Here is a 109,843-nt window from a genome sequence, read left to right as displayed (position 1 = left end):
CTTACCTTCAATCGTGCCAATCGTTAAAGAAATAGATAACTTAGCGGGCTCATTTGAAAAACTAAGTCCAGAAACTCAACAATTCATCATTAAAATGGCAATAGCAGCGGCAGCGGTATATCCTACCACTAAAGCATTAGAAAAAATGACCGATGCAACAAAAGGCGTAATTGATGGTTTGAAATATCTTGGAGCAAAAGGGGCAGGCGAACTTGCACTTAGAGGAATTGCTACAGAAGCAGAAGGAGCAACTGCTGCGATAGCTGGGGGAGGCGGGCTATCCGCTTCTCTTGGTGGAATATCTCCAATATTAGCTGGTTTAAGTCCAGTGGCAGTGGGTGTTTTAGGTGTAGCTGGTCTAGCCGGGTTAATTATCGGCGTAAGCAAAGCTGTAGATGAAGCAAAAGATAGAGTTAAGTTCTTTGGTCAAGTTGAAGTACCAAAAGAAACTGTTGATAAAATTGATAACTTTAGAGATAGAGTGGACAAAGCCAAAGTAGCGATGGAAGAGTTCGGTACTGGAAGCCAAAATTCAGCTCAAAAAGTTAAAGATGCTATCAATTCACTTTCCGAAGGTACTAAAGGTGATATTGACAAATCAACTAAAGAACTTGAAGATGCAATGAAACGAACGGGTTATACCGCTGACCAAATTGCTGAAATGAAAAAAAGAGGGGAAAACGCCAAGTCTGTAGTAGAAGCTGCTGCAAATGATATTTCTCAAGTTTACATCAATGCCAATAAACGTGACGAAAAAAATAGAGCATTGACAGTTGATGAGCAAGCTCGTGTAAGTTCAAATATGAAAGTTATTTTTGAATCAGAAGCTGACGCACTTAAAATAACGGGTGATAAAAAGAATACCCTAATGAAGGCTCTCAATGGCGAGTTCAATAACATGTCTAAATCTCAAGCTCAACAAGTTATCAATGACATGCGAGGGATGAGAGAACAAGCAAATAAAGAATACGATCAGCAAGCCGCAGACCAGAAAAAATTGCTTGATGGTCACATTATCACTCAAGATACCTATAACGAAAATATGGCTGCTGCAGAACAAGAACGTGTTGACAAACTAAGCAAATATGGAGTAGCTGTCGCTAAAGCTGAGGATGTAATCAGAGGAAACCTTAAATTAGGTGAAGCTGGTTACAAAGAGTGGCGTGAAAACGCTGAAGCAGAAATGGGTTTATATGGTGAATCATTTGATGAGGCTTTGGCTAAGGCTGGTGATGCAAGCAAGAAGTTAGGCGATAATGGCAAACTCTTGGCTAAATATACTACTGGCATGTCGGATGACGCCAAAAAAGCCAATGATGCATGGAATAGTATTATTTTTGACCCTAAAACTGGGGAAATCAAAACGAATGCTCCTGAAGTTATAGCAGAAGCTGTTAAATCTAAAGAAGGTTGGGATAATATGCAGTTCATTTTGAAGAACGCTAATTTAACAACGAATGCCAGATTTACAGTCGCAGAAGCTTTAATTGCTAGTGGACAATGGGACCAGCTTTCTCCTGAACAAAAGAATTTGGTTGTCAACAATCAACAGGGGTTGCTTGCTATTGCTGATAGTAGACAAAACATGAAAATTTGGAATGAAATGCCAGATTCTGTTAAGAAAATTCTTGGTGATAATAAAGATTTCTTACAAAATAAAGAAACGGCCCAACAAGCTTTAACTGGTTGGAATACACTTCCTGCTCAAACTAAAAAATTATTAGGTGATGATACTGACTTTTTGAGTAAAAAAGGAAATGCTACCGGAGCATTAAACTCATGGAACTCTATGCCAGAAAATGTTAAAAAGCTTCTTGGTAATGATACTGATTTCCAAAACAAAAAAGGAGCAGCTGCTAGCGCATTAAAAGCATGGGATGCCATGCCTGAGAATGTTAAGAAAATGCTTGCTAATAACTTCGATGTACTAGCTAAAAAAGAAGGAGCTACTAATGCAATTCTGCAATGGAATAATTTGCCTGCAGATGCAAAAAAATTATTAGCAAGCAACCAAACGGCAAGTGGTGTTAATTCAGCTAATTCATGGATACAAAATAATTTCCTTGGGAAAACAGTAGATTTACTCGCGAACGATACTGACGCTAGAACTAAATATAACAATTTCATGAATCTTCCAGCATCGAAGACCATTAGCATGATTGTGAATACAACTAAAAACGCCCAAGGTACACCATACCATCCAGGCGGACTTGCTATGGTTAATGACCAAAAAGGACCGACTTATAAGGAATTAATCAGCCTTCCTAATGGAGTAAGTTTTATTCCAGAAGGTCGAGATGTGACAATGCCACTGCCTAAAGGAACGAAAATTTTAAAAGCTAGCAAAACAGCACAACTCATCCCTAAATATGCTGATGGGACTGGTGGTATTCCAGCTAATGCGAAAATATTTAGGGATATGCGGGCAGTTCAACAACAGTTAGTAGTTAATACTCCAGTTGTTGATAATGCTGGGCTGTTGAGTGCTATTTTAAAAGCTATTCTAGACAGTGGTACTAATAATGATGTTATTAAAGCAATTCAATCTTTAGCAAATCGCCCAGTCAATGCAGTATTTGACAAAGATGAGGCTGCAAGAGCGCTAACACCGTCGATTACAAAGCAACAGTCTATTAACCAATCAATCGATAATATAGTAAACGGAAGGAGGAACTAATGAGCAAAGTAATTAAAGTTACTTATGGAGATAACATTCTTTCAGATTTATTCGAAAGTGTCACTAACATAAAGCGTGACATCGGCTCAGGCTGGAATAATAATACGCAAGCTAAAAAAGAAGGCGTTGATGTCATCACATCATCTCGTGGGCCAAGAAATATCTCTTTTGATTATTTGATAAAAGGAACATTTTTTAGTGAGATAAATGCAAACAAGCAAAAGTTAGCAAGTTATATCAATTCAGAAGATACCTTAGGCTTAGTATTTGAAGATGAACCAAATAAAGTCTGGTATGCATTGCCAGACGGAGAACAATCTTATGAACCAGAATCAAATAAAGGAACACTAACCTTTTTAGTTCCTTCTGGTCACGCAGTTTCAAGCTTTACAAACGTCCTTAATTTATCTAACTCTGGTGGAGCAAACGGAACAATTACTCCTAGCACAGTTGATGGTTCAGTAACAGCAGTTATTAAAAATAAAGGTACACTTCCAGCTTGGTTACGTTTTAAGATTAAGTGCAGTCAAGAAAATGGATATATCGGTATTGCAGCTCCAACTGGAGCATTTGAAATGGGGAATATCCAAGAAGCAGATGGAGTTGTAAAACCTGAAAGTGAATATTTGTATAATAGCAATTCTGATTTAAGTTTTTCTAAATTTAAAGATGCAACCGGGACTACTAATCCTCAAAATTCAGCGCTTGGGACGAATGGAACGATTAGCTTTCAAAGTGATGGGCTAAGATTTGCAACTCAAGGAACAATGTCAGAATCCCAAATCGCAGGCGGTGGAATGAAAGTTATGACGCTACCGGCTGATTCTAATGGCCGCGTTGGGGCCGTGAACTTCTATTCACACTTTAATTTATTAGCTTGGGCGGGAGCTATGGGCCAAACAGGAATCCTCCAAATTCTATTTACTGACATCAATGATAAGTTGGTGGCTGGTTATGGTATTACCAAAAGTGACATGAGTGGAAATAAAGCCAATTGTACATTTTGGATTGGAGGTAATACTCCTAAAGAGTACACATCATTTGGATTTGAAACAAACAATGGCGAGAGAAACCAAAAAAAACCAAATGTTATGTTTAACAGTTCAACTGGGGATGCAGACTTTTTAAAAGAGGGTGCAAACTTAGGGTTTTATTGGTACGGAAGTCGTCTAACAACTTATGTTCCAGAACTTGCGGATGTTGAAGTTTCAAAAGTTTACTTGTACCTTGGACAATTTAAGGGTTCGAACAAACTTATCAATAATTTATCAATTAGACAAATAAATCTTACTAAAAATAATGTATCTGTTTGGAAAGATGTTCCTAATCGTTATGCAGCTAATTCAGAAACAAAAATAGATATGGGGGAAGGAAGCATTCTTGTTAATGGTATTTCTTCATTAACAGAAATGGTTAATGATTCGAACTTTTTTATGATTCCACCAGGAGAAACCACAATCGTTACTAATCCTTCAAATTGGGTAAATCATCCGCTTGAAATTGAATATAGTTGGGAGGAGAACTATTTATAATGTTAATTAATGTTTTAGATGTAAATTTACAAAAAGTTGCATTTTTGAGTAATGATGTCCCTGGACTTCCGAATTATTATGATGACGAGTTCCATGAATATCGTGACCAGGGAGCCGCTACTTTCAAATTTACAGTAAAGAAAGTTATCAATAATAAGCTACAATCGTATGCTAGATTCCTAAACGGACAGTCATATTTTAGTTTTCAAATTGATGGGAATGATTATTTAATGACCCCTGCTTCCGAACAAGCTATCCACGAAACAAGTGAAGAAATTTCATTCTTTTGTGTCTCTCTCGATAGAGAACTGATGAGTGAACAAGCTAACCCTCTTGTTAATACATCAAGCCATAATATCCAGTGGTATTTTGACCAAATGGGATTAATATCAAACGCTCAAATTACAATCGGAATCAATGAAGTTTCTAATCTGACACGAACCATTAACTATGATGGACAAGAGACAAAATTGGCACGTTTAATTTCTGTTATTGGAAACTTTGATGCAGAGTTTGAATTTATTACTAAGCTTAATAATGATGGGTCTCTTGGCTCAGTTACACTCAACATCTACAAAGAAAATGATGGGTTGAACATACAAGGTGTAGGTAAAAAAAGAGATGATGTTCGTCTAATATTTGGAGAAAATATTCAAGCTGTAGAACGTGACGTTAGCACAGAAGGATTTTTAAATGCAACAACTGTAACTGGGGCAGATAATTTAAATTGGAATAGCGCTTCATTCAGTTATATAAATGCAGATGGTGTGGAAGAATTTTATAAAAGAGCTGGTAGTGATACTGCATTTGCACCGCTCTCAGCTAAAATATATCCTGCACAATTATCGAAAGACAAAGACGATATTTGGACGAGAATAGATTTTACTACTGACTACAAGAATGTAAATGATATGTGGGCTTATGCGGTGCGCCAATTTAAGCAGTACGCTTATCATCAAGTTACTTATACTGTGACACCATCATCAAAACTAGTAAATGCAGAAATTGGAGATGGCCCCCCACTTGCAAAAGGCGATACGGTCATCATACAAGATAATAATTATATTGACATTGATGGCAATGTAGGACTCTTATTATCTGCTAGGGTTTCAGAAAAAATAGTATCTGAAACACATCCTGAAAATAATAAACTTATTTTTTCAAATTATAAGAAGCTAAAGAGTGAAGTATCCACAGACATCCAGGCTATCGTCAATCAGTTGGTCGATGCAGCTACTCCATATATTGGTAGTATCGACACAACTAACGGCACACAGTTTAAAAATGGTACTGGCTCAACAACTTTATCAGCTCATATTTTCAAAGGTTCTGCAACGAATGAAACAATCGCAGACAGCTACGAATGGTCGAAAGATGGAACAGTAGTTGCGAATGCTCAGACTATCACAGTTGATGCCAGCGGAGTTGCGAATAAGGCAGTTTATAGTTTTAAAGCGACAGTTGGCGGTAAAGTAGTCGCAAGTCAGTCGGTGACTATCACTAATGTTAATGATGGTGCTAAAGGCGCTGACGGAAAAACGCAATATACACATATCGCATACGCAAATAGTGCCGATGGTGTAACTGATTTTTCAACTTCTGATTCTAATCGCACCTATATCGGGATGTATGTTGATTTTAATATCGATGATTCAAACACTCCAAGCGATTACTCATGGACATTAGTTAAAGGTGCGGATGGAACGCAAGGGACACCGGGCAAACCGGGGGCTGACGGTAAGACTCCATATTTTCACACAGCATGGTCTTATAGTTCTGACGGTACTGATAGATTTACAACTGTTTATCCGAATTTGGATTTGTTCACGGGAACTTCTGACAAGCCTTCTACAAAAACAGGTAACAATTGGAACATTGCCGTTATCGGTGTATACAATGCACCTAAAGTTGGCCAACAATACACGGTTTCTGTTGAAGTTCCTAATGCTGACCATACTGTTAATATTGAAATATTCCGCTGGAACAATGCGGGAGGCAGAGTGAACGTCCTTACCAGCAAGCAGATAAACTCTGGAGAAAAGGGTTATGTAACATTCACTTGGCCAGACCCTGGCGATAGTGGTGCAACGCAATTTGCAGCTGACTTGGCATGGACTAATGGCACAGATATAGGTACTTATTCGTATTGTAAAGCTAAATTAGAACCAGGTTCAACCGCCACTCCATACATGCCCTCATCTAGTGAAGTCACAACTGCTGACTGGCCAAGCTTCATAGGTCAGTACACAGACTTTACGCAAGCAGACAGCACTAATCCATCTGATTATACTTGGAGTCTGATACGAGGGAATGACGGGAAAGATGGGGCAGATGGTAAAGACGGAATAGCAGGTAAGGACGGTGTTGGAATAAAAACCACTGTTATCACTTACGCTATTTCAACAAGCGGAACGACAGCACCAACCACTGGCTGGACAAGTTCTGTTCCCAGTCTTGTAAAAGGTCAATATCTCTGGACGAAAACGGTCTGGACATACACAGATAACTCATCAGAAACAGGTTACTCAGTAACTTATATTTCTAAAGACGGAAATAACGGTAATGACGGAATTGCCGGTAAAGATGGTGTTGGTATTCTGACTACGACCATTACTTATGCAGGATCAACAAGTGGAACAACGGCACCTACTAGCGGTTGGACTGCCACAGTTCCGACAGTTGAAGCTGGTAGTTATCTGTGGACTAAGACTGTTTGGGCTTATACGGATAATACCAGCGAAACAGGGTATTCCGTTGCAATGATGGGAGTTAAAGGTGAACGTGGAAAGCAGATTTTTAAAAGTAGTTATGAGTCTGTACCACATAATAGTGGTCATTATTGGTCTGATTTAAGCCCAGCGCCATCCATTGATAATCCTCCAAAAATTGGTGATACCGTAATCACTCCATCTGGCAACATTTTACAAATTGATACTGTAAACGTTGGCGGCGGAGGCGGTGGTGGAACTTTTGGAGTTGGCGATGTACTTGGAAACATCAAAGGACCTTCTGGTAGTAACGGTGACCCAGGTAAAATTGTTTCTGATACTGAGCCAACCACACGCTTTAAAGGACTGACTTGGAAATATTCAGGTACCTCTGACCTTACAGCGAGTGATGGAACAGTGATTAAGCCAAATACAGAGTATTACTATAATGGCACTCATTGGGTGATTAACTATTTTAGTGTCAATAACTTTGCGGCTGAATCGATAACATCAGATAAAATTGATGGTAAAAATTTAACAATTACTGATGGTGAGTTCGTAAGTACAACAACTAATGGTCCAGTTACAACCTCTACTGAAATTAAAGATAATCATATTTCTATTTCAAAGACAGACGGAACTATTAATACCAAAAATGACCTAGCAATAGACTCTGAGCAAGGTTTTGCAATGAAGTTCGTTAATAACTCAACGAATTTTACTAAAGACGTTGCGGTCAATTCTCAAGGATTTTCCATAAGTGATTCGGATGGAAATTTTGCTCAACTTACACCTCAAGGCACGAAGTTATCAACTGACGTTCCTTGGACTGACATCACTCGATCGAGTGGAGTAGGAACATCCGGAACTTTACGTGCAAGAATAAATAACGGTGTTTTTTATGCACAGTCGAAAGACGTCACAATCCCTTCAATAGCACCTAACAGTCTTATAACAATTGGCACTTTGTCTAGTAAATTTAGTGGTGTTTCTGGATTTGATACGTTAGGGTTACTATATTCGCCAGGTCAATTTAGCGTTGCAAGCGTTTCGGTCGGTAGTGATTTGAAAATAAATATTGGTAATCCCAATCCAACGACCATGAGTGGCAAGGTAATTCAGTTTTCAATAAATATTCCATTAGGATAAAGAATAGAAAGTAGGAGTTATGGAATTAAAACAGCTCGTAGAGCAGCACGAGACTAAACTCAAACAACATGATAAGGAACTGTCTCGGCTTAACGACATGTCTGTTGAAATGCAAAAACAAATGAGCGAAGGACTTGCTCGTGTAGATGAATCAAACCGTTTTTTAAGGGAACAGAATACTCGTCAATCAGAACAGAATGCGCAAATATTGCAAGCCGTCATCAAAGGCAATGAAAGTTCAGATGAACGACAGTTTCAGTTGAAGTTGCTTGATAAAACAAACTTTTGGAAATTGATTTTCGGAATTGGCGGAGCTTCGGCGGCCATATATACGATTATCATGGAAGTTATAAAATTAATTAGATAAAAGAGGAAAAATAAAATGGATCAAAATTTAATGACAATCTTTAGCGGTATCTTGACCTTAGCTGGTTCTATAGTGACTTACTTCATTTCACAGGCTGCTAAAAAACATAGCAATACAAAAGATATGGATGCTCTGGCTAAAGTGGCTAATCAAGCGGTAAGTTGGGCACAGAAAAACTTCAATGAGAATCCTGAAAAGTTATCTGAAGCCATCAACTACGTGACAGAAGAAGCTAAGAAACTTAAAATCAAAACGAATCCAGCTCAGATTGAAGCTCAAATTGAAGCTTCGCTGGCTCAGTTGAAAAAAAACTTTACTGCTGACCCAGCTAAAACAATTAAAGATGTTGCACAAGCTACATCTGAAGTTGCTCAATCAGTATCTAAAACAGCTGATAATATTTCTACCAATGCCGAAGAACTGGCTAATCTTGTAGAACCAATTATTAATGGAACAGAAGGGTTTACTGAAGAATAGGGGGCTATTATGAATGGAATTGACATTTCCAGCTATCAAGCAGAATTGAATGCTGGAATTGTTCCTTCTGACTTTGTATTTATTAAAGCAACGGAGGGAACAAAATATATTAATCCAACTTGGCGAGAACAAGCTGGTCAAGTCACTCAGGCAAATAAGCTTCTAGGTTTCTATCATTTCGCTAGCACTGGCAATCCAATCGCTGAGGCAGACTTCTTTATCAGCGTTGTTAAAGACTATATTGGTAAAGCAGTTCTGGTCTTAGACTTTGAAGCTGGGGCAATTAACGCATGGGGAAATGTTGGCGCTCGTCAATTTTTGAATCGTGTAAAAGAAAAAACTGGCATCAATCCAATGATTTACATGTCAGCAGAGGTTACTCGTCAGTTTAATTGGAGTATTATTTCAACTAGTAATGCTCTGTGGGTTGCACAGTATGCTTCTATGAGTCCTACTGGTTATCAGTCCGCTCCTTGGGCAGACGGCAAAGGATATGGCGCTTGGAGTTCAGCAGCTATCCACCAGTATAGTTCATCAGGCACATTAATGAATTGGAACGGACACCTTGATTTAAACTTGGCTTATATCAACGCTAGCCAATGGAACGAGCTTGCCGGCGGAAGTTCAGCTACGGAACAAAATAACAATAACTCAAATTCAGAATTGGAGGATGATGACCTTATGAAATTCACTTACGAAATCATTGACGCTAAAACAAACAAATCTCAAGGGACTGTTTATTTCTATAATGGAAATAAAGTAGTTGCTTTGAATAACATTGATCAATGGAAGATTATTACAGAAATCTACAAAGATACTACTGGTAAGAGCATGAAGCACTATAAATGGCGTACAGATGCACCGTGGTATATCCGATTCTTGCAATCAATCAATCAAAAAGCAGTGGAAGTTGCTTGGAAATAAAATTAACCCTGACTTCGGTCAGGGGTTATTTTGGTATTGACATGAATAAAAGCAAGTATTAAAATTTAGATATCTAAATGAAAGGGGATAAATATTTATGAGTATTGCAAACAACAGGACATCTTGTGATGAATGTGGACTATGGTTTGAGATTGACGATATGGTTCATGAAGATGGATTATCATTGTGCAAAGATTGTGCTGCAAAAAGAAACTAATTTAAACCCCGCTTCGGCGGGTGTTTTTTGTTTGAACCATAACAGTATTGACTTTGTATGATATAAATTGTAGAATGATTACTATAATTAACTAGGAATGAGAACTGTTTATGGGATGGGAAGATGCTCCTACATCTATTGATGAAATGAGTATGGAATCTGGTTTTATTTTTGCTGTTGATGAAAACGGTACAGCGAAATTAGATAAAAATTATAGCGTTTTTGATGAAGAAGATATAAATAAAAAGTGGTTTACATTAACGGGGGTACTTATTGATTTAAAAGACTTTAATTCTCTTAGAGATTCTATAATGGAATTAAAGTTAAAATATTGGACTGATGGCAAATATAACGGAGAAAGAGTTGTATTTCATTCAAAAGATATAAGAAAAAAACAAGGTCCTTTTAATCCTAAAATAATAAACTATAATGAGTTTTTAATAGAGTTAAATGAACTATTGCAGCAACAAAAATATAAAATTTATTCCATAAATGTAGATAAATACAGTCACGATGCGCACTATATTAATCCTTATCCTGTCTACGAGTTATCTGTAGAATATATTATGGAACGGCTCTGCTATGAATTAAATAGATTAAATAAAAAAGGCGTAATATTATTTGAATCTAGAGGTCAAAAAGAAGACAACAGTGTTCTAGGTAAAATCAATACTGTTTTAAAAAATGGAAATGATTATCATCGTCCGTTTGTTTTTAGAAAAATAGATGGAGTGTATTTCAATCGAAAGAGTACTCCTGATAAACAAAAATCATATTGGATTTTGGAACTTGCTGATATTTTATCATATAGAATACACAGATTTGTAAAAACTAGTGAAAGAGATCAATTATTCAAAAGCATTGAAACGAAATTTAGCGAGTACCCTGACCATGATGGTAAAGGACTTAAAATTTGCAAATAAAAAAAGGATAGGAAATACAAAAAAGCATGAGTATTATTGAAGAAAATGAAAAAGAGCAAAAGCTAAATTTATGGCGCCCAGAGAAACGAAAGCTTTCCATAAACTGGCTGCGTTTAAATAAGTCACAGAAAAACAGACATTTTTCAACTGGTGACATATATTATTGTGATTTAGGAGAAAATATTGGATATGAAATAACTAAAAATAGACCCGTAATAGTTTTATCTGATAGTCATTATAATAAAAATGGTATGGTGATTGTTGCACCATTGACTAAAAATTTATTCCGGCATAAAACCACTTATTTTCTCAAAAAAGACAAGTATAATTTTTTAGAATGGGATTCTTGTGTTAAAACATCACAGATGCGAAGCGTTTCATCTATTAGAATGACAGCTAGACTTGGAAAAGTTGATAGTGATGATTTGCGTAATATAAAAAGCAGAATAAAGATTTTATTTAATTTTTAAGTATAGTAATTGACATAAAAAGGAACATGTGATATTATAATACTATGGTGCTTATCTAGTTATAGGCTTTCACACAATGGTTAGAGGTTAGCTCAAACGTTACTTGTGTTAAGTGGTGTCCTCCTTGTCGAGGACTTTTTTTATATTATCCCTCGTCCTCCGGGACGTTTTTCTTTTGCCATTATTATGATATAATTTTCGTAAAGAGAGGAACAGCTTATGAAAAAAAGTAGTGATGGATTAGGAATCGAAACAGGTTTGTGCTTAGGGGTGGCATTTGGGATTATTTTTCATAACTTAGCTATGGGTATTGGTATCGGATTGTTATTTGGTCTTGCTTTTGATTACAGGAAAAAGAAATAATATTGGCTCTAGGGCGTTTTTCTTTGTTCTCGTTAAGAAGTTTGCTATAATTAAGTTTCTAACACTGACACCCCTTAATTGGGGGTCTTTTTTTGTTAATAAATGTTACTTCGTCATTTTATTGATGTTGTTATAATGATGGAATCATGAATGCTATTCCAATTACAAATATAAATAGCTAAGTGTTTATGAAGAGATAAAGCGCCCTTTTCCAAAGCGATGGCTTTTTTCTTTACAAAAAGAATGGAAAGTTATATAATGTTCTTATTCAAAAAATATACTTTTTCATAAATACTCCAAAGCGTCCCTCTCCTAACTGGGGCGCTTTTTTTAATTTTTATTTAATTGTATATATAATTCTTGACAAAATAAAATGATAAGAGTAAACTAAGAAAATCAAGATTAAATCTTGATATCTCTTAATCTAAGAGTTCTAAAACTCTTAACAAATTATTTAACGCCCTTTATAGGGTGTTTTTTCATAAATTTATGCACAAAAAAAGCTCTAATCAGTAAACTTTAAAGTTACCAACTAGAGGATGATGTGTGTTAGTACAAATTCAGAAAAAATTTCGTATATACAAAAAATAAGAGGTACTAACAATTTAAATATTAACAATTTTTCAGACAATTGTCAATTATTTATAGTAGTATGTTATAATATATTTAGTGGATGAGAAATTAATTTCTTTTACAGTATCTTTGATAATCTGCAGTTCCATCCACATATATCTAATATAATAACCAAGATATGTGCTGCAGGTTGTCATATTTCGGTTCTTTAGCTCAGTTGGTCAGAGCTAACGGCTCATAACCGTTCGGTCGCTGGTTCGAGTCCAGCAAGAACCATAAATAAGCAAAGAGTGAAAAAAAGAGGGGTAAATCTTGCTAACTCTTTTATAATAACGTTTTAAAAACTCCCCTCGCCTCCATTGAATGGATTTTATAGAATCCAATAGTATTAGAAATCGCTCAATAGAGCGATTTTTCTTTTTACCAAATTGATTACGATTTAAATAAAAAAACTCCTACTAGACAACAAAATAGTAGAAGAAATAATTTCAAAATTGGCCGGATTTTGCTTATGAAAAGATAATGTGTAAATAAATTGCAAATATAGTCAATAAAATGGTTTTCTTTGGCCATAATTATTATATCACCATATATCAGAGTTTTTCGTTAACAAATGATAGCAAAAAGTTCCAATTAGCAAATGGTATTTGAGGGATACTTAGGCTAACGAAAAGACAAGTCAATACAGAAGCCCGGCAACTGAGTATGTAGTCAATTAATAAATGTTTATGAGTGACTTGTTAAATCTGGATTAAGATCTCAAGTAATCTATTTATATCGTGACTTAAGAAATTAAGTTAATATTATATTATTCACTGAGTGATAAATATTTTATAAACTCTTATTTTTTTCATAAATAATAAAAAATATAAAAAAATGTTCATAAGTAACGATGAATATAGTTAATACAATTTACGTATACATCATAAAGTTTAATATGTCATAATATAAACATGAAATTAAAAATAAAAATTAATTAAGATTTATTTGATTCTAAGTGTGGACAAAAAAAGTCGGTCCGACTCCGGCATAGGATCTTTCCTAATTTAAATGTAGCTACACAATAATATTAGGAGTAGTATTTTATAGATTGACGAATCTATTTAAATGAAGTTAATAGAAAAGGAGAAATTATGGCTAATGAATGGGGATGGCCCTTTTCCGGTGGTTACAATGGCTATGAAGAAGGCCAACAGTTTGGGATGATAAGTTTTGAGAGACCACCTGGAAGCGGACTTTATTTTCATGATGGTTTTGATTTTGGCTCAGCGAAATATCCAGATTCTCAGATTAAAGCAATTCATGCCGGAACTGTAGTTTATGCAAATTTTGCACCCACTGGTTATGCGGCATTTGGAACAGTAATTGTAATTAAAACAACAGGTGGATATAATATTGTTTATCAAGAGTTTGGAACAAGTACATCTAATATCAATGTCACTGTAGGTCAATCCGTAACGCTTGGACAAGTGATAGGTACACGTAATAGTTCTCATTTACATTTAGGAATTACAAAAAAAGATTGGCTTGAAGCACAGTCATCAGCATATACAGATGACGGAACTTGGTTGAACCCAATAACAATTATACAAAATGGAGATGGGAATCCTAATCCAGACTTAGAGGAGGAAGAAATGATTTACGCATATTCAGCAGATGGAGAGTCAGCAACATTTTTATTTGACGGTATTAATACAATTGTTTTTGCAGGGCCTAAAGCGCAAGCAGCATATAATCACTACGTAGGAACTTACGAAGAAATAAAAGGTAAGAAATTGCCAAATCAACATAAAAATGCGGCACAACACGCGTTGTGGATACAACAGTATCCATTAAAATTTATTAATTTTAAATAAAAATATTAGTGAGTATTAGTTGAAGACAGATCACAATAATAGTTAGGAGTTAACCCTGCTTTATTGTTACTAATGATATTCCTAAAACTGATGCACAAAAAATATCGATATCATTTAATAGTCAGTTATGCTGGCTATTTTTATATATTTGCCTGGCTATCTTCTATTTTTGTACATTTAATATATTGAAAAATGAAGTTGACATCGTTTCAAGTCTGGCTGAAGGGAGTGGTCTTGAAAACAGTCTGGTGGGTAATAGAGTGCGTGAGCGAGTTTGAAACCCATATCCTTCTTAGTAATCAATATTTTGATTGTCTTATCCATCATCTTCCCGTATAAAGACTTCTTTAGATGCCCGCCAATGGTGGGTTTCTTTTCAATTTTTTTAAAATTTGAAAACAAATACTAGACACATATAAAAAATTAAAATAGTATATAATTAGTTAATAAAAAAGGAAGTGGAGTATTATTATGAAAAAAGTATATTTTCTTTGTACAGGTAACTCTTGTCGTTCTCAAATTGCTGAAGGTTATGGGCATAAAATTTTGGAAGGGTGGGAGGTTCGGTCCGCAGGGATAGAAACGCATGGTTTAAATCCCCGTGCAGTTAAAGTAATGGCAGAAGAGGGAATAGATATTTCTTCTCAGAAATCTGAGCTAATTGATTTAGATTATTTTAATGAATGTGATTTGATAATTACTTTATGTGGAGATGCTCTTGATAAATGTCCGATGATTCCTAAAGGAGTTAATCACGAACACTGGGACTTACAAGACCCTGCTCGTGCGACAGGGACAGAAACAGAAATTTTGGCTGAGTTTAGAAAAACAAGAGATTTAATAAAAGGACAAGTTAAAATGATTGAAAAATGATTTATTTTATCTATTAAAAAGGAGAGAAAATGAAGTATAAAATCGGACAATTAGTAAGTTTACCAGAAACAAGATATAAAGGAATTATAGGAACAGTAATCGCTGAAAATAAAGTGGGAATCTTAGTGAGATTTAATGGGATACAAGAGTTGTATTTTAAAGAAGAAGAACTTAAAGCATATAAAAAATAAATAAGTTTTAACTGATTCTGGTCAGTTTTTCATTTTGATTTATTATACAATGTTTATCGCTTTCATTTTGTTAGTGATAGTATTATAATAAAATTATAAGAATAGGTGGAGGTATTATTATGGCGAAACAGTATAAAAAAATATTAGTTCCTGTCGATGGTTCTGACCAAGCTTATAATGCGGTTCGAGAAGGAGTAATGTTAGCACAATGGTCTGAAGCGGAGTTAATTGTATTGACCGTCAAAGATTTAGTGCGATATTATGGCATTGCTAACTATGGTATTGTTGAGACCCCAGGATTGGATAAGTTGGCAAATGATATTTTACTCAAAGTAGGCTCTATTATTCCAGCAGAATCTAAATTCAAAACGCAAATTTTATCGGGTTCTCCAAAACGAGAAATTGTTCAATATGCTAAGGAAAACGATATTGATTTAATTGTCATGGGGGCAACAGGAGCAGGAGCGTTTGATAGATTACTTGCAGGATCTACGACGAATTATGTTGTCAATCATGCACCTTGTGGTGTAACTATCGTTCAAGGATAAGAATCAGTTTATAATAAAAAGACCTATCATTAGTGATAGGTCTTTTTATTTTTTATATCTAATTTATACTGATATAATCTAGTTGAGGAAAAATTTATGATATCACTTGTTTTAATAATTATTGTAGGAATAGAGCATTTATTGTTTGGATTTATTGAGATGTTTGGAGGAATAAAGTTACAAGCTGACGCTTTTGGTTTTGATGAATCTGAATTAAAAAATAAGACATTACAGGTTGCGCTCTCCAACCAAGGGATTTATAACCTTGGTTTTGGTTTGATGATTATAGTACTAGTCATAATGAATGTAGCTACTTCCGTTTTTATTATTGCGATGCTTTTTGTCATCTTAGTTGGAATCTATGGTGCTTTGACAGTGACGAAAAAAATATTATTTGTCCAAGCTTTACCAGCACTTGTAACTTTAATAGTTCTTTTGCTATCGCTTTGAACCTAAAATTAACTTCTTTAAGAATAAAAAAACGCTTCGATTAGCGTTTTTTTATTTCAAATTTATTTAGTGGTTTAGTAAGTGACCAATAATAAATAAAATCCAGATATGAATTGGATAAAAACCATAGAAAAAATATTTTTCAAAGGTTGAAGAGCGACCACCCTTTTTGCCATTGTATAGGTAAATAAAAGGAAGAACGGTGATGATTAGGAATTCTGGGTTAAGAGAAATACTTTGCCAAAGCGACATGGAAGTGTCAAAAGAAAAGGCCTGTAGAAGAAATAAGATTGATAAAAGTAGTGTACCAATATAAAGAATCCAATCTTTTCCACTTTTACGTGATGCGTACATTAAATATGGAAGGATTAGAGCAACTAAACTTGCTTCTGTAAATATTGAAAGAGCTGAAACGAAAATGAGCGGAAAAATCAGCAATATTTTCTTCTTTTCTATAATAGTATCAAGGAGCCATACAGCACCAAAACCACAGGCTAAACTCAGAAAGATATTTGGATTAAGGATATTAAAAAAGCTTATGGAGACATTCATGAGATAATGTATGACTAAATTTCCGAGAGCCATGACTGCTCCAGCAACTAGAAGGCGTGTTAGATATTTTTTTCGACTTCGGGTATAAAAGAACCCTTCAATCATTAGAAAAAAGAAGAGAGGAGAGACGAATCGGGATGCCATATCTAAGATAGAAAAATCGGGTATCCCAGGAAGTCCTAGAAGAACTTCTAGGTAAATATGGTCAAGTAGCATGAATATGATTGCTATTATTTTAAGTTGATAGCCAGATAAACCAAAACGTTGTTTCAAAAAAGTACCTCACAAAAATATATTTTACTTATCTATTTTAATATGGAAAATAGAAGGTATAACTTACGTTTATGTAAGGTCAGTTTTGAGGAAATTCTCATTCATATTTCAGAAATAAATTGTTTGGAGTCAAGAAATCTATGAATCGCAAAACGGTAATAAAAAAGCGTTGTTTAGACGCTTAATCAAAATTGCTATGTCTTCCCCAATTTATTGCCATTAAAATAGTCACTATTGGCAGAGCGTACAACCAAACAAGTGATATCAGAGCTCCAGGTAGTAAAAAGACTAGAAAGATTTTAATTCTTTCCAGATTTCTCTTTCGAAGAGTAGCACTCCCATTGTATTGTTTATAAATTATTTGACTGAAAACAATTAAACTAATCCAAGGAATTAAATAGGTTGAAACATAGGCTAAACTTGCAGTCAAAGAGTTTGGATGTTCTGCGTGTGCAACAGTTGAAAAGGGAAAGAGACAAACAATAAGTAGAATCCAATGATTAGACCAGAGAATTAACTCATCAACTTTATTTGATTTGATAAATGTCATTACATGGTGCAGTGAGTTCCAAATGGAAGCAAGGGCAACAAAAGTAGTGATATAAATAAGGAGCATAAGTAATACATTTGGTGAAAAAAGGTTTCCGTCTTCTGGAACTTTAAATTCTAAAACTGTTAGGGTCATTACTACGGCAAATATTCCGTCAGTAAGCGCCTCTATTCTGCTTTTATTCATACTTATAATTATAGCAAAAAAAGCTAATAAACTCTGTTATAGAAAGAGCTTATTAGCTTTTTATTAATATCTTATATAGGTGTTGTTAGTTGAATCACGAGTGGCTAGATAGAAAGACCCATCTGGCAAAACTTGATAAAGTTCCACTGTTCCACTTCCACCATTTGTAAGTATTTCATTAGAAATTACACTAATTATGAAAGTATCTCCATCTTTATCAGGAAAAAAACTATAGTTTTCTGCCTCTGCACCAAAGAAAGCTTTAAAATAGGTGAGTACAGATGATTCTGTAAAGTTATTTGAATCTAATTTGGCTATAAACGAGAAGTTAGAGCTTGTGCTATTAGTGTCAATTATACGAATGTCATAAATTTTATTTGCTTCATCATTAAAATTAAGGATATTTTTTCCTTGATTGAATTCATAAGTTTGACTAAATGGAGCAGGTGCTGTTTTAGATTATGAAAAGAATACAAAGAAATATATCTAAATAATAGATTTTTAGATTAATTTAAGCTAGAATGATTTTGGGAGGAGTATCAGATGAAAAAGTTAACAAAAAAGCAATTTGCTGCTATTGGAGCGGTGGCGGTTTTAATTATTGGTGGAGTAAGCTTTGCATTAGTAAAACATAATGAAACTGGTGGAGTAAAGACAAATGCTTCTAGTTTAAAAAGTAGCTCAAAAAAGGAAATGACTTCAAAAACTAGTGAAATAAATGAAAGCCAGAAAAGTTCAAGCAGCCAAACATCAAGTAGCAGTCAAGAAGAAACAACTCAAAGTCAGTTGAGTGTGGATACAAAAAATTTAACTGAAAATCAATTTGAGCAATGGGTAGCAATCACGCAGAGCAATCAAATGCAAGATACTCATCCTCTTCGGATTACTATTTCTAAAAGTGATGATAATTTGTATCAAGCAAAAATAGATTATACTGCGACACGAATTGATTCCGTTAACTCTTATAAAGTTAATAGTTCAGGAGAACTTGAAGCGATTGATTTTGAACATTATCCGGCAATGAAAGTTGTATCACAAAGTTTTCCAGAAATTAAACAAAATCAATTAACAACGAATCAAATAAATATGTGGGTAGTAGATGTTCAAGATGCTTTATTTGAACAAAAGGGGTTGAAACCTGGGATTGATGTGGTCTATGATTTAGAAACGGCTACTGATGGTAATATCGCAAATGTGAAAGTTTTTAAAATCGATTATACACCCTCTGCTAATGGTGGTGCCGATAATGCTAATAAAACATTAATTAACGAATTTAGAATTAATTCTGATGGTAATTTAGAGATTAAAGATGTAAATAGTGAGACTGGTTACAGAATTATATCTAAAGTTTATATGGATACTTCCATGGTTCAATAAATGACAGTTTTTAAAATGATCTAAACAATTTTTGAGCTTATCAGAAATTTGTTTAAGATCATTTTTTTATGAAAATCATTCAAAAGTTTGAGAATCATTTTGAATTTTAGGATATAATATAGAATACAGAAGGAGTATTTATGTTAAAAATTGGATCTTATATCCTATTATTTTATTTGGCTTTTAGGTTATCAAAACATTCGTTCGAATTTGAAAAAGTTAGCAGACTTGAATTAATTATTTTGCCTTTGTATTCAACGCTAATGTTTTTTATCACGATGACTTGGGGTGAAGAAAATATAATGGTGGCTATTATATTACTCTTTTTATCATTTGTGGTGGGATGGCTGCAAGCTTCAAAAGTTGAATTTAAAGATGAGGGAAAAGAGGATAAATATCAGCGTCCGATAATTTTGATGAAAAAGAATTGGCCTTATATAATTGGTTGGGGTATTTTGTTTTTATTAATAATTGGTGCTCATTTTTATTCAAATTCACACATGGAAGTGGAAGAAGTAGTGACGGAATTTTGGAAAGAAATAGTTAAAGAAATTTCAATATTTGCTAGATTTAATGCTAAAGATGGTTGGGAAACTTGGTTAATAACCGGGGTTTCAAGTTTAACTTTTACGGCTTTTATAAAAAGTAAAAATAAAAAATTGGAAAAAAGTTTAGCGAGAAGAAGAAAAAATAGTTCTTTTAGTGAGTAGATATTTTTGTGATTAACAAAAGTTACCAATAAATGGTATTGAAAGCAAACTCGAAAATGGGTAGAATTATCTTATCCAATATCTCTTAGATTTTTCAAATTTCCAAGAATTTGATTTAACAGATATAATAACCAATAGTGGCCTCTTGAAAGAGGTCATTTTTTATTTCAAAATGTGATATAATAATTGACAGAAATAGAGAGAATATAAGGATGTAATGATGGAAAATAGTTTAAATATCATTGAAAAAATGAATCCTAATCAAAAAATAAATTATGATCGTGTTTTTCAAAAAGTTCGTGAAAGTTGGGAAAGAGATTCTGTTCGTCCCAAAATTTTACTTCATTCTTGTTGTGCCCCTTGTAGTACTTATTCATTAGAATACCTTACGCAATCAGCCGATGTGACGATTTATTTTGCTAATTCAAATATTCATCCATCAACTGAATATACAAGAAGAAAAATGGTTCAAGAACAATTTGTAAAAGATTTTAATGAACGGACAGGAAATAATGTTCAATTTATTGCTGCCGAATATGAACCAAACGTCTTTTTACAAATGGTTCGTCAAAAACATTTAGAAAATGAACCTGAGGGTGGGAAACGTTGCACCTCTTGTTTTGAAATGCGATTAGATATAGTTGCTGAGAAGGCTTTAGAACTTGGTTTTGATTATTTTGGTAGTGCTTTGACTTTATCACCAAAGAAGAATAGCCAATTAATTAATGAAATTGGTCTTGACATTCAAAAGATTTATGATGTGAATTATCTTCCAAGTGATTTTAAGAAGAATAATGGCTATAAACGTTCTGTAGAGATGTGTAAAGAATACGATGTTTATCGTCAATGTTATTGTGGATGTATTTTTGCGGCTAAAGCCCAAGGGATTGATTTAAAAGAACAGAATCGAGAAGCTATTAAATTTATTAGAAATCAATCATAATCATAGATTTGTATTTAAAAAATAAGAAAATAACTTGACAAAAAGGCCCATTTTTAATAAAATGAGGGTAACTTAAATATTCCAAAGGGGAGTAGCGTCGGTAAGACCGAAACAAAGTCGTCAATTCGTGAGATTCTCACCGGCTTTGTTGACATACTTATGTATGTTTAGCAAGACCTTTGCCAGTTTTGATATCTGGCAGAGGTCTTTTTTTGTAAAACCTCTCATGATATCAGTTAGAAATAAAGGAGAATCATTATGCAGCCTTACAATCAATCCGTCAATGAAGTTTTAGAGGAAACTAAAAGTCAATTCGAAGGTTTGAGCCCAAAAGAAGTTGAAAATCGTCAAGCTAAAGATGGTTTCAATGAATTGAAAGAAAAGAAAAAAACTTCAACTTGGGAACTTTTTATTGATACTTTGAAAGACCCAATGGTTATCATCTTACTTTTAGTTGCTTTTGTCCAACTTTTCTTGGGGGAATTTGTTGAATCACTTGTTATTTTCATTGTTTTGATGATTAATTCAGTGGTTGCGGTTGTGCAAACTAAACGAGCAGAAAGTTCTTTAGATGCTTTGAGACAGATGTCGGCACCTTCAGCTAAAGTTTTACGTAATGGAGAGAAAGCATCAATTCCTGCGCGTGAGCTTGTTGTTGGCGATATTGTTTCACTTGAGGCCGGTGATTTTATTCCAGCAGATGGACGTTTAATTGATGTTCAAAACCTACGTGTCGAAGAAGGAATGCTGACAGGTGAGTCTGAACCGGTTGAAAAATTTTCGGATGTCATTGAGGGAGAAGTTGCACTTGGTGACCGCAAGAATATGGTCTTCAGTTCAAGTCTTGTTGTTTATGGACGAGCAGATTTTCTTGTAACAGCAATTGCTGAGCAAACCGAGATTGGTAAAATTGCTCAAATGTTGGAAACTGCGGAAGCTAAACAAACGCCACTTCAACAAAAATTGGAAAAATTTGGTAAACAATTAGGTTGGGCAATTTTAGCACTCTGTGCTTTAATTTTTGCTGTTCAAATTTTGAGACTCTTTACGACAAATCAAACGGCTGATATGCAAAAGGCTGTTCTTGATTCATTCATGTTTGCAGTTGCAGTTGCGGTTGCTGCAATTCCTGAAGCTCTTTCATCTGTTGTTACAATTGTTTTATCTGTTGGAACAAATAAAATGGCAAAACAGCATGCGATTATGCGTAATTTGCCAGCTGTAGAAACCTTAGGTTCAACTTCGGTCATTTGTACTGACAAAACTGGAACTTTGACTCAAAACAAAATGACCGTTGTTGATTCTTTCTTGCCAACGCAAGGCAGTAAAGAACTGACAGATTTAACACAGGCAGACCAAAAATTGTTACTTAATGCAATGGTGCTTTGTAATGATTCATCATTTTCACAAGAAGGTCAAGCATTGGGTGACCCTACTGAAGTGGCTTTAATTGCTTACAGTGATAAAATCGGTTATCCATATCAAGATTTAAGAGAAAAATCACCACGTCTGGCTGAATTTCCATTTGATTCAGAACGTAAATTGATGAGTACAATCAATGATTTTGAAGGTCAGAAAACAATTTTTGTTAAAGGTGGCCCAGATGTACTCTTTAATCGCTGTAATCAAGTTTTCTTGGATGGGAAAGTGCAAGAATTTACTCCTGAATTGAAAGAGAAATTTCAAGCTCAAAATGAAGCTTTCAGTCAAAAAGCGCTTCGTGTATTAGCTTATGCTTACAAACCTGTCAGTGATGATAAGACTGAACTCACACTTACTGACGAAAATGATTTGATTCTGATTGGTCTGTCAGCAATGATTGACCCACCTCGTGAGGCTGTTTATGATTCTATCGCCGAAGCTAAAAAAGCCGGCATTAAAACGATTATGATTACGGGTGACCACAAAACGACAGCACAAGCCATTGCCAAAGATATTGGTTTGATGAACGAAGAAGATATGGCGCTCACTGGTCAAGAACTTGACGCACTGACTGAGGATGAACTTCGTGAAAACTTAGAAAAGATTTCGGTTTATGCTCGTGTATCTCCTGAAAATAAAATTCGGATTGTTCGTGCTTGGCAAAATGAGCATCAAGTAACCGCGATGACTGGTGATGGTGTAAATGATGCTCCAGCCCTGAAACAAGCTAATATTGGGATTGCAATGGGTTCAGGGACAGATGTAGCAAAAGATGCGTCAAGTATGATTTTGACTGATGATAATTTCGTATCGATTGTTTCTGCTGTATCAATTGGTCGTGTGGTTTATGATAATATCAAAAAATCAATTAGTTACCTTTTCTCTGGAAACTTAGGAGCGATTATTGCGATTGTCTTTGCTTTGGTCGTGGGCTGGGTCAATCCATTTACTGCTTTGCAACTTTTATTTATTAACTTGGTCAATGACTCTGTCCCAGCAATTGCCTTAGGGATGGAAAAAGCAGAACCAGATGTTATGGAAAAAGCTCCTCGTCAGTTAAATGAAGGAATCTTTGCCAATGGGTTAATGCGGGTTATTTTGATTCGGGGTTCATTGATTGGGATTGCGGCGATTATTTCGCAATATGTTGGACAAAAAACATCACCTGAAATGGGTGTGGCTATGGCCTTTACAACTTTGATTTTGGCACGTACTTTGCAAACTTTTGCTGCACGTTCAAATTCACAAAATATTTTAAAACTTGGTTTTACAACGAATAAGTACGTTTTGATGGCTGTGACTTTCTGTCTTGCTTTATACAGCTTGACTACTCTTCCATTCCTCAGAGAAATTTTCTCAATTCCAGCTGCTTTTGGTTGGTCTCAATGGATTGTAGCAGCAGGGCTTGCCGTAATTGCTGTAATCTTTATGGAAATTCTCAAGTCAATTAAAGGCGTTTTTGAAAAACATTAAAATTTTAGAAAAAATCACTGACAATAAATCTGTCAGTGATTTTTAAATGCTTGAACTTTTATCATATTGATTTAAATGATAAGTTTCAATCATATTGATAAGTTTGTCAGCATAAGTGGGGTCTGTTGCATAGCCAGAGTTTTGAACGGCTTTAGCAGCAGTTTTATAATCAGTTGCACTAAGAACCGAAGCATATTGTTTAGAATTCCATGTTGTTCCGTAAAGGAAAAGCTGGGTATGTGCCGAAACTGAATCAGCAAAATTTGGATAAACACGGAAAACACCTTGGACAGTGACCCACTGACCATTTTCATATTCTTGCGTAGCAAGCGAAACCTTTGGCACATCACCAGATGCTTTGACACCAAAAAGGTTATGATATTTGCTTGCAAGTTCGCTTTTGCCAAAATTAGACTCAAGGCAGGCCTGAGCAATGGTGATAGAAGCTAGTACTTGACTTTCTTTTTGCGATTTTTGAGCGAGTGGAGCAATTTCTTTGATGAATTTATGTTCATTAATTTCTTGGAGCTGTGCTTCAGACGGCTTTTGTGCTTGGTTATTAAAAATTTTATTATAGACTAAGATTCCTAAAATAACTAGGAAAATAAAGATGAGCTGTTTTAACAAGGATTGACGTCGATTTGGTTTTCTTCGTCGAGTTTTATATTTCATAAAAATAGTTTAACATAAAATTCAAGTTCTTGGCTTAAAAATCAATATTTGTTATACTAAAAATAGTTAAGAAGTAAGCGATAAAATTTCTGTCAGTAAAATTTTACTGACAGAATCGCTATTGTCAATAAATAATTAAATAAAAGCCATGGAGGCAATCAAATGAATTTTTATGATTTTAGTGCCGTTAAAATGAACGGCGAAACTGTTTCAATGTCTGATTTTAAAGGCAAAGTTGTAATTGTGGTCAACACTGCAAGTAAATGTGGCTTTACACCGCAATTTGAAGGACTTGAAAAATTGTATGAAAACTATAAAGACCAAGGATTAGAAATTTTAGGCTTTCCCTGTAATCAATTTGCTAATCAAGACGCTGGCGAAAATTCGGAAATCAATGAATTCTGTCAGTTAAATTATGGAGTCACTTTCCTCATGTTTCAAAAAATTAAAGTCAATGGTAAAGAAGCACATCCCCTTTATCAATTTTTGAAAAAAGAAGCAAAAGGGGCACTTAGCGGGACCATTAAATGGAATTTCACAAAATTTTTAATTGACCGAGAAGGAAATGTTATTGAGCGTTTTGCGCCAAAAACGGAACCTAAAGAAATGGAAGAAGAAATCCAAAAATTACTTTAATTAATTTCTTAAGGAAAAGTGTTTTAAAACTTGTAAAAGCTCAATTATTTTGCTAAACTAATAAACAATAAAACTTTTAATCTAGTCCAGAGAGGCTAGCAAGGTTGTGAACAAGAAATATTATCCTTAAAAGTTACTGACAGAACTGTCAGTAAGTTGCTAAGGCATTTTAGGACACATCTGCTAGGTTTCTGGCAGATGTTTTTGCTTTATTTATGACATTTTAATGTTGAAAATAAAGTGCGCAAGGAGCGAAGCGGGTTGTGAATCATTTGCAACGAAGTTATGCTTTACTACAAAGGAGAAAACAAATGCCAAAACGCAATGATATCAAAAAAATTATGATTATCGGTTCTGGACCAATCATTATTGGTCAAGCCGCAGAATTTGATTATGCAGGAACACAAGCCTGTCTTGCACTTAAAGAAGAAGGCTACGAAGTTGTTTTAGTCAATTCAAATCCGGCAACAATCATGACTGACAGAGAAATAGCTGACACTGTCTATATTGAACCAATTACTTTAGAGTTTGTCAGTAAAATTTTGCGTAAGGAACGTCCTGATGCCTTATTGCCAACACTTGGTGGACAAACAGGACTTAACATGGCAATGGAATTATCCAAAACAGGAATTCTTGAAGAGCTTAATGTTGAACTTCTTGGAACAAAATTAAGCGCCATTGACCAAGCAGAAGACCGTGAGCTCTTTAAAGAATTATGTGAAAGAATTGGTGAGCCACTCTGTGCCAGTGATATTGCAACAACGGTTGATGAAGCAGTTGAAATTGCTGACAAAATTGGTTATCCTATCATCGTCCGTCCAGCATTTACCATGGGTGGAACAGGTGGAGGAATTTGTGATACCGAAGAAGAACTTCGTGAGATTGTGGCAAATGGACTAAAACTTTCTCCAGTAACACAATGCCTAATTGAAGAATCAATTGCTGGTTATAAAGAAATCGAATATGAAGTTATGCGTGATTCTGCTGACAATGCGATTGTTGTCTGCAATATGGAAAATTTTGACCCAGTTGGAGTTCACACAGGTGACTCAATCGTTTTTGCACCAAGCCAAACGCTCTCAGATAACGAATATCAAATGCTTCGTGACGCTTCACTAAATATTATTCGTGCCCTAAAAATTGAAGGGGGATGTAATGTTCAACTTGCCCTTGACCCACATTCTTATGAATATCGAGTAATCGAAGTTAACCCACGAGTAAGTCGTTCATCAGCTTTAGCTTCTAAAGCAACAGGATATCCGATTGCAAAAATGTCTGCTAAAATTGCGATTGGGATGACACTAGATGAAATCATTAATCCAGTCACTAATAAAACTTATGCCATGTTTGAACCAGCACTTGACTACGTTGTAGCAAAAATCGCTCGCTTCCCATTTGATAAATTTGAAAATGGTGACCGTCACCTAGGAACACAAATGAAAGCAACAGGCGAAGTCATGGCAATTGGACGTAACATCGAAGAAAGTCTTCTAAAAGCTGTTCGCTCACTTGAAATTGGTGTTTTTCATAATGATTTACAAGAAGCACAAGAAGCAGATGATGAAATCCTCTATGAAAAAATGGTTAAAACACAAGACGACCGACTTTTCTATGTTTCAGAAGCGATTCGTCGTGGAATTCCTATTGAAGAAATTGCTGATTTAACCAAGATTGATATTTTCTTTCTTGATAAATTACTCCATATCGTCGAAATTGAAGACCAATTAAAAGTAAATATATTTGAACCAGAACTCTTAAAAACGGCTAAGAAAAATGGATTTTCTGACCGTCAGATTGCCAAATTATGGAACGTTAGTCCAGAAGAAGTAAGACGTCGTAGACAAGAAAATCAAATTATTCCAGTTTACAAAATGGTTGATACTTGTGCGGCAGAATTTGAAAGCTCAACGCCTTACTTCTATTCAACTTATGAATGGGAAAATGAGTCTAAACGTTCAAGCAAAGAGAAAATAATTGTACTCGGCTCAGGTCCCATCCGAATTGGACAAGGAGTTGAATTTGATTATGCGACAGTTCACTGTGTAAAAGCACTTCAAGCCCTTGGAAAAGAAGCAATTGTCATCAACTCTAATCCAGAAACCGTTTCGACAGATTTCTCAATTTCAGATAAGCTCTATTTTGAACCACTAACTTTTGAAGATGTGATGAATATCATTGACTTAGAACAACCAGAAGGCGTGATTGTTCAATTTGGCGGACAAACAGCTATCAATTTAGCGGAACCTCTCTCTAAAGCTGGGGTTAAAATTTTAGGAACGCAAGTTGAAGATTTAGACCGTGCTGAGGACAGAGATTTATTTGAAAAAGCATTACAAGATTTAGAGATTCCACAACCACCAGGAGCTACAGCAACAAATGAAGAAGAAGCTGTTGCTAACGCCAATAAAATTGGTTATCCAGTCCTTATTCGCCCATCTTTTGTTTTAGGCGGTCGAGCAATGGAAATCATTAATAATGAAAAGGACCTGCGTGATTACATGAATCGTGCGGTAAAAGCTTCACCAGAACATCCAGTACTCGTTGATTCTTATTTACAAGGACGTGAATGTGAAGTCGATGCAATCTGTGATGGCACGGAAGTTCTTCTTCCAGGAATTATGGAACATATTGAACGAGCAGGGGTTCACTCAGGTGACTCAATGGCTGTCTATCCACCACAAACTTTTTCACAAGAAATTATTGATACAATTGTTGATTACACTAAACGATTAGCAATTGGTTTGAACTGCATCGGAATGATGAACATTCAATTTGTTATTTTTGAAGAACAAGTTTATGTCATTGAGGTAAATCCACGCGCGTCACGGACTGTTCCCTTTTTATCTAAAGTGACAAACATTCCAATGGCGCAATTGGCGACACAAATGATTTTAGGGAAAAACTTGAAGGATTTAGGCTACACAGAAGGCTTAGCAGAAACTCCTGATATGGTCCACGTGAAAGCACCAGTCTTTAGTTTTACAAAACTAGCAAAAGTGGATAGCTTACTTGGTCCAGAAATGAAATCAACAGGTGAAGCAATGGGTTCAGATGTGACCCTTGAAAAAGCACTTTATAAATCATTTGAAGCCGCTAAACTACACATGGCAGATTATGGTTCGGTATTATTCACAGTTGCTGATGAAGATAAAGAAGAAACGCTAGCACTTGCTAAAGATTTCGCAGAAATAGGTTATTCACTAGTAGCAACTCAAGGAACAGCTGCATTCTTTAAGGAAAATGGACTTTATGTCCGTGAAGTTGAAAAACTAGCTGGTGGAGAAGATGAAGAAGGAACATTAGTTGAAGATATTCGTCAGGGACGCGTTCAAGCAGTTGTAAACACAATGGGAAATACTCGTGCCTCATTAACAACGGCTACCGATGGTTTCCGTATTCGCCAAGAAGCAATTAGTCGCGGTATTCCACTTTTCACATCACTAGATACTGTTGCTGCAATTTTAAAAGTGATGCAAAGCCGGAGTTTCACAACAAAAAATATTTAACGAATAAAAAGTTTCAAAATTTAATTTGTCTATAACAAAACCATTATAAGAAAGAATGTTCTAAGGATTACTATCCCTGAACAAGGAGATTATTAGTCGTCAGTTTATTACTACTTGTCTTATTTTCATTATTTTGTTGTGGAAACATAAAAAACTCAAAAAGAGAAGAAACGAATGCTTAGTAAAAAAACTTCCTTTTACTCTAAAATAAAAAACTTTCATTTTAAACGGGAGTTTTTTATTATTTTATTAGGGGCTTATATTAATATTAAACATTCTAATATTTTATTCTATTATTGGTCTTAAAGCAGTAAATCAATTAAAATGCCTCCATCAGTCTTAGCTATGACTCTGTTTGTAAGCTAATAATAATTTTTTTTGGTAAAATAATTAATAGAAATAGATTTGAGAAAGATGAACTTTTGCAAAAAAATTATGATTATATTATTTAATAAACCTTATGATGTACTAACAAAATTTACTGACGGAGAGGGTCGGAAAACTTTAAAAGATTATATTAAAATACCAAATGTTTATGCTGCTGGAAGATTGGATAAAGATAGTGAAGGTCTACTTTTACTGACAGATGATGGAAAGCTCAATCATTTACTGACAGACCCAAAATCAAAATCTTACAAGACTTATTTGGTTCAAGTAGAGGGAGAATTTTCGTCAGAAGCAGCGCAAAAGTTGCAAAAAGGTCTTTTATTAAAAGATGGAAAAACATTGCCTGCGAAAGTAAAATTAATTGATGAACCTGATTGGCTTTGGGAACGGACTCCACCAATTCGTGAACGAAAGGCAATTCCGACAAGCTGGGTTGAAATTTCAATCAAAGAAGGAAAAAATCGGCAAATTAGAAGGATGACGGCAGCGGTCGGTTTCCCAACACTTCGGTTAATTCGTTGGTCAATTGGTCAATATTCACTGGGAAATCTAAAATCTGGGGAATATAAAATTATTCAAAAATAAAAAGGAATCATTTTGTGATTCCTTTTTATTTTAGAAAGAACGCCCGCCACCAGAACCGTCACTGAAATTATTGTTATCAGAAGAAGGACGAGGGATAATTCTTGTAGTTATAAATGTATTGACTAAAATATCTTCACGTTGATGGAGTTCTAAATTACCATTTCGACCGTAATCATAGCGCCATACGGCATGAGCGTCTTTCATTTGATAACGACGATAGATGGTCCAAACGAAGCCACCAGCTGCAATCAAAGAAATGATAAGAGCAATCAAAATTGATAAGGGTTGAAAGCTGCGATGGAAAGTTACAGCTCCTGTTTCGGAATTGATAGAATACTTTCTTGATGTTGGAATTCCTGCTTGGTAATATTTAGAAACTTGGTCAAAAAATCCACTGACAGCCTGATAATAATTATTGTCAGTCAATTCGGGTTGGACAATGTCTAAGGTTTTTTCAATTCGACTCGAAGGCAAGTAGTATTTAAGATTTCCTGTTGCCCAAATATAAACTTTACGTAAGTTCATATTAATGACCAAAACGACACCGTTGTTTTTAGCGCCTACTTTATCAGCTAGATAAGTTTTTGCCATTTGACTGGCAGGGGTAGAGCTATCTGTCGTGACAACATAGACACCCGCTTTTGTTTCATTAGCCAATTTCTGAGCTTCTTGTTCAAGGAGGGTTACATTTCCACCTAAAAGTTGAAGATTATCTTCAAGACCTGACGAGAACGTCGCCGCTGATGTTTTTGGTGCAATGAGTAAAAAGAAGAAGCTTAAGAAAAATAAAGAAAGAAATACTAATTTTTTTCTCATGATAGCAAATACCCCACAATAATTCCAAGAAGAAGCACTAGAATAAAGATTCCAATGGCAACTGTCCAAAGTTTTTTCTTATCAATGGGTAGAAGTCCGGCTACTTTACCAGTTTGACCATTCATCGCGTAATAAAAGAGACGGTTATTGCCAGCTTCTTTATAAGTAACCAGCCAGATTGGGAGTAAAACATAATCTTCATCGATATTTTTAATCTGCTGATTACTCTGTAAATTACTGACAGAAGTATAACCGACAATTGTTGATTCCATTAATCCGTCAGCATATTGACGAAATTCCCGCTCAACATTTTCTTTCATATCAGGGAATTCAATATCTCGTTTTTCAGTTAAAAAGCCAGAAAGATATTGATTTTTAAAAGGAATAGCAGTAGTCATATCAAAAGGTTGAACGGCGCCAACCATTTTGTCTGACAGATTTTTTTTCAAGGCATTTTTGATTAAATCCTTAAATTTTGTCTCTCCGCCCCGCTGAATCTCATATTGAGAATGCTCAGTGTACTCGGTATCGCCAACCATCCAAACGCGTAAATTGGTGGCTTGCGCCGAAATACCGCCAGATAATTCAGCATCAACAGCCCAATAGGGGAAATAAACGCCTGACAGATTTTGAATTTGTTTTTTGTCAAAAAAGGCCTTGGGAACAAATTTTTTCTTGCCCACCCAGTCTAAAAATTGTTCTTCAGCCGCTTTTCTCTCAATTTGAAAAGGGAGAATTTTTTCGGGAAGAAATTTACCAGATAATCGCTCGGTCAGAACAACTGGATTATGACAATAATAGCACCAAGTTGAAGCAGTTGTCGCATCAGTGACAATTTCTGCACCACAAGATGGACAGAGAAATAGTCCGATTTCTTCATCAGTGTTTTCGTCAGCTCTTTTTTCGTCGCTGTCAGTAATTTTTTCCTTTTCGTCAGTCGTTTCAGCGTTACTGACAGAGCTGATAGGACTGTCAGTAACTTTTGCTGCCTCTTGCTTGGCCTCGAAATCAGAAACTTCTTGTTCCGTAAATGTTGAACCACAGTATTCACAGTGAAATTTTTGATTTTTGGGTTCAAAAAGCAGTGGACCTCCACAATTGGGACATTTATGTGTAAGAACTTGGCTTTCGCTCATCGTTACTCCTTACTTTTAAGTTATGAAATCTGCTTATTTAGCAGGGGAAATTCAGTTAGAAACTAAAAGAATTTTCATCAGAAATAAATTCTTAAAAATACGCAAAGACAAGCAGCCCTAAGTTAGAACTACTTTATCTTAAATCATTATTTACATGTCTTAGAGCGCTTTGGCCACAAAAGGCTTACCACATTCAGGACAGAATTTTGGAACACCATTCGCCAAATTAACGACTGCTCCACACTCGTTACAAGCCATATTTAATTCAGGCATAGCAGGAGTTGCTGAGGGTTTCGCTTGCCCACAATTTGAACAGAACTTACCGGTATTTTTAGTATTACATTCAGGACAAGTCCAAGTATCGGCCTTGTTCTCTGCTTGGGCTTGCATTTGAGCTTGGTTAGTTTGTGAAAAACCAGCTAGATTTTGTCCACCCATATTCATTCCCATAAAGGCATTTGTCGCACCACCAGTGTTTGAACCAGCGGCTTCAAGACCACGAGCAACAGCTCCTTGGACAAAACCTTCACGGATAGAAGGGTCACCAAGCATTGCGCCTTGATTACGCATGTTAATTAATTTTTGACTGTCATCAGTGTAAGAAATGCTAGCGACAGCAACAGAAACAATTTCCATTCCTCGAAACTGTTTCCAATCTTCATCAAGTACAGAGGCCATGTATTTGCTGAGCTCCATACTTTTTGAAGTTAAGAATGAAACCCGTTCGCCTTGAGCAGAATATTGGTTAATTGACGTATTTAAAGCCGTTAAAAATTCAGCCAAATATTGGTCATTAATTTCTTGAATTTCGACATGGTCAGCATTTTTAGGAATGACGTTTGCGTAAAAAGCAAGAGGGTCAGTGATTTTTATTGAATAAGTTCCATGTGTACGCAAGAAAAGCTCTGCATTATAAAAATTATCAAAGTATTGAAGAGGTGTCGCTGTTCCAAATTTAATGCCTTTAATTTCTTGAAGATTGACATAATAAACTTCTTGTTTTTGAGGAGTTGTTCCACCAAATTTGAAACGGAAGAAGCTTTCTTGAATTGAATCACGTAAATCACCATTAAAAAGACTTGGCGCAGTGTCGTTTTTGACAGTATAATATCCAGGTTCAGCGGTGTAATCAATAATTTTACCACCATCCACAAGAATCATCATCATGTTTTCATAAACGTGAACGATAGAACCGTCAGTAATTACGTCTTCGGTTCCTTTACGATTAGAACCACGTTTTGCATCTTTTCTTACTTTAATTCCCTTAGTGAAAACCGTTTGGTCTGACATTTCATTTGGCTCAATGACCTCAAGCCATTGGTCAGCCAACGCCCCACCGAGTGAACCTGTTGCAGCTTTAATAATTCCCATGTATTCTTTTACAAACAAATTCAATTCAAAACAAAATTTTAGAGAATGAATTTGCCTTCCTTTCCTTTAGTGAATAGCTCAGCTATTTGACTTAATTATATCAAATTTCTCTGACGAAACCTATCAATTATTTGAAAATTTACTAAAATCAGACTAAAGTCGGAATTTATTGATTCTCTCCTAACCAGTCGCTAATTTTTGGAAGATATTCATGTCCATATTCAGGTAAGACATAGAGAGATTTTTTACTTTGTATTTTATTGTAAGCCGCCATTTGCGTAATCGGAGGAACAACAGTATCTTTGCCGCCTAGAATCCAAATGACCTCAGCCTTAATCCTTGGTGCTAAATTTTGAATATCAATATATTCCAACTGATTAAAAAACCAGTCTTCTTTTAGATGAAGTGGATCTTTAAACTGAAACCAATAGGAGAGCTCTTCAAAAGCAGATTCCTCGGCACCAAGCTCATAAGCTTTACGATAATCTGAAAGAAATGGATAAGTGGCAGTTACTTTTTTAATAAGTGGAGAAAGTGCGGCGCAAGCAATTGCAAGTCCCCCGCCTTGAGAAGCACCTTGTGTACTGATATCTGTTTCATCAACAAAATCAAACTCGGATAATATCTTTGTCGCACTCATCAAGTCCATGAATTGACGAACATAATAGAGGTTTTCATATCCCTCATCAATTCCTCGAACAATGAGTCCTTTCATCGTCATTCCAAAAGTTTGACTATTATCTTGACTTAAACCACCTTGCCCTCGACAATCAAGCGCAAGAACTACATTCCCTTCGGCCACTATTCCTATTTTATCGACCCAATCTCCACTATCACAATGATAACCATGGAATTGTAAGATGGCTGGGTATTTCTCTTTCATATTTTTGGGAACAATTAATTGAGCATGAATTTTAGCTCCATCAATAGCTGTAAACCATAAATGATAAAACTTTGCTACCTTAGAGGAAAGATTTTTTTCTATTAATTCAAATTCAAAATGATGATTCGAAACCAAATTAATTTTTTCATCCCAAAATTTTTCAAAAGTCTCTGGTTTAAGTGAACTTCCTTGATAATCCTGCCAATTGTTTATTTTTGTCATAATACTCTCCGATTTAGTCTTGCAATTCTTTTTGAAAAGGTTTACACTTATTTTGTTTAATATAAGTATATACTTTTGATAAGAGAAAGGCAAGAAAAATGAAAGCAATCAAAGCAGCAAGTTTTGGATACTATGCTAAACCAGGAGAGTTAAATAATTGCAATGCTCAGCGGTCGATGAAAATTCTGAAAGAACGAACAAATATTAATACGATTGTTTTAACCATTGTAGCTGAGCAAGCAAATGCTCACACAACAAGCATTAATTGGCAGACTATGCCACCAAAAGATGAGGAAGTAAAAGCGACAATTCGCTATGCTCAAAGTCTGGGACTAGACGTCATTTTAAAACCAATGATTAATTGTACTGATGGCACTTGGCGAGCTTATATTAATTTTTTTGATATTGATGTTATTTGTGAACCAAAATGGTCAGATTGGTTTGCAGCTTATACTGAATTTCAGCTTCATTATGCTAAAATCGCTCAAGAATGTGGAGCTACAATGTTTGTTGTAGGCTGTGAGCTCGTTAGCTCAGACCATCGAGAAAAAGAATGGCGGAAGTTGATTGACGATGTTCGTGAGATTTATAAAGGTTTGATTACTTATAATTGTGACAAATACCAAGAAAATCATTTGACTTGGTGGGATGCAGTTGACGTCATTTCAAGTTCTGGATATTATCCCTTTGATCAATGGGATAAAGAGCTAAGGCGAATCGAAAAAGTCATAAAAAAATATGACAAACCATTTTTCTTCTGTGAAGCAGGTGCTCCAAGTATTGATGGTGGAGATTTATTGCCAAATGATTGGACCATCAAAGGAGAAGTAAATCTTGAAGCTCAAACGCGGTATTATAATGGAATGTTAACCGCTTGTGCCAAGGTAGATTTTGTCTTAGGTTTTGGTCTCTGGGATTGGAAAGCTCAAGTTTATTCTGAGGATCAGGTGAGATTTGACAAAGATTATGCTTTTTACAACAAACCAGCTGAAAAATTAATCAAAGATTATTATGATAAATCTTAAAGATCAAATATTGTAATAAAATTATAAAAAAGCATTGACAAAAAGATTTTAAAAGTATATACTTATTCCATAAAATAATAACGCTTACAAACACGAGCGCATAAGGAGAAAGTTATCATGAAAAAACGGTATATTTTTGGTTCACTCGCTATTACAGGTTTAGCAGCAATAACGCTTGCAGCTTGCGGTAGCAAAACCTCTTCGTCGGGATCTGGAAAGAATATTAAGGCAACCATTACCTTTGTTAACCAAAAAACTGACATGCACTCTAATGGAATGTGGAAAAAGTATATTGCTGAGTTTAATAAAGAATACCCTAACATCACTATTAAAGAACAAGCCTTAAATAACTATGACCAAACAGAGCAAACACGGATGTCATCAAAAAATTTTGGTGATGTCGTTGCGATTCCAGCAGCAGTTGCACCAAAAGACTATCCTAATTTCTTTAGCTCACTAGGTAAAACCAAGGATTTAGAAAAGAAATATACTAGTCTACAAGACCGTACTTACAAAGGAGAACAATACGGACTTCCTTCAGAAGTCAATGCAAATGGTTTTGTCGTTAATTGGAATGTTTTCAAAAAAGCTGGTATTGATAAATGGCCCACGACTACGGATGAATTTATCCAAGATTTAAAAACAATTAAAGCAAAATTACCTGATGTTACTCCTTTGTATACCAACTATGCTTGTGGTTGGGCATTAGTTGATTGGGATTTCCAACGTTCATCAGTAGCTGGAGATCCAAACTTTGATTTAGCACTTGCCAAAACAGATAAACCTTTCACAGAAGGTCAGCCCATGTACACTATTTACAATACACTTTACACCGCTGCTAAAGATGGCTTGATTAATCATGATCCAACGACAGATGATTGGAATACTTCAGTTTCGCAAATGGCTAAAAATAAAGTTGCAGTGATGATGCTTGCGACATGGGCTGTTCCTCAAGTTCAAGCTCAAATGTCATCAAATAAAGATGCGATTAACGTCGAACCCTTCCCACAAACTGCTCCTGATGGTAAAACATATATGCTTGTTGGCGGCGACTATAACTGGGGAGTTAATAAAAACAGTAAAAATCAAGAAGCGGCTAAGGATTGGGTTAAATGGCTGGTAGATAAATCTGATTTCGCTAAAGATAATGGTGGAATGACAGCTATGAAAAATCAACCTTACCCAACAGATTTAAATGATGCTAAGAAAAATGGAGTCGTATTCTTTGAAGCAGGTTCCACACCAGCAGATAAAGCAGACTTATTCTCAAATATTAATAATGGTTCGCAAGTTGGAATTGGTACAACTCAAACTGTTAAACAACAAATTATTGATTCTGGTGTTGGCTCATCTAAGAAGTCTTTTGCCTCTATTATGGATGGATTAAATACTGCTTGGTCACAAAATGTAAAACAATATAATCCGGATAAAAAGTAGAAAATTTCATAATTTAAATATATTTTTAGAAAAAAGAAAGGTGCTGGGTTGGAAATTTATTTTCCAGCCTTTCATTTTGGAGGGTATTATCTTGAGTAAGTTATCGCAAAAAGCGCAGAAAAGATTAATTATTTTTTCATTTACTATTGTCCCTATTGTCTTGCTTTTAATGTTTTCCTACTACCCCTTGGTGAGAATGATTCAATATTCACTGACCGATTGGAATGGAATTTCGCCAAGCTCAAACTATATTGGATTTGCTAATTATGAAAAAGTTTTTTCAAATCCCAATTATTTTGGTGTTTTTAAGACAAGTTTATATTATTTTTTATCAAGTTTTCCGCAACTTGGACTTGCCCTACTTTTTGCGACAATTTTATCTTTCAAAGTTAAATTTGCAAATTTTTGGAAAGGAATTTTATTTTTCCCTTACTTACTTAATGGGGTAGCGATTGGTTTTATGTTCTTATATTTTTATAAAACTGGTGGAACATTAGATTCTCTTTTACATCTGTTTGGAATCCATCACCTTCCGCTCTGGTTAGGAAATCAATCAATCAATAATATTTCTTTATCATTTGTATCTATTTGGCGTTATATGGGATTTAATTTTTTAATTTTTCTTGGTGCCATTCAATCAGTTGACCCTGAAATTTATGAAGCAGCAGAAATTGATGGTGCGAATCGTTGGAATCAATTTCGATATATCATTATTCCAGCAATCAGAAATATCTTATTTTTGAATATTATTTTATCTGTTTCGGGATCACTTTCAGTATTTGAAGTGCCATATATCATGACGGGAGGTGCAAATGGGACAATGACATTTGTCATTCAAACGGTACAAACTGCTTTTAATTATAATCAAGTGGGACTAGCTTCAGCAATGGCAGTTATTCTTTTGATTATTGTCGTCCTCGTTTCGGCAGCTCAGTTTATTTTGACTCAAGACAGAAGTGTTGCTAAAAAGAAAGCAGGTGCATGATGAATAAAACGGACAAGAAAATCTTTCATATTGGTGTCATTCTAAAATATATTCCATTAGTTTTAGCCGCTATTGTAGCAGTCTTACCGCTTTTAGTCGTATTTATAGGGTCATTTAAATCAATGACAGAATTTACTAATTCTGGTGTATTGACCTTGCCAAAACATTTTTCAATAGATAATTATACTAAAGCTTTCACCGAAGGGAATATGTTGACTGGTTTTAAGAATACTGTGATTATTTTTGTGGTATCAATGGTTGGGCAACTTTTGATTTCGTCATCATTTGCTTATGTGATGAATCGGTTTGAATTTCGGCTTAAAAAGCTTATTTTAGCTTTATTTACAATAGCTATGTTGATTCCAGCGATTACTTCTCAAGTTGCAGTCTTTCAATTGGTTAATAAACTTGGTTTAGTAGGGACACGTTGGTCAGTGATTATCCTTTATATTGGGACAAATGTGATTGCACTTTACATTTTTCTCCAATTTTTACAAGAAATTCCTTATTCTTTAGATGAATCTGCTTTGCTAGATGGAGCATCATACTTTAGAATCTTTTGGTCAATCATTTTGCCAAATCTGAAAGCACCGATTGTGACTATGGTCATTATTTCTGGCGTTGGTGTATATAATGATTTTTATAATCCTTATCTCTATATGCCTGACCCTAGCTTACAGGTCATTTCGACGGCACTTTTTGCTTTCAAAGGTTCATCAGTTGTGCAATGGCCAGTCATTTTGGCCGGAGTTATGATTGTAATTATTCCGATTTTGATTGTCTTTATCGTTTTACAAAAATATATTTATAATGGGGTAACAGGAGCTGTTAAATGAAAGTATCAGGTTTTATTTGGTTGATTCAACAGGTTTATATGATAATTATTGCCTCTTTAATGTTCTGGTTAAATATTCTGCTTGGTTTTGTTTTTTTAGGGACAACTTTTTCTTTTAAAAGGACGTTTGCTTACCTTGGAGGGAATTATTATGACAAATATCGTGAAAGGACAAAAGAGGTTGAGTTAAAATTTGAATGGAGCAATTTGATTCTTCTTTTTATAATTGGAGTTTTTGTTTTGGCTAGCCATTTTCCTTTAAGTAACTTAGGGACATTTTTAATTTTGGTTAGTTCGGCTTATTTTGTTCTGACTTTGATATATATTATTTTCAAGACCTATTATAGACTTGAAAAATTTACAGATGTCATGCAAAAACTAATGGGAAATTGGTCAATGGCAATTTATAGCTTAATGCTCATTTTGTTAGCCATTTTTTTGACTGGTTTTAATCGAGTTTGGTTCTTGTTTTTTGTTCCTGGATTATTCTGTAAAATGATTGATATTTCCTTTAAACACTTAGATAAAAAGAAAGTGAAAGTAAATGACTAAAATAATATTTCCAAAAGAATTTTGGTGGGGAGCGGCGACAAGTGGTCCACAGACTGAAGGCCGTTTTAAAAAGAAACACGCCAATATTTTTGATTATGATTTTGAAAAAAATCCTGAACGTTTTTGGCATGAGATTGGTCCTGATATGGCTAGTAATTTTTATAATGATTTTCGAGAAGACATTAAGTTGATGAAAAAAGCGGGTTTAAATTCGGTGAGAACAAGCATTCAATGGTCACGTTTAATTGATGATTTAGAAGAGGGAACAGTAAATCAAGATGCAGTCGACTTTTATAATGCTGTCATTGATGAATTTATAGCCAATGGGATTTGCCCAGTCATCAATCTACATCATTTTGATTTACCAGTTGATTTGCTTCATAAATATGGAGGATGGACAAATAAACATGTGATTGGATTGTATGTAAAATTTGCTGAGCAATGTTTTAAACTCTTTAGCGATCGAGTGAGTGACTGGTTTACCCATAATGAGCCAATGGTAGTGGTTGAAGGGGGTTATCTCTATCAATTTCATTATCCAGATTTGGTTGATGGAAAACTTGCAGTACAAGTAGCTTATAATTTGCAATTAGCTTCAAGTTTAGCAATTCAAAAATTTCATGAAATCAATCAAAATCCTAATGGTAAAATAGGAATTGTATTAAATCTAAGTCCAAATTATCCAGCGTCACAGGCTAAAGAAGATATTGCTGCGGCTCATATTGCGGATTTATGGCAAAATCAGCTATTTATGGATGCTTCTGTCAAAGGAGAATTTCCTAAGGAATTGGTTGAACTCTTGACTAAAGATAAAGTGATTTGGGAATCAACTAAAGAAGAACTAGCCATTATAAAAAATAATAAAGTCGATAGACTTGGAGTTAACTATTATCATCCAAATCGAGCACAAAAGCCCTATTATTCACCAAATAGCTTAGCTGTAGATTGGTTACCTAATAAATATTTTGCTAATTACCAAATGCATGGTGCGCGAATGAATGTTGATAAGGGTTGGGAAATTTATCCTCGAGCATTATATGAAATTGCTAAAAATATCCAAAAAAATTATGATAATATTCCTTGGTTTGTCTCAGAATGTGGTATGGGAGTTAGCAATGAGGAGCGATATTTGAATGAAGAGGGACAGATTGATGATGATTATCGGATTCAATTTATTCAAGAACATTTGTATTGGTTGCATCAAGCAATCGAGGAGGGAAGTTCTTGTTTTGGCTTTCATCTATGGACACCAATTGATTGTTTTAGTTGGCGTAATTCTTATCGTAATCGTTATGGTTTGATTTCTGTGAATATTCATACACAAGAAAAGACTTTGAAAAAATCGGCTTATTTCTTTAAAAATTTAACAGAAAATTCGGGATTAGAGCTCTCTGAGGAATTCTTTGATAAATTTAATAAAACATTTCGTTTTTGAGGTAAATAGTGCTATAATTCGGATAATAATAGAGAAGGTTTTGAAAGGAGAGGTATTTGAATAAATACGCAAAAATCCGAAACGATGTAAGAAATAAAATTATTTCTGGAAAATATAAACCTGGAACTTTGCTCCCTAAAGAATCGGAAATGATCATGAAATATAGTGCTTCCAAATTAACGATAAAAAAAGCAATGGATGAGCTTGTCAATGAAGGTTTAATTGTTAAGCGAAGAGGAAGTGGGACATTTGTTAAAGGATTAAGTACTGAGGACATTGAAAAATTAAAGGTGGTCAATCAGTTTCAGGGTTCAAGTGCATTCTTTGCTGATAAAGTGGTAGAAAGTCGTATTTTAGTATTTGAAGTAGTAAAGTCTGAGCCAGAAATAATGGAACGATTGGGGCTAAGCGAAGTTAGCGATTTATACCATGTCGTTCGGACTCGCTTGATAGACGAAGATCCATATGTTATTGAGAGTACTTATATGCCTGTTGATTTAATCAAAAATTTAACTTTTGAAATTTGTTCAGGATCAATTTATGAGTATATTGAAGATGAACTTGGTTTAACGATTGGAAGTGCTCATCGTAAAATTGAAGCCCGAAAAGGGACTGATGAAGAATTGTCTGAGTTAGGAGGAAAGTCTGGAGATCCAATTGTTTTAGTATCACAGGTTGGTTATCTATCAGATGGGAGAACTTTTGAGTTTTCGATGAATGTTCATCGTTATGATAAATACGCTTTTGAAACAGTTCTAATGCATAAAAACTAAATTTAAGTTAAGGCTTGCATTTTATCAGATTTATAGATATAATAGACAAGTTATAACTTTCGTACAGATAACATAAATTATGTTGAATTATACAGAGGCGAAATTATTATTTTAGGATAATAATTTCGTCTCTTTTTGTTTAGTTTTAGGAGATTTTATTGCATGAATAAAAACAACCATTTCCACTTATTGGGGGCAGTGATTGCTACAGGGATTTTGTCATTTTCTGGCGTTTTGATTGAAACAGCGATGAATGTGACTTTCCCAACGCTGATTAATGAGTTTGGACTTTCTACCTCAAAAATACAATGGGTAACGACGATTTATCTGCTTGTGATTGCGATTACGATTCCGCTCTCTTCTTATTTTAATGAGCGATTTTCAGCAAGAAAACTTTTCTTGGTCGCTAATCTTATCTTTTTAGTTGGGGTTTTGACCAACTGTTTCTCACCAAATTTTGCCATGCTATTATTTGGCCGACTTTTACAAGGGGTGGGAACCGGGATTGGTTTACCTCTGATGTTCCACCTGATTTTGACTAAAGCACCACTTCATAAAAGAGGAATGATGATGGGAATTGGGACTTTAACGACTTCCATCGCTCCGGCTATTGGCCCAACTTATGGAGGAATTATTTCTAATTCGCTTGATTGGCGTTATATCTATATTTTCCTTTTACCTTTGGTGGTAATTTCTTTAGTGCTTGGTTTGGCTTGTCTTCCAAGAGAAAGGGCAAAAACGCCAAAGAAATTGGCGCTTCGTCCAGTTATTGCATTATCAATTATGTTCTTTGCTTTCATTTCGGCTCTAAGTGCAGAGCATTTAATGACTTTCGCCTTACTCTTTATTGTAGGATTGGTTGGAGCTTTCTTGTTTGTTCGATTCAACCGCAAAGAAAGTTTAATTGATTTAGGAATTTTGCAAAATCACCGATTTGTGGCACTGATTTTCAGTCTTTTAGTATATCAAGCTTTGCTATTAGGTCTATCTTTTGTTTTACCAAGTTTTATTCAAGTTTCTGCGGGATTTAGTTCATCAGTGGCGGGACTATTTATGTTTCCTGGAGCTTTGATTGGCGCAGTTTTAGCACCAATTTCTGGGAAAGTTTTGGACCAAATTGGTGCCAGAAAACCAATTACGACTGGTTTGATTTTAGCAGCTCTTGGTCTTGCCTTGCTTTTCGTCTTTTTACCAACAAAAAGTCTTGCTTTACTCTTGGTGGCACACATTGTCTTGATGTTGGGTCTTGGGATTTCATATAGTAACTTAATGACTTGTAGCTTGAGCACTTTAGCTACTGACCAACTTTCTGATGGAAATGCTTTGGTCAATACTTTGCAACAATTTATCGGTGCGGTGGCAACGGCAGTTGTCGCAACGACACTTTCAATTTTCCAAGGACTCAATGGCTTCAAAGTTGGAACAAGTCATGGAACTTCAATTATTTTAGCTCTATTTTTCATCTTGATTATCGTGAGTTTAATTGTCAGTTTCCCAAATTTGAAAAAAATTAGAGCCAATCATTAAAAAAATCTTTGACGAATGACACTTTTTTCGTTATAATATTTTAAAACCTTTAACTAAGTCCAGAGAGGCTTGCAAGGATACGGAAAATTTAATTTGGCTTACTGATAGCTTAAAGATGAACTACTCTTTAGCGCATTTATTCTGTCAGTAAATTACCAGTTTTTTAGTACACTTGTAAGTTCTCTTACAAGTGTTTTTTTGTGTCAATTAAGGAGTTGTCAGTAAATCTGAACTTTCTGTCAGTAATGCGATTAACATGAGCATTTTATTGGTGAATAAAAGAAGGTTCAGTAAGCTGTAGCTTCTGTCCGAATAAAGAATGGAGAAATAATGCCTAAGTTACAAGAGATGATGACGATTGTCAGCCAACGTGAGGTTGCTTCTAATATTTTCGAGATGGTTCTTAAAGGAGAGTTAGTAGAAGAGATGAATTTGCCGGGACAATTTTTACATCTTGCTGTACCTAATGCTAGTATGCTTTTACGTCGCCCAATCTCTATTTCCAGTTGGGATAAAGTCGCAAAAACTTGTACGATTCTTTATCGAAGTGGTGACGAAACAAGTGGAACTTATGAAATTTCAAAATTACAAACAGGTGCAAAAATTGATGTAATGGGCCCACTGGGAAATGGTTTTCCAGTAGATGAGGTAGTTTCGACTGATAAAATTTTAATTGTCGGCGGAGGAATTGGAGTTCCCCCTCTCTATGAATTGGCTAAACAACTTGAAGAAAAAAACTGCCAAATGACCATTTTGCTGGGTTTTGCTTCTGAAAAGGTCAAGATTTTAGAGAAAGAATTTGCTGAATTAAAAAATGTAAGCTTGAAAATTGCAACTGACGATGGCTCTTATGGAACAAAAGGTCATGTTGGGATGTTAATGGAAGAAGTTGATTTTGAAGTTGATGCTCTTTATACTTGTGGTGCGCCAGCCATGCTCAAAGCTGTTGCAAAAAAATATGACCAGTTGGAACGACTTTATATTTCAATGGAAAGCCGGATGGCTTGTGGAATCGGAGCATGTTATGCTTGCGTTGAACATGATAAAGAAGATGAGAATCATGCCCTTAAAGTCTGTGAAGATGGTCCTGTATTTTTAGGAAAACAACTATCACTATAATCGGACTATTCAATCAGTAAAATAATCATCAGTAGAGCTGATGATTGTCACAAAAAAATTAGGAGAAAAAATGACCGAAAATAATCGTCTGTCAGTAAAATTACCCGGACTTGATTTAAAAAATCCAATCATTCCAGCTTCAGGTTGTTTTGGCTTTGGTGAAGAATATGCCAAATATTATGATTTGAACAAATTAGGGTCAATCATGGTCAAAGCAACAACCCTTCATCCTCGTTTTGGCAATCCAACACCCCGTGTGGCTGAAACAGCGAGTGGCATGCTTAATGCAATTGGGCTACAAAATCCAGGATTAGAAGTTATAATGGCCGAAAAATTGCCTTGGCTCAATGAAAATTTTCCAGACCTTCCGATTATTGCCAATGTAGCTGGTTCTGAAGAAGATGATTATGTGGCTGTTTGTGCAAAAATTGGAGATGCACCCAATGTGAAAGCCATTGAATTAAATATCTCATGCCCTAATGTTAAACACGGCGGACAAGCTTTTGGGACAGATCCAAATGTTGCAGCTGCGCTAGTCAAAGCTTGTAAAGCGGTCAGTAAGGTGCCTTTGTATGTGAAACTTTCACCCAACGTGACCGACATTGTTCCGATTGCAAAAGCAGTTGAAGCTGCTGGAGCAGATGGATTGACAATGATAAATACACTGATGGGTGTACGTTTTGATTTGAAAACACGAAAACCTGTTTTAGCAAATATTACAGGTGGATTGTCGGGTCCTGCAATTAAACCAGTTGCACTCAAACTCATTCATCAAGTGGCTCAAGTGGTTGACATTCCAATCATTGGAATGGGTGGGGTTGAAAGTGCTCAAGACGTTTTAGAAATGTATATGGCAGGAGCTTCAGCCGTTGCCGTTGGCACTGCCAATTTTGCTGACCCATTTGTCTGTCCAAAAATCATTGAAAAATTACCAGAGGTAATGGATCAATATGGAATTGATAGCTTAGAAAACTTGATTCAAGAAGTTAAAAACTCAAAAAGATGATTTTATTATTAGCTAAAATTACTGACAGCCTGTTTAATCATTCTGTCAGTAAAATGCGATTAAATTGAGCATTTTATCTGTAGCTAAGAGAATTGTCAGTGGAACTGATAATTCTCTCGTTCATTAGCGACCAAAGCGAGCATTTTATCGATAGCTAAAAGAATTGTCAGCGGAGCTGATAATTCTGTCATTAAATATTTAGAAAAAAGGAAGTAAAAAAATGCAAGAAAATAAACCTGTCATTGCCCTTGATTTCCCTGAATTCTCAGACGTAAAAGATTTTCTCGAAAAATTTGATCCGTCAGAACAATTGTATATTAAACTAGGAATGGAGCTTTTTTACACGGCTGGACCCCAAGTCGTTTACTATGTCAAATCGCTCGGTCACAGTGTATTCCTTGATTTAAAACTCCATGATATTCCAAATACTGTTGAATCCTCAATGCGTGTTTTAGCACGTTTGGGAGTGGATATGGTTAATGTTCACGCCGCTGGTGGTGTTGAAATGATGGTTGCAGCTAAACGTGGTTTAGAGGCTGGAACGCCAGTTGGACGGCAAAGACCAAAATTAATTGCGGTCACACAATTAACCTCAACTTCTGAGGAGATTATGCAAAATGACCAAAAAATTATGACTAGTCTTGAAGAATCGGTTATTAATTACGCACAAAAAACCGCTCAAGCAGGACTTGACGGTGTCGTTTGTTCGGCACATGAAGTTGAAAAAATTAAAGCAGCGACATCGAAAGAATTCATTTGTCTCACACCAGGAATTCGCCCAGAAGGTGCAAGTAAAGGCGACCAAAAACGAGTAATGACACCTAAAGAAGCAAGAACAATTGGTTCAGATTATATTGTTGTCGGCCGTCCAATTACCCAAGCAAAAGATCCAGTAGCTAGCTATCATGCGATAAAAGCAGAATGGACTTAATACATAGTTTTTTAGAAAATTAAAAATTAAGTATGATAGTAATTTCATCAGAAGTAAGTAAAATCTTGCTGATGCATGTTTTTACTATCTTTTTTTGTTGTTCATAATCCATTGTTCTTATGTCCCCTGATTTCAGTAATTCTAAAACTCGATTATTTTTATCGTGATTTATTTTGCCTTCTTTGTTTTCATTCAATTGATTTTCTAACTGTTTTTTTACCCCTAAAAGATTTTTAACATTCTTTTGAAGTTCAACTTCATCAATATAATCATTTCTAAAAAGATAGTTTTCTTTATCAATTTTCTTATTTACAGATTGTAACTCTTTTTTAACCGCTTCAAAATTAAATGCCTCTGATTTATCAAGCGATAAGAATTTTTTCAACTCAGTTTCTTTAGTTGGTAAATTAGCAAGATATTCAATAACATGCTCTTCTAAATCTAATCTATGATAATATCCAGAGTCACATTTTTTCTGATTATCAGATAGGCGCTTTCTATAATCCTTTCTCCTTACACATTCATATCTTACAGCTGAAGTCCCATCTAAACGCTTGGGACCAGTTAAAGATGTGATATGTCCGCCACAATATCCGCATTTAAGTAGACCAGATAGCATATATTTAGCACGGAATGGTCTAGCTACATTGGTTAGTTCAACTTGCTTAATTTGGCGCTTTTCCAACTCATCTTGTACAGCCCAAAAAAGTTCTTCGCTTATTATTTTTTCATGCTCTTGTTCATAGGCTTTACCTTTAAATTTACCCTTAGCAATATAAACCGTATTTTCAAGCATATTTCTAATTGTACTGAAGGGCCACTTTCCTTTTCTTGAAGAATATCCTTTTTCATTTAATTCTTGACGGATTGTAGCCACACTTTTTCCACCCATATAATCAGTAAATATCTTTTGAACAATTTTGGCTTCTTGGGGTACAATTTCAAGGATGTCTTGACCAGGAGTTCTTTTGTATCCATAAGGAGGGGTTGAGAAAGCCATAGTTTTTCCTGATTTTGCACGTCCGAGCCTTCCTAATGCCATACGCTCTGTTATTGTTTTTCGTTCCATTTCAGCAACCGCAGCAAGAAGAGTGAAGAAGAACTCTCCCATAGCGTCAGATGTATCTATTTTCTCATTTAGTGATACAAATTCAATGTCATTCTTTTTGAAAACTTCTTTGATTAAATATAAATTATCACTTGTACTTCGAGAGAGGCGATCCAGTTTATAAACTAAAATAGTATTAAAAGTACGATTTTCGGCATCTCTAAGTAATTTTTTCATAGCTGGCCGTTCTATGGTACTTCCAGAAAAACCTGCATCAGTATAGACTTCTGATACTTCCCATCCCATTATTTCGCAATATTTATTCAGTTTATCTTGTTGTTCTCCGATGGAATAACCATCTTCAGCTTGGCTTAGTGTACTGACTCGGCAATAGATTGCTACTTTTTTCATTGTTTTTGTACCTCATTTTTGTTAAAATAAGTACAGTAAAAATGCTTCATTTGAAGTGTTTATACTGTACTTGAGATTAAATCCGTCCTCGCCGTCCAAAGTTTGGGCGGATTTTTTTGTTTTTTTAATTTTTTATTTCCCACTTATGTCCACAGTCATTGCACATCATCTTGAAACCCTTAGTATTACTACCAACTCTTATAATTCCAAAATTTCCTTTTTGTATTGCGCCAAGTGAAATGACATTATGGCTATGACATTTAGAACATATTGCGCCTTCTTTAGCTAATTTTTTATCTTGTTTTTTTAATTGATTTATATCTTTCTTTGCATTTTTTTCAATTTTTGCTTCTGATAAACTATCTTCTATTATTTGATTTGCTTCTCCAGATTTTAATTGTTCAATTGAAAGAGAATTTAATATTTTAGAGAAAAGTAGTGGTTTAGTAGCTAATCCTCTTAAATCATATCCTAACAGTTTCATACAATCAGCACATACTATTTCATTATTGTTATTCAAATTATAATGAGCGGTTAAAGCGCCTAATTTTTTATTACAAATTCCGCATTCTTTTTTTCCCATGACTTTCTCCTAGTTATTTCTTTAATAATAATTTAGTTTTTAAAAAATTAATTGTGACTGATTCTCTATAGCAATTTGTTCCATTTCCTGAGCTGCCATATCGTAAAATTCTTTTACAGATAATTTGAAGCGTGTTAGAAATCGTTCAGGAGTGTAGTAACACGCATGATAGTCTATTTCTTCTAAGTAATCAATTGCTTTGCAATGTATCATGAATCTGTTCGCTTTAGCTTCATTAATAACATGTAGCTGTGAGGAACTTAGCTTAGTCAAAGTAGTCCCTTTTATTTTATGGCCACATTCATGTAGGGTAATGATTTCCATCTGCTCATCAGATTCAATAGTACCATCAACAATAATCGCACCATTCTCTCCATATTCAAAAGCATAAGGGAGATAGTAGCCTCCACCATCGAGAGGAGAGGTTGAAAACACCAAAGGTATTCCTATCTCATCAAGTATTTCTTTATAATTCATAAAATCTCCTGTCATGATTTTATATTTTAGTCTTTAGGTTTAGCTTCCATGTATCCTTTAATCAGGGCTTTAATTACTTCTTTATCATGATCAGTCATAGGTTGTCCATTATATGCTTCGGCGCTTCCTAACATCCGGTCAACATCTTTTTCATTGAACGGAGAGTCAGATAGTCCAATAAGATAGTCAGTTGAAGTCCCAAAGAAAGTAGCTAATTTTTCAAGGGTTGCCCCATTAGGAATATTTTTCTTCCACCTGTAAGTTGTGTTTGTTGAAAGTCCAAATTTTTCTTCAAATTCACCAACAGTCATTTTCCTTTTATCCAAAAGGAATTTTACGCGGTCATAAACCGTCATTTTGCACCTCCAAAAAGATACAAGAAAAACTATTAATGTTTTTTAATAGAAAAAACTTGACATTATTAAAAAACATTAGTATAATAAATCTTGTAGAAATGAGTTAAGTTTCTAGTTAAGTTTTCAGTTAATAAATACACTTCACAAATACAATGAACCGAGCCGCCAAGCAAGTTTATAAAGTAATTGTTAAGGCTTTTAACTATGCTATCATTCTAATGTTTTTTAATAAAAAAGTCAAGAATTAAAGCATAAATTATTAGTAAAAAATATTTAACTAGATTCTTAATTGAATTCTATATCAAAAATAACAGCAGAGACAACTACTCAGACGGTGTTAGTACGGCAGACGGAAATCTAAGTCAAAGAGTGAAGCAACTTGTTATTAATTATTTTATAGAGAGGAGCAGTTAAATGCCACAATCAAGTAATGCAGGTGAACTAATTCTTGAATGGTTGGAACTTACAGGAATCCGACAAGATTCTCTAGGTTCTGAGTATGGACAGAAGAAAGTTCAATTTCATCAAATGCTTCATAACAAAACTCCAAAACATGAAGCGAGCGTGCTTATGTCAAAGATCATGAGTGACAAAGGAATCACTTTGGATAAACTAGATGAACTTCGTGAATTAAAAGGAGCCTAGAAAGAATAAATGGATAAAAGACCGAAAATCTATGGCAAGTTTAAAGATGGAACAGTTGTTGAGCTTGCCGACATAAAAGAAAGTGGAAAAGGATTTAATGATTATCCCCCATTTTACATGGTTCTAGCTGCTATCAATCGAGAAGAGGGGAGAGCTTAAAGAAATGCTCAAAATTAAACTTTTAAATAAGTCTGACCAACAGTGGTTAGAAGGTCGCAAAGATGTTGAAGCACAATTGGAGATTTATAGTTCAATCCTCAGCGCAAATGACCGTGTTCGAGCTATGAAACAGCCACGAGCCAAACCCAGTGAATCACTTGTTCATTACGCAAAAGAACAATCGCTTGGAATGTGGTTAGAAGAATCACCATTCTTTGCGGAAATGAAAAAAGCCCGCACTGGTAATGCGAGCTGGTAGAAAATTTTCCCAAAATTCTACCTTCATTATAACAAAAAATGAAAGTGAATAACATGATAAAAATCAATAAATTAGAAATTGAAAATGTGAAGCGTGTCAAAGCTGTTTCACTTGAGCCAACACAAAACGGACTGACCGTAATTGGTGGACGAAATGGCCAAGGTAAAACATCAATCCTTGATTCCATTGCATGGGCTTTGGGTGGTAATAAGTACAAACCTAGCCAACCACACCGTGAAGGTAGCGTACTTCCTCCAAATCTTCAAATATCATTGAGCAACGGTTTAGAAATCAAGCGTGATGGAAAAAATAGTGATTTGAAAGTCATTGATCCAAGCGGTCAAAAAGCTGGACAAAAACTCCTTGATAGTTTTGTAGAGGAATTCGCCCTTAATCTTCCGAAGTTCATGGAATCATCAAATGCTGACAAAGCAAGAACATTACTTCAAATCATTGGAGTTGGTGACAAGCTGGCAGAGTTCGAGAAAAAAGAACAAGAACTTTATAATGAACGTTTGGTTATTGGACGAGTTGCAGACCAGAAAAAGAAATTTGCTGCTGAAATGACCTACTTTCAGGAAGCACCCAAAGAGCTTATCAGTGTGTCTGAACTTATTCAGGAACAACAAGCTATTCTTGCTAAGAATGCTGAAAATGAGCGACTGAGAGGGCAAAGGGATAATCTGAAACAACGTCAAGCTCACCTTGATTCTGAAATTGCACGATTAATTGAAGAAAAAGCCAAAGTTGACCAACAACTAGAAATTGCTGAAAAAGATGCACTTGATTTGCATGATGAGTCAACTGAGCAACTTGAGTACAGCATCAGTAATACCGAAGAAATCAATCGCAAAGTCCGTGCCAATCTTGATAAAGACAAAGCCGAACAAGATGCTCAAGTTGAAAAAGAAAAATATGATAACTTGAGCGCTCAAATTGACCGTATTCGTTTAGATAAAAATCAATTGTTAGAAGATGCAGATTTGCCTTTGCCTGGCCTGTCAGTAGCAGAAGGAGAACTCCTCTACAAAGGTCAACGCTGGGATAATATGTCCGGAGCTGAACAGCTTAAAGTTTCAACCGCAATTGTTCGCAAACTTAATCCAGAATGTGGTTTCATTTTGATTGATAAGTTAGAACAGATGGACTTAGACACCTTGAAAGAATTTGGCCAATGGCTCGAGCAAGAACAATTACAAGCGATTGCCACAAGAGTTTCAACTGGTGACGAGTGTTCTATTATCATCTCTGATGGTTATGGTGAAGAAACTGGACAAGCGGCTGTAATTGAAACACAACCAGTTCAACCAGAACAGACAAAATATCAGTTTTAAAAAACCAAGACTATAAAAATCTTGGAAAGTTAGAGATTAGATTATTTCAATTTTTGAAACAGCTTTTGAAGAATAGTAGGTTCTATCTTCTTTAATATCATAGAAAAATTCTGAATTAAAGAGGACTTTTAAAAAACTAGGTACTAGCCCATCCTTCTGGTGTTCCTCAAGTGTACATGGTTGTGCAATTGAAGCTCCAATATCTTGTTTTGCTGAACTCACATATCTTCCAAGAATTTGACCTTCATGAAATGTGACAACAGAGCTGTCCGAAAAAGTTACTTTAATTTCTGACATAATAAACCCTTCTTTCTAAGTTAATAGTCTTATTATATCACATCAGAATAATTAAAATCCAAAGGAGAAATAATGGTATTTAACATTACAAGCGGTCCAACTGCTACCGCTCAAAAAGTAGTTTTGTATGGAGTTGAAGGAATTGGGAAGTCAACCTTTGCTTCGCAGTTTCCAAATGCAGTGTTCATTGATATCGAGGGTTCAACCTCAAATATGGATGTAATGCGAATGCCTTCTCCCCGAAGTTGGCAAATGATTATGGATGAAGTAGAAGATGTTAAACAACGTCAAATCTGCCAAACCTTAATCATTGATAGTGGGGATTGGGCTGAAAGAAAATGTAAAGAACATTTAGCCGTACTTGGAAAATGGACAGATAGTACAAATGATTATGGGGCAAAATATGTTTCTCTTGAAAAAGAATTTGGTCAACTTGTAAATAAGTTGAGTGATGTAGTTGAAGTTGGAATTAATGTTGTTGTAACTGCTCATGCGAAACTCAAGAAAAAAGAAGAGCCTGACCAAATGGGTGCTTATGACCGCTATCAGCTAAAAATGGAAGATAAAACAGGCGCCATGTTGAAAGAATGGGCGGATATGGTTCTGTTTGCCAATTATGAAACAACGATTGTTACTGACAGCAAAACCAATTCAAAAAAAGCAACTGGTGGTCAACGTGTTATGTTTGCGGCACATCATCCAGGTTGGGATGCAAAAAACAGACATAATTTGCCTGACAAGTTACCACTTGATTTTGGAGCAATTGCCCATATTTTTCAAAAGCAAGTTACTCCACGGGTTCAGACACAGCCACCAGTTGAGCAACCTCAACAAGAACAAGTAACTGCAGCAACCACGGTTGAAACACCTCAAGAAAATAATTTTGGACGTGAACCAAATATCATTGATCCAGCAATACCAAAAGAATTGGCTCAACTGATGTCAGTAAATGAAGTGACAGAAGAAGAAATTCGTAGATTGGTAGCAGAAAAAGGATTTAGACCTTATGAAATGCCAGTCAAAGATTATCCAGATGATTTGATTCAAGGTGGGCTTGTTGCTCAATGGGACAAAATTTTCACAGAAATTAAAGCTAAAAGAGCTTACTAAATAAAAGGAGAAATTAAAAATGAACGATGATATGCAAATTTTAGGTTGGGACGATGAAGTAGAAGAAGGAAGCCCCTTTGTCCTCTTGCCAGAAGGTAATTATCCTTTCACAATTACAGGACTTGAAAAAGGTATTTATGAGAAGCCAGCGAACCGTGAAAGTAAAATTCCAGCTAACTGCCCTAAAGCGACAGTAACATTGGAATTCTCAACACCTACGGGTGAAAAATCAACACTGACAGAAAACTTCTATCTTTATAAGAAAATGCAATGGAAAATCAATCAATTCTTTACATCAATTGGTGCTCCTAAAAATCCAGAAGGTAAGGTAAAAATGAACTGGGGCACTGTATTAGGTGCTAAAGGTGCAGCAAGTCTTGTTGTTAATGACTATACTGACCGTTCTGGGAATCCAGCTCAAAACAATAGAATCAAAGATTTTCTTGAACCAACTCAACAAACTGCTGCACCAGGGTATCAAGCACCACAACAAAGCTATCAACAACCACCTGCTCAAACTCAACCACCTCAACAAAATGTAACGCCATTCCCACAACAAACTGCTGCACCTCAAAATGGCGCTGGCTATAACTTTTAAGAGGGGGATAGAAAATGCTTGCAGAAAAAAATCTAACAGGTAAATTTAAATTTGAGTTTTCAGAAGCTGTAAAAAGCTTCTCTCAATGGTTGGTAAGTATCGGTCAAGACTTCTCTTACAAAGAGAAAGACTATACTATCACAGCAAAATTTGAATGTGATGAAGATTATTATAATGCTGAGGCGAAAGCACTTGAATTAGAAGATAAAGCAAACCCTCAAATGAGCTTTGATTTAGAGGAGGATAATAATGGAACTCCGTCCGTATCAGAATGAAGCGAATGATCGAATCCAAGAAGAATGGGCGAGTGGTGTCAAGAAGACACTGCTCGTTCTTCCTACCGGATTGGGTAAAACCGTGACATTCTCAGATTTAACAAAACAATTAGTAAGCAAAGGTGAGCGGGTTTTAATTATGGCCCACCGTGGCGAATTACTTGACCAAGCTGCAGATAAACTTTTCAAAGTAACAGGATTGAAAGCTGCAGTTGAAAAAGCCGACCAGACTGCAAAAAATTCATTTTATAGCGTGACAGTCGGAAGTGTTCAAACCTTGATGCGTGAAAAACGGCTACAAGATTTCCCGCAAGATTATTATGACACTATCATTGTTGATGAAGCACATCACATTTTGGCCAGTAGTTATCAGAAAGTCCTTGAATATTTTAGTGAAGCTAAAGTTTTAGGAGTAACCGCAACTGCTGACAGAACAGACAAGAAAAATCTGGGTGAATTCTTTGAGTCGCTTGCTTATGAATATACCTTGCCTGATGCAATAAAAAATAAATACTTGTCACCAATGAAGGCAATGACTATCCCATTAAAAATTGATTTATCTGGCGTTTCAATGTCAGCCGGAGACTTTAAAGCAAGTGAAGTTGGAAGTGCATTAGACCCTTACCTTTATCAAATAGCAGATGAAATGGTCAAGAATTGCTCAAACAGAAAAACAGTTGTCTTTTTACCGCTTGTAGCAACTTCTAAAAAGTTTCGAGATATTCTCAATGAAAAAGGTTTTAAAGCTGCCGAAGTCAATGGAGATTCCAAGGACCGTGCGGAGATTTTAGAAGACTTCGACAACGGGAAATATAACGTACTTTGCAACTCAATGTTACTGACAGAAGGTTGGGACTCACCAGAAGTCGATTGTGTCATTATGCTAAGACCAACGAAATCACGTCCGCTTTATGTTCAATGTATTGGCCGTGGCTTGCGTTTGGCAGAAGGCAAAGAAGATTGTTTAATTTTGGATTTCCTTTGGCACACAGAACGTCATGAGCTAGTTCATCCAGCACACTTGATTGCTAAAGATGATGAAATTGCCAAAAAGATGACCGAAAAAATGGCTGAGATTGAAGAAGATGATCAGTTACAACTCTTTGATTTAGAAGAAGTCGCAAAGGAAGCTGAGAGTGAAGTGGTTCAAGACCGAGAAAACTCACTGGCAGAAAAATTGGCAACGATGAAAAAACGGAAACGAAAACTTGTGGACCCTCTACAGTTTGAACTTTCTATTCAATCAGAAGACCTAATAAACTATGCCCCATCTTTTGGTTGGGAAATGGCACCAGCTTCTGATAAACAAATTGCAGCACTTGAAAAATTCGGTATCTTTCCAGAAGAAATTGAAAACTCTGGGAAAGCTAAAGTATTACTTGATAAATTAAATAAACGGAAAATGTCAGGGTTGACTACACCTAAACAAATTAGATTCTTAGAGAGTCGTGGTTTCCAGCATGTTGGAACTTGGGAATTTAATAAAGCACGAGGTCTAATTGACCGTATTGCTGGGAATGGTTGGAGAATTCCAGTTGACATTAATCCGAAGGAATATAAAGGAGTTTAAGCTTGGAAGAAAAATTTGATTTAGTGCCACTCCTTGAATATATCTCACCATCATCACTTGATTATCTGGACTGGGTATCAGTTGGAATGGCTTTGAAATTCGAGGGCTATACCTTTGATGTATGGGACAGTTGGTCACAATCTGATAGTAGATATAATGCACGAGAAATGGAATCAAAGTGGGGTTCACTTGGCCATAATGGAGCTACACCAGTAACTGGTGCATTTATCACTATGAAAGCAAAAGAAAATGGTTGGTCTTCAAATTCTTATAAAGGGAATGATGGGAACGAGTTCTTAGGCTGGGATGATGAAGTGAGCTCAGCACGAGATTATAAGTTTATTGATAAATCTTGGGTTGAAGGTCAAGAAATCAGAGAGCCTGATGATAATTGGAAACCTGTAGAACAGCTTAAAACTTATATTCAAACGCTTTTCAAAAATGATGATTACATTGGTTATGTCATGAAATCTTGGCTGCGTGATGACGGGAAATATTCTGTCAGTGGCGCAGGTAACTATACTAGAACCGCAGAAGAATTACTCAATGAACTAGAAAAGTATAAAGATGAAAAAGACCTGAGTTATATTGTAGGAGATTCTGACCCTCTTGGTGGCGCTTGGATTCGTTTCAATCCTCTTGATGGTAAAGGGGTTAAAAATGAAAATGTTACTGAGTTCAAATACGCTCTAGTTGAATCGGATAATTTAGGACTTGAAAAGCAAAATGCAATCATGCGTGAATTAGAATTGCCAATTGCTGCACTTGTTTATTCTGGTGGGAAATCAGTTCATGCCATTGTAAAAGTCGATGCGAAAGACAAAAACGAATACCGTGAGCGGGTTGAATACCTTTATAAAATTTGTAATAAAAATGGCCTTGAAGTTGATGGCCAAAATAAAAATCCGTCACGTTTATCTCGAATGCCTGGTGTAATTCGTGGAGAGAATAAGCAATTTCTTATTGATACAAATATTGGTAAAGCGAATTGGGAAGAGTGGCAAACCTACATTGAGGATTTGAATGATGACTTGCCGGAGTTTGAAAGTCTTGCAGATATGTTTGAAGAAGACCCGCAACTTGCCCCAGTTTTGATTGATGGAGTTTTGCGCAGAGGTCATAAAATGCTTATCGCTGGACCATCAAAAGCCGGAAAATCATTTGCTTTGATGGAAATGTGTATTGCGATTGCAGAGGGGATTCCTTGGTTTGGGTTTAATTGTGAACGTGGAAAAGTACTCTATATTAATATGGAGCTTGACCGCCCCTCAGCTTATAAGCGATTCAAAGATATTTACCAAGGAATGAATGTCCCACCAAATCATCTAAAAAATATTAGTATTTGGAACATGCGTGGTCATTCTATTCCAATGGATAAACTGACACCGAAACTGATCAGACGTGCTCAAAAAGAAAAATTTGATGCAGTGATTATTGACCCAATCTATAAAGTACTGACAGGTTCTGAAAATGATGCGGAACAAATGGCCAAGTTTACAAATAACTTTGACAAAGTAGCTGCAGAACTTGGGACATCTGTTATTTATTGTCACCACCACTCAAAAGGAGCACAGGGCGGTAAATCTTCTATGGACCGAAGCTCTGGTTCTGGAGTATTTGCCCGAGACCCTGACGCAATTCTTGACTTAATTGAGCTTGAAGTTACTGACAGCTTGAGAAAACAACAAGATGCCAGGGCTGTAGCCAATTTCTATGCAGCCAAAATCAGAGATGAGAGACCAGAATATCTTAATGAAATTGGTCAGGATGATTTTCTGTCAGCTCCTGAAATGCGAAAACATTTGGCTTTGGCATTTGGGGATGAACGTGCTAGAGAAATTGCGGGATTTGAATTGGAACAAGTCCAACGAGTTGTGAAGTTGATGACTGCTTGGCGACTTGAAGGCACACTTCGAGAGTTTCCAAAGTTTGAACCAGTCAATCTTTGGTTTAATTATCCGCTGCATTATTCTGATGATTCTGGAGTTCTGAAAGACCTTGAACCAGTTGGAAGTGAGCCAGCATTTAAACGTGGTGCAAAAAAAGGAAGTGAGAAAAATGCTTCTGAGGATAAGAAAAAAGAACGTTTAGAAGCACGTAAAGATAAAATCAATCTCGCATTTGATTTCCTAATTGGTGACAGAGAAGGCATCCCGATTGGAGAATTAGCAAAAGGAATTGAAGGGCAGCCATCTAGTGATACTGTAAAACGTTGGTTACAAGAGTTTCCTAACGATTACATAAAAGACAAAAACGGTATCGTTACAAAGGTGCTCAAAGCCTTAGATGATTCAGGAAATGAGCAGAGGGGGTCAGGTACTCAAAGCCCTGAAAGTGATTAGGTAAAAAGGTGCTCAAAGCCTGTTCGATTTTAGGAATTGCGCACCAAGCAAAAAAGGTGCTCAAAGCCCTCTATGTAAACATAAACAAGTGTATGCAGGGGTGGAATTTATTCATCCACCCCGTGCACACCTCAAGTATATGTTTCCTGAAAAAGAAAAAAAGATAGAGGTTGAATGTTACAGAAAAAATGAGGTGACTAGTGAAAGTAAAATATGTTGAATTTGTAAATGAAAAAATTGGAACAATAAATCACAGAATTAATTTTATTCTTGAAAAAATAAAAAAACAGTTTGAGATTGTTTCTGTACAACAGAATCTAGCAATTTCAGAATCTGGGGTAGTAAAGATAACTTCATTCACTATCCTATATAAGGATAAATCAGATGGACTATGAAAAATTTTTCAACGATGTTAAGAATTGGATTTTAGAGTGCAACTCACAGGCGATAAAATTAGGATTCGGAAATGATGATTTTTGGAACTGGGTTGTAAATTCACTTGGAGAGTTGAGCACAAAATATAATTCACAACCGCTGGTCATGAAACAGACGAACATGTTACTTGACTGGCTAGAAGATACCTGGGAAGAGGTGAAAAATGAAATATAAACTAAAAGGACATCATTGGGTTACCCAAAAGGGTTGCATGGTTTTCGCAGAACCTCAACGTGTAGCGGTTTATACACTAGATAATTTCGATTCTATTGAAGAAGCTAAGGCAGAATGGATAAAAGACCCTTGGATTGAAGATGGCAGTATCTGTGTTTTGGCTACAGAAATTATTGAGGTGGTTGAGTGAATAAAAAATTTGAGACTGCAGACGAGTTGATAGCTTTTGTTATCGATAAAGACTTGAAACGTGGATTCTACCAAAAAGGAAAAAGAATCCAGTGGCTAGTTGGATTTGATATGCTGGGATTTATGCAAGTGACAACTCCAGCACAAGTCAAAAAGTCACGGAGTGGTTTTAATTGCAATGTGACTAATTGGAATGTTTTGCTAGAAGAAAATTTTCAAAAGTTGGATTGGTTTTTGTCAGCAGAATATATCGGAACGGACTTGGAGGAAGATTGATGGCCCACAAATACGGAGCTAAAAAAGTAACGGTTGATGGCATCACTTTTGATAGTAAGGCTGAATCAATCTATTATCAGTTGCATAAGCATGAGCCGAACATGAAAATGCAAGAAAAATTTGTCTTACAAGATAAGTTCAGGCTTAATGGGAAAGCTTATCGGGAAATTTACTACAAGCCAGATTTTACTTTCTATGATGATGCTGGTAACTTGGTTAAAATCGTAGATGTAAAAGGGGTTTTAACTACTGAATTTAAAATTAAAGCAAAGATGTTTGCCAATCGGTATGGAATACAAATCACGATTGCTAAAAAAGTTGCTCGAAAAGATGAATTTACAGAAAAGGTGATTTGATGAAAATTTCCCCTGGAATTAAACGAAAACAGGCACTCAAATCCCAAACTAAAGCTCCAGATTTTGAATGTGTACTTCCATCAGCTTTGGCAGCGATTAGACTAGCGGTTGATGATTCTGTTGAAATTAATGAAGTTTACATCTCATTAAAAAGTGAAGGAGCACTATTGAGTTACAGTTATAAAGATTTGGAGGAAATAGAATGACATTAATTGATGAAATTAAATCATCTCAAAAAGAATCTCATGAAAAATGGTTTGAGAGATGGTATGGAAAAACTGATTTAGAAAATACTATCAGAAGGTCAGCCCAAAAAGGATACACAGGTTATAGAATTCAAGTAAGTAAACAGAATGATAGTTATTTAAGATTGAGGCTAGGCAATGAAGAAACTATTTCTCTTTTAAAAGAAAAACTTGGTGAAGGTTTTACTATAACACTCAAAGAAATTCACGGGGAGAATATCTTAGGAATTAAGACTTATGAATCATTCATTCAGATATTATGGGGGTAGATATTGAAAGTAAGCACAGAATATGGATATTTAATCAAAGCATTGAGAGAATATCCGTTTGAATCACAAGTAAAACGGAGATGCGAAGAAATTCAATATCCAGTAAGTAATAGTGGACTAGACCCGAATTGGTGGATAACTCCTCAAAATTTGGTTCGTGATCCAAAAGTTTTAAGTGATATCATTAAGCTAGAATGTGATCCAACATTAATTAAATATAGGCGGCAGTTTAAAGCAATTCAAGAAATGATTGCTGAAACAGATCCAGGGCATTGGAAAATAATCAAGGCTGTTTATATTCACAATGAATTAACTGTTGAAGGTGCATTGATGCGTTTTGGCTTTGGTAAAAAAACTCAAGCGTATAAAAATATCATTCGTCCATTTTTTGAAAAATTGGAATATAAGATTGATGAAATTGCTGCAGAAGAACGCATCGAAATAAATTTTGCGGAAAAGTGACCGTTTTTGCTAAAAAATAGCGAACAAGTGACCGAAAAAATGAGTTAAAATAGTATTGTGAACGAGTGAATGATGATACGACTCGATAACTCCTTTTAGATTTTACCTGTCAGAAATGGCAGGTTTTTTTATACAAATTTTACAGAAAGCGAGGTACAAAGATGTGACAAAAGGTAACATATACAAGCCAACTACAGCTGAAAAAAAATTACTTGAAGTGCTTATAAATCCAGAAAATGCAGGGAAAACTGTTACAGATATTTGTAACCTTGCGAATGTAAGCCGTCGTAAGTATTATGAAGCGATGGGGAAAGAGGAGTTCTCAAACCTCGTCAATGAAACCACAATGGGCTTGGTCACAGCTAAAGCGGGTAGTGTTTTAAATGCTGCTTATAAGTACGCTATGAAAGAAAAAGGATTCCAGGACCGCAAAATGATTTTAACGATAGCTGGAATTTACGTCGATAAAAGTCAAACGGAGCTGTCAGGTTCAGTTGATATAAACGAACGTAGCAAAGAGATACAAGAACGAATAAAAGGACGGATGAAGGATGGAGAATGATTTTGATTTTTTCATGGACCTAGTTCTTAATCATCCTGTTCAGTTTGGAATAGAAAGTGGATTTGAAGACTTAGAAGAAATTCATAACGAATGGATCAAGTCTTTTTTATTTTCTGAGGAAGACGAAACACTTCTGGCTCATCGTGGGTCATATAAAACGACTTGTCTTTCAATTGCAATTGCGATTCTATTAGTCATGTTTCCAAATCAAACCATCATCTTCATGCGTAAAACAGACACGGATGTTATGGAAATTGTCTTGCAGGTTCAGAAGTTATTACAGTCAGACATCTTTCAAGCTTTTTCAGAAGCTTTGTGGGGAAAGTCAGTTATCTTATTGAAAGCAACAACGACTGAGATTGATACTAATCTAAAAGAAAGTAATAAGGGGACTTCTCAACTTCTTGCTTTGGGGATTGGTGCCAGCATTACTGGTAAGCATGCGGATATTGTTATCACTGATGACATTGTCAATCTGAAAGACCGTGTGAGCCGTGCAGAACGTGAGCGGACTAAAACCCAGTACCAGGAATTGCAGAACGTAAAAAATCGTGGTGGCCGTTTCATTAATACTGGAACTCCTTGGCACAAGGAAGATGCGATTTCTAAGATGCCAAATGTCAGAAGATACGACTGTTACGAAACAGGATTAATTAGTAAAGAACAGCTAGAGCATTTGAGACAAGCCATGATTCCCAGCTTATTTGCTGCCAACTACGAACTGAAACATATTGCTGATAAAGATGCCATGTTTAGCGCTCCAACCTATATTGCCGACGTTGGCAAAATGGCCAATGGAACAGCACACATTGATGCGGCTTACGGTGGGAGTGACTCGACCGTTTACACTGCTAAAAAAGATAATGTGATGTTTGGCAAGAAATGGGACAAGCACGTTGATGATTGCTTGAATGAGATTGAACTTATCCACAAGGAATTGAAGCTTGGGACAATCCATGTTGAAAACAATGGGGATAAAGGTTATCTTGCTAAAGAAATTAAAAAACGTGGCATTCCAGTCAAAGAATATCACGAATCACAAAATAAATTTATTAAGATTGCTACCTATTTGAGAGCGGAGTGGTCCAACATTCAATGGCTTGATACTACTGACCCAGATTATATGGCTCAGGTATTGGATTATACAGAGAATGCCGAACACGATGATGCGCCAGATAGTGCAGCAAGTTTAATTAGACAAACTAAAAGTAAAGGAGGTTGGTTAGTATAATGGCAACTAATGTACTACTAAGCAAAGACCCAACAATTATTGCTTCCGGAATTAAAAATGCGATTCAGGCAGATTTAAAAGACAATAAAAAGAAAATTGCTCAACAAGGTGTAGATTACTATAACTACAAACATGATATTTTAGACAATCGAATTTTTTATATTGATGATGATAACAATCTAAGAGAAGACAAGTACGCTACAAATATCAAAATACCCAATGCTTTCTTAAATGAATTGATTGACCAGAAAGTCCAATACCTTTTATCAAATCCAGTTGAAATCGAATGTGATGATGACCAGCTGGCTAAGTACCTTGAAGATTATTATAACGAAGACTTTCAATTGTTCCTTAATGACTTGCTGACAAACGGAAGTCAGAAAGGTTTTGAATATGTTTATCCTCGGACTACTCCTGATGATGTCATTGTCTTTCAAGTTTTAGACGGTTTAAAAATTATTCCTATTTATGATGATTTGAATGTCGTTCAAAAAGTCCTTCGTTACTATTCAAATGACATCGTCAAAGACGGTAAAGTAAAAACAATTAAGACTGCTGAACTATATGATGATAAAGAAGTCATGACCTTTGAAGCTTCTGAAAAAGATAATTATGAATACATCGGTTCACAGCCTCATATTCTTGGAACTAATGGAGAGGAGATTGGAGGCCGTTCTTACGATACTATTCCACTCTATCGTTACCAGAACAACCAACAGGAACGAACAGATTTAGAACCTATCAAAGCGCTTATTGATGACTATGACTTGATGAATTCTTATCTATCAAACAACTTACAGTCTTTCTCTGATGCCATTTATGTGGTTAGAGGATTTGAAGGTGACTCTTTAGATAAACTCCAAATGAACCTCCGGAATAAAAAGGTTGTAGGTGTTGGAGATGATGGTGGAATTGATGTAAAAGTTGTCAATATTCCAGTTGAAGGTCGTAAGACTAAGATGGAGATTGATAGTGAAAATATCTACCGTTTCGGCTTTGGGTTTGATAGCTCACAAGTCGGTGATGGCAATGTGACGAACGTTGTTATTAAGTCACGATACACAAGACTAGACATGAAAGCCAATAAGACAGAGGTTCGGTTGAGAGCTTTCTTGAAATGGTCGCTTGATTTAGTCATTGCGGATATTAATCGAAAAAATAACACATCCTACAACAGCAATCAAGTTGAGTTTGTCATTACTCGTGAAATGCTAGTCAATGAAAACGATCTTGCTAATAATGAAAAGGTTGAAGCTGATACAAAATCAGTTGAAGTCCAAACACTTCTTGCAGCAGCTCCATTATTGCCGGATGATGAAGTTGTTCAAATGATTTGTGATATTTATGACTTGGATTATGACGAAATCCAACAACAATTAAGTGTTAAAGGATATACAGAACAACCAAGTGCTTCTGATACTCAAGAAGTGGCTGAGGCGGCTCAAGATGCTGCTGGAGTTAAGACACTAAATGGAGCGCAAACTCAATCTCTAATTTCAATAATCACGCAATATCAAACTAATGTTCTTACACGGAATCAAGCTATTCAGATGATTATTGTTGCTATTGGAGTTAGTGAAGAACAGGCTAATAAATTACTTGGTGATGATAATGTTAATAACACTGTAGCTGGAGTGGTAAGTTGAGGTGATTCATGAATATTGAAAGTCCAGTAGATGAAAAAAAGCTCCACAAGTTCTATGAAAACATTTCTAAATCTGTGAATCAGAAAATTGAGGATTGGCTAGAGCATTACGGTGATCTATCTTTTAGCAAACGGATAGAGTTTGAAAGATTGCTAAATGTCAGTAATGAAATTCGTCAAATACTTGGAGAGCCTAGCATTAATATTGCTGAAACGATTAAGAGTCATGTTTTAACAGAAGGAGCAAACGGGTATAATTCTGTTTATTACTCTCTTGAAACTGGCTATAATCTTGATTTGAACTTTCATAGCTTAGACAATAAGTTTTTAACTGAGCTGATGAACAGTCCAGTAGCTGGTTCTACTTTGTCAAAGCGACTCTATAAATACAGAAATGAATTGGCTTCAAAGATTAGTGATGCTATTGCTAGAGGAATGTCTTTTGGTTATGGTTATGACAGAATGGCATTGGAAATATCAACAATTACAGAAGCTAACTATCGGCAAGCTTTGAGAATTGCTCGTACAGAAGGCGGTCGTGTTCGTTCTATAACCACTCAAAAAGGTTATGAGGAAGTCAAAGAAAAAGGTGTTGATTTAAAGAAACAATGGATGGCAACTAACGATGGTAGAACTCGTACAGACCACTCATTACTCAATGGTCAGATTCAAGAAGTTGATGAAGACTTTAAAATTGGTTCATATAAAGCACAAGGGCCTCGGATGTTTGGAATTGCTGAAGAAGATATTAATTGCAGATGTACAACGGTCACTGTCGTTAATGGAATTGCGCCTAAGTTGAATCGAGAGGGTGAGAATTTTTATCAAAAGAAATATGATGATTGGTTAAAAAATAAAAACTAAGCGTTTGTCATTGACAGGCGCTTTTCTTATGCTCAAAGGAGGGCAGAAAATGGAAAATATTAAAAAGAAAATGACCAAAGTTGATGAAGATTTTACGATCGAAGTTACGAATAATGATGGAAATATCACAATAGATGTCAATACAAACGTACAAGTTGAATTAAAGGTTGCTGCGGAAAATTGGGCTTTATCGTTTTTCCGAGGAGAAAAGGGATATGAAGATGAAAAAATATTTATTCAAGCTCTAGCTTCTGCAACTGAAATTTATAAGACTTCTCAACAAGCTAACCTATCAGGGGCATTGCTTAATTATGAAGATAAATAACTTTTAAACCCTTGGGATTCCACGGGTTTTTCTTATGCCCTGAACATGGCATAAAACTGTTCAAATTCGACTAGACACGTCGTAAAAAGTGCAAGCATCGTGAGAGCGAACTCGTATAAAAGCGTAGGTGTGAGGAGGAATAAAATGACATTTGAAGAGTATTTAAAATCTCTTGGCTTAGATGATGAGCAAGTGACGTCCATTACTGCAGGAATGGAAGAAAACAAGTTCTATTTAACTTCTGAACAGAATCTTGAAGAACGCTATAACAAGGCTGTTCAACAACGAGATGAAGCAAAAGAGCAACTCAATTCTAGTAAAGAAAGAATTACAGAACTTGAAGCTGCTGCCCAAGAAGTTCAAGAAACTTTAGAGTCTAATCAATCTGAATTAGAAAAACTTGAAGAACTTCAAAGTCAAGTTGAAACACTGACAAGCGAAAATAGCTCAATCAAGCGTACTACTAAGCTTGAAAAATTGCTGACTAAAGCTGGTGTTAATGACATTGACTATATTCTCAACTATAAAATGCGTGGTGGAGAAGATTTAGAAGTTGGAGAAGATGGAGAGTTTACTAACTTCGATGACAAGCTCAATGAGTTGAAAGAAAGCTATCCAAAATACTTTGAGGCCCCTGAACCTCCAAAAGATGATAAGGGCTGGACTCCTTTGGATAACAACCCTAAAGACGGTAAAAAAGAAGATTTTGACCCGTTCTCAGAAAAAATTGCCAAATATAACCAATAGGAGGAATTACTTTGGAAGACCAACAAAAACAACCGATTACGGTTGCACAGCTTAAAGAAGCTGGAATTGACAAACTTGTCGCTGGGCTAACAGATGCCATTGATAAAGAAGATGATGCAAATGTAGGTAAAGCCTTGCAAGACCTTACAGAAGGCCTTAAAAAAATCGATTCGCCAGAAGATAATCCTGGCAGTAATGGTGATGGTAAACCTGATCCATTTGCTGATAAAGTCGCAAAATATGTTCCACAAGGGAAATAAGAGAGGTAAAAAATTATGACAACTAATAACAACCAACAAAATGCACGTCGTTTTGAACCACAATATAAAGGTATTCTTACCGCAGTATTTAACGCTAAATCCGCATTCTCTGGTGCATTTGCTCCAATTCAATCAGTTGACGGGATCACATCTAACACAAAAGCCTTTTCTGTAAAAACTAATGCTACACCAGTAGTAATTGGAACTTACAGCAAAGATGCTAATGTTGGTTTTGGAACTGGAACTGGAAACTCTTCACGTTTTGGTGACCGTACTGAGGTTATTTATGCTGATACTGATGTTGATTTCAGCTATGAATTGGCAATTCACGAAGGGATTGACGTTGCCACAGTAAATGCTGGACTTAATGATGCAGTAGCTGACCGTTTGGAAGCTCAATCAATTGCTCAAACTCGTTACATGAACCAAAAGAACGGTAAATTCTTGTCTGATAACGCAAGCAAAACACTTGAAATGGTAGATGCTGATAGCAAATACACAGAAGCAAATATCAATGCTTTGTTCAATGCTGCTGCAAAAGAATTCACTAATAATGAAATCGATGCAGATAAAACAGCCTACCTTGTTCCTGATTTATATCAAGCAGTTGTTGATTTGACTAATGCAACTTCACTAAAAGGTGCAACTGTCAGTCTTGATAACAACACTGTTCCAAAATATAAAGGGTTCAAACTTGAAGAAACTCCTGATAAATACTTTGTTTCTGGAGAAGTTGCTTATTTTGCTGCTGATCAAGTTGCTATTCCTTTCGTTGGTATTGCTACAGCTCGTACAATTGATGTAGAAGCCTTTGACGGTAAAGCACTTCAAGCTCATGCTAAAGGTGGTCAATTCATGCTTGATGACAACAAGAAAGCTGTCTTGAAAGCAACTGCTCCAGCTCCTAAACCCTGATGATGCCCCGGAGAAAGGGGCTATCCCAGATGATAGCTGGACAGTAAACGAAATCAAGAGTTATCTTGACCAGAAAGGGATAGCTTACACCAGCTCAATGGTAAAGGCTGACTTACTTGCTTTAGTGGGAGGTTAATTATGATTATCACGCCAGATGAAGCACAAAAAATCAACTCTGACCTGACTCAAGAAACACTTGATGGATTAGAGCAGTCTATTCGTGCTCTAACTCATAATAAGTTCCAAAATTTGAACATCAGATTCTATCAGTTCAAAGTAACCAATGAAAATACTTTAGAGTTCAATGACACGCTTTCTTTTCTTCGTGTTGGTGAAACAATTGAAATCAGTAATACCTGGAGTCAGACGGGTTCAGGATTAAATCAGGGCATGGGAGTGAATGATGGCTTGTATGTGATTGAAGAAGTCACTGACAAGACAATCAAGCTTAAAGATGCGGAGCTGTTCAATGGCAACTTCCAAAGTGCTTTTATCACTAAGATATCCTACCCTCCTGACATTGTCGAGGGTGTCAAAAGATTGCTCCAGTATGATGTATCTATGGGAGATAAACTTGGCATCAAGTCTGAAAGTATTGCTCGGATGAACATCACTTACTATGATATGAATTCGAGTGAATCAATCAATGGTTACCCAGCTAGTTTATTTGGCTTTCTGAAAAAATATAAGAAAATGAGGTGGTAAGATGTATGCACCTCATTCTTTTATTATTCAAAAGTTTGAATCTGACGGTGACGGAATCGGTGGAGTTGTGAAAGCTTGGAAGGATTTCATTACTGTAAAAGGTTATTTGGATTTAGTTAATGGGACAAACCAAGCCACATTACAAAATGCTATCGTTGAGGAATCTACTCATATTTTAATTATTCCAAAGTATGTTTCTGGAATCACTGATAAAATGCGAGTTATTGATGAAGAGGGAAAAGTTTATTCAATTACTTACCCTGATAATCCTATGGGACTCAATAATCATAATGAGATTTATCTTGTTTTTGGAGGCAAGAATGGCAATTAAATATGAGAATAATTTCCCAGCCGTTGAAAAGCTACTTGATAGTAATGTAGAAAGTGCCATTATTGCTGCAAGTGAACTTGTCCGCTCACAAGCAAAGGCAAATATTACTGCTGAAGATAGAGTTGACACTGGCAATCTACGAGATCATATTGATTACAAATTGGTAAAAGATAGCGGCTACTCTGGCGGAATGGCTTCACAGATTGGTTCACCAGACAACCATGCTATTTACAATGAATTCGGTACTGGTGAATTTGCTGAAAATGGTGCTGGTCGAAAAGGTGGCTGGTTTTATCGAGCCGCTGATGGAACACCACACTTTACTAAAGGTTTAAAGCCTATAAAATTCTTGAGAAATGCTTTTCGTGACACTAAGCAAGAAGTTCAGAATATCTATCAACAGGAACTAGGAAAGGGGATAAAATGATTGAGTTGTTGCAAACATTAAAATTGATGTTTGACCAAGTTACTAAAGAGAGTTATTTGGAAATTAATAACTCTGAAAAAATTAATTACCCTTATCTAACATACTCACTTGATATTGATAACATCAACAGAAATACTGATGGCTTTTATTTAGACATTGATATTTTTGATGAAAATTCTAGTTTTATCAATATTATTAATTTAGAAAGTCTCTTACGTGAAAACTTTGATTTCAATCAAAAATTCACGGATGGGCTTTTTTTACGTTTTTATTTTCAACGTTCATATTCAGTGGAAACACAGAGTGATATGTTGAAACGCAGAAATTTGCAAATTTATTGCAAAGTAGATTGGAGAAATAAATGACATTACCAAATTCAGGTTATACAAAAACTTCATCAGAAAATTTTATGATTAATGCAGGAACAATTGTAGTAAACGTGGAATGGGACGAAACCTCAAAATCATTTACAGGAACACCGCTTGGCGCAACAAGTGATGGAACAAAAGTAAATATCGAACAAAAATACCGCAAAATCGGAGTTGATGGGACTGGCCATGTGGATGTTCAAGGCCTCTGGGTACTTGATGAAGCACACGCAACTGTTGGTGCCAAATTGAAAGAACTCACGGCTGAAAATATGGCCTTAGGACTTAATGGTACTAAAAACGAGTCAGCAGAATATGATGGCTATACTGAAATTAAATCAAAACGTTACCTTGAAGAAGGTGATTACATCAAAAATATGGCGATCGTTGGTAAATTGACCGGTAGTGAAAAACCTATCATCATCCTTTTAGACAATGTGCTGACTACATCCGCTTTTGCTCTTGAAACAAAAGACGGTGATGAAGCTGCTATTGACTATGAAGGAACAGCCAATGCCTCATTTGAACAATTGCAAAACGATGAGTTCCCTTGGACTATCCTTTATCCAACTGATAAAACAGTCGCAGTAACTGGAGTGACGTTGAATAAAACAACGCTATCTCTCGCAGTTGGGGCAAATGAAACATTGACAGCGACTGTTGCACCTGCTGATGCAACTGACAAATCAGGAACATACAGCTCTGACGATTCAACAATCGCCACCGTAAATGCTCAAGGGGAAGTAGTAGGTGTCAAAGCTGGTACAACAAATGTCAAATTTACCACTTCAAACGGTAAAACTGCAACTTGTGCTGTTACTGTAACTGCAGCTTAAAAATAGAATAGAGGAAAGTACTTATGACTGAACAATTGAAATTACGTGAATTGCAAGGGGATGACCTATTTACGCTTCTTGGAATTTTTGCAAAGCTAGAAATTCAAGATGACATTGTTGAAATTTTCAACGGGGTAGATACTTCTGACCTTTCAGTAATTGAGGCACGAGGCAGAAACCTCATGTCAAGTTTAATTTCAAAACTATTGAAAAATATCACAACTGTAAAAGTAGAACTCAACAACTTCTTAGGTGAATTGGCTGGGACTACTGGTGAAGAAATCGGCCAATTGAATCTTGTCACTTATGGTAAATTGGTGAAAGATTTTATTGGAAAACCTGAGTTGAAAGATTTTTTCCAATCATTGTCATCATAAAACAAATTGATGACGGTGAACATCAGTTAAAAGATTTCCTTTTTAGAAGATATAGTAATCCATTGGCTGTCTTGGCGACTTATTCGTTGGGACGGGCAGTGGATTTTATTTTATATCTTTATGAACAGGAAAATGAAGAAACATTATGGGAGATGTGGCTTTCTAAGGATATCGACGAAGACTTTTCAGAATTTAAAAAGAAAAATATGAAAACTTTGAGAATCAAAGAAAAAGATGTCATTACCCCTGATAAAGAGCAAGAAAATTTAAACTTTGCAGCTCAATATTTCAATTTTAGTAAGGAGGTAAAAATGAATGGAAGTATTTAGTTTATTTGGTACGCTTGGTTTAAGAGGCGCTAGTGATGTAAAGGCTCAACTTCAAGAAACGAGCAAACAAGCCGATAATACGGCCAAAACATTTGATAACTCTACTGAGAGAACTGGGAAAAGTTCTCAAAGTCTTTTAGCTAAGATTGGAGCTGGATTCACACAAGCTGGAAATGTTGCAGGTCAATTTGTAGCTGGATCAATAAGAGCAATTGGGAACTTTGGCCAGTCCCTTGAAAACCAAGGTCAGAAAATGATTAACTTCGGTGGTGGGGCAAAAACTGCCCTTGCTACTGTTGGTTTATCAGTCGGAACACTTGCAATGTCTATCACAGCTGGTATGAAAAGATTAGATGCCTTGAATGGCGCTAACCTTGTTTTCCAATCAATGGGAGCTGCTGCAGATACTTCATTTGGTGGAATCAGTAAAGCAGCACAAGATATGACCAAAGGGACGGTCATGGCTGTTGGTGACTTTAATTCTAAAGTTCAACAATATATAGCCAAAGGAGTCCCACAAGCTGCAGCAATTGCAACAACTGCATTGAATGCTTTTGTTAAAGGGACATCGGTTGGGATGACTGATGCAGCAACAGCGACTGCTCGTTTTAACTCTGTTGGTATGGATTTGAATAAATCTACAACAGAATTTAAAAACATGACCAAGGTTTTGGCTGGGACAGGTAATGCGACCGCTGCAGGAATTGATGCAGCTTCGTTGGCAATTTCTCAGATGGCTGGTAAAGGGAAGTTGGACATGGGTAACATGTTACAACTTATGAACACCATGCCTAATGCCTTAGCTTTTGTCTCACAATCTACCGGAATATCTATGAAAGATATTCAACAAGCCATTTCTGATGGTAAAGTAAGCTATGAAGACTTTTCTAAGGCTTTGCAAGACCAATCAGTAAAAGTTGATGAACAATTTGCCAAACAGGGTGGGGTTATGGCCCAAACTGGTAAGACCTTTGAAGGTTCTATCTCAAACATGAAAGCAGCTGTTGCACGTTTTGGGGCTTCAATCTTAGAAGGAATTGGTCAAAGTAAAATAACTGATGCAATGGCAAACATTGGTTCAAAAATTGATGAAACTGCCACTAAAATTACTCCTATCATTCCGAAAGTTGTTGATTTTGGAACAAAATTATTTAATTTAGCTCAAAAATTCGCACCCGTTATTGGTGCTTTTTTAGCCTTTAAATTAGGTGCGCTTGGTGTAGGAACGGTAATGAAACAGGTTGGTAGTATTTTTACAACCTTTGCTAAAAATCCTATTTTGTCTATTATTATGTTGTTAGTTGCAGCGTTTATGCAAGCATATACACATAGTGAAACTTTTAGAAAAGCAATCCAAGACTTATTTTCTGCTATCCAAAATAGTGGAGCGATGGAACTTCTCAAAATAGCTTTCGAGCGTATCAGTACTGTTGTTGGTCAGGTTAAAGATTCTGTAAGTAAACTTTGGGATAACATTTCAAAGGGAACTAGTACGAGTAATATCATTCAAACAATAGTAGGATTTTTTAATAATCTAGGACTAGCAGTATATGATGTTGTAGATTTTGTCACTAAACTATGGGAAAGTCTTCAAAATAGTGGAGCTTTAGATGGTTTCAAGAATGCTTTTAAAAATACTTTTTCAATTATAAGTAGCTTGGTTTCTCCAGTAATTGATTTAGTTAAGAGGCTTTGGGATAAAATTTCCGAAGCTGGTAGTCAACAATCTGTTATTGAAACACTAGACAGTGCTTTTTCAACGGTTGGTTCAACAATCGAATCTGTGACAGGATTTGTAAAAGGATTAGTCGATTGGTTTAAACAAGGCGGCACCGGAGTGGACGTTTTGAAAGCTGCATTTGTTGGTCTTGGAACAATCCTTGGAGGTTATGCAGTATATCAAGGAATTTTAAAAGGTATTGCTTTAGCTCAACAAGCCTGGGCAATCGCCACTGGAGTTTGGAGTGCGATTACCACTGGTGCAACTGCTATACAAACTGCATTTAATGCCGCAATTGCAGCAAATCCAATAGGAATGATTGTAGTTGCAATCATGGCAGTAGTAGCAGCACTTATTTACTTTTTCACTCAAACAACTGCCGGGAAGCAAATTTGGCAAGATTTTATTAATTGGCTAAAAAATGTTTGGCAAGGAGTAAGTCAATTCTTTAGTGGACTTTGGGATGGAATAGTAAGTACATTTAATAATGTTGTAAGTAGCATAAGTCAAATATGGACTAACATTGTGAACACTTTTAATTCCGCTGTTAATTCAATTGCTGCATTTGTAGTTCCAATCTTCAATAGTATTGTTTCAGGGATTCAAATAGCAATGAATCTAATTTGGTCAGTCATACAAATTGTATGGCAGGCTATTAAAGTTACTTTCGAGCTTGTAGTAGGTGGAATAGTTGCTTATATAAAATGGGCCGGTGAAGTATGGCTTTCTATCATAACAACCGCTATGAATCTTATAAGCAGTGTTATCATGACTGTTTGGAATGCAATTCAACCTTTTGTAATGACTGCGGTAAATGCTATTAAAGATGTTATTACAACAGTATGGAATACGATTGTTTCTGTAATCACTACAGTAATGACTACTATTGGTAATGTAATTTCAACAGCATGGGCTGGAATACAAGTTGTCTTTAGCACGGTACTGGGATGGATAAGTTCATACATCAGTATTGTAGTAAGCACTTGGCAAACCATTATTTCTACAGTGATGAATGCTATTCTTGCTGTGATTGTTCCGATTTGGAATACAATCAGTTCAGTTGTCATTACAGTAGTGGGTACTATCAGAAATGTTATCTCTACAGCTTTTGAAGCTGTCAGAAGTACAACTGTTAATGTTTTTAACGCAGTAAGTGGTGTTGTATCAAGTGTCTGGAGTGCAATTGCCAATACCATTAATAACGCTGTGAATGTCGTGAAAAATGGCGTATCATCTGGATTCAATGCTGTAAAAAGTGTTGCATTAAGCATATTTAATGCTGTAAGTAGCAGCATTTCAAGTATTTGGAATGGGATTCAGAATGGTATTTCTAACACTGTCAATAGCATCAAGAGCACAGTATCAAGTGTTTTCAATGCCATAAAGAGCGCTATGGAATCTCCAATCAGAGGAGCACAAAGCGTTATTAGTGGGATAATTAATACAATTAAAGGGTTGTTCAACTTTAAAATTAGTTTTCCTAAAATTGAAATTCCAAAAATTCCAATGCCTCACTTCAAAATTAGTGGTGATTTTAATCCATTAAAAGGTAAAATACCATCAGTTGGAGTTGACTGGTACGCAAAAGGTGGGATTATGACTGGTGCCACTGTCTTTGGAATGAATGGTAATAATCTTCAAGTCGGCGGTGAAGCTGGACGTGAAGCTGTTATTCCTTTGAATAAAGAAACACTTGGTCAGATTGGTGATGGAATTAAAAAATCAACTTCAGGGATGAATGACGAATCTCTAGTATTCAACCAATACAACTACAGTCCAGAAAATATTGATGCACGTACAGCGTCTAAATATGCCAAAAGAGATGGTAAAGATATGCTTCGTACACTTAGAATTAGAGGTAATTAATCATGCAAATTGTATATAAAAATACTAATGGGGAGCAAGTTGTCCTTGGACAGCAACCTCCTTTTTTAGTTACTTCAAAAAAAGGATTTGCTCAGGTAGACAATGTCATTACCAAACAAACTCAGTATGGGTTAGATGGCTCTATCTTAATCAATCAACAACTTGACGATAAGGAACTTGAAATTGAAGGGGAATTTATTGCCAGTGACTCCAGTGATTTAGAAAATAAAAAAACACAACTTGCCAGTATTTTTAATCCTAAATTAGCAGGAACGCTTACTTATTTCCCAGATAATGGAGGAGTTTATTACCTGGATGTGTTGGTCGAAAAATTTTCAATGAATGAATCATCAACAAATCTAAGTCAAGTTTATAGTATTAATTTTCTATCACTTGATTCCTATTGGGTAGATAAAAACCAAGCTGATAAGCTTATTCCTTTATCTACTTTAAAGAAAAATTTAACTTTTCCTTTAAGGATATCAACTGGATTCACGTTTGCGGTAAGGTCTTCAAACAATATCCAAACTATTGTGAATGATGGCGACGTCTCAGTAGGGATGGTTGTTATTTTAGAATTCACTGGTGAAGTAACCAATCCAAAAGTTTTAAATGTGACAACTGGAGAATATTTCAGACTAGAGAACACTTACACAGTTGGAGAAATCATCAGAATTGTCACTCTTCGGGGTGAAAAAGAAGTCTTACTGACTACCAGCGATGGTACAGAGCAAAATAACCTTGAATTTTGGGATGAAGATAGTATTTTCTTACAACTTGATAAAGGCAATAACTTTTTCCAATTACAGGCTGATTCCGGTTCTGAAAATATGATTGGAACTGTAAGAATTAGTCCCAAAGTATTAGGAGTATAAGATGCAAAGAATTTTACTTACTTATCAGTGGTTGGGTGATTTCAACTACGCAAAAGCAAAAATTTTTGATGGCTTTGAGTCCCTAATTATTTACGAGAATTATGGTAAATGTAACACATTTGAACTTGATGTACCCTTTAGTTTTGAAAACAATTCTATCTTCAAACCAGAAAATGTTTTTAAATTTGATGGTGTTTACTATTACGTTGATGATGTTTCAGGTACAAGTGATAAGTTGAAAGTTTGCGGGAAGTCTTTAGCTGGTAAATATGATAGTCGAATTATTGACAGGACATATATTGCCAGCAAAAGCCCTGCTTTAATTGCTTGGGACCACATTAATCAAGAAATCATAAACCCAGGGAACTATTCAGACATCAATGGCTCATATAATGGAGCAGATAGAAAAATAGATTATCTAACGCTAGGCAATCAATATTTACATAGCGCTTATGCCAACAGCGCAGACGGAACGGACGGTTTCACGACTGTTTATCCGAATCTGAATTTGTTAGATGGTACTTCTTCAATTTTAAAAACGGTATCTGCTAAAGATTGGGGTACTCCAGATTCATTAACGACTAATACTATAGATTTTAAAAAAGGGGAATCCTATACATACAGTGCATGGATTCAAGATTGTGATATTGATACACGTGCAGTAATTTATCTTTTTGGTTCATCATCAGGATTCGAGGCCCATCTTGGAAATACCATTACTGCTGGTAGTAGTGGACTTTCAACTGTGACATTTAATATATCTGATGATATTGCTAGTTATAAAACATCTATTGGATTTATGGAAAGTCAAGCAAGCTACCATAATCTAAGCTATTCTAGGTTGAAATTAGAACACGGTTCAACTGCGACACCATACATGCCCTCAGCTAGCGAAGCCACAACTGCTGACTGGCCAAGTTATATTGGTCAGTATTTAGACTACACCCATGCTAACTCAAAAAATCCAAAAGATTATACTTGGTCTCCTTTCAGTGGAACAGTTCCATCACCAATAGAAAACCCCAAAACAACAACCGATCTTGGTCTTGCTGCTATTGATTATCAAAACTCATATGGTGAAGTACAAAAGCAAGTTGAAACATTGTGTGAAACTTATAATTTTGGTTTTAAAGAAGTTGGAGCAAAAGGGGTTGTAAGCAACCAAATTCAATTTTTTAAGGGTAGAGATGTCTCTAAATGGGTTGTCTTTTCTGATGATTCAGACGGTTATGAAAATCTTAATGAGGTAGAATTTGAACATTCTACTTTTGATAAAAAAACAGTAGCTTATGCCTTTGGAGAAGGAGAGGGCAGTGACCGTAAAAAAATTGTACTAAATCCAACAATCAAAGGTTTATCCCGAAGAGAATTATACGTAGATGCTCGTGATTTGCAAAGTAGTGATGGAACTACTACAATTCCGTCAGCAACCTACAATAATATGTTAAAGGATAGAGCTAATCAATCTTTAGCTGATAAAAAAGAAGTCATCACCTTAAATGGTGATTTTGTTTTGACATCTAAGTTAGTACAGTTTGGGCGTGATTTTTTCGTCGGTGATACTGTTAGATTGACGAGTAAAAGATATGGGGCAGCTAAAACGGCTGTTATTTCCCAAGCCAAAAAAACTTATAACGATAAGGGAGAGTATTTGGAATTAATTTATGACAAAGAAACTCCCACAATATTTGATATTTTAGGGAGAAATAAATGACATCAAATGAAAAATCTTTCCCCTGGGATGACCACAATGGTGACCGTGAATATAGTTCTGATGAATTTGCGGAATTTTTCTCAACATTGTTTAAACCAGGGGTAGTCGCGACAGCAAACTTTGGAACTGGTTTACAGATTACAGAATCCGCCAGTTTGGGAATGCGTGTGAAATTTGGTTCTGGAGAAGCTTTTAGTAGTTTTGGGCGAAACTATGTTCATGACAAGGATGAAGAAGTGGCCGTTCCAATTGCAAGCACATTGCAAGACAGAACGGATAGCGTCGCCATTCAATTCAATAAGTCTCAGCGAGAGGCTTTTTTTGTATATAAAGAGTCTGATACAACAGTGACCAGAACGGACAGTATTTTTGAATTACAAATCGCTAAAATACTTGTTCCCAAAAACAGTACCCAGATTACTAATGCAAACATCACGGATATGCGAGCTAATGAGAGTGTCTGTGGATATTTTAGCCCTCACGGAAAACTTAATACAGGAGATATCACTGCTCAATTTGTTGCATGGTTTAATGATTTCAAAGGTAAATTAGGCACTGACCCAGCTACAAATTTACAATTGCAAGTTGATAGTTTAAAAACTGAAACAGATAGTATTTTAAGTAAAGTTTATCCAGTTGGCGCATATTACTTTAGTTCGCAATCAACAGAGCCAGCTATATTGTTTGGTTTTGGAACATGGGCACGAGTTAAAGGTCGTGGGTTAGTTGGGGTTGATGAATCTGATTCAGCTTTATCTAGCGGTGGCAAACAAGGTGGTTCAACAAATCCGTTGTCACAACATACAATTGCTCCTTCTAGTGGACAATTTGTTGTCGCTCGTGGGGTAGGAAATCAGCACTGGTCTTCTGGTGGGGCGCCAAGCAACTCTTATGCAATGGACACAGAAGTGAGTGGAATCACAGTTGGTGATAACACTAACCATAATAACTGGCAACCGTTTGAGGCGGCCTATATTTGGAAACGTACAGCTTAGAAAGTAGGGGGTATGGATGCATTAGTGCATGAAGGGTGGCAATTTTTTAAACTTGTTATTGATAATTGGGCCGCCCTTCTTATAATTTCTGGTATTTTCGGATGGATGTATCGAAGAATGACCAAGAAACAAGAGGAACAATTAAGAATACTTTTAGTAGTCATTAAACGTGTTGAGCTTGGAGAAGCAATTAACCATGATTATGGCTTACAAATTGTCAGTGGTATTTTTGATGAATATACAGCGTTAGGGGGCAATCACTACGCTCACGAAATTTATGAAAGATATAAGGAAGGAAAAGAAAATGATTTTTAATAACAAGTTTTACAACATCATCAAATGGGCTGTTTTAACAGCCTTGCCAGCACTTAGTGTTTTTATCGGAGTAATTGGTAAAGCGTACGGTTGGGGTGGAACTGATTTAGCTATTATTACTTTGAATGCATTCACGGTATTCTTGGGAACATTGGCTGGGGTAAGTGCTGTCAAATATAATAATCAGCCAAATGATACGGAGGAAAACAAATGAAAAAGTTAATTAAAAAAGCTGCCATTGGAACGGTAGCTTTCTTTGCTGTTGCAGCAAGTGGACCTGTATTTGCCGCAGTTGGTGATCAGGGGGTTGACTGGTCAAAATATAACGGAACTTATGGTAATTTTGGTTATGCTCATGATAAATTTGCTTTTAGCCAAATCGGAGGAACTTACGGTGGAACCTTTGTAGACCAAGCCACCTATGAAACGCAAGTAGCTTCAGCAATCGCTCAGGGTAAACGAGCACATACTTACATTTGGTATCAAGTCGGAGGTTCGCAAGAAGTAGCGAAAGCAGCACTTGATCGTTACTTACCAAGGATTCAGACGCCAAAGAATTCTATTGTTGCCTTAGATTATGAAAGTGGAGCAAGTGGAGATAAGCAAGCCAATACTGATGCGATTCTTTATGGAATGCGTCGAGTAAAAGCGGCTGGATATACTCCAATGTATTATTCTTACAAGCCATACACCTTAGCAAATGTTAATTATAAGCAAATCATCAAAGAGTTTCCTAACTCACTATGGATTGCGGCATATCCAAATTATGAAGTGACACCAGTTCCAAACTATAGCTTTTTCCCAAGCATGGACGGAATCTCAGTATTCCAGTTCACATCAACTTATGTTGCTGGTGGACTTGATGGAAATGTAGACTTAACAGGAATCACAGACAATGGCTATGGAGAACAAAAAGGGCAAGAAGTTAAACCCGATACTGTTACACCGGCCATTAATAATGGTAAAGAAGCCAATGAAGTTAAAGGAAACGATGTAGAAGTTGGAATGACGGTTAAAGTAAACTTTGGAGCTAAAAATTATGCTACAGGAGAAACAATTCCTCAATGGGTAAAAGGTCAACCACATAAAATCATCCAGAAGAATGGAGATACTGTCTTGCTTGATGGTATTATGAGCTGGTTATCCGTTCATGATGTGGAAACTATTGATGCATCAACTAGCCAGCCAACGACATCCGCAAAAACTCACATTGTTCAATCAGGCGATACTTTAAGCAGTATTGCTTCAAATTGGGGAACAAACTGGCAAGAATTGGCACGTCAGAACAGTTTATCTAATCCGAACATGATTTACTCTGGTCAGGTTATTCGCTTCACAGGCGATCAATCTGGAGCTACAGCACGAGCTTACACCGTACGTTCTGGCGATAATCTTTCATCAATTGCCAGTCGTTTAGGAACAACAGTTCAAAGCTTAGTTTCAATGAACGGTATTTCAAACCCTAATTTGATTTATGCTGGTCAAACTCTAAATTATTAAAATTAACCCTCGCATGCATGCGGGGGTGTTTTTTTATGTCATAATTTTAAAACTAAAAACTATGTATTTAGTAAAGTCTATTAAAGCAGAATGGAATCAATAAAATGAAAAAATTACTTCACTTTTTGGTTGTGTTACTTGGAATATTTGTAGCTTTTATACTGGCTCGATTATTCATAGAGATTTATACGATTGTTGGTGATGTTTATTTACAAGTTGATAATAAAACAATCACCCTTTATAAAGTTTTAGCCGAGATTGATTATTTATCAGTTGGGATTACTTTTGCGATGGTTTTTGCTTACATGCTCCTATTAGACTTAATTGTTGTCGTCGTCGTAAGGTCATGGTTTAAAATTCAAAATAAAAGTCAAAAACAAAATCAAAAAGTGTGGAAGAATAAATTTACTAAATTTTGGTTTCGCTATCGGTCAATACATATTACTTTTATTTTACTCTCAATCTTTACTAGCCTTTCACTGACGGCACCTGCAATGGTCATGAATAGTTTTACTGCGATTGTTTCTATTTCAGTATTGGTGATTAATCTCAGCAAAAAAATCGGCTAAAAATGGCCGATTTTTTTATTTTATTGGATTTTTTGCAGGAGTTCCGGCTTTGCGTGGGTATTTTTTAGGGGTTTCTTTTTTCTTTTCAATCAGAGCAATGTGACGCTCATCACCGTTAGGCAATTCATAAGCGACTTCTTTGATAAATTTTCCGCCAAGTGTAGCAATTGCCTTTTTAGCGTCATTCAATTCTTCTTCAAATTGAGCAGCTTTTAATGACAATAAAATACCATTTTTCTTGAGAAAGGGAATCGTAAATTCAGTCAAAACAGAAAGTCTAGCAACCGCACGGGCAGTAACAAAATCAAATGTTCCACGATAATTAGTATCCTGACCAAAATCTTCAGCTCGTCCGTGAAGTAAAGTCACATTTTCGAGGCCTAATTCCTCTGTCAGTAAACTTAAAAAATTAATTCGCTTATTGAGAGAATCAATGATAGTCACTTTTAATTCAGGGAAAATAATTTTCATTGGTAAGCTAGGAAAACCAGCTCCAGCACCAATATCTAAAATGCTGACAGGTTGGTCAGTAATCAATCCATATAAAATTGGTGCAATAGAATCATAAAAATGTTTTAAATAGACTTCATTTTTTTCAGTAATTGCTGTCAGGTTAATTTTTTCATTCCATTCAACCAAAAGTTCAAAATAGCGTTCAAACTGTTTGATTTGTTTATCAGAGAGTTGAATATCAAATTCTGTCAGTGCTGACAAAAATTCATCAGGGGTCATAAAGTTCGCTCCAAAAGTTTTCTAGTAATTTCAGCAATCAGCTCACGATTTTTACCTTTTGGTAATTTATCAATTAAATTTAATGCTGAAAGAGTGTAAGATTTTGCAAGTGCTTTGGTTTTTTCAAGGGCATCAGAAGTTTTGATAAAATCATAAACTTCATCAAACTTTTCATTTTTAATTAATTCAGAAACAAGAGCATTGTTTTCCTGTAAAGCAAAGAGAACAGGAGCAGAATAAATGCCTTGTTTAATATCTTCAAGTACCGGTTTTCCAAGCGTTTGAGCAGTCGATGCATAATCTAAATAATCATCCATAATTTGGAAAGAAATCCCAATATTCATTCCAATTTTATAAGCTCGTTTGGTCAATGTATTATTTTTAGAAATTAAAGGAGCAACAGAAGCAGAAAGTGCAAAAAGTTCTCCCGTTTTTCCTGAAATATTTTCAATATAATCATCTAAAGTTTGTTGAAGATTAAAATGATGATTAAGTTGACCAAGCTCACCACCTAATAAACGCTCAATTGAACCAATATTTTTGGTTAAATTTGATAATTCTAATGAGTGTTCAGACATTAGACGAAAGACAGCAATAAATAAATAGTCCCCAGCATAGACGGCAATTTCTGGTCCGTGTTTTGCTGACAAAGTAGCTACGCCACGCCGTGTGTCTGCGTGGTCAATGACATCATCGTGAACCAAAGTCGCTGTATGCATCATTTCGACAGAAGCTGCAAGTGCCAATCTTTCATTTTCAGAAAGATCAGTAAATCCTGAAAATAAAAGTAAATAAGCTGGACGCAACATTTTTCCGCCCGCATCAAATATATCAAAAATAGCCGATTTAACATCTGAATTTTTGATGGTAACGTGGCTCTTCATTAATTGTTGAACTTGAACCAATTCTTTTTCAAGCTCTGGATAGTCTTTCCAAAAGTTATTTTTTAAGTCCATTGTTTACTTTCTTTAATAAATAGTTCTTGAATAGGTTTAACACGTGTAATTAATTGATTCCCAGCAATGCCAATTGCAAAACCAGCAAGTATTCCAAAAAAGGCAAGCCAAGGCAAATAAAGCATAACAGAAGTTGTTTTAGCTAAAAGAGAAGCCATTGCTAATTGGCCAAAATTATGAAAAAATCCACCAACTGTCGAAATTCCAATCATTGAAACCAGTTTTGGTCCAAATTGCTTCATCAAATACATGGCTAATAGAGATAAGATTCCGCCCGCAAAAGAGTACAGAAAAACGGAAAAACCAGTAAAAAGTGCTGTAATTAATAGACGAAGAATTTGCATGACCCAAACTTGTCGCCATCTTAAAGTGAAAACTGCAATAATCATCACCAAATTGGCAAGGCCCACTTTAGCTCCAGGTGCAAAAGCAAAAAAAGGAGGTAAAGAGCTTTCAATAATTCCCATAACTACCGCAGCAGCTGTCAATAGAGAAACATAAACGTATTCTTTAATATTCATACTTTATAATCTACCTGTTCATCCTTTTGACCACTCATAACTTCAATCACTAAATTATGAGGTAAACAGACGATAGTTTCCCCAGTCTTAGAAATATAGCCCCTTTGGACGTCAATTTGGTCTTTACAATTGGCTTCGACAACCGCAATTTCACCATTTTTAACCTGTATTTTATTATAATCGCCATCTTTATCACGGTAGGTCCAAGTTTGATTTTTATTTAAATCAAAAGTTTTAATCACCTTACCACTAATTCTTAGTTCGGCCTGAGCTCCCTTGGAACCAGTAGCGAAGAAGAACAAAGTTGAAAAAGAAGCGATGAACAGTAGAAAAATAATAACAAAATCAAGCGGTTTTGTCTTTATGCTTTTAAAAAAATTAACCGTGTTTTTAAAGAAGTTCATTAAGGTTAATTATAGCAAAATTAATGAAAAAATTCACGAAATCAAAAAGAAAAAGCCTTTCGGCTCTTTCTTATTTTTTAGTGATATTTTTTGAGTCATCTTTAGAAAGCTCTTTTGCTTTTTCAATGATGTAGTTTTTCAAATTCGCACCGATTTGTGGGTGTTCTAAACCATATTCAATTGTTGTTTCAACAAAACCAAGTTTATCACCAACATCATAACGTTTTCCAGTAAATTCATGAGCAAAAACGCGTTGTGTTTTATTCAAACGTTCGATAGCATCAGTCAATTGGATTTCATTTCCAGCACCGGGAACTTGTGTTTCTAAAACATCAAAAATTTCAGGAGTTAAGAGGTAACGACCGATAATTGCAAGGTCAGAAGGAGCTTCATCAACATTTGGTTTTTCGACAAAACGTTCAACATTGTAAAGGCCTTTAGAAACTTCACCGTTAGGGTCAATGACACCATATTTATCAACATCATCATGAGGAACTTTCATAACCGCGATTGTTGAAGCGTGAGTTTTTTCATAATCATTGATTAGGTCTTTAGTTAAAGGAGTTTCATTTCCTGTAATATTCATTAAGTCATCGCCAAGCATGACTACAAAAGGCTCATTTCCAACAAAAGCTTTAGCTTGAAGAACGGCATGTCCCAATCCTTTTGGATGAGATTGACGGATAAAGTGAAGATTAATATCTGTTGTTTCTTCAACAAGTTTAAGTAATTCTGTTTTTCCTTTTTCAAGCAAATTTTGTTCAAGCTCAATGTTTGAGTCAAAATGGTCTTCAATAGGACGTTTTGCTTTACCAGTAACAATCAAAATATCTTCGATTCCTGATTTCAAGGCTTCTTCAACGATAAATTGAATAGTAGGTTTGTCGACGATTGGCAACATTTCTTTGGCAATCGCTTTAGTTGCTGGCAAAAAGCGAGTTCCGAGACCAGCGGCAGGAATAACAGCTTTACGTACTTTTCTGGCTTTAGTTGGAATAGTGTTTTGTTTCATGGATAATAACTCCTTTATAGTTAGATAAATCGTATTTACTTTTTATTTATTATTAATGAATTCATTTTCGGCACGAGTTTCGCGGCGCATGATATCAAGAATTCCAGTTTTTGCATCTAGATTTTCATAGAGAACTTTGTAGATTGTTTCGGTAATTGGCATATCGATACCTAGCTGTTGAGCGAGCTCAAAAGCAGCTTTAGTGGTTGAAACACCTTCAATAACCATTCCCATATTTTTTTCAATATCAGCTAGCTTTTCGCCACGACCAAGAGCATCACCCGCGCGCCAGTTTCGTGAGTGAATTGAAGTACCTGTTACAATTAAGTCACCAACACCAGACAAACCGCTATAAGTTAAAGGTTCAGCTCCCATAGCCACACCTAAACGAGTGATTTCGGCAAGACCACGCGTAATAATTGCTGCTTTAGCATTATCACCAAAACCAAGACCGTGAAGAGCACCAGCGCCTACGGCAATAATATTTTTAAGGGCACCGGCTGTTTCAACACCAACAACATCAGTATTAGTATAAAGACGGAAGTAGTCGTTGCTAAAGATTGCTTGAGCGTATTTCGCTTCATCATGGTCTTTAGAAGCTGCAGAAATTAATGTAATATCACGAACAATTGTTTCTTCAGCATGAGAAGGGCCAGAAACTACCACGATTTCTCCTCGCAGTTGAGCGGGGATTTCTTCTTCAAGAATAGTAGAAATTCGCTCATGTGTTCCTTGTTCAAGCCCTTTAGAAGCGTGAAGGATGTGTACTTTGTGTTTGAGGACTTCGGCTACTTGTTTTGCGACCAAACGTGTCACTTTAGTTGGTACAACAAATAAAATAGCATCAACATCTTCTAAAGCTAAATCTAAACGATCAAATGCTTTAATTTTTTCATCTAAAACAACATCTTTAAAATAGCGTGTATTTGTATGCTTTTCATTAATTTCAGCCATCTGTTCTGGATTATTTCCCCAGATACGAACTTCATGACCATTATCATTAAGAACTTGTGAAAGTGCAGTTCCCCACGAACCTGGACCTAAAACTGCAATTTTTTGTGGATTCATAGAAATGATCCTTTCTTTCGTTTTGGTTTCCTTTACATTTTAACATAAGCAAGAATAAAAATCAGCCCTAAGTATGATTTAGGGTTCAAATATTATGATAAAATAGAGATATATCCGAAAGGTTATTCTTAAAAATGAAATTTAAAAATTAGAAACTTGTGAGAACAGGACGCAAGCGGGAGGAAAAAAATATGCCAGTCAGTTTATTTATGAATCATCAGGACATGATGTTCGGTTATGGTCATCTAGGAATCGTGAATGTGATTTTTGGATTAGTTCTCTTTTTCTTAATTATAAAAATGATTATCGGAATTAGTTTTATGCGAAAAAATCCCGATGAAAGAGAAGAAGGATATAAGGATAAAGGAATGAGCAAAAAAGAAAATATTGAACGTTACCACGAAGCAGGACTCTCAGATACGGATATTAAAATTTTCCGTGAAAACTTGTCAGAAGCAAAAGAAAATATCAAAACTTGGGAAAAATTACTGAAAAAAGAAGATGATTTACAAGTTGTTGAATCAGTGACAGGTGGTTTAGAAGCCAGCAAACAAACGTTTAAATATATTGTTCAAAATCCACAAGAACTCACAAAACAAAATGAATTTCTATATAAAGACTTGCCAAACATGGTCAAATTGTCAGAGAAATTTATTGAGATGAAGAAACAATCAGTAAGAACAGAAGAAATCAATCGTGATTTAGATGAAACCTTACTTTTGATAAAAACACTCTCACATTCAATTTCTAAAAACTACCATGAAATTTTGATGGACGATGTCAATGTCATCAAACATCAAGTTGATTTTGACAAATAATTTTACTGACAGACATTTTAAAAATTCTTGTCAGTAAAACTGATGATTCTGTCAGTAAAAAAACAAATATTCCTGTCAATTTTGGCAGGAATCATTTATAATTAAAAGTAAAGAAATATAAGTATAGCAAAGGAAATTAAAGATATGGATAATCCAATTTTAGATGATTTGATGACCAATGATAAAGTCATTAAAGAGGCAGAGCAATTAGATGAACAACAAAAGTCAGAAATTGTAAAAATGCACGAAAAAGCCTCTTTAGCAGCAGTAGAAGTTCTTTCTACTGAAGAATTAGAAAAAGCAAAAGAATTATCAAAACAGTTGGATGAATCAAGTGCTCAATCTGTCATTAACTATGGAGCAAGCGCCCAAGATAAGATTTCGGCTTTCTCACAAAGTGTCTTAAATAAAGTTCAGGCACAAGATTTGGGTGAAGTTGGTTCTTCACTGACAGATTTGATGTTTAACTTACAACAAGCCAATCCAAACGAATTAGTGGCTGAAAACAAAGGGATTTTTACCAAAATGTTTGGTAAAGTTAAACGTTCAATTTTTGAAGTGACGCAAAAATACCAAAAAATTGGAGCAGGTATTGATAAAATTTCTGCAAAATTGAACAATGAACAACAAGGACTTTTGCAAGATAATGAAATGCTCGATAAACTTTACGATGAAAACTTGAATTATTTCAAGGCTTTGAATGTTTATATTGCAGGTGCTGAATTAAAAGTCCAAGAATTAGATACAGAAATTATTCCGCAAGCTCGAAAAGAAGCTCAAGATTCTACTGACAATGCCCTAATTGTTCAAAAAGTGAATGATTTAGAATCATATAAAAATCGCTTAGAAAAACGAGCTCATGACTTACGTCTTGCTCGTCAGCTGACAATTCAACAAGCCCCACAAATTCGTCTCATTCAAAATACCAATCAAGAATTAGCTGAGAAAATCCAAACTTCAATTAATACAGCCATTCCACTATGGAAAAATCAGGTTGCGATTGCTTTGACCCTCTTAAAACAAAAAGATGCTTTGACAAGTCAACGTATTGTTTCAGAAACAACCAACGATTTATTGCGTAAAAATTCAGAAATGCTTAAAGCATCAACAATTGAGGCTGCAACTGAAAATGAACGTGGTTTAGTAGATATTGAAACATTAAAATTAACTCAACAAAACTTAGTTGATACTATTCAAGAAACTATGAGAATTCAGGCTGAGGGACGCCAAAAACGTCAACAAGGTGAAGTTGAACTTTCTAAAATGGAAGAAGAAATTAAAGAAAAATTGTTACAATTATCAAATAATAAACAATTAAATTAAATTTTAAAATTACTGACAGAAATTGAGCACTATTTTCATCTGCTAAAGTATGATTTGTATAGGCTCAGGCAAAATCTGTCAGTAATTTTTTATAGCGATAATTGGTATATACTGTTTATTGACAAAAAAGATAAAGGGTGCTAAAATTAAAGAAAAAGAAGAGGAGATATTTATGACTTACTATATTAAAGCAGATCAATTTTTCTACGCTTATGAAACAAAAAAAGGTGGTTTCTTAGAAATTACTGATGGAAAATTTGGAGAGTGGACAGAAGAAGCACCATCAGGAGCTGACATTTTAGATTATTCAGGTCAATCAATTGCCCCAGGCCTTGTTGAAACACATATCCATGGTTTTGGTGGAGCGGATGCCCAAGATGCTGAAGTTGAAGGAATTATGGGAACAATGTCAGAAGGCTTGTTGTCAGCAGGGGTCACTTCATTTTTACCAAGTCCTTTGACCGATGACCACGAAGGATTGAAAGCGGTTTGTACGGTTGTAGGAGAACATTACCAAGAAGCTCGTGGAGCCAAAGTACGTGGTATTTTCTTTGAAGGCCCATTCTTTACAGAAGAAAAGAAAGGGGCTCAAAACCCTAAATACATGCGTGATGCCAAAATGTGGGAACTTGAAGATTGGCAAGAAGCCGCGCATGGAATGCTCAAAAAAATCGGTCTTGCCCCAGAACGTGATGGTTCAGAAGACTTCATCCGTAAAGCGACTGAATCAGGTGTTGTTATTGCATTGGGACATTCAAATGCGACTTATAAACAAGCGGTTGCTGGGGTACAAGCTGGAGCATCTGTTTGGGTTCACACCTTTAACGGAATGTCTGGAATGACTCACCAAGAACCAGGAATGGTTGGAGCAATTTTAAATACACCAAACACTTATGCTGAGTTAATTTGTGATGGTCACCATGTTCGTCCAGAAGCAGCTGAAATTGTAATGAAAATGAAAGGCGCTGACCATATTGTTTTGATTACAGACTCAATGCGTGCCGCAGGACTTCCTGATGGACCTTATATGCTTGGCGAATACGAAGTAGAAGTTCGTGACGGAGCCGCATGGCTTCCAACAGGACGCCCAGCGGCTTCAATTTTAACACTTAAAACAGCTGTTAAAAATGTCATTGACTGGGGAATTGCCACACCAGCAGAAGCAATTATGATGGCTTCATTGACACCAGCAAAATCTGTAAACATTGATGATGTTTGTGGTCAAATAAAACCAGGTTTGTCAGCTGATTTTATCGTTTTAGACAATGATTTTGATTTAGTTGCAACTTATCTTGATGGTGAAAAACGCTATGAAGCGTAATATAAAAAATGAATTTCGCAAGGAATTCATTTTTTTTATGAAAATATTTCATTTTTCAAGTTGAATAATCAGAAAAATAAACAAAAAGGTAAAAGATTATTTACTTTTTTGTTAAAATATAAAAGAATAGAATGGCTATTATTATGTCATATTATAGAAGAATTAAGAGCAAATGAAGTCTATAAATTTTATTTGAAAATGCTAGAAAACCCTTGCAAAATAGGGCTTAGAAAAAAAGAAACAATGAAAACGTTTCATACAGTTTGTAAAGAGATTTTTTTATAAATACGTGATATAATGAACTAGACAACAAATGAACATGGTAAAAATATTAATAACGTTTACGTATTTTGCTATGTATCTCAATTTCGGAGGACAGATTTAAATGAAACGCATTGCAGTTTTGACTTCTGGTGGTGATGCCCCAGGGATGAATGCGGCTATTCGTGCAGTTGTTCGCAAAGCAATTTCTGAAGGTATCGAAGTTTACGGTATCAATCATGGATATGCGGGCATGGTTGCGGGAGATATTTTCCCGCTTACGTCAGCTTCAGTTGGTGATAAAATCGGTCGTGGTGGTACATTCTTGTATTCAGCACGCTACCCAGAATTTGCTCAAGTAGAAGGACAACTTGCTGGGATTGAGCAACTTAAAAAATTCGGTATCGAAGGTGTCGTTGTAATCGGTGGTGATGGTTCTTATCATGGAGCTATGCGTCTTACAGAACATGGTTTCCCAGCTGTTGGACTTCCAGGAACAATCGATAACGATATCGTAGGAACTGATTTTACAATTGGATTTGATACAGCTGTTTCAACAGTTGTAGATGCCTTGGATAAAATCCGTGATACTTCATCATCACATAACCGTACTTTCGTTGTAGAAGTAATGGGACGTAATGCCGGAGATATCGCTTTGAATGCTGGTATCGCTGCTGGTGCAGATGATATTTGTATTCCAGAAAAAGAATTTAAGTTTGAAAACGTAGTTAACAACATTAATAAAGGCTACGAAAAAGGTAAAAATCACCACATCATCGTTCTTGCTGAAGGTGTAATGACTGGTGAAGAATTTGCTACAAAACTTAAAGAAGCTGGTTATAAAGGAGACCTTCGCGTTTCTGTTCTTGGACACATCCAACGTGGTGGTTCACCAACAGCTCGTGACCGTGTTCTTGCTTCACGTATGGGTGCTCGTGCCGTTGAATTGCTTCGTGATGGAATCGGTGGCGTAGCCGTTGGTATCCGTAATGAAGAACTTGTAGAAAGTCCAATTCTCGGAACAGCTGAAGAAGGAGCACTCTTTAGTTTGACTACTGAAGGTGGAATCAAAGTAAATAACCCGCATAAAGCTGGTCTTGAACTTTACCGTCTTAACTCAGCACTCAACAATCTTAACCTTAACTAAGTTACTGCAAATCTGTTTCTAGTTAAGTGTTAAACGCATAATTAGGGCAGAGATATATAATTAATCATTATAGGAGAAAAACACAAAATGAATAAACGTGTAAAAATCGTCTCAACTCTTGGACCTGCTGTCGAAATTCGTGGTGGCAAAAAATTTGGTGAAAGCGGCTATTGGGGAGAATCTCTTGACGTCGAAGCATCAGCAAAAAACATTGCAGCTTTGATTGAAGAAGGCGCAAATGTCTTCCGTTTCAACTTCTCACACGGTGACCATCCTGAACAAGGTGCTCGTATGGCAACAGTTCACCGCGCTGAAGAAATTGCTGGTCATAAAGTAGGTTTCTTGCTTGATACTAAAGGTCCTGAAATGCGTACAGAACTCTTTGCTGACGGTGCTGATGCAATCAGCGTTGTTACTGGAGATAAATTCCGCGTTGCAACTAAACAAGGTCTTAAATCAACTCCTGAATTGATTGCTTTGAACGTAGCTGGTGGTCTTGATATCTTTGATGATGTTGAAATCGGTCAAACTATTTTGATTGACGATGGTAAACTTGGTTTGTCATTGACTGGTAAAGATGCAGCAACTCGTGAGTTTGAAGTTGAAGCACAAAATGATGGTGTTATTGGTAAACAAAAAGGTGTTAATATTCCTAACACTAAAATTCCTTTCCCAGCTCTTGCTGAACGTGATGATGCGGATATCCGTTTCGGACTTTCACAACCTGGTGGAATCAACTTTATCGCTATCTCATTCGTACGTACTGCAAATGACGTTAAAGAAGTACGTCGTATTTGTGAAGAAACTGGAAATCCACACGTACAACTTTTGGCCAAAATCGAAAACCAACAAGGTATCGAAAACCTTGATGAAATCATCGAAGCAGCTGATGGTATCATGATCGCTCGTGGTGACATGGGTATCGAAGTTCCATTTGAAATGGTTCCAGTTTACCAAAAATTGATCATCAGCAAAGTTAACAAAGCAGGTAAAATCGTTGTTACTGCAACAAACATGCTTGAATCAATGACTTACAACCCACGTGCTACACGTTCAGAAATTTCAGACGTATTCAACGCTGTTATTGACGGAACTGACGCAACAATGCTTTCAGGTGAATCTGCTAACGGTAAATACCCACGCGAATCAGTTCGTACAATGGCTACTGTTAACAAAAACGCTCAAACAATGTTGAAAGAATACGGACGTCTTCACCCAGAACGTTACGACAAATCAACTGTAACAGAAGTAGTTGCTGCATCAGTTAAAAACGCTGCAGAAGCTATGGATATCAAATTGATTGTTGCTTTGACTGAATCTGGTAACACTGCTCGTTTGATTTCTAAACACCGTCCTGATGCTGACATCTTGGCTGTTACATTTGACGAAAAAGTTGAACGTGGATTGATGATTAACTGGGGTGTAATCCCAATGATGACTGAAAAACCTTCATCTACAGATGACATGTTTGAAGTTGCTGAAAAAGTTGCTTTGGCTTCAGGTTTAGTTGAATCTGGTGACAATATCATCATCGTTGCTGGTGTTCCAGTTGGTACTGGTCGTACAAATACAATGCGTATCCGCACTGTTAAATAATTTGTCAATTAAGAATCTTAAAACAATAATGCCTGCCGCTATCGACAGGCCCTATTGTTGAAAAGATTATATTTTATAAAATACTCGTTTATAATTTGAAAGGAATTAAAGAAAATCATGGCTGATAAACAACGTAAAAAAGTTATCCTTGTAGGTGACGGTGCTGTAGGTTCATCATATGCTTTTGCTCTTGTAAACCAAGGGATTGCACAAGAATTAGGAATTGTTGACCTTTTTAAAGAAAAAACTCAAGGAGATGCAGAAGACCTTTCTCATGCCTTGGCATTTACATCACCTAAAAAGATTTACTCTGCAGACTACTCTGATGCAAGCGACGCTGACCTCGTTGTCTTGACTTCTGGTGCTCCACAAAAACCAGGTGAAACTCGTCTTGACCTTGTTGAAAAAAATCTTCGTATCACTAAAGATGTTGTAACCAAAATTGTTGATTCAGGTTTCAAAGGAATCTTCCTTGTTGCTGCTAACCCAGTTGACATCTTGACATACGCTACTTGGAAATTTTCTGGTTTCCCTAAAAACCGTGTTGTAGGTTCAGGTACTTCACTTGATACTGCACGTTTCCGTCAAGCCTTGGCTGAAAAAGTTGACGTTGACGCTCGTTCAATTCACGCATACATCATGGGTGAACACGGTGATTCAGAATTTGCCGTTTGGTCACACGCTAACGTTGCTGGTGTTAAATTGGAACAATGGTTCCAAGAAAATGATTACCTTAACGAAGCTGAAATCGTTGAATTGTTTGAATCTGTACGTGATGCTGCTTACTCAATCATCGCTAAAAAAGGTGCAACATTCTACGGTGTCGCTGTAGCTCTTGCTCGTATCACTAAAGCAATTCTTGATGATGAACATGCAGTACTTCCTGTATCAGTATTCCAAGATGGACAATATGGCGTAAGCGACTGCTACCTTGGTCAACCAGCTGTAGTTGGTGCTGAAGGTGTTGTTAACCCAATCCACATTCCATTGAATGATGCTGAAATGCAAAAAATGGAAGCTTCTGGTGCTCAATTGAAAGCAATCATTGACGAAGCCTTTGCTAAAGAAGAATTTGCTTCTGCAGTTAAAAACTAAAAATAAAAAGAGCTGGTTGAAATTTCAACCAGCTCTTTTTTTATTTTAAATTAAATTTGTTAAGCTAAAAGTATAATAAAAAAGTCTGTTCATCAACAGACTTTTTATTTTTGTAAATTTATTTAGATTTGATGTAGTTAACACCATCAGCCTTAGGCGCAATTGCTTTTCCAAGAAAGAGTGCCAAGACAATAATTGTAAAGACATATGGAGCCATTTGTAGGAATGAAGAAGGGATTTCTTTGATTCCAGGGATTTGTCCACCGACAACAGCAAGTGAGGTAAAGAGCCCAAAGAGAAGTGATGATAACATTGCTCCAATAGGATTCCATTTACCAAAAATCATAGCTGCAAGTGAAATGAAACCTTGACCAGCAATTGTTGAAACTGAGAAGTTACCAGAAATTGCTTGAGCATAAATTGCACCACCTACACCACCGAGGACGCCTGAGAGAAGCACACCAGCCCAACGGTAGGCATAAACGTTGATTCCAAGGGTATCAGCTGCTTGTGGGTTTTCACCAACGGAGCGAAGGCGAAGACCGAAACGTGTTTTAAATAGAACGTACCAAGCGAGAATGGCTACAACAATTGCAAGAAACCCTGGTAGAGAAGTTTGACTAAAGAAGATTTTACCAATGACAGGAATATTTGATAGTACTGGAACATTCCAATAACCGATTTGTTCATTGATATTAATTTGACCTTGTTGATAGAAAACTTGAAGTAGGAAAACTCCGAGTGCTGGGGCCATCAAGTTGAGTACAGTACCAGACACGATATGGTCCGCTCTTAGGTTTACTGTAGCTACCGCATGAAGAGAAGAGAAGAGAGCACCAATTAAAGCTCCAAAAAGGATTGAGAGCCATGGAGTCATACTTCCAAACATTCCGGCAGTAGTTAAGTTGAATACAACGGAACTGAAAGCTCCGATAGTCATTATTCCTTCAAGACCGACATTGACGATACCGCCTCGTTCGGAGAAGACACCACCAATACTTGTAAAGATTAGAGGAGTTGAATAGATGAGCATATTAGCGACAATGATTTGTAAAGTATTTACAAGATTCATGCTTTTTCTCCTTTCTTCTTAGCAGCTTCTGATGCTTTGATTTCTTTAGCTTTTGGTAACATGACTTCAATAATAAACTTCACTGCGATGAAGAAAATAATTGATGCAGTAACGACTTTAACGATTTCTGGTGGAATACCATCATTTGTCATACCAGGAGCACCTGTTTGAAGAACTGAGAAAAGAAGAGCGGCAAAGAGAATACCGATAGGACTATTACCACCAAGAAGGGCAACAGCCATCCCGTTGAATCCGATGTCGAGGGATGCTGACTGAGAAACAAAGTTTTGCATGTATCCAAATCCGTAAACAACACCACCAAGACCAGCAAGGGCACCAGCTACAACCATAGATAGGATAAGGGTACGTTTTGCTGAAATACCAGCATATTCTGAAGCATCAGGATTTAAACCAACAGCTTTGATTTCAAATCCTAGAGTTGTTTTAGTAAAGATAATCGCCATAATCACAAGGGCAATCAATGCAATGATTAATCCAATATTTAAGGTTGAATTATCAGTTAATGATGACATCCAATTTGTTCTGAAAGAAGCATTGACACTAATTAGTTTTGTTTGGTCAGTAGTATTATCCATCAAAATACTTTTTTGGAACATGCTATGGATCATAAATGTTGAGAAGAACAACATGATATAGTTTAGCATGATTGTGGTGATAACTTCTGATGTTCCAAGGAGAGCACGAAGAATACCTGGTATGAATCCCATAAATGCTCCGAAGAACATTCCGATGATTATAACTAAAGGAATCATCAATAGACGTGGGATATCTGGGAAACTCAAAGCAAACCACATCGAGCTAATCCAACCAGCAAGTGCTTGACCAGACATCCCGATATTGAAGAGGCCTACTTTCATTGCTACCGCAAAAGATAAAGCTGTCAAAATTAGTGGGCCCATTGTTTGTAAGGTTTCACCGATTGCTCTTGCATTTCCTAAAGCAGAAATGAAGAGGTCTTCATAACCCCAAATTGGGTTGTAGCCAAAGGCTAGCATGATAATTGCTCCCAATAAGAAACCAAAAACAATGGCTACCAGAGGAACAAGGACTTTTTTCGTTTTACTATTCATTTATGTTTCCTCCAACCATTAAAATACCGAGCTCTTGTTTTGTGGTTGATTCAGGTCTTACAATTCCCTGAATTTGACCATCGTGAATAACAGCGATTCGGTCGGAAACATTTAGAATTTCGTCAAGTTCAAAAGAAATAACAAGAACTGCTTTTCCTTCATCACGAGCTTGGATTAAACGTTTATGAATATATTCAATCGCACCAACATCGAGTCCACGAGTGGGCTGTGATACGATTAGGAGGTCAGGATTTCGGTCGATTTCACGGGCGATAATTGCTTTTTGCTGATTACCACCAGAAAGAGAAGCGGCAGAAACCCATTCACCAGCACCACGAACGTCAAATTCTTCCATGAGTTTGCGAGCATGGCTATTTATTTGATTATAATCAAGGAAACCATATTTACTCATTGGTGGTTTGTAGTAGGTTTGCAAAGCAATATTTTCGGCTACTGTCATTTCTAAAACGAGACCGTCACGATGTCTGTCTTCTGGGACATGCCCGACAGATTGTTCCGTGATTTTACGAGGACGTTGATTGGTAATGTCTTTGTTGTGGAGTCTAATAGAACCTGAATCGACTTTGGCTAGGCCAGTGATTGCTTTCACTAATTCTGTCTGACCATTTCCATCAATTCCGGCAACCCCTACAATCTCACCGGCACGAACATCAAGTGATAATCCTTTAACTTTTAGAGAACCGCGACTTTCTTTGATATTTAAGTCCTTAATTTCGAGGACAATATCTTTAGGTTGAGCAGGAGCTTTTTCGGTGATGAATGAAACTGAGCGTCCAACCATTAATTCTGCAAGTTCTTGGTTTGTTTTGTCACCAAGTTCAACAGTATCAATTGATTTACCACGACGAATAACTGTGATACGGTCAGCTACCGCACGGATTTCATCCAATTTATGTGTGATGAGGATGATTGACTTGCCTTCTTTAATTAAATTCTTCATGATTTGCATCAATTCAGAAATTTCAGCTGGAGTCAAAACCGCTGTTGGTTCATCAAAAATTAAGATATCAGCTCCACGATAGAGTGTTTTTAAGATTTCAACCCTTTGTTGTTGACCGACAGAAATATCACGGATGAGCGCATCAGGTTCAACAGAAAGACCATAACGCTCAGAAAGTTCAAGTATTTTTTTCTTAGCAGTCTTTAAATCGAGATTGATTCCTTTAGTAACTTCATTACCAAGGATGATGTTTTCAGTAACTGTGAAGGCGTCAACTAACATGAAGTGTTGGTGAACCATTCCGATACCGAGGTTTGCTGCTTTAGACGGAGAGTCGATATTTTCGAGCTTTCCCTTAACGTGGACTTCACCTTCGCTAGGCTCGAGGAGTCCTGAGAGAATGTTCATCAAGGTTGACTTACCGGCTCCATTTTCGCCGAGCAAAGCATGAATCTCACCTTTCTTCAACTCAAGATTGACTTTGTCATTAGCGACAAAATCACCAAAACGTTTGGTGACATCAATCATTTGAATGACAGTTTCATTTGCCATATTGGCTCCTTCTTATAAAATAATATAATAATGTAAATTGTAAAAATTACAAATTTAATTATATCAAATTTGTCCAATTTATGAAAGCCCCGTCATTCCAATAATGAGAGTGTTTTTCCTAATAATTGGTTTTTAAAAAACCTTGGTTAAAATACAGTTATTTTTCAGTTAAAAAGATTTATTTTTGTCGCTTTAATAAATCAATTTCAATACTGATTGTTACTTCCAAGGATTCAAATTTCTTTAAATTTTCAATTCCTTCGGGTTTGATTTTCCAATAATGTGGTGTCATCAATAGCAGACTTAATAAATCCTCGGTAGATTGGATGGTAACATTATATGAAAAATTTTCTTGTTCAACGGAAAAACCGGGAAAAGATTTGATAGATGAAGTTTTTATTTTTTCATGAATTTCAGGATAAATAATATTTTTTAATTCGATAAGATGATTGTTTGCGGCTCTGACAATAATAATATTTCCGTCGTCAGTAAGGATTCGGTCGATTTCTGGAACAGAGTATTCGGCAAACATTGATAAAACGGTACTGACAGATTTTTCTTTGAAAGGAAGTTTGGCAAAATTAGCGACTAACCAATGAATCATTGGATTTTTTTTAGCTGCCATGCGAATTCCTAATTTAGAAATATCCATTCCATAGAAATTAGAGGATTTCGGGGCAATTTCTTTTTGGAAGCGTGAAAGGTAGTAGCCCTCGCCGCAACCAATATCAAGGATATCTTGGTCAGTTGAATGAGATTTTTTAAGTCTTTGATTAACTCTATCTGATAGTTTTTCATAATAGCCTTTGGCGAGAAAGTCGCGTCTGGCTGCCATCATTTCTTTTGAGTCGCCAGAAGTTTTTTTGGCATTTAAAAGAAGGTTGAGGTAACCTTCCTTAGCTAAATCAAAAGTATGGTTATTTTCACACTTATAAGTATTTTGTTCCTTTATGAGCAAGTGGCTGCATACAGGGCAGCTGATGATTTCAGACATTTGTTCTCCAATATAAAAATTAAGTTTTGTCAGTAAAATTTACTTACCAATTTTGCGAGATTTAATGACAGATTCGTCAGGAGTCACTCGAATCGTTTTTTCACGGTCGTAAGTAACGAACCCTGGAGCTGTTCCTGTTGGTTTGTGTAATTTTTTTACATCTAAAACATCCACTTGGACAAGGTTGGAATAGCGTGCTTTGCTGAAATAGGCTGCTAATTCCCCAGCAAAAGTAATTGTTTCATCAGATGGATTTGTATTTCCTGTAATCAAAACATGGCTTCCCGGAATATCCTTAACGTGAAACCAAAGATCGCCACGGCGTGAAAGTTTGAAACTGACTTGTTCATTTTGTAAGTTATTTTTACCTACTAAAATAATTGTTCCATCTTCAGCTTGGTATTTTTCTGGTGGGAGCATTTTTTGCTTTTTATTACGATATTTTTGCTTAATATAGCCTGTTTGAATTAATTCTTCACGAATATCAGCAATTTCAGCCACGTCAGCATTTTCAAGATTTGATTCAACAGATTCTAAATAATGTATCGTTTCCTTGGTCTTGGCAATTTGCTCTCCTAAAAATTTGACGGCTTGTTTCAATTTTTGATAACGATGGAAATAACGTTGAGCGTTTTGAACAGGACTTAAAGCTGGATTTAGAGCAATTTCAATTGGTTCATTAGTATAGTAATTTTCCAAAGTTACATTTGATTTATCATTAGGAACTTGATTTAAAAATGTATTAAGCAGTTCACCTTTTTGACGGAAAATTTCAGCGTTGTCAGTCGCAAGTAATTCTCGTTCTTGTTTTTTTAATTTATCACGATTTTTCTTCAGTTCATTTTGAATTTTTTTAATGACAGAAGCAGCAACCTGTTTAACACGGTCACGTTCGGCCTTATCCGCATAATAAGTATCAAGCATTTCAGAGAGACTGTCAAAACTTACAAATTCGTCAGCAAGTTTGATACTGGAAAAAGTATCGTTAGGATAAATTGATGGAGTGACTGTCAGTAATTTTTCTTTGAATTCTTTTACTGACAGACCTGTCAACGCATTTTTAGAATCACGTCCGATTCCTTGTAATTTTTGTTGTAATTGTTCAGTTTGTAAAGCTTCAAAAATTTCTTCGTCAGTAGCTTTGAAAGGGTCAATAGCAGTATTTAAAGGTGGTGCAATATAAGTTGAACCTGGTAGAATTGTGCGATATTGATTCTGTGAAAAGCCAATATGTTTAATGGATTCAATAATTTTTTGCGAGGTTTTTTCTAGTAAAATAATATTACTATGTTTACCCATAATTTCTGTAATCAAAGCAATTTTTAAACGGTCACCAATTTCATCTTTGGTTGAAATATGGAAAATAATCTGACGATCATTGCCCACTTGTTCAATTTGTTCAATAAAAGCGCCCGCCAAATATTTGCGTAAAATCATCACAAAATTATTTGGATTTTGTGGATTTTGAAAATCAGTTTTGGTCAGCTGAACACGACCAAAAACAGGGTGTGCTGAGAGTAAAAGTTTATGAGATTTACCAGCTGACCGAACTGTTAAAACAAGTTCTTGGTCAAAAGGTTGATTAATTTTTTGAATACGTCCACCAACCAACGGTTGAAGTTCAGCCGTCATGTGGTGTAAAAAAATACCATCAAAGGACATTAAGTGCCTCTTTCGTTTTATAATTCTTATAAGCAGTTTTCACTGTTAATTAGGGAGTGATTATATCTTTTCGATTTATTGACAAACCTGTCAGTAAATACGATGAGTTTTATAATTATTTCTATGCCAATTTTACCAAAAAAAGAATAATTTTTCTTCTATTATTGAAGAAGGGCTAGTATTTCTTTCAAAAATTTTGAAAAAACTTTGGATAAGTGATAAAGTAACTTTTATCAGTAAAAAATGTTAAAATAAAATAGAAATAAGTTCAGGAAAATTAGTAAATTAGAAAATATAGGATAATTAAATGAATAAAATTGTCGGCATAGTTGAGCGTATTCTACGGATTGTCATGTTTGTCGTTGCTGTAGCAATGCTTGGAGGAGCTCTCTTTTTAATAGGTATTCATCAAACGAATAAAAACTTAGAAAAGACAGCTGTTTCAGGACAAATTGTATATGGAACAGAGGTTAAAGCCATTCATGAAGTGTCATATGTTTTTGAAGGAAAAGAGTATCAAAAGCGGCCTTTAGATGTTTATTTTCGAAAATTAGGAAACGCCGGTGAAAAGATTAAAGTATATGTGGTTGAAGACCATCCTACTCGTATTTTTATTTCAAAGACTGGGCGACCGCTCATCGATTCGGCAGGACTGATTGGAGGTTGGAGCTTGGTTTTATTACTAATTTTATTTGGAGAACATCAACTTTTACGAAGAATGAAAATGTTAGAAGAAAGTTCCGAGAAATAAATAAAATACAAAATAAAATCAACTAAAATAAAAATACAAAAATAAAGAATGCTATCATTAGTATTTTTTTATTTTGAAATGGAAACTATAGCATCAAACTTCCGATGGAGATTAAATCGAGGACCTAACTTTCAGGTATCACAACTGATACTTAAGGAAATGTAAGTGATCCAACAAACTTTATTATTCCGGTCTTGACTTCTAGAATGACAATAGGTAATAATGGGAATAATATGGGAGTAAGTGTTTTTCAAGTGGTAAATTACCAGTAACAAATGATGCAAATACTGGCTGGCTTGGTGTAATTGGAACAGTTATTCAATCTCTGCTTGGTAGTCTTTTGTTCTGGCGTAAGAATAAAAAGAAGGATGAAAGCTAACATCAATAAAATTTTTCAAACAAATAATTAGTTAAAGTTTATAAAATACGATAGAATAAAAGAGTCAAGGCACATCCAACCTTGACATCTCTGAAATTCTTTTCAAATTACAAACATTGAGCCAGTTCATTCGACTGGCTTTTTTGTTTAATGGGGTATTCAAATTATCTATATCAAAAAGAAAACTTTTTCCTTCATAAAATGTTATTTTTTTGGTATAATTACGTTAAGAGAATGAAATGATTCTCTGTATCCTTTAGATTTTTTTAAGCTATATAGTAGTTTTAGAGATGACCTGTTCGGTTAATCAACTAAGAGCACTAATGGGAGGAAATCAATTGTCTAAAAAAATATCAGTAAAAGTGGTCAAAAATAGTAAACAACAAACAGAGAGAAATACTCTGCTTGCAGACACCTTTGAAAATCGATGGTTCCAAAACGAATGGAAGCATAAATTTAAGACATTAACTTCTGGGGGGAGAAAATAAGTATTAAACAAAGGCCATCAAAATGATGGCTTTTATTATTTAATAGGGTATGCATACAAACTTTAGTTAAATAACAAAAAAATTAAATAAAAATAATATATATTGACAAAAGATTAAATATTTAATATAATATATTTATAAATGAGAAAAAAATAACAAAAAACAAAAAAGGAAATTATGCCATGATTAAATTATTTTCTTCGACAAACTGTAGCTCAAGTAAAAAAATGAAACAATGGTTAATTACAAACAAATTAGAATTTGAAGAAATAAGTATCTTAGAAAATACTTTATTAAAAAAAGATATTTTAAGAATACTCTCATTAACGGAAAATGGAGTTGAGGAAATTATTTCTAAAAGAAGTAGTGCTTATAAAAAACTATCAAAAACCATTGATTTTGATGCGCTCACTCTAAATTCACTCGTAGAGCTAATTGTTCAGAATCAAAAATTACTGCGTCGTCCACTTGTGGTGGATGAACATCGGTTGCAAGTAGGCTATAACGAAGATGATATTCGTAAATTTCTTCCACGAAAAGTCAGGCAGCTTGGCCTGATGACCGCTATTGAAAATGTTCGAATTTGGGATCAGGCAAAATAAGAATATCTAGTGAGGGTTTGTTGGATTTTCTGAATATCTCTATCTTATTTTTTAAAAGTTAATTTTTGATTTTTGACTAATAAAAAGCTACAATTTTAACTATAAATAATTTGTTATCTATAAATTACTATAACTGAACTCGTTTAAAATAGCGAATTCAGTTATTTTATGGAAAAATATGTAGATTGAGAGAAAAAATGAGAATTACAATTGCCGGTGCAGGAGCGATGGGGAGTCGCTTTGGTTTAATGCTTCATAAAGGTGGCAATGAAGTAACCCTTATAGATGGATGGCCTGAACACGTTAAAGCGATTAAAGAGCATGGTTTGCATGCTAATTACAACGGAGAAGAACTGACCGCACATCTATCGGTTGAGTTACAATCTGAGATTTCTTCTAAAGAAAAAACAGATTTAATTATTTTGTTTACAAAAGCCATGCAATTAGATAAGATGCTACAAGATATTAAACCGTTAATTGACGAGCATACCAAGGTACTTTGCTTACTAAATGGAATTGGCCACGAAGATACTATTGAAAAATATGTTTCGAAAAATAATATATTTATTGGTAATACTATGTGGACTGCTGGATTAGAAGGTCCAGGTAAAGCTAAATTATTTGGTGATGGTTCGGTTGAGCTGCAAAATCTTATTTCAGGTGAGGAAGAAACAGCTAAAAAGTTAGCAGAAATATTATCAGAATCGGGATTGAATGCTAAATATTCTAACAATATTCATTATTCTATTTATAGAAAAGCTTGTGTTAATGGAACAATGAATGGACTTTGTACTATTTTAGACACTAATATGGCCGGATTGGGTGAAACAAAACCAGCACATGATATGGTTGTTACTATTGTTAATGAATTTTCAGCAGTAGCAAAATTTGAGAATGTAAACCTTGATGTTGCTGAAGTAGTTCAGCATGTTGAAACCTGTTTTGATCGTGACACAATTGGATTACATTACCCTTCCATGTATCAGGATTTGATTAAAAATAATCGATTGACAGAGATTGACTATATTAATGGTGCTGTTTCACGTAAAGGTAAAAAATATAAGGTAGCCACACCTTATTGTGATTTTTTAACACAATTAGTTCACAGCAAAGAAGAGTTATTAAAAGCAAAATAATAAATAATTGAATTTATTGAAATACTAGTGTTAATGCTAGTATTTTTGTTTTATCAGATATTCTATCAATGAATGATATAAAACTATTTGATAATGTTATAATGAAAGATGAATATTACAAGGATTAAGATTATTTTCGGGGGATAGAGATATGAAATTTTTACACACATCAGACTGGCATATTGGAAGAACACTCAATGGTTTTTCTTTATTGGAAGAACAAAAATATGCATTTGAGCAAATTTTATCTTTGGCAAAACAAAATCAAGTTGATGGAATTATCATTGCTGGAGATCTTTATGACCGAACAGTTCCGAGTGCAGAATCAGTTATAACATTCAATCAGATGCTGAGAGAGATGAATATTATAGAAAAGTTTCCTATTTATATGATTTCAGGGAATCATGATGGAGCCAAAAGACTAAGTTACGCTAAGGACTGGTTGGATTTTAATAATTTACATCTACGAACATCTCTTGAGGAAGCCTTTATTCCAGTGGAAACAAAAGAAACTCAGATTTTTTTACTCCCCTTTTTTGACCCAATGGATGCAAGAATATATTTTTCGAATCAGGGATTAGATGAAGAAGACACAAAGCAAATTAAGACAATTGATGATGCGATGACGTTGGTAATTTCTAAGATGAAAAGTCAGTTCAATAATAAGAAAAATCAGGTTTTAGTCACTCATTTTGCGGTGAGTCCTCATAAAGAAGAAATTGATTTAACAAGTGAAACCCCATCTAAAGTAGGTGGATTATCGACCTTAAATGTTTCACAATTTTCAGATTTTGATTATGTTGCGTTAGGTCATATTCATACTAGGTTAGCTTCCCCAAGTGATAAAGTACAGTATTCGGGGAGTCCAGTAAAATTTAATACCAAAGAAGCGTCAACGCAAAAAGGAATCTTTGTTGTTGAAATTAAAGAAAAAATGCTCAACTCTAACTTTCTTCCATTACAAGTAAAAACAGATTTAGTAGTTCTTGAAGAAGAATGGGAGCAACTCATAAAACGTGATTTTTATGAAAGGCAACCACTTAATAAAGCTTGGTTTGCGATTACAATTAAAAATTTTGATCGGACAAAACTCGTGGGACAAAATTTACGTGCCCAACTCCAAAAGATTTATGGAACAATTATAGAACTTGACTATCAATTTGAAAAAAAACAATTAAAAAGAAGTAGGAGTCAAGATATTGAAACGTTAGATAATGTGGAAATTCTTTCTAGTTTTTATAAATTTACTACAGGGGAAACGCTAGATGATGTACAAACAGCAATCATCGAAAGTACATTTAATGAATTAGAAGGAGAAAAATAAAAATGAAGCCTATATATTTGGAAATGAATTATTTTGGGCCCCATGAGAATTCTGTCGTAGATTTTCGACTGCTAGATGAATCTCCTATATTTCTAATTAGTGGGGACACAGGCGCTGGAAAATCCACGATATTTGACGCGATGACATATGCGTTGTTTGGAACAACAACGGGTGATAGAGATGCCAAAGAAATGAGAAGTCAGTTTGCAACAGCTGATGATAAGACAAGCGTGACTTTTTATTTTGAACAAGGAAATCTTTTATACAGAATTGAAAGAAGTCCTGAACAAAAACTCTCAAAGAAACGAGGCAGTGGATCAACTCTTCAAAAATCAACTGCGAAATTAGCTATTGTAGATAGAGTAAAAGGGATTGAGAAAAATAATATTGCAATAAATCCTAAAAACGTTGGAGAAGAAATCACTCGTCTTTTACATCTGAATGCCGAACAATTTAAAAAAATAATTCTTCTACCACAAAATGACTTTTCGAGATTTTTGAAGTCTTCTACTCCAGATAAAGAGGCAATATTAAAAAGAATATTTGGTACCTACATTTTTACATCTTTTAGCAATGAGATAAAGGCTAAAAATTCAGAGATGAACGCGGTATATTTAGAACATGATCGAAAACAACAAAATTTATATGAGTCATCAATTTGGAATCCTTTTGAGTTAAAAGAACTAGAAGATGCAGCAGAACAAGAAAAACTGGATCTAGTCACTTCTCTATGGAAGGATCGTGTTGCGAGAAAAAATGAGATTGAAGGTCAAACTTCTAAACAAGAAGAAAAAGTAACTTCGCTAGAAATAGCTTATAAATCCGCGTTGGAATTAGAAAATCAGTTTAAAAATCTAAATAATTTAGAAAATGATTACCAGCAGAATATTATTGAAAAGTCAGCTATTTTTGAAGAAAATTCCGAATATCTAAAAAAATTGAAATGGGCCTCTCCCTTAAAAGAAAGTATTCATGAATTAGAACAAGATATAAAACAGTCAAAAAGTTTGAAAAGTAATATTGCTGGGATAATTTCTGAAAAAGTAAAAGATGAAATTCTTTTGAAAAAATTAACAAACGAAAAAGAGGACTTAAATAAACAGCAAGAAAATATTAATGAGAATAAAAAAGCAGCAGAAAAAATATTTGTCCAGATTCAGCTATCACGTCAGGTAGAAAAAAAGCAATCAAAGGTAGAGGAATTAAAGTTAGAGCAAGCTGATAATCTCACACTACTAGAAGGTTTTAAAGCTAACTTGGGACAAACAGCCAAAAATATTTCGACTCTTCAAGATGATGTTATTTCTGATGATTACTTTATTAATAAAAGAGAAGAGAGAAATCAATTAGAATTGACATTTCGTGGGAAATTAATTCCGACCTTTCAGAAAGTTAAACATTCAAAAGATGATATTGTTGCGTTAGAATTAAAATTAAAAGAAAACAAAATAGCGCTTTCTGAAAATAAGGACAATCTAGAAAAGGCTAAATTTGCTTATAATGAAAAATTAAAAGGTAGAAGGCGATTGATGATCGCACAGTTGCAATCTGAGTTGCAAGAAGGCGAAGCATGTCCCGTGTGTGGTGCATTAGAACATCCGTTTACAGAAACTATTGAAGAAAGCTCTTATAAAGAACTTGGAAATTTATTGAAAGAGATTGATGAATCACAAAAGAAACAAACAGTCCTTTTGGAGAAAAATAAACAATTACAACAATTAAAGACTGAACTTAAAACTAGTCTTGATTTGAAAAAAATAGAGGCAGATGAGTTTGAAAAAGAACTTTCAATTCTTTATAGTGAATTTATTGCTGATTATTCACAAATATTTCCGGATTCCTTTGATGAAGTATCTATTGAGGAAAGTCTTTTAAATTTAACGAAATCGTTAGAGTTGGAAGAGGTAAAAAATGATGAAATAAAAGCAAAGCTTGCTGATTTGGAGTCAAAAAAACTTGAATTACAGGAAAAGGTGAAAGACTTTGAATATAGTACTCAAGAGTTTAATAGACAGATAGAAAATTTAATCGCCGAAATAACAGAGATAGGGATTATTGAAACAAGTTATAATTTGATAAGGAAGCGAGATAAGCTAATAGAAGAAACTGATTTATTTGAAAAAAATCTGTCAGAACTAATGGCCCAACTTACGGATATTAAAATAAAAATTTCTTCACAAACGGCCAGCTTAAATTCATTGGAAAGTCAAGAAGCAACATTACTTGAAAGGATAAGCACCAATAAAGAAAAAATAAAAGAAAAATTTTCTGAGCAAGAGGCATTCACGACAGAATTTCAAGTATTAAAAGAGTGGGCTTATGATGATGATTTAATCCAGATTTCCCAAGAAGTCGAACAGTATAAAGCAGATAAAGCAAGATTGAAAGTCGAAATTAAAAATATTCAACAAATAATTCAAAATAAAAAGCGACCAATTCTTGCATTGATTGAAGAAGAAAAGAAACAGACAAATGAAAACTATGTTTTTTTGCAAAAAAAATTGGTATCTGCTGAAAATGAAGTAGAGCAAGCGAAGTTGATCCTTAGTGAATTAAAAAAAGTCATAAAAGAACAAGATAAGGATGCTAGCAAAAAAGCTGCAATTACTAAGCTTTATAATGCAATTTCAGGTAGAGCTTCCGAAGATAAACTAAGGCTTGAAACATATGTGGTCCAAAATTATTTAGAAAAAATTCTTGATTATGCTAACCTTCATTTTATTAATCAGTTGTCAAACAATAGATATCGATTTGAACTTGCTAGCGAAGGAAATAATCGACGAATGGATCATGGCTTAGATATTAATATTTATGATAATGAAACAGGGGCGGCTCGTTCAGCTGATACCTTATCGGGTGGAGAAACATTTATAGCTGCATTGTCAATTGCCTTGGCTTTAAGTGAAGTAGTTCAAAATACAGCTAATGGTGTCCAAATAGAAGCACTATTTATTGATGAAGGATTTGGTTCTCTTGATCAAGAAACATTACAAAAAGCAATGCAAGCTCTTGAACGAATTGGTGAAAATAGATTAGTTGGAGTAATTAGCCATGTAGAGGAAATGAAAGCAACTATTGGACAACAAATTATCATAAATAAAATGGGGGATGGTAGAAGTAATATTAAACCTGTCATTAAATAATTTTTTTATGCTAACTAAAAATGATGTAATATTTCTATTTCAGTTGTAGCTTTGTGTTCAAGTAAATGTTATAATTACTCTAACGTATAAGAGTTATAGGAAGAAGCAATAAGGGAAATTGTAAATTATGAGGGAGTTAAAGGATTTTCTGCCACTTGGGAGTGTAGTTTTACTTGCTGGGGGAAGTGAAAAATTGATGATCATTGGTTATAAGCAAGTAGGGTTAGATTCAAATAGTGAGCTGGACTATTCAGCAATAGTAATACCAGAAGGATATAAAAATCTCAAATCGATTCGTTATTTTAATCAAGAAGAAGTTGTTTATATTTTTCAAATGGGTTTTTTAGATAATTAATTGAAAAGATTATGGAGTTAGTTCTATGAAAAGGCAGGAGGTTTTATATCTTTTGCTTTTTTCATTGTCTACAATTACTGTTGATGGCAAAAAATAAGAATTTTTGGATGTCGAAATCTTTTTATTTCGCTTTACAAAAAATACAACAAGAATTCTTAATGAAAGGAAATGGTTTGTTTATAGTAACGGTTAGGTTGATAGTGTGGTGTTACTTGATATTTAACGATTGTGCATAATTATACACTTTGTGGAGTGGGGCTTTTGATGGATAAAAGCCATTTTTATACAGTGTAATCTATATAAAACTATTTATTAGTAAGGTTTAATGTCTTAAAAAAATATCAATTGGGATACTATTGATAAAAATAAATCATGAATAATACATCCAAAAAGTTGAATTATTATTAATTAAAATGTATTATGTTATTGTGAAACAATTTTATTAAAAACGAAAAGGAATAAACTATGGAGAAACTTAAGAAAGAAAATCTCAAAAAAGTAAACACCCAATTTCGTACTTGGAAATCTGGTAAAACTTGGCTTTATAGTTCTGCAGTCATTGCATTTATATTAGTAGGTGCTTTAGGAACTGAACTAGACGTACATGCAGATGGACAAGTTCTAAGTTCAGCGGGTGCTACTGGGACGGAAAATACGGCAACCGGTGGTTTAGGATCTAATGCCACCGCAGGCGCTGATAATGCCTCATATGCTAATTCACTGCAAAGTTCAATCGCTTCTTCAAATATGGTGGTTGCAAGTAATGTAGCAGCAACCTCAAGTGTGGCTAGTTCTACAATAGTAACGAGTACGAGTAATGTTGTTTTAAGGCAAGATGGAACGACAGTAACTTCAAACTCTTTAGGCTCTACTGCAGCTCCAACAGGCCTTCCAGAAACTAAAAATACAACTAATACTGACGGAACTTATAGTGTTAATAGTTCTGTTAACAGAGTGGATTCCTCAGCCTCACCAGCTTTAGGAGTTACAAATAGCACAGCATTGAATAATAATGGGGCAATACAAGCTGGTAGTAGTGCAAACTCTTCGACATCATTTGATATTAAGCAAACTCAAATAGTACCTTCAGGAGAACCAGCTAATGATATTCTGTCTGGGGGAAATTATTCATGGACAGTCGAAGCACCTTCTGATTTAGTGGAGGCTGGTCTATCAGTAGCAGATACCAAAGTAATTTATGTGGAAAATCAGGAATCGACGGCTAATTTACAAGGGACTACAACAACTATCGCTGTAAAAAATAATGCAACGGCACAAACAATTGGTGGTTCTTATCAAATAATAAATGAAGGAGCTCAACGTTATTATCCGAACGATGTAGTAGGAAGTGAAGGGTTTGTTCAGTCAACTTCTACAACTGTAAAAAATTCTGCTATTGCATCCTCGATTGCTGATTTGTCAAAAGCTACTAGTTCTATGGCGATTGATTATGCTTCATTGTCTGCCGCAGAATCACAAGCCATTGCAGCGGGTGGATTTAATGCAAGTGCGGCTTCTTTACTTACACAGATGACGAATCTATTGACTAGTATTACTGCAAATAGTACAGCCATTGCTTCAATGCAAAATATGATGAGCGCAGAAGAAACTGGCTATATCGTCACTTCAGCAGCCAGTACTGCAATGGTTAGCATTCAATATACTGCTGATTCAAGTACTACAGAAGCTTTAGCTAATACTCTTGGAGGTGCTGTAGGAAGTGTGGCTTCTCTTGTAAATGATATAGCTGCAGGTGCGGGCTCTGCTTGGGTTTCAACTACTGATACAATCAATCAAATTTTGAATGGTAACTTAGCTTCCTCTCTTGCAACATATTTTACTGGTGCTTTAGAGGCTGTTATTGATCCAGCTGTAAGTGTTCCAGACAATGTCCTTAAGTATGTTGGAATTTCAGCAACAGATTATGTGAATGGAATTATTTCAAGTTCAGTAAATACCATTATTTCGCCTTTTAACCAGTTGTCGTTTAACTCTATCTTAAATGGCGGTCAACAACAACTTAATAATTTAATTACTACAGTTTTAGGTACTGCAATATCTATTCCAAATCCACTTACTGGAGGAGCACTTTTCTCTGGTCCTACTATTGGTGAACTTTTAAAAATTAATCCTACTACTTTTGAACAAGGGATTTATAATGTTGCTACTCAGGTTCAGTCTATTAGCACAGTTGCAGCGACAGCTTTACAACAGTATGGTAATAATGTTCAGTTTGCAATAAATTCTATTAATGAATCTGGAAAGGTATTGGCAAATGCCAGCTCTCCAACAAGTGGGATATTTACTGAAAATTATCTTGCACCAGTTGTTGATAACGGTGATGGTACCTTTACCGTTCAAGGAAGTGGTCATGGCTTTATTACAGCTGTAGCTAACTGGGCAACTAATCTTGTGACAAATTATACCCAATCAGTAGGTAATGAACTGGGAACGATTGTTACTCTACCAAGTTCGATTACAAATCTATTTGATGATTACTCAAGTAATACTTCTTTTACAGGGCTTGCTATTGTAGATAACTTTTTGAATGGTATACTTAATACAACCACGGCAGATTATAGTACCGCTTTAAAAGGATATAATTCTATTGTTCAAGGATTACAAGCAGATATTACAAATAGTTTAACTAGCGGAACTAATAGTATAGGGTACGCTTTAGGTCAAACTCTAGCAGGAATAGGCAATATTGCTAATTTATCAAATTCTGCTATTGCTGGTTCAATACAAGGAAATTTAAGCAGCCCACTTGATGCTATCCAATTTGGTATTGGTGTGATTGATGGTGTTCTCAGCCTTGGTGGGAATGTTGGTGCAAATGGTACAGGAACAGCTGCTATTCCTACAATAACAGCATCTGCAACTATGACAGTTGGGTTTACAGCACAAGACCCAAGCAGTCAGATTAGTCAAAACCTTGCATACGAAAACTATTATTATCAAGGTCAAAAAGCTGTTACAGGATCAAATCAGGATGGTATGTTTGTACCCGAAACGTTTGTAGTTAAACCAACTTTAAATGGAGCAACTACAACAATGGGGACTGCTGCAGCATCTACGCAAGGAGGGAATACTGCGGGAGTAAGTTTAAACAGCGCTCCTACACAGGCTGGTTATACAACAATTGTCTATCAAATGAACAATGAAAATATTAACCCTATAATTGCTCCAACTAGTGCTGTAACAATTACGACCCAATCTCAAACCGTATTTGTTGGTGATCAATATTCTCCAGATGCTGGCTTCGTTTCTGCAATTATCACTGGAGGTAAGAGTTTATCATTGGATGAACTCAGTGTATCTGGATACGTTAACACAAACTCAGTCGGAACTTATACAGTAGATTATAGTTATATTGATCCTATAACTGGTAAAATTTATAAATCATCTGCACCAGTTTATGTTGCTTCTGGTAATCACCAACTTGCGGGAGCGTATTTACAAGGACAAATTTATGCGGATGGAAACCAACTAGCTTATGATTTTGTTCAAGTTGAAAATGATATGATGGACGCAAATACTTCTCAACCTACGGAAGGGACCCTTTATGACACCCATACAGGTAAAATTATTGCTACCGCCCATGGAAATATGGTAGTTGATAATATCGGTGCTGGACATGTTGTTTTGACTTATAGCTTTGATGCTTCAAGTATTCCTGTGGGAGACATATTGACAAGTACAGTTACTTTTGCCGACCCAATTACTCTACCTGGATCAGGAAGCTTGACGGTTGTTGCACCGAACAATTCAAATAGTTCTAGCTCGCCAAGTAATAGCAGTAATGTTGCATCTAGTTCTAATAACAGTGCTGAAAGTTCTAGCGCAACTAATAATTCAAGTATGGCTAGTAGTTCCTCAAGTTCTAAAAGTGGTTCAGCTGCACCAGGAGGTGTAACACTTCCTGGTGAAGGATCACTCACAGTTCTCCCTCCTACCGGAACAACAGATCCAGGAGTAATTGGTCCAACAGATCCTGAGGGTAAAGAGCCAGATATTAGCATTGGAGAAAATGGTGATTGGTATATTGATGGAAAAGATACGGGAGTTTCAGCACAAGGACTAGCAGGTGTAGCAGGTAAAGATGGTGCC

The 109,843-nt window shown here is 35.6% G+C and carries 109 protein-coding genes, 1 tRNA gene and 2 pseudogenes; 89 read left to right on the top strand and 23 right to left on the bottom strand.

The annotated features are described in order from the left end of the window. The 15 genes and pseudogenes from AB6B24_RS10750 to AB6B24_RS10680 all read left to right on the top strand — a co-directional run. Window positions 1-2,677, top strand: a pseudogene (locus AB6B24_RS10750) (hypothetical protein); the annotation flags it as partial. Beyond that, window positions 2,677-4,209: a distal tail protein Dit gene (locus AB6B24_RS10745; protein ID WP_369164669.1), complete on the top strand. Its 1,533-nt coding sequence runs from the start codon at window positions 2,677-2,679 to the stop codon at window positions 4,207-4,209. The pseudogene AB6B24_RS10750 and the gene AB6B24_RS10745, both read left to right, overlap by 1 nt. Continuing rightward, complete coding sequence (locus tag AB6B24_RS10740; protein ID WP_369164667.1) at window positions 4,209-8,066, top strand: hypothetical protein; 3,858 nt, start codon at window positions 4,209-4,211, stop codon at window positions 8,064-8,066. The genes AB6B24_RS10745 and AB6B24_RS10740 overlap by 1 nt, the downstream gene beginning before the upstream one ends. Before the next feature lie 19 nt (window positions 8,067-8,085). After that, a complete protein-coding gene (locus tag AB6B24_RS10735; protein WP_195363107.1) occupies window positions 8,086-8,433 on the top strand; it encodes a hypothetical protein in 348 nt (115 codons plus the stop codon). Window positions 8,434-8,448: 15 nt separating this feature from the next. Further along, window positions 8,449-8,910, top strand: a complete 462-nt coding sequence (locus AB6B24_RS10730; RefSeq protein WP_369164666.1) for a phage holin — start codon at window positions 8,449-8,451, stop codon at window positions 8,908-8,910. 9 nt (window positions 8,911-8,919) lie between these two features. Next, window positions 8,920-9,834, top strand: a complete 915-nt coding sequence (locus AB6B24_RS10725; protein WP_369164665.1) for a GH25 family lysozyme — start codon at window positions 8,920-8,922, stop codon at window positions 9,832-9,834. A 327-nt stretch (window positions 9,835-10,161) separates the two neighbouring features. After that, window positions 10,162-10,974: a DUF3800 domain-containing protein gene (locus AB6B24_RS10720; protein ID WP_369164663.1), complete on the top strand. Its 813-nt coding sequence runs from the start codon at window positions 10,162-10,164 to the stop codon at window positions 10,972-10,974. Between the two features lie 26 nt (window positions 10,975-11,000). After that, window positions 11,001-11,444, top strand: a complete 444-nt coding sequence (locus AB6B24_RS10715; RefSeq protein WP_369164662.1) for a type II toxin-antitoxin system PemK/MazF family toxin — start codon at window positions 11,001-11,003, stop codon at window positions 11,442-11,444. Window positions 11,445-11,663: 219 nt separating this feature from the next. Beyond that, complete coding sequence (locus tag AB6B24_RS10710) at window positions 11,664-11,807, top strand: hypothetical protein (protein WP_369164660.1); 144 nt, start codon at window positions 11,664-11,666, stop codon at window positions 11,805-11,807. Window positions 11,808-12,582: 775 nt separating this feature from the next. After that, window positions 12,583-12,656, top strand: a tRNA-Ile gene (locus AB6B24_RS10705). 857 nt (window positions 12,657-13,513) lie between these two features. After that, complete coding sequence (locus AB6B24_RS10700; protein ID WP_311802813.1) at window positions 13,514-14,236, top strand: M23 family metallopeptidase; 723 nt, start codon at window positions 13,514-13,516, stop codon at window positions 14,234-14,236. Window positions 14,237-14,707: 471 nt separating this feature from the next. Continuing rightward, window positions 14,708-15,109 carry an arsenate reductase (thioredoxin) gene (arsC, locus tag AB6B24_RS10695; RefSeq protein ID WP_195935223.1) on the top strand — a complete coding sequence of 134 codons (402 nt, stop codon included), beginning with the start codon at window positions 14,708-14,710 and terminating at the stop codon, window positions 15,107-15,109. A gap of 29 nt (window positions 15,110-15,138) precedes the next feature. Beyond that, on the top strand, window positions 15,139-15,300 hold the full coding sequence (locus tag AB6B24_RS10690; RefSeq protein ID WP_021468089.1) for a hypothetical protein: 162 nt from the start codon (window positions 15,139-15,141) through the stop codon (window positions 15,298-15,300). 119 nt (window positions 15,301-15,419) lie between these two features. Then, window positions 15,420-15,848: a universal stress protein gene (locus AB6B24_RS10685; RefSeq protein WP_003130484.1), complete on the top strand. Its 429-nt coding sequence runs from the start codon at window positions 15,420-15,422 to the stop codon at window positions 15,846-15,848. 96 nt (window positions 15,849-15,944) lie between these two features. Continuing rightward, window positions 15,945-16,298 carry a DUF1304 domain-containing protein gene (locus AB6B24_RS10680; protein ID WP_311802810.1) on the top strand — a complete coding sequence of 118 codons (354 nt, stop codon included), beginning with the start codon at window positions 15,945-15,947 and terminating at the stop codon, window positions 16,296-16,298. 66 nt (window positions 16,299-16,364) lie between these two features. Here AB6B24_RS10680 and AB6B24_RS10675 read toward each other — a convergent pair whose 3' ends face one another. Beyond that, the gene (locus tag AB6B24_RS10675; RefSeq protein WP_311802809.1) at window positions 16,365-17,123 is read right to left on the bottom strand and encodes a TraX family protein; all 759 of its coding nucleotides are present in this window, start codon (window positions 17,121-17,123) and stop codon (window positions 16,365-16,367) included. Between the two features lie 181 nt (window positions 17,124-17,304). Continuing rightward, the gene (locus tag AB6B24_RS10670; RefSeq protein WP_012897984.1) at window positions 17,305-17,859 is read right to left on the bottom strand and encodes a TMEM175 family protein; all 555 of its coding nucleotides are present in this window, start codon (window positions 17,857-17,859) and stop codon (window positions 17,305-17,307) included. A 543-nt stretch (window positions 17,860-18,402) separates the two neighbouring features. Here AB6B24_RS10670 and AB6B24_RS10665 point away from each other — a divergent pair. The 4 genes from AB6B24_RS10665 (at window position 18,403) to yoaB (ending at window position 23,784) form a co-directional block, all read left to right on the top strand. After that, a complete protein-coding gene (locus AB6B24_RS10665) occupies window positions 18,403-19,236 on the top strand; it encodes a hypothetical protein (RefSeq protein WP_311802807.1) in 834 nt (277 codons plus the stop codon). Window positions 19,237-19,376: 140 nt separating this feature from the next. Continuing rightward, window positions 19,377-19,946, top strand: coding sequence for a hypothetical protein (locus tag AB6B24_RS10660; RefSeq protein ID WP_311802806.1), 570 nt, complete (start codon window positions 19,377-19,379; stop codon window positions 19,944-19,946). A gap of 220 nt (window positions 19,947-20,166) precedes the next feature. Beyond that, window positions 20,167-20,889 carry an epoxyqueuosine reductase QueH gene (locus AB6B24_RS10655; RefSeq protein WP_023189145.1) on the top strand — a complete coding sequence of 241 codons (723 nt, stop codon included), beginning with the start codon at window positions 20,167-20,169 and terminating at the stop codon, window positions 20,887-20,889. A gap of 258 nt (window positions 20,890-21,147) precedes the next feature. Then, window positions 21,148-23,784, top strand: a complete 2,637-nt coding sequence (gene yoaB / locus AB6B24_RS10650) for a cation-translocating P-type ATPase (RefSeq protein WP_311802805.1) — start codon at window positions 21,148-21,150, stop codon at window positions 23,782-23,784. Between the two features lie 42 nt (window positions 23,785-23,826). Here yoaB and AB6B24_RS10645 read toward each other — a convergent pair whose 3' ends face one another. Next, window positions 23,827-24,456 (bottom strand): glycoside hydrolase family 73 protein, encoded by a 630-nt coding sequence (locus AB6B24_RS10645; protein ID WP_012897981.1) that lies wholly within the window; start codon window positions 24,454-24,456, stop codon window positions 23,827-23,829. A gap of 162 nt (window positions 24,457-24,618) precedes the next feature. Between AB6B24_RS10645 and AB6B24_RS10640 the strand changes: the two genes are divergently transcribed. The 3 genes from AB6B24_RS10640 (at window position 24,619) to AB6B24_RS10630 (ending at window position 29,570) form a co-directional block, all read left to right on the top strand. Next, window positions 24,619-25,092 (top strand): glutathione peroxidase, encoded by a 474-nt coding sequence (locus AB6B24_RS10640; RefSeq protein WP_064974148.1) that lies wholly within the window; start codon window positions 24,619-24,621, stop codon window positions 25,090-25,092. A 311-nt stretch (window positions 25,093-25,403) separates the two neighbouring features. Then, window positions 25,404-28,598 (top strand): carbamoyl-phosphate synthase large subunit, encoded by a 3,195-nt coding sequence (carB, locus tag AB6B24_RS10635; RefSeq protein WP_311802802.1) that lies wholly within the window; start codon window positions 25,404-25,406, stop codon window positions 28,596-28,598. 435 nt (window positions 28,599-29,033) lie between these two features. Then, window positions 29,034-29,570 carry an rRNA large subunit pseudouridine synthase E gene (locus AB6B24_RS10630; RefSeq protein WP_025017118.1) on the top strand — a complete coding sequence of 179 codons (537 nt, stop codon included), beginning with the start codon at window positions 29,034-29,036 and terminating at the stop codon, window positions 29,568-29,570. Between the two features lie 30 nt (window positions 29,571-29,600). Here the strand turns inward: AB6B24_RS10630 and AB6B24_RS10625 are convergent, their stop codons facing one another. The 4 genes from AB6B24_RS10625 to AB6B24_RS10610 all read right to left on the bottom strand — a co-directional run bounded on the left by AB6B24_RS10625 (window position 29,601) and on the right by AB6B24_RS10610 (window position 33,998). Beyond that, window positions 29,601-30,386 carry a TPM domain-containing protein gene (locus tag AB6B24_RS10625; protein WP_029344018.1) on the bottom strand — a complete coding sequence of 262 codons (786 nt, stop codon included), beginning with the start codon at window positions 30,384-30,386 and terminating at the stop codon, window positions 29,601-29,603. After that, on the bottom strand, window positions 30,383-31,522 hold the full coding sequence (locus AB6B24_RS10620) for a TFIIB-type zinc ribbon-containing protein (RefSeq protein WP_311802800.1): 1,140 nt from the start codon (window positions 31,520-31,522) through the stop codon (window positions 30,383-30,385). Before AB6B24_RS10620 ends, AB6B24_RS10625 begins: the two co-directional genes overlap by 4 nt. Window positions 31,523-31,681: 159 nt before the next feature. Next, the gene (locus AB6B24_RS10615) at window positions 31,682-32,893 is read right to left on the bottom strand and encodes an SPFH domain-containing protein (protein WP_311802799.1); all 1,212 of its coding nucleotides are present in this window, start codon (window positions 32,891-32,893) and stop codon (window positions 31,682-31,684) included. A 166-nt stretch (window positions 32,894-33,059) separates the two neighbouring features. Beyond that, on the bottom strand, window positions 33,060-33,998 hold the full coding sequence (locus AB6B24_RS10610) for an acetylxylan esterase (protein ID WP_311802798.1): 939 nt from the start codon (window positions 33,996-33,998) through the stop codon (window positions 33,060-33,062). Window positions 33,999-34,096: 98 nt separating this feature from the next. On the opposite strand from AB6B24_RS10610, the gene AB6B24_RS10605 reads away from it, so the two are divergent. The 11 genes from AB6B24_RS10605 to pyrF all read left to right on the top strand — a co-directional run bounded on the left by AB6B24_RS10605 (window position 34,097) and on the right by pyrF (window position 45,623). Next, window positions 34,097-35,023, top strand: a complete 927-nt coding sequence (locus AB6B24_RS10605; protein ID WP_058205441.1) for a hypothetical protein — start codon at window positions 34,097-34,099, stop codon at window positions 35,021-35,023. A 117-nt stretch (window positions 35,024-35,140) separates the two neighbouring features. After that, window positions 35,141-36,460 (top strand): ABC transporter substrate-binding protein, encoded by a 1,320-nt coding sequence (locus AB6B24_RS10600; protein WP_058205442.1) that lies wholly within the window; start codon window positions 35,141-35,143, stop codon window positions 36,458-36,460. Between the two features lie 85 nt (window positions 36,461-36,545). Then, window positions 36,546-37,445 carry a carbohydrate ABC transporter permease gene (locus AB6B24_RS10595; protein WP_104142523.1) on the top strand — a complete coding sequence of 300 codons (900 nt, stop codon included), beginning with the start codon at window positions 36,546-36,548 and terminating at the stop codon, window positions 37,443-37,445. Next, window positions 37,442-38,281, top strand: a complete 840-nt coding sequence (locus tag AB6B24_RS10590) for a carbohydrate ABC transporter permease (RefSeq protein WP_173402260.1) — start codon at window positions 37,442-37,444, stop codon at window positions 38,279-38,281. Before AB6B24_RS10595 ends, AB6B24_RS10590 begins: the two co-directional genes overlap by 4 nt. Beyond that, window positions 38,278-38,832, top strand: coding sequence for a hypothetical protein (locus AB6B24_RS10585; RefSeq protein ID WP_038600586.1), 555 nt, complete (start codon window positions 38,278-38,280; stop codon window positions 38,830-38,832). Before AB6B24_RS10590 ends, AB6B24_RS10585 begins: the two co-directional genes overlap by 4 nt. Then, entirely contained in the window at window positions 38,825-40,267 is a 1,443-nt protein-coding gene (locus tag AB6B24_RS10580; protein WP_058205443.1) for a glycoside hydrolase family 1 protein, read from the top strand. Before AB6B24_RS10585 ends, AB6B24_RS10580 begins: the two co-directional genes overlap by 8 nt. 56 nt (window positions 40,268-40,323) lie before the next feature. Further along, window positions 40,324-41,040 carry a GntR family transcriptional regulator gene (locus AB6B24_RS10575; RefSeq protein ID WP_058205444.1) on the top strand — a complete coding sequence of 239 codons (717 nt, stop codon included), beginning with the start codon at window positions 40,324-40,326 and terminating at the stop codon, window positions 41,038-41,040. Between the two features lie 162 nt (window positions 41,041-41,202). Then, on the top strand, window positions 41,203-42,567 hold the full coding sequence (locus AB6B24_RS10570; RefSeq protein WP_195927494.1) for an MDR family MFS transporter: 1,365 nt from the start codon (window positions 41,203-41,205) through the stop codon (window positions 42,565-42,567). A 330-nt stretch (window positions 42,568-42,897) separates the two neighbouring features. Next, complete coding sequence (locus AB6B24_RS10565; RefSeq protein ID WP_098393657.1) at window positions 42,898-43,686, top strand: dihydroorotate dehydrogenase electron transfer subunit; 789 nt, start codon at window positions 42,898-42,900, stop codon at window positions 43,684-43,686. A 70-nt stretch (window positions 43,687-43,756) separates the two neighbouring features. Beyond that, on the top strand, window positions 43,757-44,692 hold the full coding sequence (locus AB6B24_RS10560) for a dihydroorotate dehydrogenase (RefSeq protein WP_311802790.1): 936 nt from the start codon (window positions 43,757-43,759) through the stop codon (window positions 44,690-44,692). 220 nt (window positions 44,693-44,912) lie between these two features. Further along, the gene (pyrF, locus tag AB6B24_RS10555; protein WP_311920058.1) at window positions 44,913-45,623 is read left to right on the top strand and encodes an orotidine-5'-phosphate decarboxylase; all 711 of its coding nucleotides are present in this window, start codon (window positions 44,913-44,915) and stop codon (window positions 45,621-45,623) included. 19 nt (window positions 45,624-45,642) lie between these two features. Here pyrF and AB6B24_RS10550 read toward each other — a convergent pair whose 3' ends face one another. The 4 genes from AB6B24_RS10550 to AB6B24_RS10535 form a co-directional block, all read right to left on the bottom strand. Then, a complete protein-coding gene (locus tag AB6B24_RS10550) occupies window positions 45,643-47,082 on the bottom strand; it encodes a recombinase family protein (RefSeq protein ID WP_369164652.1) in 1,440 nt (479 codons plus the stop codon). 124 nt (window positions 47,083-47,206) lie between these two features. After that, window positions 47,207-47,665 (bottom strand): hypothetical protein, encoded by a 459-nt coding sequence (locus AB6B24_RS10545; protein ID WP_369164650.1) that lies wholly within the window; start codon window positions 47,663-47,665, stop codon window positions 47,207-47,209. 39 nt (window positions 47,666-47,704) lie between these two features. Next, window positions 47,705-48,142, bottom strand: coding sequence for a hypothetical protein (locus AB6B24_RS10540; RefSeq protein WP_058224538.1), 438 nt, complete (start codon window positions 48,140-48,142; stop codon window positions 47,705-47,707). 26 nt (window positions 48,143-48,168) lie between these two features. Next, window positions 48,169-48,498, bottom strand: coding sequence for a helix-turn-helix domain-containing protein (locus tag AB6B24_RS10535; RefSeq protein ID WP_195362704.1), 330 nt, complete (start codon window positions 48,496-48,498; stop codon window positions 48,169-48,171). Between the two features lie 414 nt (window positions 48,499-48,912). Between AB6B24_RS10535 and AB6B24_RS10530 the strand changes: the two genes are divergently transcribed. Genes AB6B24_RS10530 through AB6B24_RS10515 form a run of 4 tightly spaced genes read left to right on the top strand, consistent with a single transcriptional unit; the run spans window position 48,913 to window position 50,895 of the window. Further along, window positions 48,913-49,143: a hypothetical protein gene (locus tag AB6B24_RS10530; protein ID WP_058221518.1), complete on the top strand. Its 231-nt coding sequence runs from the start codon at window positions 48,913-48,915 to the stop codon at window positions 49,141-49,143. 9 nt (window positions 49,144-49,152) lie between these two features. Next, entirely contained in the window at window positions 49,153-49,302 is a 150-nt protein-coding gene (locus tag AB6B24_RS10525; RefSeq protein WP_160321586.1) for a hypothetical protein, read from the top strand. 4 nt (window positions 49,303-49,306) lie between these two features. Then, a complete protein-coding gene (locus AB6B24_RS10520; protein ID WP_369164649.1) occupies window positions 49,307-49,561 on the top strand; it encodes a hypothetical protein in 255 nt (84 codons plus the stop codon). A 53-nt stretch (window positions 49,562-49,614) separates the two neighbouring features. After that, a complete protein-coding gene (locus AB6B24_RS10515) occupies window positions 49,615-50,895 on the top strand; it encodes an AAA family ATPase (protein ID WP_369164647.1) in 1,281 nt (426 codons plus the stop codon). A gap of 36 nt (window positions 50,896-50,931) precedes the next feature. Here AB6B24_RS10515 and AB6B24_RS10510 read toward each other — a convergent pair whose 3' ends face one another. Then, window positions 50,932-51,192 (bottom strand): hypothetical protein, encoded by a 261-nt coding sequence (locus AB6B24_RS10510; protein ID WP_369164646.1) that lies wholly within the window; start codon window positions 51,190-51,192, stop codon window positions 50,932-50,934. A 72-nt stretch (window positions 51,193-51,264) separates the two neighbouring features. On the opposite strand from AB6B24_RS10510, the gene AB6B24_RS10505 reads away from it, so the two are divergent. The 37 genes and pseudogenes from AB6B24_RS10505 (at window position 51,265) to AB6B24_RS10325 (ending at window position 78,969) form a co-directional block, all read left to right on the top strand. After that, a complete protein-coding gene (locus AB6B24_RS10505) occupies window positions 51,265-52,302 on the top strand; it encodes an ATP-binding protein (RefSeq protein ID WP_369164645.1) in 1,038 nt (345 codons plus the stop codon). 19 nt (window positions 52,303-52,321) lie between these two features. Then, window positions 52,322-52,900, top strand: a complete 579-nt coding sequence (locus AB6B24_RS10500; protein ID WP_369164644.1) for a hypothetical protein — start codon at window positions 52,322-52,324, stop codon at window positions 52,898-52,900. A 14-nt stretch (window positions 52,901-52,914) separates the two neighbouring features. Continuing rightward, the gene (locus AB6B24_RS10495) at window positions 52,915-53,175 is read left to right on the top strand and encodes a hypothetical protein (RefSeq protein WP_046781502.1); all 261 of its coding nucleotides are present in this window, start codon (window positions 52,915-52,917) and stop codon (window positions 53,173-53,175) included. Next, a complete protein-coding gene (locus AB6B24_RS10490) occupies window positions 53,150-54,745 on the top strand; it encodes a DEAD/DEAH box helicase (protein ID WP_058224531.1) in 1,596 nt (531 codons plus the stop codon). Before AB6B24_RS10495 ends, AB6B24_RS10490 begins: the two co-directional genes overlap by 26 nt. Window positions 54,746-54,747: 2 nt before the next feature. Then, the gene (locus AB6B24_RS10485; protein ID WP_369164641.1) at window positions 54,748-57,087 is read left to right on the top strand and encodes an AAA family ATPase; all 2,340 of its coding nucleotides are present in this window, start codon (window positions 54,748-54,750) and stop codon (window positions 57,085-57,087) included. 200 nt (window positions 57,088-57,287) lie between these two features. Beyond that, complete coding sequence (locus tag AB6B24_RS10480) at window positions 57,288-57,482, top strand: hypothetical protein (RefSeq protein WP_195935770.1); 195 nt, start codon at window positions 57,288-57,290, stop codon at window positions 57,480-57,482. Next, window positions 57,472-57,696: a hypothetical protein gene (locus AB6B24_RS10475; RefSeq protein ID WP_260313316.1), complete on the top strand. Its 225-nt coding sequence runs from the start codon at window positions 57,472-57,474 to the stop codon at window positions 57,694-57,696. The genes AB6B24_RS10480 and AB6B24_RS10475 overlap by 11 nt, the downstream gene beginning before the upstream one ends. Before the next feature lie 37 nt (window positions 57,697-57,733). Beyond that, a complete protein-coding gene (locus AB6B24_RS10470) occupies window positions 57,734-57,886 on the top strand; it encodes a hypothetical protein (protein WP_369164640.1) in 153 nt (50 codons plus the stop codon). Continuing rightward, entirely contained in the window at window positions 57,883-58,161 is a 279-nt protein-coding gene (locus tag AB6B24_RS10465; RefSeq protein WP_369164638.1) for a hypothetical protein, read from the top strand. The genes AB6B24_RS10470 and AB6B24_RS10465 overlap by 4 nt, the downstream gene beginning before the upstream one ends. Then, a complete protein-coding gene (locus AB6B24_RS10460; RefSeq protein ID WP_369164637.1) occupies window positions 58,161-58,517 on the top strand; it encodes a DUF1064 domain-containing protein in 357 nt (118 codons plus the stop codon). The genes AB6B24_RS10465 and AB6B24_RS10460 overlap by 1 nt, the downstream gene beginning before the upstream one ends. After that, window positions 58,517-58,723, top strand: a complete 207-nt coding sequence (locus AB6B24_RS10455) for a hypothetical protein (protein ID WP_369164635.1) — start codon at window positions 58,517-58,519, stop codon at window positions 58,721-58,723. Before AB6B24_RS10460 ends, AB6B24_RS10455 begins: the two co-directional genes overlap by 1 nt. Further along, window positions 58,720-59,031 (top strand): hypothetical protein, encoded by a 312-nt coding sequence (locus tag AB6B24_RS10450; protein WP_369164633.1) that lies wholly within the window; start codon window positions 58,720-58,722, stop codon window positions 59,029-59,031. Before AB6B24_RS10455 ends, AB6B24_RS10450 begins: the two co-directional genes overlap by 4 nt. Before the next feature lie 3 nt (window positions 59,032-59,034). Next, on the top strand, window positions 59,035-59,493 hold the full coding sequence (locus AB6B24_RS10445; RefSeq protein ID WP_081144348.1) for a hypothetical protein: 459 nt from the start codon (window positions 59,035-59,037) through the stop codon (window positions 59,491-59,493). 163 nt (window positions 59,494-59,656) lie between these two features. Further along, window positions 59,657-60,055: a hypothetical protein gene (locus tag AB6B24_RS10440; RefSeq protein ID WP_369164631.1), complete on the top strand. Its 399-nt coding sequence runs from the start codon at window positions 59,657-59,659 to the stop codon at window positions 60,053-60,055. Beyond that, a complete protein-coding gene (locus tag AB6B24_RS10435; RefSeq protein WP_369164629.1) occupies window positions 60,045-61,286 on the top strand; it encodes a hypothetical protein in 1,242 nt (413 codons plus the stop codon). Before AB6B24_RS10440 ends, AB6B24_RS10435 begins: the two co-directional genes overlap by 11 nt. Next, window positions 61,286-62,932: a phage portal protein gene (locus AB6B24_RS10430; RefSeq protein ID WP_369164627.1), complete on the top strand. Its 1,647-nt coding sequence runs from the start codon at window positions 61,286-61,288 to the stop codon at window positions 62,930-62,932. Before AB6B24_RS10435 ends, AB6B24_RS10430 begins: the two co-directional genes overlap by 1 nt. An 8-nt stretch (window positions 62,933-62,940) precedes the next feature. Then, window positions 62,941-63,795 (top strand): phage minor head protein, encoded by an 855-nt coding sequence (locus AB6B24_RS10425; RefSeq protein ID WP_369164625.1) that lies wholly within the window; start codon window positions 62,941-62,943, stop codon window positions 63,793-63,795. 49 nt (window positions 63,796-63,844) lie between these two features. Next, a complete protein-coding gene (locus AB6B24_RS10420; RefSeq protein WP_369164623.1) occupies window positions 63,845-64,120 on the top strand; it encodes a hypothetical protein in 276 nt (91 codons plus the stop codon). A gap of 144 nt (window positions 64,121-64,264) precedes the next feature. After that, window positions 64,265-64,867, top strand: coding sequence for a phage scaffolding protein (locus tag AB6B24_RS10415; protein ID WP_369164621.1), 603 nt, complete (start codon window positions 64,265-64,267; stop codon window positions 64,865-64,867). An 11-nt stretch (window positions 64,868-64,878) separates the two neighbouring features. Further along, a complete protein-coding gene (locus AB6B24_RS10410) occupies window positions 64,879-65,127 on the top strand; it encodes a hypothetical protein (RefSeq protein ID WP_369164619.1) in 249 nt (82 codons plus the stop codon). A gap of 15 nt (window positions 65,128-65,142) precedes the next feature. Then, complete coding sequence (locus AB6B24_RS10405) at window positions 65,143-66,042, top strand: phage capsid protein (protein ID WP_369164617.1); 900 nt, start codon at window positions 65,143-65,145, stop codon at window positions 66,040-66,042. 40 nt (window positions 66,043-66,082) lie between these two features. Beyond that, window positions 66,083-66,178: pseudogene (locus AB6B24_RS10400) on the top strand (30S ribosomal protein S16); the annotation flags it as partial. A 2-nt stretch (window positions 66,179-66,180) separates the two neighbouring features. Beyond that, window positions 66,181-66,747 (top strand): hypothetical protein, encoded by a 567-nt coding sequence (locus AB6B24_RS10395; protein WP_369164615.1) that lies wholly within the window; start codon window positions 66,181-66,183, stop codon window positions 66,745-66,747. 1 nt (window position 66,748) lies between these two features. Next, window positions 66,749-67,078 (top strand): phage head closure protein, encoded by a 330-nt coding sequence (locus AB6B24_RS10390; RefSeq protein WP_369164613.1) that lies wholly within the window; start codon window positions 66,749-66,751, stop codon window positions 67,076-67,078. Continuing rightward, a complete protein-coding gene (locus tag AB6B24_RS10385) occupies window positions 67,068-67,505 on the top strand; it encodes an HK97-gp10 family putative phage morphogenesis protein (protein ID WP_369164611.1) in 438 nt (145 codons plus the stop codon). Before AB6B24_RS10390 ends, AB6B24_RS10385 begins: the two co-directional genes overlap by 11 nt. Then, window positions 67,502-67,870: a hypothetical protein gene (locus AB6B24_RS10380; RefSeq protein ID WP_369164609.1), complete on the top strand. Its 369-nt coding sequence runs from the start codon at window positions 67,502-67,504 to the stop codon at window positions 67,868-67,870. Before AB6B24_RS10385 ends, AB6B24_RS10380 begins: the two co-directional genes overlap by 4 nt. Further along, the gene (locus AB6B24_RS10375) at window positions 67,867-68,709 is read left to right on the top strand and encodes an Ig domain-containing protein (protein WP_369164608.1); all 843 of its coding nucleotides are present in this window, start codon (window positions 67,867-67,869) and stop codon (window positions 68,707-68,709) included. The genes AB6B24_RS10380 and AB6B24_RS10375 overlap by 4 nt, the downstream gene beginning before the upstream one ends. A gap of 23 nt (window positions 68,710-68,732) precedes the next feature. Next, the gene (locus AB6B24_RS10370; RefSeq protein ID WP_058224512.1) at window positions 68,733-69,086 is read left to right on the top strand and encodes a hypothetical protein; all 354 of its coding nucleotides are present in this window, start codon (window positions 68,733-68,735) and stop codon (window positions 69,084-69,086) included. A gap of 98 nt (window positions 69,087-69,184) precedes the next feature. Next, window positions 69,185-69,415: a hypothetical protein gene (locus tag AB6B24_RS10365; protein ID WP_201013532.1), complete on the top strand. Its 231-nt coding sequence runs from the start codon at window positions 69,185-69,187 to the stop codon at window positions 69,413-69,415. Next, window positions 69,402-73,001 (top strand): tape measure protein, encoded by a 3,600-nt coding sequence (locus tag AB6B24_RS10360; RefSeq protein ID WP_369164606.1) that lies wholly within the window; start codon window positions 69,402-69,404, stop codon window positions 72,999-73,001. The genes AB6B24_RS10365 and AB6B24_RS10360 overlap by 14 nt, the downstream gene beginning before the upstream one ends. Window positions 73,002-73,003: 2 nt before the next feature. Continuing rightward, window positions 73,004-73,876 carry a distal tail protein Dit gene (locus AB6B24_RS10355; RefSeq protein WP_369164604.1) on the top strand — a complete coding sequence of 291 codons (873 nt, stop codon included), beginning with the start codon at window positions 73,004-73,006 and terminating at the stop codon, window positions 73,874-73,876. A gap of 1 nt (window position 73,877) precedes the next feature. Beyond that, the gene (locus AB6B24_RS10350) at window positions 73,878-75,590 is read left to right on the top strand and encodes a hypothetical protein (protein ID WP_369164602.1); all 1,713 of its coding nucleotides are present in this window, start codon (window positions 73,878-73,880) and stop codon (window positions 75,588-75,590) included. Beyond that, a complete protein-coding gene (locus AB6B24_RS10345) occupies window positions 75,587-76,585 on the top strand; it encodes a hypothetical protein (protein WP_369164600.1) in 999 nt (332 codons plus the stop codon). Before AB6B24_RS10350 ends, AB6B24_RS10345 begins: the two co-directional genes overlap by 4 nt. A 12-nt stretch (window positions 76,586-76,597) precedes the next feature. Beyond that, window positions 76,598-76,900: a hypothetical protein gene (locus AB6B24_RS10340; RefSeq protein ID WP_369164598.1), complete on the top strand. Its 303-nt coding sequence runs from the start codon at window positions 76,598-76,600 to the stop codon at window positions 76,898-76,900. Continuing rightward, entirely contained in the window at window positions 76,890-77,114 is a 225-nt protein-coding gene (locus AB6B24_RS10335; RefSeq protein WP_369164596.1) for a phage holin, read from the top strand. Before AB6B24_RS10340 ends, AB6B24_RS10335 begins: the two co-directional genes overlap by 11 nt. Continuing rightward, window positions 77,111-78,400 (top strand): LysM peptidoglycan-binding domain-containing protein, encoded by a 1,290-nt coding sequence (locus AB6B24_RS10330; RefSeq protein ID WP_369164595.1) that lies wholly within the window; start codon window positions 77,111-77,113, stop codon window positions 78,398-78,400. The genes AB6B24_RS10335 and AB6B24_RS10330 overlap by 4 nt, the downstream gene beginning before the upstream one ends. A gap of 104 nt (window positions 78,401-78,504) precedes the next feature. Further along, on the top strand, window positions 78,505-78,969 hold the full coding sequence (locus AB6B24_RS10325; protein WP_195935243.1) for a hypothetical protein: 465 nt from the start codon (window positions 78,505-78,507) through the stop codon (window positions 78,967-78,969). 15 nt (window positions 78,970-78,984) lie between these two features. On the opposite strand, the gene rsmG is transcribed toward AB6B24_RS10325, so the two are convergent. The 6 genes from rsmG to AB6B24_RS10295 form a co-directional block, all read right to left on the bottom strand. Next, window positions 78,985-79,701 carry a 16S rRNA (guanine(527)-N(7))-methyltransferase RsmG gene (gene rsmG / locus AB6B24_RS10320; protein ID WP_015426580.1) on the bottom strand — a complete coding sequence of 239 codons (717 nt, stop codon included), beginning with the start codon at window positions 79,699-79,701 and terminating at the stop codon, window positions 78,985-78,987. Next, window positions 79,698-80,657 carry a polyprenyl synthetase family protein gene (locus tag AB6B24_RS10315; protein ID WP_311802784.1) on the bottom strand — a complete coding sequence of 320 codons (960 nt, stop codon included), beginning with the start codon at window positions 80,655-80,657 and terminating at the stop codon, window positions 79,698-79,700. Before AB6B24_RS10315 ends, rsmG begins: the two co-directional genes overlap by 4 nt. Continuing rightward, window positions 80,648-81,178: a Gx transporter family protein gene (locus tag AB6B24_RS10310; protein ID WP_003131089.1), complete on the bottom strand. Its 531-nt coding sequence runs from the start codon at window positions 81,176-81,178 to the stop codon at window positions 80,648-80,650. The genes AB6B24_RS10315 and AB6B24_RS10310 overlap by 10 nt, the downstream gene beginning before the upstream one ends. Then, complete coding sequence (locus tag AB6B24_RS10305; RefSeq protein ID WP_012897960.1) at window positions 81,175-81,582, bottom strand: NusG domain II-containing protein; 408 nt, start codon at window positions 81,580-81,582, stop codon at window positions 81,175-81,177. Before AB6B24_RS10305 ends, AB6B24_RS10310 begins: the two co-directional genes overlap by 4 nt. 70 nt (window positions 81,583-81,652) lie before the next feature. Then, the gene (galU, locus tag AB6B24_RS10300; protein WP_015426578.1) at window positions 81,653-82,594 is read right to left on the bottom strand and encodes a UTP--glucose-1-phosphate uridylyltransferase GalU; all 942 of its coding nucleotides are present in this window, start codon (window positions 82,592-82,594) and stop codon (window positions 81,653-81,655) included. Window positions 82,595-82,636: 42 nt separating this feature from the next. Next, on the bottom strand, window positions 82,637-83,662 hold the full coding sequence (locus tag AB6B24_RS10295; protein ID WP_047206065.1) for an NAD(P)H-dependent glycerol-3-phosphate dehydrogenase: 1,026 nt from the start codon (window positions 83,660-83,662) through the stop codon (window positions 82,637-82,639). Between the two features lie 191 nt (window positions 83,663-83,853). Here AB6B24_RS10295 and AB6B24_RS10290 point away from each other — a divergent pair, with 191 nt between their 5' ends. From AB6B24_RS10290 to AB6B24_RS10265, 6 genes are all read left to right on the top strand, one after another. Continuing rightward, the gene (locus AB6B24_RS10290) at window positions 83,854-84,480 is read left to right on the top strand and encodes a 5-bromo-4-chloroindolyl phosphate hydrolysis family protein (protein ID WP_010905895.1); all 627 of its coding nucleotides are present in this window, start codon (window positions 83,854-83,856) and stop codon (window positions 84,478-84,480) included. 144 nt (window positions 84,481-84,624) lie between these two features. Beyond that, window positions 84,625-85,803, top strand: coding sequence for a toxic anion resistance protein (locus AB6B24_RS10285; RefSeq protein WP_003131084.1), 1,179 nt, complete (start codon window positions 84,625-84,627; stop codon window positions 85,801-85,803). 172 nt (window positions 85,804-85,975) lie between these two features. Beyond that, entirely contained in the window at window positions 85,976-87,124 is a 1,149-nt protein-coding gene (gene nagA / locus AB6B24_RS10280) for an N-acetylglucosamine-6-phosphate deacetylase (protein ID WP_311802779.1), read from the top strand. 385 nt (window positions 87,125-87,509) lie between these two features. After that, the gene (gene pfkA, locus AB6B24_RS10275) at window positions 87,510-88,532 is read left to right on the top strand and encodes a 6-phosphofructokinase (protein ID WP_003131080.1); all 1,023 of its coding nucleotides are present in this window, start codon (window positions 87,510-87,512) and stop codon (window positions 88,530-88,532) included. An 87-nt stretch (window positions 88,533-88,619) separates the two neighbouring features. After that, window positions 88,620-90,128, top strand: coding sequence for a pyruvate kinase (gene pyk / locus AB6B24_RS10270; RefSeq protein WP_047206066.1), 1,509 nt, complete (start codon window positions 88,620-88,622; stop codon window positions 90,126-90,128). Window positions 90,129-90,245: 117 nt separating this feature from the next. Next, window positions 90,246-91,223: an L-lactate dehydrogenase gene (locus AB6B24_RS10265; protein ID WP_311802776.1), complete on the top strand. Its 978-nt coding sequence runs from the start codon at window positions 90,246-90,248 to the stop codon at window positions 91,221-91,223. A 118-nt stretch (window positions 91,224-91,341) separates the two neighbouring features. On the opposite strand, the gene AB6B24_RS10260 is transcribed toward AB6B24_RS10265, so the two are convergent. The 5 genes from AB6B24_RS10260 to AB6B24_RS10240 all read right to left on the bottom strand — a co-directional run bounded on the left by AB6B24_RS10260 (window position 91,342) and on the right by AB6B24_RS10240 (window position 97,555). Then, window positions 91,342-92,295: an ABC transporter permease gene (locus AB6B24_RS10260; protein WP_311802773.1), complete on the bottom strand. Its 954-nt coding sequence runs from the start codon at window positions 92,293-92,295 to the stop codon at window positions 91,342-91,344. Then, window positions 92,292-93,386, bottom strand: a complete 1,095-nt coding sequence (locus AB6B24_RS10255) for an ABC transporter permease (RefSeq protein WP_311804189.1) — start codon at window positions 93,384-93,386, stop codon at window positions 92,292-92,294. Before AB6B24_RS10255 ends, AB6B24_RS10260 begins: the two co-directional genes overlap by 4 nt. Then, window positions 93,379-94,899: an ABC transporter ATP-binding protein gene (locus AB6B24_RS10250; protein ID WP_311802770.1), complete on the bottom strand. Its 1,521-nt coding sequence runs from the start codon at window positions 94,897-94,899 to the stop codon at window positions 93,379-93,381. Before AB6B24_RS10250 ends, AB6B24_RS10255 begins: the two co-directional genes overlap by 8 nt. A 178-nt stretch (window positions 94,900-95,077) precedes the next feature. Further along, complete coding sequence (locus tag AB6B24_RS10245; protein ID WP_311802768.1) at window positions 95,078-95,893, bottom strand: putative RNA methyltransferase; 816 nt, start codon at window positions 95,891-95,893, stop codon at window positions 95,078-95,080. A 39-nt stretch (window positions 95,894-95,932) separates the two neighbouring features. After that, the gene (locus AB6B24_RS10240; RefSeq protein ID WP_104141755.1) at window positions 95,933-97,555 is read right to left on the bottom strand and encodes an NFACT family protein; all 1,623 of its coding nucleotides are present in this window, start codon (window positions 97,553-97,555) and stop codon (window positions 95,933-95,935) included. Between the two features lie 307 nt (window positions 97,556-97,862). On the opposite strand from AB6B24_RS10240, the gene AB6B24_RS10235 reads away from it, so the two are divergent. The 9 genes from AB6B24_RS10235 to AB6B24_RS10195 form a co-directional block, all read left to right on the top strand. Then, window positions 97,863-98,306 carry a hypothetical protein gene (locus tag AB6B24_RS10235; RefSeq protein ID WP_038600633.1) on the top strand — a complete coding sequence of 148 codons (444 nt, stop codon included), beginning with the start codon at window positions 97,863-97,865 and terminating at the stop codon, window positions 98,304-98,306. A 304-nt stretch (window positions 98,307-98,610) separates the two neighbouring features. Then, window positions 98,611-98,685, top strand: coding sequence for a hypothetical protein (locus AB6B24_RS10230; protein ID WP_235589882.1), 75 nt, complete (start codon window positions 98,611-98,613; stop codon window positions 98,683-98,685). Between the two features lie 338 nt (window positions 98,686-99,023). After that, a complete protein-coding gene (locus tag AB6B24_RS10225; protein ID WP_012897949.1) occupies window positions 99,024-99,173 on the top strand; it encodes a hypothetical protein in 150 nt (49 codons plus the stop codon). A gap of 182 nt (window positions 99,174-99,355) precedes the next feature. Next, window positions 99,356-99,775 (top strand): Spx/MgsR family RNA polymerase-binding regulatory protein, encoded by a 420-nt coding sequence (locus tag AB6B24_RS10220; RefSeq protein ID WP_058205252.1) that lies wholly within the window; start codon window positions 99,356-99,358, stop codon window positions 99,773-99,775. Between the two features lie 197 nt (window positions 99,776-99,972). After that, complete coding sequence (locus AB6B24_RS10215) at window positions 99,973-100,911, top strand: 2-dehydropantoate 2-reductase (RefSeq protein ID WP_038600639.1); 939 nt, start codon at window positions 99,973-99,975, stop codon at window positions 100,909-100,911. Window positions 100,912-101,062: 151 nt separating this feature from the next. Beyond that, window positions 101,063-102,235, top strand: a complete 1,173-nt coding sequence (locus AB6B24_RS10210) for an exonuclease SbcCD subunit D (RefSeq protein WP_118263354.1) — start codon at window positions 101,063-101,065, stop codon at window positions 102,233-102,235. A gap of 2 nt (window positions 102,236-102,237) precedes the next feature. Further along, window positions 102,238-105,378, top strand: a complete 3,141-nt coding sequence (locus AB6B24_RS10205) for an SMC family ATPase (protein ID WP_311802759.1) — start codon at window positions 102,238-102,240, stop codon at window positions 105,376-105,378. 127 nt (window positions 105,379-105,505) lie between these two features. Beyond that, entirely contained in the window at window positions 105,506-105,733 is a 228-nt protein-coding gene (locus AB6B24_RS10200; RefSeq protein ID WP_033899013.1) for a DUF4176 domain-containing protein, read from the top strand. Between the two features lie 465 nt (window positions 105,734-106,198). Then, window positions 106,199-109,843 (top strand): bacterial Ig-like domain-containing protein (locus tag AB6B24_RS10195; protein WP_369164585.1); only part of this gene is annotated, 3,645 nt, incomplete at its 3' end.

Origin of the sequence: Lactococcus sp. AK05 (assembly GCF_041026685.1) — a bacterium.
In the GTDB taxonomy this organism is placed as follows: domain Bacteria; phylum Bacillota; class Bacilli; order Lactobacillales; family Streptococcaceae; genus Lactococcus; species Lactococcus lactis.
Note: the sequence above shows the minus strand (reverse complement) of the source record. Positions and strands in the feature narration are given on the sequence as shown.

Excerpts from the sequence above, each read along its gene's own strand:
- AB6B24_RS10745 (WP_369164669.1), top strand. The coding sequence starts at position 2,677 with ATGAGCAAAGTAATTAAAGTTACTTATGGAGATAACATTCTTTCAGAT.
- AB6B24_RS10740 (WP_369164667.1), top strand. The coding sequence starts at position 4,209 with ATGTTAATTAATGTTTTAGATGTAAATTTACAAAAAGTTGCATTTTTG.
- AB6B24_RS10735 (WP_195363107.1), top strand. The coding sequence starts at position 8,086 with ATGGAATTAAAACAGCTCGTAGAGCAGCACGAGACTAAACTCAAACAA.
- AB6B24_RS10730 (WP_369164666.1), top strand. The coding sequence starts at position 8,449 with ATGGATCAAAATTTAATGACAATCTTTAGCGGTATCTTGACCTTAGCT.
- AB6B24_RS10725 (WP_369164665.1), top strand. The coding sequence starts at position 8,920 with ATGAATGGAATTGACATTTCCAGCTATCAAGCAGAATTGAATGCTGGA.
- AB6B24_RS10720 (WP_369164663.1), top strand. The coding sequence starts at position 10,162 with ATGGGATGGGAAGATGCTCCTACATCTATTGATGAAATGAGTATGGAA.
- AB6B24_RS10715 (WP_369164662.1), top strand. The coding sequence starts at position 11,001 with ATGAGTATTATTGAAGAAAATGAAAAAGAGCAAAAGCTAAATTTATGG.
- AB6B24_RS10710 (WP_369164660.1), top strand. The coding sequence starts at position 11,664 with ATGAAAAAAAGTAGTGATGGATTAGGAATCGAAACAGGTTTGTGCTTA.
- AB6B24_RS10700 (WP_311802813.1), top strand. The coding sequence starts at position 13,514 with ATGGCTAATGAATGGGGATGGCCCTTTTCCGGTGGTTACAATGGCTAT.
- arsC (WP_195935223.1), top strand. The coding sequence starts at position 14,708 with ATGAAAAAAGTATATTTTCTTTGTACAGGTAACTCTTGTCGTTCTCAA.
- AB6B24_RS10690 (WP_021468089.1), top strand. The coding sequence starts at position 15,139 with ATGAAGTATAAAATCGGACAATTAGTAAGTTTACCAGAAACAAGATAT.
- AB6B24_RS10685 (WP_003130484.1), top strand. The coding sequence starts at position 15,420 with ATGGCGAAACAGTATAAAAAAATATTAGTTCCTGTCGATGGTTCTGAC.
- AB6B24_RS10680 (WP_311802810.1), top strand. The coding sequence starts at position 15,945 with ATGATATCACTTGTTTTAATAATTATTGTAGGAATAGAGCATTTATTG.
- AB6B24_RS10670 (WP_012897984.1), bottom strand. The coding sequence starts at position 17,859 with ATGAATAAAAGCAGAATAGAGGCGCTTACTGACGGAATATTTGCCGTA.
- AB6B24_RS10665 (WP_311802807.1), top strand. The coding sequence starts at position 18,403 with ATGAAAAAGTTAACAAAAAAGCAATTTGCTGCTATTGGAGCGGTGGCG.
- AB6B24_RS10660 (WP_311802806.1), top strand. The coding sequence starts at position 19,377 with ATGTTAAAAATTGGATCTTATATCCTATTATTTTATTTGGCTTTTAGG.
- AB6B24_RS10655 (WP_023189145.1), top strand. The coding sequence starts at position 20,167 with ATGGAAAATAGTTTAAATATCATTGAAAAAATGAATCCTAATCAAAAA.
- yoaB (WP_311802805.1), top strand. The coding sequence starts at position 21,148 with ATGCAGCCTTACAATCAATCCGTCAATGAAGTTTTAGAGGAAACTAAA.
- AB6B24_RS10645 (WP_012897981.1), bottom strand. The coding sequence starts at position 24,456 with ATGAAATATAAAACTCGACGAAGAAAACCAAATCGACGTCAATCCTTG.
- AB6B24_RS10640 (WP_064974148.1), top strand. The coding sequence starts at position 24,619 with ATGAATTTTTATGATTTTAGTGCCGTTAAAATGAACGGCGAAACTGTT.
- carB (WP_311802802.1), top strand. The coding sequence starts at position 25,404 with ATGCCAAAACGCAATGATATCAAAAAAATTATGATTATCGGTTCTGGA.
- AB6B24_RS10630 (WP_025017118.1), top strand. The coding sequence starts at position 29,034 with ATGATTATATTATTTAATAAACCTTATGATGTACTAACAAAATTTACT.
- AB6B24_RS10625 (WP_029344018.1), bottom strand. The coding sequence starts at position 30,386 with ATGAGAAAAAAATTAGTATTTCTTTCTTTATTTTTCTTAAGCTTCTTC.
- AB6B24_RS10620 (WP_311802800.1), bottom strand. The coding sequence starts at position 31,522 with ATGAGCGAAAGCCAAGTTCTTACACATAAATGTCCCAATTGTGGAGGT.
- AB6B24_RS10615 (WP_311802799.1), bottom strand. The coding sequence starts at position 32,893 with ATGGGAATTATTAAAGCTGCAACAGGTTCACTCGGTGGGGCGTTGGCT.
- AB6B24_RS10610 (WP_311802798.1), bottom strand. The coding sequence starts at position 33,998 with ATGACAAAAATAAACAATTGGCAGGATTATCAAGGAAGTTCACTTAAA.
- AB6B24_RS10605 (WP_058205441.1), top strand. The coding sequence starts at position 34,097 with ATGAAAGCAATCAAAGCAGCAAGTTTTGGATACTATGCTAAACCAGGA.
- AB6B24_RS10600 (WP_058205442.1), top strand. The coding sequence starts at position 35,141 with ATGAAAAAACGGTATATTTTTGGTTCACTCGCTATTACAGGTTTAGCA.
- AB6B24_RS10590 (WP_173402260.1), top strand. The coding sequence starts at position 37,442 with ATGATGAATAAAACGGACAAGAAAATCTTTCATATTGGTGTCATTCTA.
- AB6B24_RS10585 (WP_038600586.1), top strand. The coding sequence starts at position 38,278 with ATGAAAGTATCAGGTTTTATTTGGTTGATTCAACAGGTTTATATGATA.
- AB6B24_RS10580 (WP_058205443.1), top strand. The coding sequence starts at position 38,825 with ATGACTAAAATAATATTTCCAAAAGAATTTTGGTGGGGAGCGGCGACA.
- AB6B24_RS10570 (WP_195927494.1), top strand. The coding sequence starts at position 41,203 with ATGAATAAAAACAACCATTTCCACTTATTGGGGGCAGTGATTGCTACA.
- AB6B24_RS10565 (WP_098393657.1), top strand. The coding sequence starts at position 42,898 with ATGCCTAAGTTACAAGAGATGATGACGATTGTCAGCCAACGTGAGGTT.
- AB6B24_RS10560 (WP_311802790.1), top strand. The coding sequence starts at position 43,757 with ATGACCGAAAATAATCGTCTGTCAGTAAAATTACCCGGACTTGATTTA.
- pyrF (WP_311920058.1), top strand. The coding sequence starts at position 44,913 with ATGCAAGAAAATAAACCTGTCATTGCCCTTGATTTCCCTGAATTCTCA.
- AB6B24_RS10550 (WP_369164652.1), bottom strand. The coding sequence starts at position 47,082 with ATGAAAAAAGTAGCAATCTATTGCCGAGTCAGTACACTAAGCCAAGCT.
- AB6B24_RS10545 (WP_369164650.1), bottom strand. The coding sequence starts at position 47,665 with ATGGGAAAAAAAGAATGCGGAATTTGTAATAAAAAATTAGGCGCTTTA.
- AB6B24_RS10540 (WP_058224538.1), bottom strand. The coding sequence starts at position 48,142 with ATGAATTATAAAGAAATACTTGATGAGATAGGAATACCTTTGGTGTTT.
- AB6B24_RS10535 (WP_195362704.1), bottom strand. The coding sequence starts at position 48,498 with ATGACGGTTTATGACCGCGTAAAATTCCTTTTGGATAAAAGGAAAATG.
- AB6B24_RS10530 (WP_058221518.1), top strand. The coding sequence starts at position 48,913 with ATGCCACAATCAAGTAATGCAGGTGAACTAATTCTTGAATGGTTGGAA.
- AB6B24_RS10525 (WP_160321586.1), top strand. The coding sequence starts at position 49,153 with ATGGATAAAAGACCGAAAATCTATGGCAAGTTTAAAGATGGAACAGTT.
- AB6B24_RS10520 (WP_369164649.1), top strand. The coding sequence starts at position 49,307 with ATGCTCAAAATTAAACTTTTAAATAAGTCTGACCAACAGTGGTTAGAA.
- AB6B24_RS10515 (WP_369164647.1), top strand. The coding sequence starts at position 49,615 with ATGATAAAAATCAATAAATTAGAAATTGAAAATGTGAAGCGTGTCAAA.
- AB6B24_RS10510 (WP_369164646.1), bottom strand. The coding sequence starts at position 51,192 with ATGTCAGAAATTAAAGTAACTTTTTCGGACAGCTCTGTTGTCACATTT.
- AB6B24_RS10505 (WP_369164645.1), top strand. The coding sequence starts at position 51,265 with ATGGTATTTAACATTACAAGCGGTCCAACTGCTACCGCTCAAAAAGTA.
- AB6B24_RS10500 (WP_369164644.1), top strand. The coding sequence starts at position 52,322 with ATGAACGATGATATGCAAATTTTAGGTTGGGACGATGAAGTAGAAGAA.
- AB6B24_RS10495 (WP_046781502.1), top strand. The coding sequence starts at position 52,915 with ATGCTTGCAGAAAAAAATCTAACAGGTAAATTTAAATTTGAGTTTTCA.
- AB6B24_RS10490 (WP_058224531.1), top strand. The coding sequence starts at position 53,150 with ATGGAACTCCGTCCGTATCAGAATGAAGCGAATGATCGAATCCAAGAA.
- AB6B24_RS10475 (WP_260313316.1), top strand. The coding sequence starts at position 57,472 with ATGGACTATGAAAAATTTTTCAACGATGTTAAGAATTGGATTTTAGAG.
- AB6B24_RS10470 (WP_369164640.1), top strand. The coding sequence starts at position 57,734 with ATGGTTTTCGCAGAACCTCAACGTGTAGCGGTTTATACACTAGATAAT.
- AB6B24_RS10460 (WP_369164637.1), top strand. The coding sequence starts at position 58,161 with ATGGCCCACAAATACGGAGCTAAAAAAGTAACGGTTGATGGCATCACT.
- AB6B24_RS10455 (WP_369164635.1), top strand. The coding sequence starts at position 58,517 with ATGAAAATTTCCCCTGGAATTAAACGAAAACAGGCACTCAAATCCCAA.
- AB6B24_RS10450 (WP_369164633.1), top strand. The coding sequence starts at position 58,720 with ATGACATTAATTGATGAAATTAAATCATCTCAAAAAGAATCTCATGAA.
- AB6B24_RS10435 (WP_369164629.1), top strand. The coding sequence starts at position 60,045 with ATGGAGAATGATTTTGATTTTTTCATGGACCTAGTTCTTAATCATCCT.
- AB6B24_RS10430 (WP_369164627.1), top strand. The coding sequence starts at position 61,286 with ATGGCAACTAATGTACTACTAAGCAAAGACCCAACAATTATTGCTTCC.
- AB6B24_RS10425 (WP_369164625.1), top strand. The coding sequence starts at position 62,941 with ATGAATATTGAAAGTCCAGTAGATGAAAAAAAGCTCCACAAGTTCTAT.
- AB6B24_RS10420 (WP_369164623.1), top strand. The coding sequence starts at position 63,845 with ATGGAAAATATTAAAAAGAAAATGACCAAAGTTGATGAAGATTTTACG.
- AB6B24_RS10415 (WP_369164621.1), top strand. The coding sequence starts at position 64,265 with ATGACATTTGAAGAGTATTTAAAATCTCTTGGCTTAGATGATGAGCAA.
- AB6B24_RS10405 (WP_369164617.1), top strand. The coding sequence starts at position 65,143 with ATGACAACTAATAACAACCAACAAAATGCACGTCGTTTTGAACCACAA.
- AB6B24_RS10395 (WP_369164615.1), top strand. The coding sequence starts at position 66,181 with ATGATTATCACGCCAGATGAAGCACAAAAAATCAACTCTGACCTGACT.
- AB6B24_RS10390 (WP_369164613.1), top strand. The coding sequence starts at position 66,749 with ATGTATGCACCTCATTCTTTTATTATTCAAAAGTTTGAATCTGACGGT.
- AB6B24_RS10385 (WP_369164611.1), top strand. The coding sequence starts at position 67,068 with ATGGCAATTAAATATGAGAATAATTTCCCAGCCGTTGAAAAGCTACTT.
- AB6B24_RS10380 (WP_369164609.1), top strand. The coding sequence starts at position 67,502 with ATGATTGAGTTGTTGCAAACATTAAAATTGATGTTTGACCAAGTTACT.
- AB6B24_RS10375 (WP_369164608.1), top strand. The coding sequence starts at position 67,867 with ATGACATTACCAAATTCAGGTTATACAAAAACTTCATCAGAAAATTTT.
- AB6B24_RS10370 (WP_058224512.1), top strand. The coding sequence starts at position 68,733 with ATGACTGAACAATTGAAATTACGTGAATTGCAAGGGGATGACCTATTT.
- AB6B24_RS10360 (WP_369164606.1), top strand. The coding sequence starts at position 69,402 with ATGGAAGTATTTAGTTTATTTGGTACGCTTGGTTTAAGAGGCGCTAGT.
- AB6B24_RS10355 (WP_369164604.1), top strand. The coding sequence starts at position 73,004 with ATGCAAATTGTATATAAAAATACTAATGGGGAGCAAGTTGTCCTTGGA.
- AB6B24_RS10350 (WP_369164602.1), top strand. The coding sequence starts at position 73,878 with ATGCAAAGAATTTTACTTACTTATCAGTGGTTGGGTGATTTCAACTAC.
- AB6B24_RS10345 (WP_369164600.1), top strand. The coding sequence starts at position 75,587 with ATGACATCAAATGAAAAATCTTTCCCCTGGGATGACCACAATGGTGAC.
- AB6B24_RS10340 (WP_369164598.1), top strand. The coding sequence starts at position 76,598 with ATGGATGCATTAGTGCATGAAGGGTGGCAATTTTTTAAACTTGTTATT.
- AB6B24_RS10335 (WP_369164596.1), top strand. The coding sequence starts at position 76,890 with ATGATTTTTAATAACAAGTTTTACAACATCATCAAATGGGCTGTTTTA.
- AB6B24_RS10330 (WP_369164595.1), top strand. The coding sequence starts at position 77,111 with ATGAAAAAGTTAATTAAAAAAGCTGCCATTGGAACGGTAGCTTTCTTT.
- AB6B24_RS10325 (WP_195935243.1), top strand. The coding sequence starts at position 78,505 with ATGAAAAAATTACTTCACTTTTTGGTTGTGTTACTTGGAATATTTGTA.
- rsmG (WP_015426580.1), bottom strand. The coding sequence starts at position 79,701 with ATGACCCCTGATGAATTTTTGTCAGCACTGACAGAATTTGATATTCAA.
- AB6B24_RS10315 (WP_311802784.1), bottom strand. The coding sequence starts at position 80,657 with ATGGACTTAAAAAATAACTTTTGGAAAGACTATCCAGAGCTTGAAAAA.
- AB6B24_RS10310 (WP_003131089.1), bottom strand. The coding sequence starts at position 81,178 with ATGAATATTAAAGAATACGTTTATGTTTCTCTATTGACAGCTGCTGCG.
- AB6B24_RS10305 (WP_012897960.1), bottom strand. The coding sequence starts at position 81,582 with ATGAACTTCTTTAAAAACACGGTTAATTTTTTTAAAAGCATAAAGACA.
- galU (WP_015426578.1), bottom strand. The coding sequence starts at position 82,594 with ATGAAACAAAACACTATTCCAACTAAAGCCAGAAAAGTACGTAAAGCT.
- AB6B24_RS10295 (WP_047206065.1), bottom strand. The coding sequence starts at position 83,662 with ATGAATCCACAAAAAATTGCAGTTTTAGGTCCAGGTTCGTGGGGAACT.
- AB6B24_RS10290 (WP_010905895.1), top strand. The coding sequence starts at position 83,854 with ATGCCAGTCAGTTTATTTATGAATCATCAGGACATGATGTTCGGTTAT.
- AB6B24_RS10285 (WP_003131084.1), top strand. The coding sequence starts at position 84,625 with ATGGATAATCCAATTTTAGATGATTTGATGACCAATGATAAAGTCATT.
- nagA (WP_311802779.1), top strand. The coding sequence starts at position 85,976 with ATGACTTACTATATTAAAGCAGATCAATTTTTCTACGCTTATGAAACA.
- pfkA (WP_003131080.1), top strand. The coding sequence starts at position 87,510 with ATGAAACGCATTGCAGTTTTGACTTCTGGTGGTGATGCCCCAGGGATG.
- pyk (WP_047206066.1), top strand. The coding sequence starts at position 88,620 with ATGAATAAACGTGTAAAAATCGTCTCAACTCTTGGACCTGCTGTCGAA.
- AB6B24_RS10265 (WP_311802776.1), top strand. The coding sequence starts at position 90,246 with ATGGCTGATAAACAACGTAAAAAAGTTATCCTTGTAGGTGACGGTGCT.
- AB6B24_RS10260 (WP_311802773.1), bottom strand. The coding sequence starts at position 92,295 with ATGAATCTTGTAAATACTTTACAAATCATTGTCGCTAATATGCTCATC.
- AB6B24_RS10255 (WP_311804189.1), bottom strand. The coding sequence starts at position 93,386 with ATGAATAGTAAAACGAAAAAAGTCCTTGTTCCTCTGGTAGCCATTGTT.
- AB6B24_RS10250 (WP_311802770.1), bottom strand. The coding sequence starts at position 94,899 with ATGGCAAATGAAACTGTCATTCAAATGATTGATGTCACCAAACGTTTT.
- AB6B24_RS10245 (WP_311802768.1), bottom strand. The coding sequence starts at position 95,893 with ATGTCTGAAATCATCAGCTGCCCTGTATGCAGCCACTTGCTCATAAAG.
- AB6B24_RS10240 (WP_104141755.1), bottom strand. The coding sequence starts at position 97,555 with ATGTCCTTTGATGGTATTTTTTTACACCACATGACGGCTGAACTTCAA.
- AB6B24_RS10235 (WP_038600633.1), top strand. The coding sequence starts at position 97,863 with ATGAATAAAATTGTCGGCATAGTTGAGCGTATTCTACGGATTGTCATG.
- AB6B24_RS10220 (WP_058205252.1), top strand. The coding sequence starts at position 99,356 with ATGATTAAATTATTTTCTTCGACAAACTGTAGCTCAAGTAAAAAAATG.
- AB6B24_RS10215 (WP_038600639.1), top strand. The coding sequence starts at position 99,973 with ATGAGAATTACAATTGCCGGTGCAGGAGCGATGGGGAGTCGCTTTGGT.
- AB6B24_RS10210 (WP_118263354.1), top strand. The coding sequence starts at position 101,063 with ATGAAATTTTTACACACATCAGACTGGCATATTGGAAGAACACTCAAT.
- AB6B24_RS10205 (WP_311802759.1), top strand. The coding sequence starts at position 102,238 with ATGAAGCCTATATATTTGGAAATGAATTATTTTGGGCCCCATGAGAAT.
- AB6B24_RS10200 (WP_033899013.1), top strand. The coding sequence starts at position 105,506 with ATGAGGGAGTTAAAGGATTTTCTGCCACTTGGGAGTGTAGTTTTACTT.